The 115,343-nt window shown below is 41.8% G+C and carries 93 protein-coding genes and 1 riboswitch (1 of these 94 running past the window's edge); of the genes, 60 read left to right on the top strand and 33 right to left on the bottom strand.

What is annotated here, in order from left to right; genetic code table 11:
• Both GVN16_RS15380 and GVN16_RS15375 read left to right on the top strand, forming a co-directional pair.
• Window positions 1–615: the 3' portion of an HAD hydrolase-like protein gene (locus GVN16_RS15380; RefSeq protein WP_166564803.1), read on the top strand. Its footprint begins 132 nt before the window's first position; the window shows 615 of its 747 coding nt (coding positions 133–747); the start codon falls outside the window, past its left edge; its stop codon occupies window positions 613–615.
• A complete protein-coding gene (locus tag GVN16_RS15375) occupies window positions 602–1,744 on the top strand; it encodes a TIGR03364 family FAD-dependent oxidoreductase (protein WP_166564802.1) in 1,143 nt (380 codons plus the stop codon). Before GVN16_RS15380 ends, GVN16_RS15375 begins: the two co-directional genes overlap by 14 nt.
• A gap of 42 nt (window positions 1,745–1,786) precedes the next feature.
• On the opposite strand, the gene GVN16_RS15370 is transcribed toward GVN16_RS15375, so the two are convergent.
• From GVN16_RS15370 to GVN16_RS15360, 3 genes are all read right to left on the bottom strand, one after another.
• Window positions 1,787–3,085: a DUF5690 family protein gene (locus GVN16_RS15370; RefSeq protein WP_166564801.1), complete on the bottom strand. Its 1,299-nt coding sequence runs from the start codon at window positions 3,083–3,085 to the stop codon at window positions 1,787–1,789.
• A gap of 71 nt (window positions 3,086–3,156) precedes the next feature.
• Window positions 3,157–4,494, bottom strand: coding sequence for an APC family permease (locus GVN16_RS15365; protein WP_166564800.1), 1,338 nt, complete (start codon window positions 4,492–4,494; stop codon window positions 3,157–3,159).
• 160 nt (window positions 4,495–4,654) lie between these two features.
• Complete coding sequence (locus GVN16_RS15360; RefSeq protein ID WP_166564799.1) at window positions 4,655–6,925, bottom strand: TonB-dependent receptor; 2,271 nt, start codon at window positions 6,923–6,925, stop codon at window positions 4,655–4,657.
• Window positions 6,926–7,038: 113 nt separating this feature from the next.
• A riboswitch (TPP riboswitch) is annotated at window positions 7,039–7,135 on the bottom strand.
• A gap of 218 nt (window positions 7,136–7,353) precedes the next feature.
• Here GVN16_RS15360 and GVN16_RS15355 point away from each other — a divergent pair.
• Window positions 7,354–8,064, top strand: coding sequence for a glycosyltransferase family 2 protein (locus GVN16_RS15355; protein ID WP_166564798.1), 711 nt, complete (start codon window positions 7,354–7,356; stop codon window positions 8,062–8,064).
• Here the strand turns inward: GVN16_RS15355 and treF are convergent.
• Both treF and GVN16_RS15345 read right to left on the bottom strand, forming a co-directional pair.
• A complete protein-coding gene (gene treF / locus GVN16_RS15350; protein ID WP_166564797.1) occupies window positions 8,061–9,551 on the bottom strand; it encodes an alpha,alpha-trehalase TreF in 1,491 nt (496 codons plus the stop codon). The genes GVN16_RS15355 and treF overlap by 4 nt on opposite strands.
• Before the next feature lie 28 nt (window positions 9,552–9,579).
• Window positions 9,580–10,836: a sugar MFS transporter gene (locus GVN16_RS15345; RefSeq protein WP_166564796.1), complete on the bottom strand. Its 1,257-nt coding sequence runs from the start codon at window positions 10,834–10,836 to the stop codon at window positions 9,580–9,582.
• 251 nt (window positions 10,837–11,087) lie between these two features.
• Between GVN16_RS15345 and GVN16_RS15340 the strand changes: the two genes are divergently transcribed.
• Complete coding sequence (locus GVN16_RS15340; RefSeq protein ID WP_166564795.1) at window positions 11,088–11,948, top strand: AraC family transcriptional regulator; 861 nt, start codon at window positions 11,088–11,090, stop codon at window positions 11,946–11,948.
• Window positions 11,949–11,958: 10 nt separating this feature from the next.
• On the opposite strand, the gene GVN16_RS15335 is transcribed toward GVN16_RS15340, so the two are convergent.
• Entirely contained in the window at window positions 11,959–13,242 is a 1,284-nt protein-coding gene (locus GVN16_RS15335; protein WP_166564794.1) for a DUF5690 family protein, read from the bottom strand.
• 169 nt (window positions 13,243–13,411) lie between these two features.
• On the bottom strand, window positions 13,412–13,717 hold the full coding sequence (locus tag GVN16_RS15330) for an isoamylase early set domain-containing protein (RefSeq protein ID WP_166564793.1): 306 nt from the start codon (window positions 13,715–13,717) through the stop codon (window positions 13,412–13,414).
• 219 nt (window positions 13,718–13,936) lie between these two features.
• Between GVN16_RS15330 and GVN16_RS15325 the strand changes: the two genes are divergently transcribed.
• Window positions 13,937–16,342, top strand: a complete 2,406-nt coding sequence (locus GVN16_RS15325) for a penicillin acylase family protein (RefSeq protein ID WP_166564792.1) — start codon at window positions 13,937–13,939, stop codon at window positions 16,340–16,342.
• Here the strand turns inward: GVN16_RS15325 and GVN16_RS15320 are convergent, their stop codons facing one another.
• The 3 genes from GVN16_RS15320 to GVN16_RS15310 are packed head-to-tail and all read right to left on the bottom strand — an operon-like array spanning window position 16,343 to window position 18,810.
• Window positions 16,343–17,176, bottom strand: a complete 834-nt coding sequence (locus tag GVN16_RS15320) for a LytTR family DNA-binding domain-containing protein (RefSeq protein ID WP_166564791.1) — start codon at window positions 17,174–17,176, stop codon at window positions 16,343–16,345.
• Window positions 17,176–17,793 carry a rhomboid family intramembrane serine protease gene (locus tag GVN16_RS15315; protein WP_205748882.1) on the bottom strand — a complete coding sequence of 206 codons (618 nt, stop codon included), beginning with the start codon at window positions 17,791–17,793 and terminating at the stop codon, window positions 17,176–17,178. Before GVN16_RS15315 ends, GVN16_RS15320 begins: the two co-directional genes overlap by 1 nt.
• A 42-nt stretch (window positions 17,794–17,835) precedes the next feature.
• The gene (locus tag GVN16_RS15310) at window positions 17,836–18,810 is read right to left on the bottom strand and encodes a polyprenyl synthetase family protein (RefSeq protein ID WP_166564790.1); all 975 of its coding nucleotides are present in this window, start codon (window positions 18,808–18,810) and stop codon (window positions 17,836–17,838) included.
• A 234-nt stretch (window positions 18,811–19,044) separates the two neighbouring features.
• On the opposite strand from GVN16_RS15310, the gene GVN16_RS15305 reads away from it, so the two are divergent.
• Window positions 19,045–19,722 carry a pseudouridine synthase gene (locus GVN16_RS15305; protein WP_166564789.1) on the top strand — a complete coding sequence of 226 codons (678 nt, stop codon included), beginning with the start codon at window positions 19,045–19,047 and terminating at the stop codon, window positions 19,720–19,722.
• A gap of 8 nt (window positions 19,723–19,730) precedes the next feature.
• On the opposite strand, the gene GVN16_RS15300 is transcribed toward GVN16_RS15305, so the two are convergent.
• On the bottom strand, window positions 19,731–22,031 hold the full coding sequence (locus GVN16_RS15300) for a DUF5916 domain-containing protein (protein WP_166564788.1): 2,301 nt from the start codon (window positions 22,029–22,031) through the stop codon (window positions 19,731–19,733).
• Between the two features lie 107 nt (window positions 22,032–22,138).
• On the opposite strand from GVN16_RS15300, the gene rnr reads away from it, so the two are divergent.
• Window positions 22,139–24,466, top strand: a complete 2,328-nt coding sequence (gene rnr, locus GVN16_RS15295) for a ribonuclease R (protein ID WP_166564787.1) — start codon at window positions 22,139–22,141, stop codon at window positions 24,464–24,466.
• A 46-nt stretch (window positions 24,467–24,512) separates the two neighbouring features.
• On the opposite strand, the gene GVN16_RS15290 is transcribed toward rnr, so the two are convergent.
• The 7 genes from GVN16_RS15290 to GVN16_RS15260 form a co-directional block, all read right to left on the bottom strand.
• Window positions 24,513–25,166, bottom strand: coding sequence for a hypothetical protein (locus tag GVN16_RS15290; RefSeq protein WP_166564786.1), 654 nt, complete (start codon window positions 25,164–25,166; stop codon window positions 24,513–24,515).
• 2 nt (window positions 25,167–25,168) lie between these two features.
• Window positions 25,169–26,452, bottom strand: coding sequence for an LVIVD repeat-containing protein (locus tag GVN16_RS15285; RefSeq protein ID WP_166564785.1), 1,284 nt, complete (start codon window positions 26,450–26,452; stop codon window positions 25,169–25,171).
• A 36-nt stretch (window positions 26,453–26,488) separates the two neighbouring features.
• A complete protein-coding gene (locus GVN16_RS15280; RefSeq protein ID WP_229244194.1) occupies window positions 26,489–27,676 on the bottom strand; it encodes a serpin family protein in 1,188 nt (395 codons plus the stop codon).
• 17 nt (window positions 27,677–27,693) lie between these two features.
• Window positions 27,694–28,197, bottom strand: a complete 504-nt coding sequence (locus tag GVN16_RS15275) for a hypothetical protein (RefSeq protein ID WP_166564783.1) — start codon at window positions 28,195–28,197, stop codon at window positions 27,694–27,696.
• A gap of 326 nt (window positions 28,198–28,523) precedes the next feature.
• Complete coding sequence (locus GVN16_RS15270) at window positions 28,524–29,636, bottom strand: DJ-1/PfpI family protein (protein ID WP_166564782.1); 1,113 nt, start codon at window positions 29,634–29,636, stop codon at window positions 28,524–28,526.
• Window positions 29,637–29,742: 106 nt separating this feature from the next.
• Window positions 29,743–30,795 carry an AraC family transcriptional regulator gene (locus tag GVN16_RS15265; RefSeq protein WP_166564781.1) on the bottom strand — a complete coding sequence of 351 codons (1,053 nt, stop codon included), beginning with the start codon at window positions 30,793–30,795 and terminating at the stop codon, window positions 29,743–29,745.
• Between the two features lie 96 nt (window positions 30,796–30,891).
• Complete coding sequence (locus GVN16_RS15260; protein ID WP_166564780.1) at window positions 30,892–31,287, bottom strand: DoxX family membrane protein; 396 nt, start codon at window positions 31,285–31,287, stop codon at window positions 30,892–30,894.
• Window positions 31,288–31,400: 113 nt separating this feature from the next.
• Between GVN16_RS15260 and GVN16_RS15255 the strand changes: the two genes are divergently transcribed.
• Together GVN16_RS15255 and tpiA are read left to right on the top strand one after the other, a co-directional pair.
• Window positions 31,401–32,123, top strand: coding sequence for a YebC/PmpR family DNA-binding transcriptional regulator (locus GVN16_RS15255; protein ID WP_166564779.1), 723 nt, complete (start codon window positions 31,401–31,403; stop codon window positions 32,121–32,123).
• Window positions 32,124–32,449: 326 nt separating this feature from the next.
• Window positions 32,450–33,217, top strand: coding sequence for a triose-phosphate isomerase (gene tpiA / locus GVN16_RS15250; RefSeq protein WP_166564778.1), 768 nt, complete (start codon window positions 32,450–32,452; stop codon window positions 33,215–33,217).
• A gap of 80 nt (window positions 33,218–33,297) precedes the next feature.
• Here tpiA and GVN16_RS15245 read toward each other — a convergent pair whose 3' ends face one another.
• Both GVN16_RS15245 and GVN16_RS15240 read right to left on the bottom strand, forming a co-directional pair.
• The gene (locus GVN16_RS15245) at window positions 33,298–33,975 is read right to left on the bottom strand and encodes a TVP38/TMEM64 family protein (protein WP_166564777.1); all 678 of its coding nucleotides are present in this window, start codon (window positions 33,973–33,975) and stop codon (window positions 33,298–33,300) included.
• Window positions 33,976–34,100: 125 nt separating this feature from the next.
• The gene (locus GVN16_RS15240; protein ID WP_166564776.1) at window positions 34,101–35,030 is read right to left on the bottom strand and encodes a GDP-L-fucose synthase; all 930 of its coding nucleotides are present in this window, start codon (window positions 35,028–35,030) and stop codon (window positions 34,101–34,103) included.
• A 183-nt stretch (window positions 35,031–35,213) separates the two neighbouring features.
• Here GVN16_RS15240 and GVN16_RS15235 point away from each other — a divergent pair, with 183 nt between their 5' ends.
• Window positions 35,214–36,089 (top strand): toxin-antitoxin system YwqK family antitoxin, encoded by an 876-nt coding sequence (locus GVN16_RS15235; protein WP_166564775.1) that lies wholly within the window; start codon window positions 35,214–35,216, stop codon window positions 36,087–36,089.
• Between the two features lie 69 nt (window positions 36,090–36,158).
• On the opposite strand, the gene greA is transcribed toward GVN16_RS15235, so the two are convergent.
• The gene (greA, locus tag GVN16_RS15230) at window positions 36,159–36,629 is read right to left on the bottom strand and encodes a transcription elongation factor GreA (RefSeq protein WP_166564774.1); all 471 of its coding nucleotides are present in this window, start codon (window positions 36,627–36,629) and stop codon (window positions 36,159–36,161) included.
• Between the two features lie 308 nt (window positions 36,630–36,937).
• Between greA and fmt the strand changes: the two genes are divergently transcribed.
• The 4 genes from fmt to GVN16_RS15210 all read left to right on the top strand — a co-directional run bounded on the left by fmt (window position 36,938) and on the right by GVN16_RS15210 (window position 41,659).
• The gene (fmt, locus tag GVN16_RS15225) at window positions 36,938–37,858 is read left to right on the top strand and encodes a methionyl-tRNA formyltransferase (protein ID WP_166565053.1); all 921 of its coding nucleotides are present in this window, start codon (window positions 36,938–36,940) and stop codon (window positions 37,856–37,858) included.
• Between the two features lie 48 nt (window positions 37,859–37,906).
• Window positions 37,907–38,962, top strand: coding sequence for an LD-carboxypeptidase (locus GVN16_RS15220; protein WP_166564773.1), 1,056 nt, complete (start codon window positions 37,907–37,909; stop codon window positions 38,960–38,962).
• Between the two features lie 129 nt (window positions 38,963–39,091).
• Window positions 39,092–40,525: an alpha-L-fucosidase gene (locus tag GVN16_RS15215; protein ID WP_166564772.1), complete on the top strand. Its 1,434-nt coding sequence runs from the start codon at window positions 39,092–39,094 to the stop codon at window positions 40,523–40,525.
• Between the two features lie 111 nt (window positions 40,526–40,636).
• A complete protein-coding gene (locus GVN16_RS15210; protein ID WP_166564771.1) occupies window positions 40,637–41,659 on the top strand; it encodes an exo-alpha-sialidase in 1,023 nt (340 codons plus the stop codon).
• A gap of 77 nt (window positions 41,660–41,736) precedes the next feature.
• Here the strand turns inward: GVN16_RS15210 and GVN16_RS15205 are convergent, their stop codons facing one another.
• Together GVN16_RS15205 and GVN16_RS15200 are read right to left on the bottom strand one after the other, a co-directional pair.
• A complete protein-coding gene (locus GVN16_RS15205; protein ID WP_166564770.1) occupies window positions 41,737–42,300 on the bottom strand; it encodes a YceI family protein in 564 nt (187 codons plus the stop codon).
• Between the two features lie 163 nt (window positions 42,301–42,463).
• Window positions 42,464–45,013, bottom strand: a complete 2,550-nt coding sequence (locus tag GVN16_RS15200; RefSeq protein WP_166564769.1) for a TonB-dependent receptor domain-containing protein — start codon at window positions 45,011–45,013, stop codon at window positions 42,464–42,466.
• A 329-nt stretch (window positions 45,014–45,342) separates the two neighbouring features.
• On the opposite strand from GVN16_RS15200, the gene GVN16_RS15195 reads away from it, so the two are divergent.
• From GVN16_RS15195 to GVN16_RS15185, 3 genes are read left to right on the top strand one after another with little or no spacing between them, the layout of a single operon-like run.
• Entirely contained in the window at window positions 45,343–46,377 is a 1,035-nt protein-coding gene (locus tag GVN16_RS15195; RefSeq protein WP_166564768.1) for a sensor histidine kinase, read from the top strand.
• Between the two features lie 25 nt (window positions 46,378–46,402).
• The gene (locus tag GVN16_RS15190; protein ID WP_166564767.1) at window positions 46,403–47,146 is read left to right on the top strand and encodes a LytTR family DNA-binding domain-containing protein; all 744 of its coding nucleotides are present in this window, start codon (window positions 46,403–46,405) and stop codon (window positions 47,144–47,146) included.
• 23 nt (window positions 47,147–47,169) lie between these two features.
• Window positions 47,170–48,303 (top strand): glycerate kinase, encoded by a 1,134-nt coding sequence (locus GVN16_RS15185; RefSeq protein ID WP_166564766.1) that lies wholly within the window; start codon window positions 47,170–47,172, stop codon window positions 48,301–48,303.
• A gap of 72 nt (window positions 48,304–48,375) precedes the next feature.
• Here the strand turns inward: GVN16_RS15185 and GVN16_RS15180 are convergent, their stop codons facing one another.
• Window positions 48,376–49,335 (bottom strand): class I SAM-dependent methyltransferase, encoded by a 960-nt coding sequence (locus GVN16_RS15180; protein ID WP_166564765.1) that lies wholly within the window; start codon window positions 49,333–49,335, stop codon window positions 48,376–48,378.
• A gap of 67 nt (window positions 49,336–49,402) precedes the next feature.
• Window positions 49,403–50,221, bottom strand: a complete 819-nt coding sequence (gene lgt, locus GVN16_RS15175) for a prolipoprotein diacylglyceryl transferase (protein WP_205748881.1) — start codon at window positions 50,219–50,221, stop codon at window positions 49,403–49,405.
• Between the two features lie 245 nt (window positions 50,222–50,466).
• On the opposite strand from lgt, the gene argC reads away from it, so the two are divergent.
• From argC to GVN16_RS15155, 4 genes are all read left to right on the top strand, one after another.
• Window positions 50,467–51,435 (top strand): N-acetyl-gamma-glutamyl-phosphate reductase, encoded by a 969-nt coding sequence (gene argC, locus GVN16_RS15170; RefSeq protein WP_166564764.1) that lies wholly within the window; start codon window positions 50,467–50,469, stop codon window positions 51,433–51,435.
• Window positions 51,436–51,486: 51 nt separating this feature from the next.
• Complete coding sequence (locus GVN16_RS15165; protein ID WP_166564763.1) at window positions 51,487–52,608, top strand: aspartate aminotransferase family protein; 1,122 nt, start codon at window positions 51,487–51,489, stop codon at window positions 52,606–52,608.
• 292 nt (window positions 52,609–52,900) lie between these two features.
• On the top strand, window positions 52,901–54,496 hold the full coding sequence (locus tag GVN16_RS15160; protein ID WP_166564762.1) for a DUF1800 family protein: 1,596 nt from the start codon (window positions 52,901–52,903) through the stop codon (window positions 54,494–54,496).
• Window positions 54,493–56,043: a DUF1501 domain-containing protein gene (locus GVN16_RS15155; RefSeq protein WP_166564761.1), complete on the top strand. Its 1,551-nt coding sequence runs from the start codon at window positions 54,493–54,495 to the stop codon at window positions 56,041–56,043. The genes GVN16_RS15160 and GVN16_RS15155 overlap by 4 nt, the downstream gene beginning before the upstream one ends.
• Before the next feature lie 53 nt (window positions 56,044–56,096).
• Here GVN16_RS15155 and GVN16_RS15150 read toward each other — a convergent pair whose 3' ends face one another.
• Window positions 56,097–57,548, bottom strand: coding sequence for an amino acid permease (locus GVN16_RS15150; RefSeq protein WP_166564760.1), 1,452 nt, complete (start codon window positions 57,546–57,548; stop codon window positions 56,097–56,099).
• A gap of 107 nt (window positions 57,549–57,655) precedes the next feature.
• The gene (locus GVN16_RS15145) at window positions 57,656–58,714 is read right to left on the bottom strand and encodes a type IX secretion system membrane protein PorP/SprF (protein WP_166564759.1); all 1,059 of its coding nucleotides are present in this window, start codon (window positions 58,712–58,714) and stop codon (window positions 57,656–57,658) included.
• 216 nt (window positions 58,715–58,930) lie between these two features.
• On the opposite strand from GVN16_RS15145, the gene GVN16_RS15140 reads away from it, so the two are divergent.
• The 22 genes from GVN16_RS15140 (at window position 58,931) to GVN16_RS15035 (ending at window position 87,349) form a co-directional block, all read left to right on the top strand.
• Window positions 58,931–61,594, top strand: a complete 2,664-nt coding sequence (locus GVN16_RS15140; protein ID WP_166564758.1) for a PKD domain-containing protein — start codon at window positions 58,931–58,933, stop codon at window positions 61,592–61,594.
• 93 nt (window positions 61,595–61,687) lie between these two features.
• Window positions 61,688–62,713, top strand: a complete 1,026-nt coding sequence (ruvB, locus tag GVN16_RS15135; protein ID WP_166564757.1) for a Holliday junction branch migration DNA helicase RuvB — start codon at window positions 61,688–61,690, stop codon at window positions 62,711–62,713.
• A gap of 120 nt (window positions 62,714–62,833) precedes the next feature.
• On the top strand, window positions 62,834–64,693 hold the full coding sequence (locus tag GVN16_RS15130; protein WP_205748880.1) for a glycogen synthase: 1,860 nt from the start codon (window positions 62,834–62,836) through the stop codon (window positions 64,691–64,693).
• A gap of 140 nt (window positions 64,694–64,833) precedes the next feature.
• Window positions 64,834–65,433 (top strand): glycerol-3-phosphate 1-O-acyltransferase PlsY, encoded by a 600-nt coding sequence (plsY, locus tag GVN16_RS15125; protein WP_166564756.1) that lies wholly within the window; start codon window positions 64,834–64,836, stop codon window positions 65,431–65,433.
• Between the two features lie 179 nt (window positions 65,434–65,612).
• Window positions 65,613–66,995 carry a dipeptidase gene (locus GVN16_RS15120; protein ID WP_166564755.1) on the top strand — a complete coding sequence of 461 codons (1,383 nt, stop codon included), beginning with the start codon at window positions 65,613–65,615 and terminating at the stop codon, window positions 66,993–66,995.
• Window positions 66,988–67,809 carry an N-acetylmuramic acid 6-phosphate etherase gene (murQ, locus tag GVN16_RS15115; protein WP_166564754.1) on the top strand — a complete coding sequence of 274 codons (822 nt, stop codon included), beginning with the start codon at window positions 66,988–66,990 and terminating at the stop codon, window positions 67,807–67,809. The genes GVN16_RS15120 and murQ overlap by 8 nt, the downstream gene beginning before the upstream one ends.
• 18 nt (window positions 67,810–67,827) lie before the next feature.
• Complete coding sequence (locus GVN16_RS15110; RefSeq protein ID WP_166564753.1) at window positions 67,828–68,817, top strand: VWA domain-containing protein; 990 nt, start codon at window positions 67,828–67,830, stop codon at window positions 68,815–68,817.
• 97 nt (window positions 68,818–68,914) lie between these two features.
• Window positions 68,915–71,275, top strand: coding sequence for an SLBB domain-containing protein (locus GVN16_RS15105; protein ID WP_166564752.1), 2,361 nt, complete (start codon window positions 68,915–68,917; stop codon window positions 71,273–71,275).
• Window positions 71,272–72,324, top strand: a complete 1,053-nt coding sequence (locus tag GVN16_RS15100) for a Wzz/FepE/Etk N-terminal domain-containing protein (RefSeq protein ID WP_166564751.1) — start codon at window positions 71,272–71,274, stop codon at window positions 72,322–72,324. Before GVN16_RS15105 ends, GVN16_RS15100 begins: the two co-directional genes overlap by 4 nt.
• A 169-nt stretch (window positions 72,325–72,493) precedes the next feature.
• Complete coding sequence (locus GVN16_RS15095; RefSeq protein ID WP_310587435.1) at window positions 72,494–73,810, top strand: nucleotide sugar dehydrogenase; 1,317 nt, start codon at window positions 72,494–72,496, stop codon at window positions 73,808–73,810.
• Between the two features lie 78 nt (window positions 73,811–73,888).
• Window positions 73,889–75,244, top strand: a complete 1,356-nt coding sequence (locus GVN16_RS15090) for a lipopolysaccharide biosynthesis protein (protein WP_166564750.1) — start codon at window positions 73,889–73,891, stop codon at window positions 75,242–75,244.
• Between the two features lie 39 nt (window positions 75,245–75,283).
• The gene (locus GVN16_RS15085) at window positions 75,284–75,988 is read left to right on the top strand and encodes an FkbM family methyltransferase (protein WP_166564749.1); all 705 of its coding nucleotides are present in this window, start codon (window positions 75,284–75,286) and stop codon (window positions 75,986–75,988) included.
• A 34-nt stretch (window positions 75,989–76,022) separates the two neighbouring features.
• Entirely contained in the window at window positions 76,023–77,273 is a 1,251-nt protein-coding gene (locus GVN16_RS15080) for a hypothetical protein (RefSeq protein WP_166564748.1), read from the top strand.
• 14 nt (window positions 77,274–77,287) lie between these two features.
• Window positions 77,288–78,016, top strand: coding sequence for a glycosyltransferase family 2 protein (locus tag GVN16_RS15075; RefSeq protein WP_166564747.1), 729 nt, complete (start codon window positions 77,288–77,290; stop codon window positions 78,014–78,016).
• 17 nt (window positions 78,017–78,033) lie between these two features.
• Entirely contained in the window at window positions 78,034–79,308 is a 1,275-nt protein-coding gene (locus tag GVN16_RS15070; RefSeq protein ID WP_166564746.1) for a glycosyltransferase family 4 protein, read from the top strand.
• Window positions 79,305–79,997, top strand: a complete 693-nt coding sequence (locus GVN16_RS15065) for a DapH/DapD/GlmU-related protein (protein ID WP_166564745.1) — start codon at window positions 79,305–79,307, stop codon at window positions 79,995–79,997. The genes GVN16_RS15070 and GVN16_RS15065 overlap by 4 nt, the downstream gene beginning before the upstream one ends.
• Window positions 79,998–81,092, top strand: a complete 1,095-nt coding sequence (locus GVN16_RS15060) for a glycosyltransferase family 4 protein (RefSeq protein ID WP_166564744.1) — start codon at window positions 79,998–80,000, stop codon at window positions 81,090–81,092.
• 10 nt (window positions 81,093–81,102) lie between these two features.
• Window positions 81,103–82,179: a DUF1972 domain-containing protein gene (locus GVN16_RS15055; RefSeq protein ID WP_166564743.1), complete on the top strand. Its 1,077-nt coding sequence runs from the start codon at window positions 81,103–81,105 to the stop codon at window positions 82,177–82,179.
• 27 nt (window positions 82,180–82,206) lie between these two features.
• Window positions 82,207–83,094, top strand: a complete 888-nt coding sequence (locus GVN16_RS15050; protein WP_205748879.1) for an NAD-dependent epimerase/dehydratase family protein — start codon at window positions 82,207–82,209, stop codon at window positions 83,092–83,094.
• A complete protein-coding gene (locus tag GVN16_RS15045) occupies window positions 83,087–84,049 on the top strand; it encodes a glycosyltransferase family 4 protein (protein WP_166564742.1) in 963 nt (320 codons plus the stop codon). Before GVN16_RS15050 ends, GVN16_RS15045 begins: the two co-directional genes overlap by 8 nt.
• Window positions 84,050–84,206: 157 nt before the next feature.
• A complete protein-coding gene (locus tag GVN16_RS15040; protein ID WP_166564741.1) occupies window positions 84,207–86,135 on the top strand; it encodes a nucleoside-diphosphate sugar epimerase/dehydratase in 1,929 nt (642 codons plus the stop codon).
• A gap of 59 nt (window positions 86,136–86,194) precedes the next feature.
• A complete protein-coding gene (locus tag GVN16_RS15035) occupies window positions 86,195–87,349 on the top strand; it encodes a nucleotidyltransferase family protein (protein WP_166564740.1) in 1,155 nt (384 codons plus the stop codon).
• 33 nt (window positions 87,350–87,382) lie between these two features.
• Here the strand turns inward: GVN16_RS15035 and GVN16_RS15030 are convergent, their stop codons facing one another.
• Window positions 87,383–88,894: a capsule assembly Wzi family protein gene (locus tag GVN16_RS15030; protein WP_166564739.1), complete on the bottom strand. Its 1,512-nt coding sequence runs from the start codon at window positions 88,892–88,894 to the stop codon at window positions 87,383–87,385.
• A 206-nt stretch (window positions 88,895–89,100) separates the two neighbouring features.
• Here GVN16_RS15030 and GVN16_RS15025 point away from each other — a divergent pair, with 206 nt between their 5' ends.
• Entirely contained in the window at window positions 89,101–89,505 is a 405-nt protein-coding gene (locus GVN16_RS15025) for a Dabb family protein (RefSeq protein WP_166564738.1), read from the top strand.
• Window positions 89,506–89,568: 63 nt separating this feature from the next.
• On the opposite strand, the gene GVN16_RS15020 is transcribed toward GVN16_RS15025, so the two are convergent.
• The gene (locus GVN16_RS15020) at window positions 89,569–90,390 is read right to left on the bottom strand and encodes an aminotransferase class IV (RefSeq protein ID WP_166564737.1); all 822 of its coding nucleotides are present in this window, start codon (window positions 90,388–90,390) and stop codon (window positions 89,569–89,571) included.
• Window positions 90,391–90,445: 55 nt separating this feature from the next.
• Window positions 90,446–92,110, bottom strand: a complete 1,665-nt coding sequence (gene ettA / locus GVN16_RS15015) for an energy-dependent translational throttle protein EttA (RefSeq protein ID WP_166564736.1) — start codon at window positions 92,108–92,110, stop codon at window positions 90,446–90,448.
• Window positions 92,111–92,331: 221 nt separating this feature from the next.
• On the opposite strand from ettA, the gene GVN16_RS15010 reads away from it, so the two are divergent.
• From GVN16_RS15010 to gatC, 12 genes are all read left to right on the top strand, one after another.
• Entirely contained in the window at window positions 92,332–93,528 is a 1,197-nt protein-coding gene (locus GVN16_RS15010; protein WP_310587434.1) for a DUF349 domain-containing protein, read from the top strand.
• A 153-nt stretch (window positions 93,529–93,681) separates the two neighbouring features.
• Window positions 93,682–95,685 (top strand): glycosyltransferase family 39 protein, encoded by a 2,004-nt coding sequence (locus tag GVN16_RS15005; RefSeq protein ID WP_166564734.1) that lies wholly within the window; start codon window positions 93,682–93,684, stop codon window positions 95,683–95,685.
• A 47-nt stretch (window positions 95,686–95,732) separates the two neighbouring features.
• Entirely contained in the window at window positions 95,733–96,434 is a 702-nt protein-coding gene (locus tag GVN16_RS15000; protein WP_166564733.1) for a WbqC family protein, read from the top strand.
• Window positions 96,431–97,399, top strand: a complete 969-nt coding sequence (locus GVN16_RS14995) for a hypothetical protein (RefSeq protein ID WP_166564732.1) — start codon at window positions 96,431–96,433, stop codon at window positions 97,397–97,399. The genes GVN16_RS15000 and GVN16_RS14995 overlap by 4 nt, the downstream gene beginning before the upstream one ends.
• Window positions 97,396–98,844 (top strand): GNAT family N-acetyltransferase, encoded by a 1,449-nt coding sequence (locus GVN16_RS14990; protein WP_166564731.1) that lies wholly within the window; start codon window positions 97,396–97,398, stop codon window positions 98,842–98,844. The genes GVN16_RS14995 and GVN16_RS14990 overlap by 4 nt, the downstream gene beginning before the upstream one ends.
• A 3-nt stretch (window positions 98,845–98,847) precedes the next feature.
• Window positions 98,848–100,173: an NAD(P)/FAD-dependent oxidoreductase gene (locus GVN16_RS14985; protein WP_166564730.1), complete on the top strand. Its 1,326-nt coding sequence runs from the start codon at window positions 98,848–98,850 to the stop codon at window positions 100,171–100,173.
• 137 nt (window positions 100,174–100,310) lie between these two features.
• Window positions 100,311–100,658 carry an MmcQ/YjbR family DNA-binding protein gene (locus GVN16_RS14980; protein WP_166564729.1) on the top strand — a complete coding sequence of 116 codons (348 nt, stop codon included), beginning with the start codon at window positions 100,311–100,313 and terminating at the stop codon, window positions 100,656–100,658.
• Between the two features lie 114 nt (window positions 100,659–100,772).
• Window positions 100,773–101,810 (top strand): PmoA family protein, encoded by a 1,038-nt coding sequence (locus GVN16_RS14975; protein ID WP_166564728.1) that lies wholly within the window; start codon window positions 100,773–100,775, stop codon window positions 101,808–101,810.
• A gap of 201 nt (window positions 101,811–102,011) precedes the next feature.
• A complete protein-coding gene (locus GVN16_RS14970) occupies window positions 102,012–102,758 on the top strand; it encodes a TerC family protein (RefSeq protein ID WP_166564727.1) in 747 nt (248 codons plus the stop codon).
• 18 nt (window positions 102,759–102,776) lie between these two features.
• On the top strand, window positions 102,777–104,027 hold the full coding sequence (locus tag GVN16_RS14965) for a DUF3667 domain-containing protein (RefSeq protein ID WP_166565048.1): 1,251 nt from the start codon (window positions 102,777–102,779) through the stop codon (window positions 104,025–104,027).
• Between the two features lie 10 nt (window positions 104,028–104,037).
• Window positions 104,038–104,778 carry a 1-acyl-sn-glycerol-3-phosphate acyltransferase gene (locus tag GVN16_RS14960; RefSeq protein ID WP_166564726.1) on the top strand — a complete coding sequence of 247 codons (741 nt, stop codon included), beginning with the start codon at window positions 104,038–104,040 and terminating at the stop codon, window positions 104,776–104,778.
• Window positions 104,775–105,062, top strand: coding sequence for an Asp-tRNA(Asn)/Glu-tRNA(Gln) amidotransferase subunit GatC (gene gatC, locus GVN16_RS14955; protein WP_166564725.1), 288 nt, complete (start codon window positions 104,775–104,777; stop codon window positions 105,060–105,062). Before GVN16_RS14960 ends, gatC begins: the two co-directional genes overlap by 4 nt.
• A gap of 36 nt (window positions 105,063–105,098) precedes the next feature.
• Here the strand turns inward: gatC and GVN16_RS14950 are convergent, their stop codons facing one another.
• The gene (locus GVN16_RS14950) at window positions 105,099–106,172 is read right to left on the bottom strand and encodes a mannose-1-phosphate guanylyltransferase (RefSeq protein ID WP_166564724.1); all 1,074 of its coding nucleotides are present in this window, start codon (window positions 106,170–106,172) and stop codon (window positions 105,099–105,101) included.
• Between the two features lies 1 nt (window position 106,173).
• The gene (locus GVN16_RS14945; protein ID WP_166564723.1) at window positions 106,174–107,223 is read right to left on the bottom strand and encodes a DUF3089 domain-containing protein; all 1,050 of its coding nucleotides are present in this window, start codon (window positions 107,221–107,223) and stop codon (window positions 106,174–106,176) included.
• Window positions 107,224–107,325: 102 nt separating this feature from the next.
• On the opposite strand from GVN16_RS14945, the gene GVN16_RS14940 reads away from it, so the two are divergent.
• The 4 genes from GVN16_RS14940 (at window position 107,326) to GVN16_RS14925 (ending at window position 114,832) form a co-directional block, all read left to right on the top strand.
• Window positions 107,326–110,460 (top strand): carboxypeptidase-like regulatory domain-containing protein, encoded by a 3,135-nt coding sequence (locus GVN16_RS14940; protein WP_166564722.1) that lies wholly within the window; start codon window positions 107,326–107,328, stop codon window positions 110,458–110,460.
• A 319-nt stretch (window positions 110,461–110,779) separates the two neighbouring features.
• On the top strand, window positions 110,780–111,838 hold the full coding sequence (locus tag GVN16_RS14935) for a sensor histidine kinase (protein WP_166564721.1): 1,059 nt from the start codon (window positions 110,780–110,782) through the stop codon (window positions 111,836–111,838).
• Window positions 111,835–112,551, top strand: coding sequence for a LytTR family DNA-binding domain-containing protein (locus GVN16_RS14930; RefSeq protein WP_166564720.1), 717 nt, complete (start codon window positions 111,835–111,837; stop codon window positions 112,549–112,551). The genes GVN16_RS14935 and GVN16_RS14930 overlap by 4 nt, the downstream gene beginning before the upstream one ends.
• A gap of 31 nt (window positions 112,552–112,582) precedes the next feature.
• Entirely contained in the window at window positions 112,583–114,832 is a 2,250-nt protein-coding gene (locus GVN16_RS14925; protein ID WP_229244192.1) for a CocE/NonD family hydrolase, read from the top strand.
• On the opposite strand, the gene GVN16_RS14920 is transcribed toward GVN16_RS14925, so the two are convergent.
• Window positions 114,822–115,145 (bottom strand): GIY-YIG nuclease family protein, encoded by a 324-nt coding sequence (locus GVN16_RS14920; RefSeq protein WP_166564719.1) that lies wholly within the window; start codon window positions 115,143–115,145, stop codon window positions 114,822–114,824. The two genes, GVN16_RS14925 and GVN16_RS14920, sit on opposite strands and share 11 nt — an antisense overlap.
• Between the last annotated feature and the right edge of the window lie 198 nt (window positions 115,146–115,343).

The following is a 115,343-nucleotide window of genomic DNA, read 5'->3' as shown; positions in this document are numbered from 1 at the left end:
CTGCAGGGATATTCCAAGATCGAGGTATTCCAGATGCTCTGGGATGAGAAGATCGGGAAAGACCACCCGGAGTATGAAGAAAATGTATTTGTTTCTTACGACACTTTCAGAGAAATTCTTGAAAACCACTATAAAACGCACGAGATCATTCCTATAGAGGGTTGCCTTGAAACGTTTGCTTATTTAAGAGAAAACGGCATTAAAATAGCTTTGACAACCGGGTTTTACAGGATTGTGGCAGACATCATCCTCAAAAAACTGGGCTGGCTGGAAGGTCTGGATGAAAACCATTTCAACATGGATGGCACAGCAGTTATCGACCTCTCCCTGACTCCCGACGATGTTATCAAGGGAAGACCGGAGCCTTATATGATTAAAAAAGCCATGGAAGTATTTGGAATCGAAGACCCGTGGCAGGTCATCAATGTGGGCGATACCCCTTCAGATCTTGAATCGGGTAAAAAGGCCGGGTGTTTACTGAGCCTTGGGGTGACCAACGGCACGCACAGCCATGATCAGCTGGCGGCTTATCCGAACGACGGACTCATCAACTCCATAGCAGGTATAATAGAAATTGTGAAGCAACAGAACGTGGTGGAGCATGAAAAAATATGATCTGATTGTAGTTGGAGGAGGGGTATTGGGTACGTTTCATGCCTATCATGCGGCTAGGAAAGGTAAAAAAGTATTGATCCTGGAAAAAGACAACCGTCCGGTGGGTTCTACAGTTCAGAACTTCGGGCAGGTGGTACCCTCAGGACTGGCCGGAAAATGGTTTGACCTGGGATTGAAAACCCTGGAAATATATAAGGAAATCCAGCAAAAAACTGACGTTTCAATCACTCAGCAGGGAAGTGTCTACATTGCTTCAGACGAAGCCGAGTGGCAGGTGGCTCAGGAAATGAGCAAAATTCACCAGGACCTGGGGTATGAAAACCAATTGCTGGACGCCAACGAAGTGACCGGTAAATTTCGCCATATTAAATCATCTTATGCCAGGGGAGGGATCTTTTATCCGGGCGATATGAGCGTTGAGCCTCATCTGCTGATTTATAAATTACTGGAATTTGTACAGGCTGAATATGGCGTGGAGTTACAAACCTCAAGGGCGGTAGTGGCCTGTGAAGACACACCGGCCGGAGCGGAATTGACCCTGGCAGGAAATGAAAAACTGCTGGCTGATAAAGTCGTTATTTGCAGTGGCTATGTTTTCAACCTGCTTTTTCCTGATATTTACCGCAGCAGCGGGCTGATCGTCAGCAAACTTCAGATGCTCAAGACACACCCAATGCCAGAAGTTAAACTGGGCAGCAATATCCTGACAGGCCTTACCATCAGGCGATACGAGTCGTTTGAGCAATGTCCTTCTTTCTCCCGGTTGGAGACTCCTGAGCATCTCAGAGAGCTGAAACAATGGGGCATTCACATTTTATTTAAGCAAGGGGCAGACGGATCAATCATTGTCGGCGATTCACACGAATATGCCGGGGTGGGCGAAGTCGAAAACCTCGGGCTGGGTTCTAAAGAGTTTATCGACGAACTTATGCTGAAAGAAGCAGCCAGGATCGTAGACTTTAACGTACAGAACATCGCTCAGAACTGGGCGGGATTGTATGCACAGCATCCCAACGAAATTTTTGAACATGACATCAGCTCCAATATTCATATCAGAACGGGCATCGGCGGAAAGGGCATGAGCTCAGGAGCCGGGTACGCAGGCGAAGTAATAGCCGGATTGTTCTGATTTAAAAAGATCTCTATTCACCCCAATATTTCCGGGGGAAATTCATTTGACGACAAGTTGAAGGTCTTTCCCCCTTTTTTCATTCAGTTTTCTGACAAAGAACAGGAACTGCAGGGCAATCAGCAGGGCACCAAGGACCGAAGAGCCCATCGCAAATTTGATAAGGACATTTGCCCAGCTCAGGTCTGCCCAGAAAAACTCTTTCATCAGCAATACCGCTACGCTGCCCAGGTAGCCGAGGGAGTCGCATAAATAGACCAGGAAACCGGCATTGGCTTTCAGTTTGAATAAGCCGATGAGCCGCTCGAAAACGGCTATCTGAATCAACAGGTAGGGGAAAAACAGGCCAACACCCAGCAGCACCATCCAGGGATACACACCGATCTGGTGGTTGACAAACATGGAAGTGGCGATTCCACCCATCAGAATACCGGCAAACATCAGCCCGCTTATCAGGAAATAGGCCTTTTCATTGTCTTTGATAAATACCAGCGTAGCTATGATGCCCATAACAATCAGGGCAATGAATGTTTCGATTTTTCCGAAAACCGCCAGGTCGTGCAAGGGGTCAATCTCATTCCAGATTTCTACTGCAAAATTATCCCTGAAGTCGCGGATGGTCGTAAAAATGGTATAGGAAATGATCAGCATGAAAATGCCCAGACCGTAATGGTAGAGCACGTTCATTTTCTGGAATTTATTCATGGGCTTCCGTTTGCTTCTAAGGCTCACGTCTTCCTGGTTCGGAACGGGTATCCTGGAGAGCATCCATAAAAAAACAGCAAAAAACGGCAAAGCAATCAGGCCGATGATGAAAGGCATCTGAAACTCGCTGAAGTGAAATTGCCGCTGCAGGGTAAGGTAAAATGACTTGAGTATGCCAGAAGTCATAATCATGTTGACGCTCAGCCCCAGTCCGAGCAATTCAGTGAACTTACGTCCTTCGAGAAAACTGAAAATGAGACCCCAGACCATTCCGAGAGGCAAACCGTTGATGATCAGGAAAATCCATTTATAAGATAGCGGGACCACAGAAAAACCCACCAGGGCCAGCTCAGCAATGATGATGAGTCCGGCAATGAGTTTTATGCGGTGTTCGGCCCTGAGTTCAGAAACGATTTTGATACCCAGAAATTTGGAACACATATACCCGAAAACCTGGGCGATGATCAGGACTGTTTTGTAGCTGACCCCGAACAATTCAAGGTTAAGAAACTGTCCCGTAGAAAATGGCTTGCGAAGGGCATAGGTACAAAAGTACGTTCCGAAAGCCGCCACAATGGCCCAGATAATAAGGAAAACAGGTTTCCGCTCCAGTAATTCTGAAATTCGATTTTTCATGGACAAAAATCAAATTCCAACGTAAACTGGATGTTATGGAAGTGTTGTCATTTGGTAATGTTTACCGGAGGTCAGTTCAGAAACCTTTGCTGCAACCTGTAAAGCGGGTAACTTAAAGCCAGGAAGATCAGGGCAAACTGGCTGCTTTTCAGGTCCTGGTAGATGGCTCCGACCAGGAACAAAACAGAAGTTACGATCAGGATGTAAGGCACAAACGGGAATCCAATCACCTTAAATGGTCTTGGAAGGTCAGGTTCCGATTTCCGCAGTTTGATCAATGCCGCAAATCCGGCAACATAGCTCATCACAAAGAAGAAGGTGGCAATATCGGATAAAATACCGCAGATCTCTTTTCCGGATAAGATCAGCAATACAGAACCTATGGAAGTTAAGGGCATGGCCACAGAAGGCGTACCTCCTGCATTGATTTTCTGTACTGCTTTGTGGAACAGTCCGTCGCGACTCATAGAATAGATGACCCTCGGGGCAAACATCACCTGGGCATTGACGATACCGAGGATCGATAACATCAGGAACAGCGTAACGATCCGGGCCGACTGCTCACCGAAAATCAGTGAAATGGCATCAGCCGCCGCCAGTTTAGAGTTAGCCAGGATGTCCATCGGAAGCACATATAAGATAGCAAGATTGACCAGCAAATAGATTGAAATGATCAGTAAAACTCCTCCGATCATTGATTTGGGCAGGTTTTTGGCAGGGTCTGTGTTTTCTTCAGCAAAATAGCCCGCAGTGTGCCAGCCATCAAAAGTATAAAAAACAGCCTGCAAAGCGGCGATCACACCGAATATCAAAGCCGGTTTTTCAATGGATTGGGTGGTGGAGGCGAGAGCGGCATAATTGACATCTCCGCCATAAATAAAACACAAAACCACAAAAATCAAAAGCCCCAGGGCCTTCAGAAATGCCAGCACTTCCTGCGACTTTCCTCCGGATTTGGTGCCCAGCCAATGGAATCCGGTCAGTAAAATCAATATGCCAATCGCCATTAGCCTCAGGTAAGCTTCTGTCTGGGGCAGGAGCAAGGCAATATACTCACTCATCGTAAAGGCCCCGAAACCCAGAGCGGCCACTGTTCCGAACCAGCTGGTGATGCCCGTAATAAAACCAACATAATTACCGAAAGCACGTCTGGCGTAAACATACCAGGCACCGGCCTGAGGCATGGAAACGGCCAGTTCAATTGCACACAAAACACCCAGAAAAGCATAGACACTCACCAATATCCAGACCCCCATGATCAGCCACGGATCTCCCAGCTGAGCGGCTATCGGACCGGGTTTTCTGAGTATGCCGGTTCCTATGGTTCCGCCGATGGTGACTGCTATTCCGAATCCTACTCCTAAAAGCTTTAATAACTGATTAGGTTTGGGGTTTGTGACTTCTGACATATGTTGAGAGGTTGGGTAATATTTTTACCAATAATACGGAAGTTTGTACAAATTACAGCAATCAGAGGCGTTTTTGTTAAAAATGGCCGGGTTTGTAAACAAAAAATGCCGGCATTCATACCGGCATTTTTTGTTTCTGCAAAAGAAAGAATCAGGATTTTCAGAATCTTAAACGGACAGCCGACAGGAAGTTAATTCCGGCCTGTGGGAAAAGGAAGTTTTCTGTCACCACCCCTTCATATTCATAGCTGTAAGTGTAACCGTTCGATTCATATTGATGGTTGAAAATATTATTAACCAGTAGGCTGATCTGAAGCTCTTTCAGGAGCTTCGGAGCAGGCGTAAAGACCAATCGCAGATCATTCACGAAAAAGGCATCGATTTTTTTGCTTTCGCTTGCCGTATTGTCAAGGAATTGCTTCGAAACATATTTCGACAATAGAGTGATTTCAAAACGGCGATGCGGCATAAAACTCAGTTGCCCTCCGGCAATCAGGTTCGGAGAAAACGAAATATCAGTATTGCTGTACTGGTTGATAATCGTTTTACCTTCTGTCTCACTTGGAATGGTTTCCGTAAAATCTCTGATTTTGTTCCGACTGAAAGTCGCGTTGGCACCGATCACCCACATCGGCGAGAGTCTTGCAGATGCCTGCAGTTCGAGTCCGGCACGGTAACTGTCAGCTACGTTCATCCTGATGGCCTCACCTACGTTGTTTACCTTTCCGGTCAATACCAGCTGGTCTTTGTAATTCATGTAGTAAACATTGGCTTCCGCCTTGAATGTCCCCGTGTTGACCCTGTAACCCAATTCCAGATCCTGCAATGTTTCATGTTTCGGAACAGCCGGGGCGTTATCCACAAAGTCCTGACGGCCCGGTTCCTTGTTGCCGACAGCATACGACAAATAAGCTGAGCTGGTCTGACTCATCGCATAATTCAGACCCAGTTTCGGGTTAAAAAAGTTGAACGTTTTGCTGTAATCCACCGATTGCAATTTGTCTGCAATCCCCAGGATCGACAGGTTGACTGCTCTATACTGCAGGTCAACGTACGCATTCAGCTTGGGATTAAACTGGTAAAATGCCTTGGTATAAATATTAAAATCGTTTTTGGTTCCTTTGTTATTGTACCATTTGTATTTTGTATCTGACGACGGATTGTACCTTGCCCAGATCACCTCTCCGAAGTGCTTGCCTTCATACCTGTTCCAGCCACCACCGATCGTCGCATTGATTTTTGAAGGGCCTTCATAATCAAACGACCACACACCGCCGTAGAAATGGTTATCCAGCCACTTGCGTCTGATCAGGTCAGAACGCTTGATCTCGGTATTGCCGATGGTGATGTTGGGTAAACCGTAGCTTGAGAATTTATCATCAGGCCTGTACTGTTCATAAAAGCCCCTGCCGTAAGTATAATGCAGCGTTGGATTAAATCTCCAGTACTGGTTAAGTTTGAACGACGAAATCAGCTGATAGTGATCCTGCTGGTAATTGTCCACCTGGTTGTCATAAGTATAGGGATTAAATTTCCTTCCCCTGCTGATCAGTTCATTCTTGTAGGCATCGTCAAAGTAGTTTCTGGAAACATAATCATTAATGCCTTTCAGGTCACCTTTTGCGGCACTCTCAGGCACACCTTCCCAGGCCTGTTTGGTGATTTCCTTGCCTGAGAAAACGTTTAGACGGATGAAGTTGTCTTTGGCGTAATAGCCACCCGAAAGAAAGAATGATCTCAGGTTAGAACCTGAGCGGTCAATGAATCCGTCGGAAGCAATCCTGGAAAGACGGGTGTCGATCACAAAATGATCATTCATTAAGCCTGTACTGGCCAGTACGTTCGTCTTGATGGTGTTGAATGACCCCACCGAAATGTTGGTTTCGGCATAGGGGTCTTTCTCGTACGACAAGGTATTGACGTTGATACTCGCTCCGAAAGCCCCGGCTCCGTTGGTAGATGTTCCGACCCCACGCTGCACCTGGATGCTTTGTACTGACGAAGAAAAATCCGGCATGTTGACCCAGAAAACACCCTGAGATTCAGAGTCGTTAAATGGAATCCCGTTAACGGTCACATTGATCCTGGTCGGGTCTGTGCCCCTGATCCTGATGCCTGTGTAACCCACACCTGCTCCTGCATCGGAAGTGCTCACTACCGACGGCAGCTGATTAAGCAGAAACGGAATGTCCTGGCCAAGGTTCTGTTTCCGGAGTTCTTTTTTACCGACATTGGTAAAAGACATCCCTGTTTTTTCTGTGGCCCTGATGGACTTCACCACCACTTCGTTCAGGGAGTTGACCCTGGCGGAGTCGGTTTGGGCAGAAACTGCCGAACCAGCCAATAATAAAGGAATAAGCAAAGCCGGTAACAACCGCTTTGGTTTTGAAGAAAGGCCTCTTTTGGAGGAAGTTAAAGAAATAAATTTCATAATAACATGAATTATTACGAAACAGATAAAGGAGCAAAACCTGTCACGGGGCATAGCCCTTGGTTGACAAAATTTTAAATAAACTGATAAATAAGCTTATGCAAAGAAAAATCCTAACATGTTGCTCAATTCCCTTCGTCGGTACTAGCCGCATCAGGTTCAATGGGTATGATCTCAGCCCGAAATATTAAGGCACCCCTTTTGAGATTACGATGCAAAGTAAAGTTTTTTATCCGGCATAAAATAATAAGTCTGTGAAAAATATTTTGTGAACCTTAAAAGCTGTGAGGCGGAGTCATACAAAATTTTACCTGAATGCGAGGGTGCAAAGGCCCAACTGATTACCTTTACGGGAATATAAAGATATGTATTAAGAAAAGCATCAAGGCGGTGTCGCTGAAAGGTGGAGTATAGAAAAGGCACATATAATGAAATTAACCATAGTAATTCCGGTTTATAACGAGGAGAAAACCCTGAAAGTCATTCTTTCCAAAGTGTGTTCAGTGCAACTGATCAATAACTATAAAAAAGAGATTGTCATTGTCAATGACTGTTCTGTTGATGACTCTGAGGTAGAGATCCTGAAGTTTATCAGCGATCATCCGCAACATGAGATCCAGTACATAAAACATGAGAAAAATAAAGGAAAGGGGGCCGCGTTGCACACAGGAATCAGGAATGCTACCGGTAAATACGTGATCATCCAGGATGCCGACCTTGAGTATGATCCCGAAGAATATAACCTGCTGCTGAAGCCCGCCCTGGATGGTTATGCAGACGTGGTGTATGGTTCCAGGTTTATAGGAGGCCGTCCGCACAGGATCCTGTTCTTTTTCCACTCTATCGGAAACAAGTTGCTGACCTTCATGTCGAATGCCACCACGAACCTCAACCTGACCGATATGGAGACCTGCTACAAAATGTTTGACACACAGATCATCAAAGGAATTAATCTTGTGGAGCAGCGGTTCGGATTTGAGCCGGAAGTGACCGCCAAAATTTCACGTATCCCTAAAATCAGGATTTATGAAGTGGGGGTTTCTTATTATGGCAGAACCTACGAGGAAGGCAAAAAAATAACCTGGAAAGATGGCTTCCGGGCTATTTACTGCATCATTAAATATGGCTTTTTCCGCTAAGAGGTCATTTTCAGATATACCCCGTTGGTCCACCCGAACCCGTCCTGATTGGGATATTCTCCGCCTCCTGCTTTGATGTGGAGGTTATGTACATTGTATTTTTCAGTCATTTTACCTGTTTCCTTATAGATTTTGAGGTTCAGGGCGGTCCAGTTATCCCGGATTTTTTCTGCGAGGTTTGTTATCTCGTAATTGACCAGGCCCTGGTAAGCGATCCATTGCAAAGGAGCCCAGCCGTTAGGGGCATCCCATTGCTGGGAGGTAAACTGCAGGGTGGTCAGCAGCCCGCCTTCCGCCAGAAACCTGTCTTCCAGAACTCCGGCTACTTTCAGTGCTTTTTCATTCGGGGCCAGTTCAAAGAAAAGTGGAAAAGCTGCCGCCAGGGTGAACTGGTCTTTTTGGTTGCCCGCCACAAAATCATAGTCAAAATAGAAACCCTCCTCTTCATTCCAGCAATATTTTTCTATTGCTCTTTTCCTGCTTTCTGACAGGTTCTGAAACACACCGGCTTCTTCAGAGCGTCCTTCAAGCAGGTAGCCTTTGGCGATGGTTATTTCCAGGTAATATAACAGGCAGTTTAAATCCACAGGAAGGAGGTCGGTAGTATGAATGCTTTCAAAAGCTTCTGGATTTTTAAACCAGCGGCTGCTGAAATCCCAGCCGGATTCTGCTGCAGCACGGAGGTTTCTGAAAAGTACTTCAGGCTCCTGGTCTGAAATGTGGGACAGCTCCAGGTCTTCTACATAAGACTCCGGTCTCGGGGTATTGCTCTTGTCCCAGTAGCGGTTAAGAATGGTTCCATCCGGCAACAGCACCACCCTTTTGACGGCTTTGTTTTGTTCATCAAGCAAGTCTTCTCCGTCCATCCAGAACTGGTACTCTTTCTCCAGGAAGGGCAGATAATCAATGAAGACCCCGTTACCATAAGTCTGAGCAAGCAGGCTTACCATCAGCGAGTAAAACGGTGGCTGTGAGCGTCCGATATAGTAGGTCCGGTTGGCATTTGGAATATGACCAATGGTCTGGATCATGTAGGAGAAATTGTCGACCATGTGCCTCATCGTCTCGTTTCTGCCCGAAATCCTAAGCCCCAGCATCGTGAAATAGCTGTCCCAGTAATACACTTCCCTGAAACGCCCACCCGGCACTACATAAGGATAGGGAAGCGGAATCAGAGAACCGTTTTCAGCAACCGTTTTCCTTTCCAGGACCTCCCAAAGCTCTTCAATGTGCTCTTTCGCAGGCATATTCCGGTCACTTTCATAACTCTGACCGGTTTCAGGCGGTAGGGTGAAGTATTGTAAAACAAAGGTTTTTAAATCAAAACCGGGCTGCTCTTTTTGTTCTGAAAACCTGGCATTGATTTCTTCCAGGCTGATGTTGGGCAGGCAGTCCGGAAAGGTTTTATTGTCTGCAAATACACGTGAGGTCTGGACTTTTTCAAATAAAGGCCCTAACTCATGTATATATTTAACAGGATGACTCATCGGTAATAAATGTTGATAAAGTGTAATTTCAGTGTCCTGAAGTAGTATTGAATTCGACCTCTACTTTTGATTTTCTTTGTATTCTGTTGAAGAAATAGAGAGAAACCAGCAGAAGGGTGATCGGGATCAGAGAGAAATAGAAGGCGGCTTCTCCGCCGTGATGCTCGAAAATGTAACCGGTAATCAATGAGCCGGTTGTACCTCCCAAAGCTGAAAAAATAACGATCAGGCCCGACATTGCTCCATGCATTCTGGCGGGTAAAGTGCTCAGAATGACAGAATTAATGGCAGGATATATAGGAGCTAAAAACAAGCCGATCATCGGAAATACAAAAGCGGCCAGCGGGGCATCAGACCATCCGGTGATGGGACTTCCGGTCCCTTTTTTGGCCAGCGGAATAGCCACATAAACCAGCACAGCAGCAATCAGCAGACAAATAAACAAGACATAAAACCAGTGTATTTTTCTGAGGGCAATACCTGCAAAAAACCTCCCCGCGGCAGTGGAGGCGGCCAGTATGCTGGCCATCTGTACACTCAGGATCGTAGGCAAATGCAGCACCTGGCTGTTAAAAGTAGGCAGCCAGCTCATGATGCTTTGTTCAATCAGCACATAAATGAAGGCACTGGCAATAAAAACCAGCACAATCGGCTTGATAGCCAGTTTAAACATTTCTGCAAAATCCTCGGTCAGGGGTTTCGACACTGTCGATTTTACGGAAGATTCATCCAGGGGCGTGAAAAGCAACAACAAAAATGCCAGAAAGGCAATCACCGCCAGCAGGTAATAAACATTAAGCCAGGCAGCTGGATTGCTTTCATTAATGAAGGCACTGAATATAAAATAGCCGGTCAGAATACCAATCATAAAGAAGGATTCGATAAAATTCATCAGGCTGGCGTGTTCTTTTTTGTTTCCGGTGATGATCCCGATCGTAGAATACACCGAAACTTTAATCAGGGCAAAACAAGCCCCGGTAGTAGCAAACAGCACCTTGGTCATCATGAAGCTGCCCAGGAAAGGCATGGAAAGGCATGTGACGCTGATCAGCCCCAGGGCAATGAGCATGGCTCTTTTATAACCGATGCGGGTCAGATACGAAGCCACAAAAAACGAAACTATGGCAATGCTCAGGTCCTTAAAAGCCTCGAGAATACTGGCCGAAGAGGCTGTTACGTGATAATTGTTCTGCACTTGCAGTATGACGGTCCCGACGCTGTTGAGCAGAATTGCAAAGACAAAATAGTTAAGAAATATCGATAGTTTTATTTTCCAGTTTTTCATAGGGTTCTTGTTTTAAGGGAGATTTTGAAAGACAGGTTGGTTTTGGCTTCAAGATAAAAAAAGCGGGCAAGCCTGCCCGCCTTTATTTGATTCATCATAGGTTAATTTCCTCGTCATTAAAAACAACTAATCATTTTTTAACTTTAGACAAAGTTCGGCGAACGCACAAAAAATAAATATTCTTGTATTAAGGCATTTTAACACTGTATTACTATTTTTATAAAATATTTAATTAAAACTGCATTAATATAGTGAAAACGCCTTTCGAACAAGTCCAGAATGATGAGGGCAGCTCTTTTCGGCTGTTGCACGAAAAAATGAGCCCGCATGCTTTTTCGTGGGATTATCACTATCATCCGGAATATGAAATGGTCTTCGTTTTTGACGGACGGGGCCGCCGCCATGTAGGCAATCATATCAGTTATTATGAAGATGGAGACCTTGTCTTTATGGGCTCTAATCTGCCCCATGCAGGCTTTGGTTATGACTCCATCGGGGAGTATGAGCAAGTGGTGATTCAGTTTAAATATGATTTCCTGGGCGAGCAATTTTTTGACAGGCCCGAAATGGCCCCGGTAAAAAAACTCCTGGAAATGTCACAGCAGGGTATACAGTATTACGGTAAAACTTTCAAAACCATCGGCAGCAGGTTGAAAAAACTGCCTGCTATGAATCAGTTTGAAAGGTTGATGGAGCTCATCAGTATTTTTCATGTGCTGGCAAAATCGACGGAATATAACCTGCTCAATGCCACCGGCACCCGTTATGACTTCAATTATAAAGACCAGGCTCGTTTAAAAAAGGTGTATGATTATGTAGAGATGCATTACCAGGATCACATCAACATCAAAGACATGGCCGATCTGGCTAACCTCACAGTACCCTCGTTCTGCAATTACTTTAAGAAAATTATGAACCATACATTCACCGAGTTTCTGAACGATTTCAGGATCAATAAGGCCTGTCAGATGCTCATGACCGAGAAAAGTGTGGCAGACGTGTGCTTTGAATGCGGATTTACGAACAGCTCTTATTTCAGCAAGGTTTTTAAAGAAATCAAAGGCAAAAGCCCGCTTCAGTTTAAAAACATGGTCGCCAGAAAACAGATTTAAGTAAATTCAGTTAATCTTCCGGATCATTTATATGCCGTCTTTTCAGTTCAAGATTCCACATCGACACGGCCACCAATACCACATAAATGATTGAAATGAAATAAGACAGGTAGATGAAAAACTCAAGATAGTTGATGCTTTTCTGAAAAAAGTTTTTGTAGAAAAGTACCAGGATACTCCCCAGGTAAGCATAATAATCAGCAAAAGTAATGAGAAAACCGATCGTCCCGGCTTTTTTGAAAGCAGCGATCATCCGCTCAAAATACAGGCTGTTGCACATCGAATAAGCCAGGTAAACCCCGAAACCGAGCATCGTCAGCCATATCACAGGCGAAATGAGTGCCTGCTGAAAAAGGATCGTACCCAGGCCAATCAACAAACCGCCGGTCAGCATCAGTATCTGGATGACCCTGAAGGCCAGGTGGTTGTTTTTTATCCATCGCATGGAAGCCATGATCAGCAGTACCGCTATGGCTATCGGGATTTCGGTTTGTGTGAAAATACCCGAATTGTTGCTGTACCCCAGTTGTTTCCAGATTTCCGGGGCAAAATTATCCCTGAACTCCCGGAAGGTGGTCAGTAAAACATAAGAAATGACAAAGATGACCAGGCTGAAGGTAAATTCTTTGACAAAAGCTTTGCGGTCGGCTTTCTGCATGGGTTTTCTTTCAGTTCTCAGGTTTTCATCGGAAGCATCAGGCGGCGGGATTTTACCCATCAGCCAGGCAAAGAAAGCAAAAGGGACGATCATGATGGCACAGGCCACAAAGGGCATCCAGAACTCCGTCACCCCGAGAGTGCCCATCACCCATTTGCCGATACTCTTGGCAAAACCCGAACCGATAATAAAAGAAGCGGTGAGAACTGCGACAAGAAGTTCAGTGACTTTCCGGCCTTCCAGGAAACCAAGCATAGTGCCATACACCATACCCAAAGGCAAGCTGGCCAGGAAGATAAAGAACAGGTTATAAGGAGCCGGGACTAGTGCAAACAGCAGATAGCATATCCAGGACAGGATGATGATAATGATCAGATTCCGTGACCTGTGGGCCGGAGGCATTTCAGAAACGTATTTTATACCCAGTCCTTTCGAAACAGCAAAGCCCAGCACCTGGGCCGTAATGATCAGGATTTTGTAATTGACTCCCCAGAACGCAAGATCTTCATAAGTGGCTGCGGTATATGCCCTGCGGAAAGGATAAAAGCACAGGTAAGTAAGGAAAGCCGTGACGGAGGCAAATAAGGTAAAGTAAACCGGATTGCGGCCCAGTATCTCATTAAGCTTCTTTGACATGAGGTGTAATTAACGGGTTAATTGCCAAAGATAGTTTTTTTTATCAGAATTCGGGAATTACCCTTGAATTTGGAAGCTCACCGGGCTGTTTCCGGGAAAAAAGGGCAAAAAAATAGCGGTCAAAAACAGACCGCCTTTTTTTATATTATTCAACCTTAAAATTAATATCTCAAAGTACTACAACAGAATTCTGATCTACAGAAACTCCGCTCGGTACGTATTTGTCAGCTGCATCGTCATTGATCCAGGTAGTACCATCGATCAGATAACGGAATTGAATTTCCTGACCTACAGGCAATTCCACAGTTGTTTTATATCCTCCACTTTTTTGCTTCTTCAACAATGTCTCAGTCGGTGACCATTGATTAAACTCACCTACCACAGCAACTTCTTTTCCTGTAAAAGTATCACCTGAAAGTTCAAAAGTAACCTTACAAACAGGTTTTGATTTTAAAAATTGTTTTGCCAGTGCCATAATTGTAAATATTCAATAATTATTTCGTGTTACAAATTTACTACATTTTAAAAATTAAAACAATGATAATTAGGTAGTTAAAATATAAAAATCTTTGAATAGTACAACAGATTTGTGAATGAATACATAAAGCACCGCAAAATTCACCCCCATTAAATCACAATTAAGCATTTTTCCTTTTATTTTTATAGTGTTCTGTAAAACTTTAGTCCCAAGCCGATGAAAATTCTTAAACGTATTCTTTATGGTCTTTTAGCGACCGTAGCTTTAGCTGTGGCAGCTGCTTATTTTTACCTCCGTTCCCTGACTCCTGATTTTAACGCCGACCTGAAATTGCCGGGTCTCAGTGCTGAGGTGGAGGTTTTGTATGACAACTTCGGAATACCCCACATTTATGCCAGAAATGAAGAAGACCTCTTCTATGCTTTCGGGTATATCCATGCCCAGGACCGCTTGTTCCAGATGGAAATCCTGCGGAGACTGGCTGACGGAAGGCTTTCGGAAGTATTCGGAGAAGCAGCACTCAAAAGTGACAAGTTTTTCAGAATGCTGAGTTTCAGGGAACATGCCAGAACCACGATAGATTCCGTTTATAGTGATGCGAACGCTCCTTTTGTAAAAGCGGCCAAAGCTTATCTTAAAGGGATCAATCAATATGTCAAAGCCGGGAAAACACCCATTGAGTTTACCCTGGCCGGTATTCCCAAAACGGAGTTTGAGCTCATTGACCTGGAAATTATCGTAGGGTACATGGGCTATACATTTGTCGGGGCATTCAGTTCCGAGGCTGCGGCGACTTCCGTTTTTTCTGAGCTCGGCCCTGAATATTATAAAGATGTATTAAGTGCCTGGCCTGACAGTGCCTTTAAAATACCTGTACAAAAAAACACCCCGGCCCATGTGACAAAGGCCATGATCTCTATGGCCGATCAGTTGCATACTTTACAAAAGGACCTGATGTTTCCGCCTTTTCATGGCTCCAACGGCTGGGTGATTTCCGGGAAGAAAACCAAGTCAGGGAAACCTATCCTGGCCAATGACACGCATATTGCCTTTGCACAGCCGTCGGTCTGGTACGAAGCCCACCTGGAATGCCCGGGCTTTAAGACATATGGCAATTTCCTCGCGGGAACACCGGTGCCCGCCCTGGGTCATTCAGATCATGGCGGATGGGGACTGACCATGTTTGAAAATGACGACGCCGATTTTTTCAGGGAGAAAGCCAACCCGGCCAATCCGGACCAGGTCTGGTATAAAGACCACTGGGAAGACCTGAAATCAAGAAAAGAAATTATTAAGATAAAAGACAAAGCCGACCTGGTGTTTGAGGTGAAGAAATCGAGGCACGGCTATCTCATGAACGGGGCATTCGATAAGATTGACAAAATAAAAGATCCCGTGGCTTTATGGTGGGTCTATCATCAGTTTCCGTCAAGACACCTCCAGGTATTCTATAACCTGACACATGCTAAAAATGCAACTGAAGCCGCCAAGGCTGTGAAACCGCTGACGTCGCCGGGACTTAACTTCATGTGGGGTGACACCGAAGGCAATATTGCCTGGTGGGCAGCCGGCAAGCTCCCGGTCAGACCCGCTCACGTCAACCCTCAGCTGATCCTGGATGGTTCAACCGGGCTTGATGATCCGCAGGGATGGCTGGCTTTTGAGCAAAATCCCCAGATACTCAATCCTGAAAGAGGGGTGTTGTATACCGCCAATAACCAACCCGAAGATATGGGGACAGGTCTGGTAGCCGGTTATTATGTGCCTTCAAACCGGGCAGAGCGGATCCAGGAGCTAATATTCACGGATAAAAATGACTGGACAGAAGAATCGGTGAGAAAAGTAATCAATGACGTTAAGTCGGCTAATTATCCTGAATTTCTTAAGGCCATTTTACCGGCCATCTCTACCTCTAAAATGAATGAGAAGACTAGAAAGGCCTATGACGGGTTGTCAAAATGGGATGGCACCCATGAACTGGAAAATACAGAGCCGGCCGTTTTCTACAGGTTTATGTACAATGTTTACAAAGCTGCCCTGAGCGATGAACTCGGCCCTGAAACCTACAAAGTTTTTGATAACCAGCTGGCTTTGGTCAGAAACACCTCTAAGTTTTTCAGGAATGACCGGTCCAAATGGTGGGACAATATCAATACCCCGAAAAAGGAAACCCGGCGTGAGATTTTTACAGAGGCCTTTGTACTTTCTGTAAAAGAACTGGAAACTCAATTAGGACCTGACATGTCCGCCTGGCAGTGGGGCAAGGTACATACCCTTGAACACAAGCATCCGCTGGGAATTATTCCGGTAGCGGGCAAGTGGTTCAATGTCGGTCCGATGGCCGTCAACGGAGGCCGTGAGACCATCAACAACCTCGACTTCTCCCTGGATTCGTCAGGTACTTACAAAGTGTCTTACGGACCTGCTTTGAGAAGAATTATTGATTTTGCCAATCCCGGATTAGCCTACAGTGTCAATCCAACCGGGCAATCGGGATATTTTATGAGCAAGCACTATGACGACCAGGCAGAGATGTTTACCAAAGGAGGAAAAAGGCCGGAGCTGACAGACCGTAAGCTGATAGAAAAGGCAATGACCGGGAAGACTATTTTCAGACCCTGATCATCTCAGGCCTTCCACAAGGTAAGAATATTTCCGGGCTACAGGCACCGGGGCGTCATAATCACTCAGGTGAAATTTGAAGCCCTGGGCATTGCCGCTTACTTTTTCTACCCTGGTGAGGTTGACGATGTATGATCTGTGGCAACGTACCAGCTTTTCGGAATTAAGCTGGGTTTCAAGACGCGACAGACTGCTTCTGAGCAGGTCTTTTTTCAGTTTTCCTGAATCTGAGAGATAAACGGTGGAGTAATTATCGGAGGATTCTATAAACAGCAGCTGGGATTCATTGAATTCTACAAAATCTTTCTCGTTTTCTGCAGTCAGACGGACAGCGGAAACGGACCTCGGCTTTTCTTCGGTATGGCTGATAACGATGTTTTGGTCAAACTTCCGCATTTTCAGGTTATAATCCATCAGTACCCAGAAGGTGATGGGAAAAAAGCCGATGAGCATAACTGAAGCAAATGAGCCGATGAACATGGAAAAACTGAAACCCCAGCCAAAGAGGATATTGCCATAGATGAGGTTCCCGAGGCTGATGGTCAGCAATAATATAACGATGCTGACGATCTCTTTCCAGACGACCCAGTTCTCCTCCCTGTAAAACTTCGTGAAAATCCTGGGTAATATTTCCCGGTTGGTGAAGGTGCTCAGGGTGGTGACAACCGCAAAGCCAAGTAATTTGATATACTTGTTTTCGTCATGCCACTGAGACATATCAAAAGGTTGAAAAAGCACAAAAAATGCGTATAAAAAAGCCCCTTCCGCAACAGAGTGGATGATGGTTTGTCCGATAGTTCGTTCACGGACCGGATATGGCTCGTTCAGTTTCATCAGAAAGAACTCAGGATTTGCTGATAAAAGGCCGGAATGGTTTCAAATTTGGTAAAGGCAATAAAAGCAACACCCCAGACACCCCCCCACAGGTGGGCCATGTGGTTAACATTGTCCATTTGCCTTTTCTCCATGTATATTGAGTAAGCAATGTAAATGGCTGCAAAAATATAGGCCGGCATAGGAATGGGTATCGGGAACATCATCAACTTGTTCAGAGGCTCAAGAATCACACTGCAAAAAACGATGGAAGACACTCCCCCTGACGCTCCCAGTGAATTAAAGTAAGCCTGGTTCTTTTTCTGGATAAGATCCGGCAGGTTGGCCACGACAATCCCTGAAAGATAAAGCCCCAGGAAATACACCCCGGCTTTTTCTCCGAAAAAATAACCGAAGCGATCTTCAACCACTTCACCGAATAAATACATCGCATACATATTAAAGAAAAGATGCATATAGTCAGCATGAATAAAGCCCGAAGTAAGCAATCTCCAGTATTCTTTGCGATGATAAACGGTGTACGGGTTATGAATCCACTTGTTTCTGAAATTCCCGTCTCTGAATGCCACGAGGCTGGCGACAACGGTAGCTATAATGATAATAATGGTTATTGACATGCCTGTTTATTTTGTTTAGTAAATTGTTCTGAGTCAGATAGCTCAGCTTTCTCTTTCCATCAGGTAATCTGCAAATTGTTTCAGGATCTGTTTTTTATCTTCCGAAACTTTCAGTTTTTTGAGAGCCTCAAGCCCTTTGTCAAAAAACTCATTCATTTTGGTTTCGGCGTCCGGCCTTACTTCCAGTTTGTCATATATTTCGGTGACGGCCTTTACTTTCTTTTTAGCGTCAAAAGTAGTGGCGGTCAGCCATTTGTTCAACTCTTTTTCAGAAGGAGTGCCTTTACTTTTCTTAATGGCCTCCAGCATAAGCCAGGTTTTTTTGTTCTCGATGATATCGCCGCCTACCTGTTTTCCGAATTTTTCAGGGTCACCATAAACGTCCAGGATATCGTCTTTGAGCTGAAATCCTATGCCCAGGTTAAGTCCAACCTCATACAGCAGTTGAATAGATTCATCATCAGCATCAGCAATAATGGCTCCCAATTCAAGGGCAAAACCCAGCAGAACTGAAGTTTTAAGCTTGATCATTTCCAGGTATTCTTCTTCCGAAACATCGTCTCTGGAGGCAAAATTCATGTCAAGTTGTTGTCCTTCGCAAACTTCGGCGGCCGTTTTGTTAAACCGTTTGATGACCCTTTTGATATGACGGTCTTCTACTGTCAGCAACAATTCATAGGCAGACACCAGCATCACATCGCCGGAAAGGATGGCTACGTTCGGATTCCATTTTTCATGAACCGTCGGCTGTCCTCTTCTGATCGGAGCCTGGTCCATGATGTCGTCGTGCATAAGGGTAAAATTATGAAAGACTTCAACCGCCAGAGCCGCTTTAAGGGCTTTTTGCCAGTTGTAAAGAAACATATTGGCAGACATCAGGGTCAGGGCAGGCCGCATACGCTTTCCTCCCAGGTCCATGATGTAACGGATAGGTTCATAAAGTTCTTCAGGGCTTTCTCCGTAGGTGGTTTTAGAGATTTCGAGGTTAATAGCCTCCAGATAGGATTGTAATGACATTTTTTGTGTTTTAAGTTCTAAACTCTTCTTGGCCCGTAAAAGTTGTAACGAAATTGATCATTCTTTGGGCTCTGCCAAAGTTTTTTCATAAATACTTTTACAAATGCGTCGTTTCCGAGTTTGCAGGGGTTTGACTTCAAAGCCCAAATTTCCGGATATAAATCGAAAAACCCAAGTGCTATATTCAGAGCATGCCTTTTTTAGCTTTACCTTTGCCTTTTCAATAACAGATTAATGACCTTCCGGAACCGTCTTCAGTACTTGCTTGTCAAAAAACTTCAGATATCTAACAAAAGAGCTCTCGAAATTATTCTGAACAAAGAGGTCATGCTGAACGGCACTCCTGTCTCTGAAAACCTCATCATTGAAGCTTCCGACGAAGTGATATACCAGGGAGAAATCCTGAAAGAAGGCAAGAAAATGGTGTATTATGCTTATTACAAACCGCGGGGTATAGAAACAACCCTCAATCCTGAAATTGCAGATAACCTGAAAGATATCCTGCCTTTTCAAGAACCGGTTTTCCCGGTCGGCAGACTCGACAAGGCATCAGAGGGTTTGCTCATCCTGACCAACGACGGAAGTTTTTTTGACAAAACCCTGAGAAAAGAGCACCAGACAGAGAAAGAATACCGCGTAAAAACGGATAAGATAATCGACGAACATTTTATCAGCTCAATGGCCGGAGGAATCACCATCATGGGTAAAATGACATTACCGTGCCGCGTTTTTAAAATCGATGAGCATACTTTCAGCATTATCCTGGTGCAGGGACTGAACCGCCAGATCAGGAGAATGTGCTACAAGCTACATTATGAAGTAACAGAACTCATCAGAATCCGCGTCGGGAATGTATTGCTGGAAGACCTGAAACCCGGAGAGTTCCGCGATTTGGGGTCAAAACCTGTCTGATGTAATATTTAAACATTTAACCAATAAGTAATCTTCAGAATCAAAGCCCTGTTTTTAGGTGTCCAGCTGTTGATCCTGTACTGAGGAATATCCTGCGAGAAATAATTGTCTGTATAAACCAGGAAAAAATCACTTACAGGCTTGAACCTCCACTGCAGCCTGCTGTTGATGTTTGTATTGTTGGTCTGGGTGTTGTACTGAAAGAAAGCACTGAAAAACACAGACCGGGAAAATGCCATTTCGGCCTTGGGTCCCACCAGCCAGTAACTGACACTTTTATAAGGTTTTGGCAGTTCAATTTTGTTGTAATTAAGGTCAACTGTCACAAATCCATACGGCTGGATCCTGTAGGCAAGACTGCTCTCCAGTTCTATACCTTTACCATTAAAATACCCCCCCCACGACAAATTGGAGTTCACCTGGAAGTTTCCCCGCGAGCCCGTCTCAACGCCCACAAAATAACCCCTGGAACGGTAGTCCCCCACCGGAAGTGGTACCACATCCCTTGAGAAATCAGGGTCGGGGTTATCGGAAGCATTGCTGGGGTCAAATTCTTCAAACAGGTGCACGAAATTCATATAGTAACCACCATAAAACTCCGTTTGGCTGGGAAGTTTGATAAATCCGAAAAAGTTGGTTTCGCTGTCGAGTCTTTTGCCCTTCAGGTCAAAATTGTCACTTCCTTCCGTGCCGATTCCGTAAGAATTGATGTGTTTTGAAACCGACCCTTTTTTAGGATTTAGTATCAAAGAAACCGGCCTGAAGAGATTATAAAGCCCTCTTCTCGGTACAAACCCTGTTTCAGCCCTGTAGTTTTCGCCAATCCGGGTCATACCGAGGTTAATGTCCACGTTGGGGTGATGATAGCCCATATAATGAGCAAAACTTCCGGCATCAGAAGGCTGATTGGGCTGAATGGAATGATGATAGTAAGTTTCGGCTTCGATCCGGTTATCAGGTGAATAGTAATTGAATTCAAGCCCTGCCACCCGGTTGTACCGGTTGAAATTCCCGCGATCTGTACCCGGAATGTCGGACAGGAAGTTCTCTTTATTCACCAGGATTCCCCCGATGGAAGACCTGTCGAAAACCTTTCTCTGGGCAGTCAGCACGGTATAATTGGAAGCAGGGTTATAAGAACCGTTGCTGAACTTTACTTTTTTGGTCTGCATATTCATGACACCGATCCTCCAGTCGTCATTGATTTTACCGCTGAGTCTTACCCCGCCCAGTATCGGTACCTGGCGGCTGTTTCCGGTAGCAGGATCCCGCGTGATGCCTATCCTCCTGGAAAAGAAGGGCCGGGTATCCGGAAACCCGAAAGTGCCGAAAAGGTCTGCATTTTCGATAAAAAACTGTCTTCTTTCAGGGAAAAACAGCTCAAAACGGGACAAATTGGTTTGTTGTTTATCTACCTCTACCTGGGAAAAATCCGGGTTAATCGTCACGTCAAGATTAAGGGCGGGCGTTACCGCTATTTTGGCGTCCAGGCCTATACCCCCGGTCTTGTCTTTCACAATATTCTGCGGGCTTAAATCTTCGGCATGGCGTGGAAAGTCTTTTGACAAACCTCCGGAAAGATAGGGAATCACAGAAATATTAACTCCCGGCTTGGGTGGGGCGTCATCCCAGACCATAAGCCCCGCAAAGGCCAGGTTGCTGGATGCAAAGTTTCTCGGAACCGGCGTCCAGTTCGAAATCTCGTTGGTTTTCATGGAGTTGCGATTGAAATTGATCCTCCAGGTATTGGCCCCTTCTGAAGACTTATACCTGATGGTTTTGAACGGAATCGCCATTTCGACCACCCAGTGGTCATCATAGTTTTTAACCTGAGAATACCACTTATTGTCCCATGAATTATCGGTGTTTTCACCCGAAGAAATCAGCCCCTCCCGCTGAACATTGAGCGGAGAAACCGCGAATTGAAAACCATTGAGTTTATCTTTGAAAGGATCGATATTGACCACAAAAACGTCACTGGTGCCACCCGGGAAATCACGCTTGAGAGAAGAAACAATGTAGTTTTCCCGAGGCTCGGTCATCCGGGCGGCCACATAAATAAAGTTGTCATCAAAAAGGATCCTGACTTCGGTCTGAAGCCCGGCAAAAGCAGTATCGTAAGGTTGTGTGAGGAAAAAGTCTTTGGCTACGTCTGATTGCTGCCATACGGCCTCATCTAGCAGGCCGTCGAGTTTTATAAGCTCTTTGGTTTTTTTAATGTGGATGATGTATTTCTCATCATTCTGAGCGGAAACGGCCGATGAAAGCAATAGAAAAACAAGGGGCAGAATGCCCTGAATAAACTTCATTTCGGGTTTTGTTGTTAGTATATTATAAATAATTTGCAAATCTCGGGAAAATTTGTAGATTTATATATTATGAATACTTTTATATTTTATTGAAATCATTACTATTAATGGCCAAAAGAAAGAAAAAAACACAATACGCAGAACAGAAGAAAGAGGTCCACGCTTTTTTCTCTCAGAATACAGGGAGAGTCTATACATTGACGGATTTGTACAATCACCTGGATGTTTATGACCAGGATGAAAAAATATTTGTGAGGTTGATGGTGGAGGAACTTGAAGAAGAAGGCAAGCTCAGACAAGTGGGCAGGGGACGATATATTCAGAACACAGGCGAACAGAACGGAGGCGAAAGCAAATCTGCGGATGCGACCGTGATTGAAGGTAAGGTGGATTTTGTGAATCCCAAATTCGCTTTTATCAGGTATGACGACAACGAATCCGATATTTATGTGGAAGCCAATGACCTGGAAGGAGCCCTGGACGGAGACAAGGTAAAGGTGAAGATCACAGGCAAAAGAAAGAACGGTAAAAATCCCGAGGGAAGAGTCATTGAAGTCTTGCAAAGGGGAAGATCCGAAGTGGTCGGGAAGATCAAGACTTTCGGGAACTATGCCCTGGTAAAACCCGATAACAAAGGTTTTCATGAGGATATTTTTATTGCCAGGGAAAACATCAACGGAGCGTCCAAAGACGACCTGGTGATTGTCCATCTGATGCAGTATCCTACCAAAGTGACGCAAGCGACCGGCAAGGTCGTGGACATTTTAGGAAAATCCGGAGATAACAATGCTGAAATGCACGCCATCATGGCGGAATTTGGCTTGCCGGTTAAGTTCCCTGAAGAAGTCATTGCTGAGGCAGAAGCCATCAGCGAGGTGATCACGGAGGAAGAAATTAGCAAAAGAAGGGATTTCAGATCAACACTGACCTTCACGATTGACCCTCATGATGCCAAGGACTTTGATGATGCCATCAGTTATAAAGCCCTGGAGAACGGCAACTACGAAATCGGGGTGCATATTGCGGACGTGACCCACTATGTGAGGCCTTCGACCAAACTGGAAGAAGAGGCCTACAGAAGAGCCACATCTGTTTACCTGGTAGACCGGACCATTCCGATGTTGCCGGAAAAGCTGTCGAATAATCTCTGTTCATTAAGGCCGAACGAGGACAAGCTGGTTTTCTCAGCGGTTTTTGAAATGAATGACCACGGAAAAGTAATTTCTGAGTGGTTTGGGAGAGGCGTCATTCATTCAGACAGAAGATTTGCTTACGAGCAGGCCCAGGACTTGCTGGACCTGGATGAGACCGCAGAAGGAGATCATTACATTCAGATTTTACATAAACTCAATACCATCGCCAAAATCCTGAGAAAGGAGCGGTTCTCAAAAGGAGCTTTCAACTTCGAAACCAATGAAGTGAAGTTTAACCTGGACGAAGAAGGCAAACCTGTCGGCATTTATGTAAAAGTGAGAAAAGACGCTCATAAGCTGATCGAGGAGTTTATGCTTCTGGCCAATAAAAAAGTAGCAGAATTTGTACATAACCTGAATAAAGACGAAAATGGTGAAGTGAAGAATCCTTTCACGATGGTGTATCGGGTACACGAACCACCTAACCCTGAGAAACTGGAGACTTTTTCCAAATTTGCGGGTAAGCTGGGCTTCACCGTCAAAACCGGGAATCAGACCGTTTTGTCGAAATCGCTGAACAACCTCATGACGGAGATTGAAGGTACACCGATGCAGAATATCCTGGAATCGCTGGCCGTCAGGACCATGTCCAAGGCCAGGTATTCGACGCAGACTTTGGGACACTTCGGTCTGGCATTTGATCATTACAGTCACTTTACTTCGCCCATCAGGCGTTATCCTGATATGATGGCCCACCGCATGCTCCAGCATTACCTGGACGGCGGCAAAGACCTTAACCAGGCTGATTTTGATGAGAAGTCTAAGCATTCATCGGAACAGGAAAAACTGGCTGCTGAAGCAGAAAGGGCTTCGATCAAATATAAGCAGGTCGAGTATATGAGTTATCAGGACAGGCGTGCTGTTTATGATGGTGTGGTGACCGGTGTAACTGATTTCGGTATTTTTGTTGAGATCGAAGGCACAGGTTGTGAAGGCATGGTCAGGCTGGCAGATCTGACGGATGATTTTTACGATTACGACCCTGAAAATTACCGGATCGTTGGTAAAAGAAAAGGAAAAGTGATCGGATTCGGGAGCGTTGCTCAGGTTACAATCAAAGCCACTGACCTTGAAAAAAGAAGCATGGATCTGGAGCTGGTAAGTGTGGAGGGGAGTAAATTTGTATCCTCATCTTCCGGTTCGTCGCGTCCTTCCCGTGACTCAGGCAGAAGGAGAGGCAGTGGAGGCAGATCTGACGGGAAATCTTCAGGTAAATCGTCTTCCAGGAGGAAAAAAAGATAAAATAAAAGGGCCGTAAATTTCTGATTTACGGCCCTTTTTATATGTTTCAGAACTGAAACCCAAGCCTGATCTGAACCCGGTTATGATTACGGCTCTCTGATCCCCTGATATTGTAAATGTCATTCTCACGGATAAGATCATCGACGGTCAGTTTCTGATATTTGTATCCGAAGTTGAGCAACCAGGCTGATCCGTTCCGCATCGGGAATTTGAACCCGATGGCCGGGTTAATCATGACACCGCCTTTTGTTTTTATATTTTCGTCATCTTCCTGGAGCAGGGTGGTTCCATAGCCGGCATCCAGGCTGGCCACCAGCGAAGACCCCCCGTTTTTCTTCTCTACCAAAACCCTTCTGAGTCCTGCAGAAACCGGAACGATCAGAGCCGCATCATACCAGTCTGCTCCTATGGTTACGCCGGCGGCAGTTTTATGGTTGAGGTATATCCCGTTGAAAGTCTGAACGGAAATATTGGCTGCATTTTTCATTTTGTAGGTAATGGTCGACGGCCCCGGCCAGTAAGAACTGGAAGACGGATAATAATAATAGCCGCTGGGCACCCTTACCCTGCCAAACAAACCGCCGAATTCAGTCATATTAACAAAAGGGTGTTCTTTGAAGAAAGACGACTTTTCTTCCTGAGCGAAAGCCTGACCGCAAATCAGCAACACCAGACAAAAGAGTAAAGATATCTTTTTCATAATCAAATGCTTTTAACTTTAATATGACTTAATAATTTGAGGTTTTTCGGGTCAGAATAATCATACTGATAAAGCCCGTCTTTCCCGATCATGATCAGCAGGGTGTTGCTGACAGGAATGACATCAAATGCATCAATATTTTTGATGTGCTGATTTAAAGTAATATCAGAAGCATTGGCGGCATTAAAACTCTTGAGACCAAATTGCCCTTCGCAGACCATCAGGTTTGCGTTATTGATAGCCAGGCCATGAGGATTCTCCATTTCGTAGGATTTGATCAGTTGCGGAGAGCTCAGGTTGCTGACGTCCACCACATCCATGCGGTTGGGAGCAACCCCGCAAATCCCGGTTCTCATGGTTACATAAGCTTTGTTTCCTTCCACGACCACAGGGTCGCAGGCCCTTACGTGCTGGAAGATGGATGTTCTCACCGGTTTGGCAGGATTTGAATTGTCAAAAATATGCATGCCGGTGTTGGAGCCGATGAACAGTTTGTCCTGGTATGGGAAGATCGTTTCTATACCCCATCCCAGGTTAACTTTACTGATAGAATCGGGTTTCTGCTGATTTTTTATATCAAAAACAAGGAGGTCTGACTGGGTGGCCGCATACAGGTAGTCCTGGTAAATGGTAAACCTGGCCATTGATCCGCCCTGTCCGTTGGTTCCTGCGGCAGAGCCGTTGGTTCCGTTTGAACCATTGAAGAATCCGGTATCGTAATAGACCCCTCCTCCGGGCCAGACAGTAGAACCTTCACCACAGCCTGTTTTTACTTTTTCGGTGACTGTTTTCCAGGCATAATCGGTAATGATCTTCGAATAAGGGTCATAATACCAGCTGATACCATCTACCATGCCGTTGACGAACATATTATTTTTACGGCCTACTTCTTTGATGTTTTTGACATCTGAGATATCGAAAGCCACCAGGTCGGTGTAGTTGTCGGTATAAAGGATATTGCCTTTAACCGCCATGTCAATCACCCCGGGGATTTTGAAGAATGCTACGTTTTGGGGAGATGAAGGGTTGGTATTGTCAATGATGTGTAAGCCCTTTTTTACTTCATTGATCAGAAGGAAATTGCCGATGGCATATATTTTTCCGGGATTTTCGATTTCCTGGGGAGCTGCATTCTGGATACCTGCTTTTAATTGTTCACGGCCGATCTGGAAGGCAACGGTAGTCCGGTAGACCCTGGTTTTTTCACAATTGTCTGTACAGGAAGATAAACCTGTCAGGATTGCCAATAGCAGGATCAGCCCATTGAGGGTAGAATTTCTTTTCATAAGGTTGAAGTTTTAAAAGGTTAAGCGATCAGAATCTTAAAGGTTGGATACCTTCCCCAAAAAAAGGATGGTGTCCGAAGTTTTTTCGCTGATCACGAATAAAAACGGTTTGTCACAAGTCATTTCCTTGATGATCGGAACTGAGGTAAGGACAATACCGATGGTGGTTACCGCCGCGGCTTCTGTTCCTTTTTCGTCTACTGCCACATAGGTATCCTGCTTGACAAAACCCACCTTGATTTTGCCGGCAGGAGGAGATATTTTCGAAAGATCTGCTCCGTCTGTGAAAGCTTTCTTCATGCCCATGTTTTCCAGTATCTCATTCAGTTTTTTGCTGTACTCGATTTTGAACTTTGGCAATCCGAAGTTTACTTTTTGTTTGACCATGCCTTTGCCTGCAGTTGCCCAGGTTTCCTGGTTAAAGCTGTTGACAAGAGCATCTATGTCTCTCTTGGGAAGAATGACCTTCATGGCATATTTGTCATTGCCATAAGGAAGTTCGATCATCTGGAAGTTTTCATTTTCTGTGTACAGGTATTCTTCCTGCTTGTGCATCATGTCGACCTGCTTTGTAGAGGCAGAGCCTTTAAAGTCGGCTTTGGAAGTGTTTTTGGTTTCAAACTCGCTTTTCCAGTCGCCTTTGAAATAAAGAGCATTCACCAGAAACATCACCTGGTCAGGCGTAATGCTGTCCAGTATTTTTTTGATCTTTTCATTGGTGTTGTCGCTCGCCCATTGATTGATCTTGTTGACCGTCGCCGGGTTTCCGAAGTCTTCAGAGTACAGCTGTGCGTTAAAATTGCTTTTCAATCCGTCGGTGAAAGTGGCTTGTACCGGGAAAGTTTTCTCCTGCCAGATAGAATTGGCAATCGTGTTTTTGACCTTCGGGTCAAGGTTAGGCAGCTTTTCGATCAGCTCCTTGTAAGAGCTGTTGATTTCTTCAAGACTGGCGTTGTCCAGTTTCAGTGTTTTCTGTATTTCTGTTTTGGTTTCAGTATCTGCTCCGTTGAGCAGCATACCCAAAGCGATGTGGAGGCTGAGTGGTGAGACAAAATAGTTGTTGTTTTTAGCTTCGGCTTTATGAATCTGTTTCCAGAAATCGAATGCGAAAGCACTCGTTTTTCCTGAAAACTCAGCCGGGATTTTTACTTCGACATTTTCTTTCGGTTCAACGACCGCACAATTGGACAAACCGCCAACCAGGGCCAGGGAGATTCCAGTCATTAAGAGTGCCTTTTTCATTATCCTTTAATAAATTTGTAAGTGATTTTTTTGTTTTCTTTTTCCGGTAAGTGCAGAACCAGCGTCTGGCCGTTGTTAAGCACTTCGTACCTTTCAACTTTCGATAAGCGGTTCCAGTAATCTTCTTCAAAGGCAACTTCTTCGGCAGAGCCTTTTATTTTTGTTCCTCCTACGCCTGTTACCACCATCGTTCTTTTTTCAAACTCTGAGGTGAAGAAAGCAAAGTAAAAATTGAGGGGGCCTTTACCGTTGATGATGTATTGTCCGGTCTCATTTTTTTCATTTTTGATTTCTATGCTGACGTCGTAAGAAGTCGTGATGTTGTTTTCATAAGCCACCATTTTCCATGTTCCGAATGGAGCAACAATGCCTCCTTTTCCGCCATTGGAAAGGTTGTTCATGTCCCAGTTCGGGTTGTTGCTTTGCTGAGGCATCATGTCACTGCTTTTGCAGGCCATCACACCGTATATAAAAAATGCCGTTATAATTAATCTGTAATACATGGTTAGTAATTCTCTTGATTTCAGTAGGATGGCGAAAAGATCATAACTGACCCCTCCGCCATCTTCCTTTCCCTTAAAACCCTTTTCAATAACAATGATTCAGAAAGATATAATTTGGTTGGAATATTATGGAAGAAATAGTTGAAAAAGGGGACAAATGAGGTAAAATCAATCAAAATGGACTATTATTCAGTAGCATGGCTGTTATGATCAGTGAAAAAACAAGCAGAAGGAAAAGAGGAGTATGGCAATACTTTTATGAAATATTGCCATACGTTTTTTAATTGTTATTATGAATTTCAGTGCCGGGTTGTTTTGTCCTGAAACTACTTGTTGTTTAATTCCTCAAGCATCTTTTTTGCCTTGTCTGAATCAGGTTCTTTCGCGATGAGTTCCTCCAGTAGCTTCCTCGCAGTCGGCTTGTCATCCAGGTTTCTATAGCACGTAGCCCGTTCCAGTTGAAGAGCAGAATTAAAGTAATAAGGGGTTGCCAGTTCCATGACATCCAGTGCCAGTTTACTGATTTTTTTATCACCATTGGCACCCATCGAGCGGTAATAGCCGTAAACCGCTATGAGTTCAATATCAAGCTTATCCTTGCTGACCTTGATTTTATTTTTTACCTGGTCCCATTCACCACCCAGGGCTCTTTTTACAAGATTCATGCTCATTTCATCCGGGAAATGTTGCCTGGATACAGGTTCTGTACCAAGAGAGCGTACGATCTGCTCCGCCAGAGCATTGGTAGAATAGGGATTTTGGCCGGTGATTAATTGCCCCGAAATACTCACATGAGGCAACATAACATCGGCTTTTTCATAGATCCCGGCTCTCGCCTTCAGTTTGTCTTCAAGCATAAACGGAAATTCTTTCTGCCATTTTTTGCCGAACATGGTTTCTTCATCATTGCAAAAACCCGTGATGGCTTTTCCTTCCACCAGGTATTTCCCATCCGGAAGTTTCACATGGACAAAAGCCGCGGGGCCATGGCAAACAGCGGAAATAATCCCTTTGTTTTGGTAGATCTGCGTAATGATTTCCTGAAGTGAAGGGTCAAAAGGTAGATCGAACATAGCCCCTTTTCCACCGACAACATAGACGGCTGCATAATCCGCAGCCTTTAGAGATGCTGTCGGAAGGGTGTTTTTTAACCATCCGGTAGCCTTGGCATCAGCTAAAATAGCTTTGTTGTACTCTTTTTTGGCATTGTATCCGTCTGGCTCCACCGCTCCGCCTTTTGGACTGGCCACATCGACTTCGAAACCATTCGCCTTAAAAGTCAGGTACGCCTGGGAATATTCATCGAACTCAAACCCGGGCCGTGTTTTGCCTGCATCTTTACCATAGCTACTCACCACCATCAGGATTTTTCTGGTGGTTTGGGCATAAGAAAGAAGAGGGAATAAAATCAGCGTCAGTAATAATTGCTTTTTCTTCATTTTGATCAGATTTTTTATTTTGTTGAAAGCCCAAAAATGCTTTCAGGATCAGGAAATGAAGTCCTGATCTATAAATCTGAACAAGAAATACCTGGAATTGCCCTTTTCAGAATACTTTGGCGGCCTTATACTGGCTTGGGGTGAGCCCGGTGATTTTTTTGAAAGCAGCAAAAAAAGTGGATTTTGAATGATAACCCACTTCATAACCGATGGCTTCTATTTTAAAATCCAGAGCAGCGTCTATGATTTCACAGGCTTTCTTAACCCGGAATTCGTTCAGATAAACAGGGAAGGTTTTCTGCAGGTTGTCGTTGAGTAATTGAGATAACTGATGTACTGAAACATGGAGTAATCCCGCCATTTCAGGGAGCTTCAAATCGGGGTTTTTGTAAATCTCTTTTTCGGTTAAGGCTGTTTCAAGTTTTAGAATCAAGGTCCCGGCTTCGTCCGGGCTTATTTTTTTGTTACTGTATTTTTCGGGTTCGGGGCTAAACAGATAACCGGTCTTTTTCCTGTAGAACAGTATCAGGATGTTCAGGTAAATAAGTAGTGAGAAGGTGAGCCCGCCGGTGATGTATGCCACATTGAGGATGTCCAGATAGGACACTACAAAGTTGGAGGCAATCATGAGATTACTGAAATAAACCGCCAGAACCCATTTTTCATGCAGGGTTACATAGCCCGTTCTCAGTTTTTTAAGCAATGGAATAATGAAGATCCCGGAAATAAGCACCGTCAGGAACCATTCTCCGTAAGTGATTTTGACGAAGTACTTTTTCCACAAATACAGCTGGGGCTTGTCGGTAAAAAAGAGCATGAGGAGGACAGAAGCCATAACAAAACTTCCAAGTATGATGCCCCATTCTCCGGGGAAAGTTTTGGTTTGTTCGGAGACGGCTTTCAGATAGAAGAATAATAAGGGACCGATGAGAAAACAAACCGCAAGACCCAGTTGTATAAAGAAAACAGGCAGGTCCGGATAGAAATACCACACGACCGACTTACTGATGCGGATACTCAAAACCAGCAACAATAAACCGAAAAGAGTATTGGGAAGCGTTTTTTTGGGAATAAAGAACAGGAAATAACTGCTCAGTATTAATCCGTTAAACCAACCCAGGGTACTCAGGAAAAAGAGTATTTCTTTGTTAAAAGTCAAATAAATATGATTTTTAACAAAAATACCAGGATTAAGTCACCGCAAGGGCTTGTTTTGATAAAAGGTCGAAATGAAGGTTGAGATAGTCGTCCAAAATCAGCCAACGACATACAAACCGAAAACAGCCAGAAGAAAGTAAGCCACTAGCGAAGCTGCCCCGGCATAGTCCTTAGAGATCCTTTGTCCGAAAAACAGACCCAGCAAACTCAGAGCGGAAAGCTGCAGTCCGAAGGTAAGCAGTTGCAGAGAGCCTTTAAAATAATAATAAAAAACACCAGACAGACTGAATGCCCCTGCCGAGATCTCGAGGATGGTAATGGTAATGAAAAGCAGGGATGATATATTTTTGAGCGGTGTTTTTTCAAAGACACTTTTGATATAACCGCTATTTCCTTTAAAATCAAAGACTTTGTCGAGTCCGGATTGCAGGAATAAAATGCTGAAGAATAATCCTATGGCCATATTCAAAAATACGGTATTCGTCAATTCCATGGGTGCGTCGGGCTTAGGTTAATATATTTTTTGTAAGGCAATTTGCATTAAATTTTTGATTTATGTGTAATTTCGCACCAAATTTATAAAACTACATTTGACAAAACCATAACATGGGAAGAGCGTTTGAATTCAGGAAAGCCAGAAAAATGAAACGTTGGAGTTCAATGGCGAAGATTTTCACCCGTATCGGTAAAGATATAGTAATGGCTGTGAAATCAGGCGGACCTGATCCCAATGCCAACTCGCGTCTGAGAGCGGTTATCCAGAACGCCAAGGCAGCCAACATGCCGAAGGCCAACGTGGAAAGTGCCATTAAAAGGGCTTCTTCAAAAGACCAGGAGGATTACAAAGAGATTGTTTTGGAAGGATACGGATTACACGGTGTGGCGGTGTTGGTAGAATGTACTACCGATAATAACAACCGTACGGTAGCCAATGTCAGAAGTTACTTTACCAAAACCGGGGGGAGTTTGGGCACCAACGGTATGCTCGACTTTATTTTTGAGCGTAAATGTGTATTTAAAATCGCCAAGACAGATAATATAGATGTGGAAGAGCTGGAGTTTGAGTTGATCGACTTCGGTGCTGACGACGTGTTTTTGGATGAAGAATCTAACCAGGTCAATGTTTACGGAGAATTTTCGGCATACGGAGCTATCCAGAAATTCCTGGAAGAGAAAGGATATGAACTGCTTCACGCGGATTTTGAACGTATCCCGACAGACACCAAGAAACTGACAGAAGCCGAAGCTGCTGATGTAGACAAGCTTCTTGAAAAACTGGACGAAGATGATGACGTACAAAACGTTTATCACAACATGGTGATTGAATAATTGAGAGGAAGAAGGAGCAGGGAAAAAGAGAATGGATTCCTTCAAATCTTTCCTCCCGCATAAATCCGGAAGATAAGCGGCGAGTCCGGTAAAGTCAGTTGCTTTCCCCGTCCTCCGTTTTCCTTTCTCCATTAAAAATAAGATTTATAGTTTCTTATAGTCTAAAGTGCTCCTGCTTTTGTCGGGGGCATTTTTTTTGATGAATATCTAAGCAGGTGTTTTGAAGCGAAGCGGATTCTTAACCCATATAAAATCAATAATTAATGAAAAAAAGGCTTATAACTTATTATATTTGCGAAATTTTAAATCAAGCATTCTAAGTCAAAATGAGAAAAAAGTACGCTGCCGGTAACTGGAAAATGAATAAAACTTTTGAAGAAGGTCAGATCCTTCTTTCTGAAGTAGTTAATATGGTTAAAGACGAAGTGGTAAACCCTAATGTTCAGGTGGTTTTAGGTGTTCCGTTTCCTTATTTGAGCTCATTCAGCAAACTGATTGACACACCGAAAGTGGCTTTGGCTGCTCAGAACTGTCACCCGAAAGAATCAGGAGCTTATACCGGAGAGGTGTCTGTATCGATGTTGAAATCTGCTGGTGTTAAGTATGTGATTATTGGTCACAGCGAACGCAGGGAATACTTCAACGAATCTGACGAATTTGTAGCTCAGAAGGTAGATGCCATTTTAGCCGGCGGATTGACCCCGATTTTCTGTTGTGGAGAAACGCTTTCACAAAGAGAAGCAGGTATTCATTTTGATTTTGTTTCTGGACAATTGACCAACAGCCTTTTCCATTTGTCGGCTGATGATCTGAAAAAAGTAGTGATTGCCTACGAACCTATCTGGGCTATCGGTACAGGCGTAACGGCTTCTTCGGCACAGGCTCAGGAAATGCACAAGGTACTTCGTGACCACCTGGCGTCTAAATACGGACAGGAAGTGGCCGAAGAGATTTCGATCCTTTACGGAGGAAGTGTGGGTGCGGGTAATGCACAGGAGCTATTCTCTCAGCCTGACGTTGACGGCGGACTGGTAGGCGGAGCCTCACTGAAATCAAGAGATTTTACAGACATATCCAAGTCGTTCCCGGCTTAATATAGATCATATCAAATAAAAGCCTCTTCCGGAAACGGGGGAGGTTTTTTGTTTTCGGGGTGATTAATAACGTTATAGCATCATTCAGCAGGCTTCAAAACCTTCCTGAATACCATCGACAAGCCCACTACTGACGCAATCAGGAGGATGAGAATGAAGACCTGTTGAAACAATCCCTGGTTGGGATGCTCGATCAGGGTCTGGATTTCTTTGGCTTGTGAGCCGGTCCATACGGCCAGGACGGTTCTCGGAATCATGCCCATGAAGCCACCCAAAAGAACGTTTCTGAGACGGGCACCGGAAATCGCAAATACAAAATTAGTGAGGGCAAAGGGAAGGACGGGTGAAAGTTTGGAAAAGAAAATGATCTTTAACTCTTCCTTTTTGATGCCGTTGAGGATGCCTGCAACTTTCGGATTTTTTGACAATATCTCGATAAACCGGTTGTTGTCTATTTTCCTGACCACAAGATTGACAAGAATAATAGCCCCCATGTTAATCATAAATTGATAAGGAAGGGCTTCAAACCCTAAAAAATAGCCATGAATAACCGCAAGAAATGTCGGAGGACTGAGAGCCAATGCTGAAGTGACCGTGAAAACAAGGGATATATAAAACCAGTCGGCCCAACCCAGGGTATTGAGGAAATCCTGATACTGAAGTACATAAATGGTCAGGAAAGAGGTACTTACCAAAGGGGTAATCGTAAAAAGGATAGAGCTTATGAGTGGAAACGATACCTCTTTGTTAAATTTCATCGTGGCAAATTCATCAGGAATTAACAGGGCACAACATGTGTCTGTTCAGAAACAAAATTATCAAATTAAACCCGGATAATCCTGATGAAGTTTACTTTGCTATAAAACTTAACAAAGAATTAAACTCAGGCCGTACGGCTTTTGTATTCGGCATATACCAACCTGATACCTTCTTTCAGCTCAATGGTGTGTTTCCAGCCCAGGTCATGAAGTTTGCTCACGTCCATCAGTTTTCTTGGCGTTCCGTCCGGTTTGTCGGTATTCCATTTGATATTTCCTTCAAAACCGACCTCTTCCCTGATGGTTTCAGCCAGTTCTTTGATGGTTACATCCACACCCGTTCCGATATTGACGAGGGTCGAGTCATTGTAATTTTCCATCAGGAATACACAAGCCTCGGCCAGGTCGTCGGCATGAAGGAATTCACGCATCGGCGAGCCCGTTCCCCAAAGTTCAACTTCTTCGCTGCCGTTCAGTTTAGCTTCATGAAACTTACGGATCATGGCCGGCAATACGTGAGAATTCTGCAGGTCATAATTGTCGTTTGGGCCATACAGGTTGGTTGGCATGACGGATATGAAGTTACAGCCGTACTGGTCTTTGTAAGCCTCACACATTTTGATACCCGCTATTTTGGCAATGGCATAAGGCTCATTGGTAGGTTCAAGCAGGCCTGTCAGTAAATAATCCTCACGAAGCGGCTGCGGAGCGAGTTTGGGATAGATACAGGATGACCCCAGGAACATCAGTTTTTTTACACCTGATAAATAAGAGCCGTGAATGACATTGTTCTGAATCTGTATATTTTCGTATATAAAATCGGCACGATAAGTGTTGTTAGCTACAATACCGCCTACTTTGGCCGCGGCAAGAAAAACGTAGTCGGGTTTTTCTGTGGCTAAAAAATCTAAAACTGCCTGCTGGTTTCTGAGATCAAGTTCTTTGGACGAACGAAGTAAGAAATTGGTAAAGCCTAAAGATTTTAATTTTCTGACGATGGCGGATCCGACCATACCATTATGACCGGCAACATAGATTTTAGCAGAAGTTTCCAATTTTTTTTAGAATTTTGCGTTTCGAATGAATAATCAACTCTTAAATTTACAATGGAGTAATCATAAATGAAAAGATTTCTTTTTATATACCTTATATTTCAGGTTTTTGTCCTAAAAATTCATGCTCAGGATATCATTCCTAAAGCAAAGACAAAAGAGCAAAAGAAGGCGGAACGAAAAAAAATGACCCTCGAAGAAAAAATCGAAGACATCGTTCCGGTAGATATCGGATTGCCTAAAGCTTCGGTCAATCTGCCCGGTGATAATAAGATCACGAATGTGGAGGATGCCAAAAAGTTTCTGAACGAAGCATTGCCCGGCATTGCTTCTGATGCCAAAGCCAAATCTAAAAAACTGAGAAAAAACAGGAAGAAAGCCAAAGCTGATGCTTTTGACGGAAGGACCTATGAAAAGATGGCTGTTGAAAAACAAATCTACAAAAGAGGTTCCGGCGAGAGGATGATTTATATGGAGTTTTATACCCTTAAAGAACATTCCAGGCCTAATCCTTACACCCGTTCGCTGTTCTGGTATGATCTGAAAACCAAAAAAGTAGTGGAAGCCATTCAGCGGGATGCAAAAACCAACAAACTGATGCATGGCCCTTACAAAGAATATAGAGGGGATGTGCTCATAAAAGATGGCTACTATTACCTGGGAGCAAAGCACGGCCGCTGGGAGGAATACGGAGAGGAGCAGGATAAGGATTTCGTGCTGATCCAGAAAGAAGTGTATAACAAAGGGTTTTATGCAGAATCACAGATCACTTATTATAATGGCGATAGCTCCAAAGTCAAAGAAGTAATACCGATGTTATTTGGAAAACAGACGGGAAGTTACTGGAAATTTCACCAAGACGGAACGCTGGCCGAAGAAGGAAAACTTGACAATGGGGTAAGGGTAGGAAAGTGGATAGAATATTATGAAGGGGGCAATCGCCGGAAGAAAGAAACCCAATATGCTGCTGATTGTTATGATGCTGCAGAGCCTTTTACGGTCAGGGAATATGATGCGGGTGGCAAGCTCACTTTTGAACACGAGTCGGTGAAGAAGTTGTAAACCAGGTGTTTAATAACAGAATAAGGGCTGCAAATCAGATTTGCAGCCCTTATTTTTGGATAAAGAATGTTACAGGGAAATCTCCACGACTTCCACTTCCACCATACCGGCAGGAGCCTGGATCTGGGCGGTATCACCTACCACTTTACCCAGCAGCCCTTTCGCGAATGGTGAATTAATTGAAATTTTTCCTTGCTTTAAATCGGCTTCTTCTTCTGCCACAAGGGTGTATGTCATAATAGCTCCGCTTTTCTTGTTTTTGATTTTCACTTTGTTCATCAGTGAAACTTTTGAAATGTCCAGTGTTGATTCGTCAAGAATACGGGCATTCGACATCAGAACCTCCAGTTTTGAAATCTCCGACTCCATCAATCCCTGAGCATCTTTGGCGGCGTCATATTCTGCATTCTCTGAAAGATCACCTTTGTCTCTCGCCTCCGCTATCTGACGTGCTATTTCGGCACGGCCTTTTGTTTTCATTTCGTGCAATTTGTTTTTCAAATTGTCGAATCCTTCCTGGGTGTAATATTGAAACGCCATAATCGTACTATTTACTTAACACATTTACTATTGTCCTATTAAAAAAAAATTACCCACCGATTGAGGGGGTAGAAAAAAAAAGAACGGCGAATTTCGACCGTTCCTGAATAACTGATAAATTAACAGAAACTAATTCAGGTTCGTTTGAAAAAGATAATATGTTCTTTGATTCTGCTCATTAATTATAATTAAGATACAAATTTAAACTATTTTTTTTATAAAGGCAAAAGCTTTTTGACAAATTCCACCCCTCCATTCCCTTATATTTGCCATTTCAAATATATCAACTGATTATGCGGATTATTTTCATGGGGACTCCCGATTTTGCAGTGGCGAGTCTAAAAAAACTGGTCGAAAACGGATGTGAAGTAGTAGCGGTGATCACAGCTCCGGACAAACCTTCGGGGAGAGGGCTGAAGATGAACGAAACGCCTGTTAAACAATATGCCGTCAGCCAGGGAATCCCGGTTTTGCAGCCCGAAAAGCTGAAAAATAGTGCCTTTTTAGAAGAATTAAGGTCTTATAAAGCGGATTTGCAGGTTGTGGTCGCGTTCAGGATGCTTCCGGAAGTGGTCTGGAGCATGCCGTCTGTCGGGACCTTTAATTTGCATGGATCGCTGTTGCCGCAGTACCGTGGTGCTGCCCCGATCAACTGGGCGATCATCAACGGAGAAACGGAGTCGGGTGTAACCACCTTCCTGATCGAAAAAGAGATAGATACGGGAAAAATCATTTTTAAAGAGAAAGTGAAAATCAGTGAAGAGGACAATGCCGGTTCACTGCATGATACCCTGATGGAAACCGGGGCTGAGCTGGTTCTTAAAACCGTCAGGGCCATTGAAAAAGGCGACTATCCTCAGGAGGCTCAGGATAACTTTACCGAATTAAAAGCCGCCCCGAAGATCTTCAAGGAAACCTGCAAAATCGACTGGAATCAGCCAACACAAACGCTCTTTAACTTTATCAGGGGCTTAAGCCCTTACCCTGCAGCCTGGACCATGCTCAGTGATAAAGTTTGTAAAATATATGCCGCTCAGCCGGCAGAAGGAGACCTTCCGGAAGATCTGACCACGTTTAGCTTTGAGGCAGATCAGGTGACCATTAAAACAGATCAGAAGAAAGTGCTTTACTTCAGGACTGCTGATGGCTGGCTGTCTGTCAGGGAGCTTCAGCTGGAAGGTAAAAAGCGAATGATTACGGAAGATTTTTTAAGAGGCTACCGATTTTAAATATTAATGCTTTAATTTGAATCCTTGTTCAACCAACCATATCAAACCATGCTCGCAAGAAGAAAATTCCTGACTACCTCGCTCTTAACCCTCGGAGGGATCAACTTTTTATCAGCCGGACAAAATGAATCATCAAGTCTGCCGCTGGCCAAAGACCTGAAAGCCAAAGGCCTGAAACCCGGTGATACCATCGGTCTGGTATGCCCGGCTCATTCCGCTTTTATCAAACAGGATGTACAGTTTGCGATTGAGGCTTTTGAGGTGATGGGATTTAAGACCAAAGTCGGGAAACATGTTTTTGACCGCCACGGATACCTGGCCGGAAAAGATGCCGACAGGGCAGCGGATATCAACGAGATGTTTGCGGATAAGAGCATCAATGCGATCATGGCCATGCACGGTGGATGGGGAGCTGCAAGGTTGTTGCCTTTGCTGGATTATAAACTGATACAAAAGAACCCTAAAATATTCATAGGCTACAGCGATATAACTTCCTTATTGCTGGCTATTTACAAAGAGACAGGCCTGATCACGTTCCATGGCCCGGTAGGCTCTTCAACCTGGAACAGCTTTTCGACGGATTATTTTAAAAGGACACTGATAGAAGGGCAGGCCGTTGAGATGGTAAACCCTGTTTCGAAAAAGGATAACCTGGTTCAGACGGACGACCGCATTTATACCATCACTCCGGGACAGGCTACCGGTAAATTACTCGGCGGAAATCTCACCGTGCTTTCTCATATTCTCGGCTCACCCTATGTGCCGGATTTTAAAGGAGCTATTTTGTTCCTGGAGGACGTCGGAGAGCAGGTTTACCGGATGGACAGGATGCTGACCCAGCTTAAGCTCGCCGGTATTCTCAACCAGATCTCGGGCTTTGTCTTCGGCAAATGCAGTGAATGCCTACCCTCTAAGGAAAGCTACGGATCACTGACCCTGGAGGACCTTTTCGAAGACCATATCAGACCGCTTAATATCCCGGCGTTTTCGGGGGCTATGATCGGACACATCGCCAATAAGTTTACTGTTCCTGTTGGACTTGATGCTTCTATTGATGCTTCCAAAGGTATCATAAGGTTTGCAGAACCCGCTGTTCTGGTGTAATCTTCGGGATTTGCATAGGTCTTACTCCCTTCTGTTTATGTTATTGATTAAAAATTGATTTTACCAAAATCAGGGTAAGGGGTCTTTTTTTGCGGAAAAATTAAGTAGATTTGTTAAAAAAATTTAATAATGACCTGTAAAAAACTAATAGTCAATCTCTTATTTGTATTAATATCTCATTCTTTGCTGGCCCAGGGAAATCTTCATCAGCAATCCACGCAATATGAATTTCCTGAAGACCCTTTGGTAAGACAAAAACTGGATGTATGGCAGGACCAGAAATTCGGGATGATCATCCACTGGGGATTGTATGCTGTGCCAGGAATGATCGAATCATGGGCCTTGTGTTCTGAAGACTGGATCAGCAGAGACAGTACCCAATCTTATGACGATTTTAAAAAATGGTACTGGGGCCTGAATAAAGAGTTTAACCCGATTAAATTCGATCCGGACCAGTGGGCCATTGCTGCTAAATCGGCTGGCATGAAGTACGTTGTTTTTACGACCAAGCACCATGACGGATTCAATATGTTTGATACCAAACAGTCCGACTTCAAGATTTCCAACGGCCCATTTGGTACAAACCCTAAAGCTGATGTGGCCAGATATGTTTTTGAAGCTTTCAGGAAGCAGGATTTTATGATCGGGGCTTATTTTTCTAAACCTGACTGGCATTCTGAGTATTTCTGGTGGAACAAGTATGCCACACCTGACAGAAACGTAAACTATGACATCAGAAAAAATCCGTGGAGATGGAATAAATTCAGAGAGTTTTCATATAACCAGATCCAGGAGCTGGTAACAGGATATGGTAAACTGGATATTCTGTGGCTGGATGGCGGCTGGGTAAGGCCTTTGGAAACCGTTAATGACGAAGTAAGGGCCTGGGGGGCGGCTATTCCGGAATTCAGCCAGGAAATTGACATGCCGGCGATTGCCACAATGGCCCGTAAGTCTCAGCCGGGTCTGCTGATTGTGGACAGGACTGTTCACGGCAAATATGAAAATTACCAGACACCTGAACAAAACATTCCGGCTAAAAAACTGGACAACCCGTGGGAAAGCTGCATTACCCTGGGCGGTGCCTGGGGATATGTCCCTAATGACCAGTTTAAAAGCTCGACCAAGGTCATTCACAGCCTGGTTGAAATCGTAGCCAAAGGCGGGAGTTTACTGCTGGGTGTGGGGCCAACCAAAGAAGGGCTTTTCCTGCAGGAACAAATAGACCGCCTCGTGGAAATCGGAGATTGGATGAAAGTGAACGGTGAGGCGATTTACAGTACCAGGGCGACTGATTTCTACAGAGATGGCGAAACGTTCTTTACCAGGTCAAAAGATCAGAAAACGACTTATGCGATAATAAGACTAAAAGAAAACGGCCCTGTTCCTGCCACAGTAGAATGGAAAGGAAACCTCCCGGCTGATAAAACGGAAGTTAAACTCATAGGCGAAAATGCTAAACTGAAGTGGAAGAAAGAGGGAGATAAAATCATTGTGACCATTCCCGAATCCTTTCTCAAAAAGCACAAGACTTACCCGGCTCTGGCTTTCAGGTTTCAGTAATTAACCGGCCGGAATGAATTCGGGATAGGCCTTTTGGACCAAACAGAAGTATTAATAGCAGGACTAATATTTAAAGAGTATAAAATGCATCATAAAAGAACATTTTTAAAAATGGCTTTACTCAACGTATCGCTCCTTTTGGTGGCAGATATGGCATCGGCTCAGACAGCAAAACTGATAAGCCGCGAGCTGATTTTCGAAAATCCTCCGTTTAAAGAATGTCATGCCTCAACCATCGTGGAGCTTTCCAAAGGCAAGATTATGGCTTCCTGGTTTGCCGGGCCCCGCGAGTCGGATCCTAAGGTAACCATCTGGACGGCCGAATTTGAAAACGGAAAATGGACAAAACCGGCTGAGCAAGCCAACGGCATTGAGAGCCCGACCAAAAGATACGCCTGCTGGAACCCGGTCTTATTCAAAACCAGAGAAGGTAAACTCTTCCTTTTTTATAAAGTAGGGAAATCGCCGAGAGAATGGTGGGGAGAGATGATCACCTCAACCAACGATGGTAAAACCTGGTCTAAACCGGAGAAATTACCATCGGGGATGTTGGGACCTATTAAAAACAAACCGATCCAGCTGGCTAACGGCGACCTGCTTCACCCGACCAGTACCGAAAGCCTGGATGAAAAGATATGGCATATTCATCTGGAAAAGTCTGATAAAGACGGTAAGAACTGGGAGAAAATTGCCATTGAAAACGATAGTTTCAGTGTTATTCAGCCAAGTATCCTCAGGTATTCACCGACCAAATTGCAGCTGTTGTCAAGAAGCCGCCAGAACAGGGTGGTTCAGACCTGGTCGGATGATAACGGTAAAACCTGGAGCCCTCTTACGGTAACCAACCTGCCGAATCCAAACTCAGGAACAGATGCCTCAACACTGAAAAGTGGGTGGCAGGTGTTGGTTTATAACCCGCTGAAGAAAGGTAAAAACTGGGATAACGGAAGAAACAAGCTCGTAGTGGCCGTATCAAAAGACGGAGAAAACTGGAAGGATGTTTATACCCTGGAAGAACAGCCAAAAGGGGAGTTCAGTTATCCTGCAGTGGTGCAGAGTGAAGACGGGCTGGTTCATGTCACTTATACAGCCGACAGGAAGAGCGTAAGTCACGTGGTACTTGATATCAGATAAAAGAAACAGACGTATTTAAAAACAAAGAAGCCCGCTCTGAGTTGTCAGGGCAGGCTTTTTGTTAGAAGGGGAAATGATCAATCTTTTGTGAATTCACCGGCAGCTCTCAATTCTACGTCATCGCTAACAGATGGACCGGAAGTACCAACTCCGAAAGCAATTCTGTTGATAGTACCAGAAACTTTCAAACCAACCATTGGTTTTTTAGAACGGGCGTTTTCAACAGGTCCGTTAAGAACTACATCAAGAGTTACAGGTTTTGTAACACCGTGAAGAGTAAGGTTACCGGCTAGTTTGTATTTTTTACCTTCAACTTTAGTAAAAGAAGTACTTTTAAAAGTCAAAGTAGGGAATTTTTCTGCATCAAAGAAATCAGGGCTTTTCAGGTGACCGTCTCTTCTTTCGTTATCAGTGCTGATGCTGTTAACCTGAGCAGTAAGTTCGAATACGGCGTCAGACAAATCAGCTTTAGAAGAAGTGATTTTTGCGTCAAAGTTTTTGAATCCACCATCAACTTCAGAAATCATCAGGTGAGTTACTGTAAAGCTTAGTTTAGAGTGAGCCTTATCAAGTGTCCAGTTTTGAGCAAAAGTTGCTACCGAAGTGAATAGGCCAAGTGCCAATAGAATCGTTTTTTTCATAACGTTTTTTAAGTTTGATTAAAATTATTTAAATTAAAGAATGAGTTCTGATAACAAATGTAACAACATTAAAAGTAATTACATGGTTCATTTTGCTTTCTTAACATCTCATTAACGAACCGTAAATGACCTGTTTTATTGCTTTAACCATTTTTCTCAAAAATTAATTCTCTGAGCCTCCCATTACATCCTCATTTTTCACCGACTTGGTTTTCTTCTGAACAAAGGACATTTTACCGATTTTGTAGCTGAATGTCAGCTTAACGTTCTGGTTATAAATGTTCATCACACTCGCCTGGTTAAATAAAGCCGAATTAAGTGTAGTTCTCATGGTCATCCCTCCGAAGAAGTTGTCCGCTGCAAGGCCAATGCTTCCTTTCTTGTTTTTGAAGTCTTTTCTGACACCTACCGAGTACATGTAGAAACTTCCCTGGGTACCCTGCAATTGAACCTGGTTGCCTCTGAAACCTCCGAAGCCCTGAAGAGCCCAGTTATTTGGCAATTGCAGCTGGGTTTGCAGTCTTCCGCCGATCACAAATCCTGAGTTATTGATCATTTTATACGTTCCGTCAAGAGTCTGGGTTTGTCCTTCCATATAAGTGTAAAGAAGGTCAATACCACCATTCAAAGTCCATTTTGGAGTCAGGAACACGTTGGCAAAAATATTCGAACCCATGCTTCTCTGCTGGCCGATGTTCTGGAAAGTCGTGATCACAGCACCTTCAAGGGTATCAGACGGGGTGGCAAGTCTGGTGATGGCATTGTTGGTCTGACGGCCGAACAATGACATGTTCAGATAAGTTTTACCGATGTTGCTGCTCATTGACAATTCCAGGTTATCAGTGATTTCAGGCTTAAGGTTTGGATTACCCACGCTGATGTTCTGAGGGTTAGCAGCATTAAAGTTAGGGTTTAACTGTTGCAGACCCGGTCTTTGAATACGTTTGTTGTAAGCCAGTTTAAGCGTCGAGTTTTTGGTGATCTTTTTAGATACGTTGATACTCGGTACAAGGTTGCCGTAAGCGGGTATAAGAATGTCGTTTTCCAGGTCATTGGCATTAATCGTGGTGTACTCATATCTTGTCCCGGCTTTGAAAATGTACTTGTTCTTAGTCGAGAAAGTATAAGACAAATATCCTGAAGCAATATTCTGAGAATAGTTAAGCAGACCTGAAGGGTTACCCGGAGTGCTGTAGTATTCGCCTGTAGCTCCTGCCGAAAGATAGTTGAAGTCACTGTTTACCTGTCTGAAAATTCCTTTGGCTCCGAATTCTATTGATTGATTTTTACTTATCGGGCTCGTAAAATCCGACTGAACTGTAAATTCCTTGTTGAAGTTAGAGTTCAGGTTTTTCATTCTGCTTAATAGTTCGTTGGAGCCACTCAGGATGTCAGCGTCGAAATTGTTAGTCAGGTGATTCTGGCTGTACATCGTTGAGACCGACCATTCCTGTGAAGGTTTGAAAGTTCTGATGTAGTCAAGGTTAAGGTCAACTGAATTCGAAAGGTCTTTGCTGTCTACCTCTCTGTATGAAGTAGAGCTGAGCAGATTGTTTGAAAACAACTGGGTAGTATAATCCAGGTCTCTGTTCATGTTTCTTGTACCGAAAGCCACAGAACCGGCCAGCGACTGGTTTTTGCTGATATCATAATCCAGCCCGATGTTATATCTTCCGAACATACCGTTGTCAAAACCTGTGTTGGTCTGACGGGTCATGAAATTGTTTGATGAACCGTTGGTGGTCTGCTCAAGTGAACCCGCTGATTTGTTATAGATAAGTCTGCCGAATCCGCCAAGCGTTACACCCAGTTTACCCTGACGGTAGTTTCCGTTAAGACCGAAGTTGGTACCTCTCAGACCCACACCTGAGTCAAGGTTAAGGGTGATACCCTGTAGGGTCACTTTTTTTGTGATGATGTTGATGATACCTCCTGATCCTTCCGCATCATATTTGGCAGATGGTGAGGTGATCACCTCAACACTCTTGATCATGTCTGCAGGAAGCATTTTAAGGGCATCAGCCACACTGCTGGCTACGATGGTTGAAGGCTTGTTGTTGATCAGGACCCTGATATTGGAAGTACCCCTCAAAGAAACATTACCGTCAAGGTCGACAGTCAGCATCGGAACTTTTCTCAGAACATCAGCGGCATCGCCACCTTTTGAAGTAAGGTCTTTTTCAGCATTGTAAACCAGACGGTCAACTTTTTCCTCAATCATAGCAGCCTGGCCTGTTACTACTACTTCATTCAGCATTTTGGTACTTTGCTTCAATTTGATAGTCGCAAGGTCCACATCTTTACCTTTTTCGATTTTAATGTTATCAATGGTTTTGTCTTCATATCCGATAAAAGAAACCAGTAGTTTGTAGTCACCGACTGCCACACGTGTGATAGAGAACTTACCTTTGTCATCGGCCATGGTGCCGTCTACAGGTTTGTTGGTGGCCTTGTTGATCAGTGAAATGCTCGCAAACTCAACGGCGGCCGTTACACCCTCATCAACAATAAACCCGGTGATTTTAGAATTTCCTTTTGGCTGGTTGTCTTCCAGTATATTGGCTTTGGGAGCTGCATTGTTAGGGCTGTTGGTTCTTGACCTCCCCATTCCGTCTCCTCCTCCGCCACCACCGCCTGGAGGGCCTCCCGGAAACTGTGCAAAAGCACTTAATGTAAGAGTACTGATCAGGGAAAGGATGATAAACTTTTTCATGAGTATATTATTTATTAATGTCTGATATTCGCTTCATTTGACTACAAAGCAAGCAGATGGTTTATTGTCTTTTTTTTATTTTATACCACTGAGCTGAAACAATCTATTACTAGGGTTTTTTATCGACAGGTAATCTTTTAGTGCCTGATTTACAGGTTATAGAGAAAAATACCCCTTCTGTCTAAAAAATAGTACAATTCATAGACTATACTCATTTAAGTTTTTTACCCCGTGATTTTTTTGGCAACTTTAACCGTTAATAATAAAATCAGGCCGGAAGCAGAAGTTGTGAGGACAAGGAGTCTGGGCAAAATCATAAAGAAGTAATCATGCAGGAGTTCATTCAAAGACACAGGATAAAGTTAATACACCTCTCTTTCTGGGCGGTATATTTTTCATTTTTTCTTTACCAGATCAGTTTTGGCAGACACAAAGTCGCCAATTTTGGTTTTGCCTTTCGCGAAACCACCTTTCACGTCACGTTTGTGGTGCTGATTGCTTATATCAATTATGGTTTGCTTTTACCCCGGTATCTGAAGCACAGGAGTATGCTGAGATACAGCATGGAGTTTTTACCGATTTTTGTATTTGTGATCGGTTTTTACGTCATTTTGAGAAGATATGACTCAATAGGATCACCCGCTCATGAGTTTTTTACATCCACCAAATTTGTGGTGCAGCATTCACTCAGCGTGTTTTTTATTGTCATTTTTGTGGCCCTGATGAAGTTTGTGGAGGATTGGTTTACTTTTGAATCCCGTAAAAGAGAGATTGAAAATGAAAAACTCAATTCGGAGTTACGCTTCCTGAAAGAACAGATCAACCCGCATTTTCTTTTTAATACACTCAACAACTTATATTATCTGGCGGTGATCAATTCGCCTAATACGCCGGGAGTCATAGAAAAACTTTCCCAGATGATGCGTTACATGCTGTATGATTCCAATCATCCGAAAGTGTCTTTGTCGAAAGAAATTGAGTATATGAAAAACTACATAAGTCTTGAAAAGCTGAGACTCAATAATGAAATACCCATCAATTTTGAAGTGAGCGGTAATGTCAATGATTTTTTCATTGTGCCCCTGATTCTCAACACATTCCTTGAGAATGCTTTTAAACACGGATTGAACAATAACTCGGTGGATGCATTTGTCAACATCTCCATTAAGGTTAAGGATAATAATTGTTTATATTGCGTGGAAAACAGCAAGCCCGCTTTGAATGCCAATCCTGCCGAAAAATCCGGTATTGGCCTGCAAAATGTAAAAAGAAGGCTGGATCTGAGTTATCCGGAAAGATATCGTCTGGATGTGGAAGAAACAGAAACTTCTTACAAAGTGACGCTGAATGTTACCCTGGTCTGAACCCAATTTAATCTTATCCGAACAAATGGACATTACCTGTATTGTGGTGGAAGATGAGCCGCTGGCGAGAAGTTTGCTGGAAAACCACATTTCGAAAGTTTCTTATCTGCATCTGAAAAAGAGCTTTTCCAACCCCCTGGAAGCCATAGAGTTTTTAAGGGAAAATACGGTAGACCTGCTTTTTTCAGATATCCAGATGCCTGAGATTACCGGTATTACGATGCTGAAGATCATCCCGAAAAAGCCGCTGGTGATTCTTACCACAGCGTATTCTGAATATGCCATTGAAGGCTATGAACTGGATGTGATCGACTATCTCCTGAAGCCGATCAGCTTTGAGAGGTTTTTGAAAGCTGCCGAAAAAGCCGCTCAGAGAATTGCGGAACAAAAGAAACCTGCCCAGGTAGAACAGGTTTTTGTGCATACAAGTGCTCCCGTACAAGAGAAGGCTGAAGAATACATTTTTGTGAAAGACGGCACGAAGCTTATCAAAATAAGGCTGAGAGACATATTGTACATTGAAGGACTGAAGGACTATGTGGCCATTCACACCCACGAAAAGAAGATCGTAAGTCTTCAGACCATGAAGTCGCTTGAAAATGTTTTACCTGAATCTCATTTCATCAGGATACACAACTCCTACATTGTTTCTTTCGAAGGCATCGAGTCGGTAGACAAAGAAAAAGTGCAGGTGGGTAAAGTATTTCTTCCGATCAGCGACACCTACCGGAAAGGCTTCAAATTATTCATAGAGAAAAGGCAAATCTAAAGGCTCTTTTTGTAAATTGGAGCATGATTCAACACCTGAATATTTTAATCTGCCCCGATAAATTCAAAGGCTCTCTTACTGCAGAAGAGGTCTGCCAGGCTATTGCCAAAAGTATCAGAAAGCTGTCTCCTGGTAGCCGGATCTCCCAGGTTCCGATGGCTGACGGCGGAGAAGGCTCCCTCGAAATCATCAATAACCAACTTAAGGCTGAAATCATAAGAATCAAGGCCAGTGACCCACTTGGACGACCGGTGGAGGCTGAGTTCCTGATGAAAGGAGATAACGCTTATATAGAAATGGCCAAAGCTTCAGGACTTCAATTGCTGAAACCTGAAGAAAGGAGTGCTACCAGAACCAGCACTGAAGGGACTGGGGAACTGATCCGGGAAGCTATTCAATTCGGAGCAAAGAAAATCTACTTATTGGTAGGAGGCAGTGCTACGAATGACGCAGGTATTGGTATGGCCAAAGCCCTGGGTTTTGGTTTTTCTGATGCCGCCGGTAATGAGGTAGAGCCAACCGGAGAAAATATGATCCGGATAAAGAAAATTCATAAAAGCCTGCAGGATTTTGGAGGGGTTGAGTTTTCAGTGCTTTGCGATGTGGAGAATCCTCTGTATGGCAAAAACGGAGCGGCTCACGTTTTCGGGCGTCAGAAAGGAGCAGATGACCGGGAAATAGCTGAGCTGGATGAAGGTCTTAAAAATATGTCGGAATTGTTTAGAGAAACTTTCGGAGTAGATGTGCAGAAGATTCCGGGAGCCGGGGCTGCCGGAGGTATAGCCGGGGGAGCTGTCGCCTTTTTAGGGGCAGAAATCAAATCGGGAATAGGCACTTTGATGGAAATAGCGGAGCTGGAAGACAAGATAAAAGCCGCTGACCTGGTCATCACCGGAGAAGGGAAAATAGATAGCCAGACGCTGAACGGGAAGGTGATAGCCGGAATAGCGGCGAAAGCAGGAAAGTACAATAAGACAGTGCTGGCTTTCTGTGGTAAACTCGATTTGGAGTTTTCAGAAGTAAGGGGAATGGGTCTGATCGCTGTTTTCCCAATTAAACAAGAGGGAATGAGCGATGAAGATGCTATGGAAAAAGCAGGGGATAAATTAGAGAAACTGGCTGAAAAAGAACTTACTGGTTATATAAAACACTCTTAGCCCCTCTTCAAACTCAGGTGAAAGGATATTGGTATGATATTTTGAAAATATCCGGAATATCAGAAGACTCGATTATTGCTTAACCATGTAAAAAGAACCCGGTTCTCTTTCCGGCGTTAAAAACGGGCATTTACTTTTTAGATTTTCAGAATAATTGTGTTTTAAGAAATTCAGAGAGCCTATAATTCTATAATGGCTATTATGAGTTAAAAAGGCTTCCAGTAAATATTGTTCATTCCAAAAAAGGATATGGTTCAATACCCAGTCTTCGAGATAATCTTTTGGCGAAAAAATATCATGTACATGAACGATAACCCCTGAAGGCAGATCAGGTAGCAGCTCCAAAAACTCAAATAACACATCTCCCTGCGGCCTTATCATGTGCGAAGAGTCAATGAAAAGAATATCATTATGCCCCAGTGTTTTAAAAATCTCTTTATCAACATTCTCAACTTTATCACGAATGACTTTAATTCCTAATTTTTCAAGCCAGGGCATTTCATAGGGTTCTATGCAAATATGTTCACAAGTGTAGGCTTCATTCTCTTCCTTGTTCTTCTTTATGGCCAATTGAGCCATTTTAGTTGAATGACCGCTGCCGATTTCAATAATCTTACTTGGTTTTTTTGACCTGATGATATTATACCAATATTCTGCATCTCCCGATTTAAAAGACGGATTGTCAAAATGAAATGTCTGATCATCCACGTAGTTTATTGGGATTTTTACTATCTCATCATTATAGTGGAAGCCTTCTAAAATTTCAATTTGCTCATCAATATTCCAGTCGATACCGGGCAAGTATCTATCATCTGATAAAGGTTTTGTGAGATGCTTTTTATCAAATAAGGGTTCATAATAATGATCTCTTATTGGTATAACCCCTACTTTTAAAAGGATATTCTTACTTACTTTTAATCGATTAAAGCCTATTTTTCTAATCCATAGAAAAAGGTAACCTGAAATTAAAACGAAAGGGGCTATTAAGATATCAATAACCGGAAAAGCGAGCAGTTTAATTCTGGATTTCATTTAAAATTTAAGGTAACTTTTTTGATGATATAGATCAGGTGGTTTTTATTAATGAGGATCGCTTTAATTATAAAGAGTTTTCCTTTTTTCTAAGGGACCTGACCAGCACAATAACTCCAAAAATAACGATCGGAATACTCAGGATTTGTCCCATGTTTAACGGAAGTGAGTCCTCGAATTGCTCCTGGTTTTCTTTCAGGAATTCATAGAAGAAACGTAGCCCGAAAATCCAGATGAAGAAAATCGCGGTCAATGAACCTCTCGGGGTTTTAGCTCTCCATTTATCATAAAGGAAATACAACAGGGCAAAAAGGATCAGGCATGAAATAGATTCATAAAGCTGGGCCGGGTGCCTTGGTACCTGGGCGAATTCAAAATTCTGTTTGAAAATGAATGCCCACGGCACATCACTGGCTTTACCCACAATTTCAGAATTGATAAGGTTACCAAAACGGATAAAAGCCCCGCCCAGGGCCGCTGTAAGCACCATACGGTCGGTTAGCCATAAGTAGTCATAAGTCTTGTTTCTTCTGGTATAGATAAATAAACCAAGCAAGGTGCCCATCGCTGCACCGTGACTGGCCAGGCCGGCATACGGAGGAATCAGCATGTCCCACAAAAATGCTCCCGGATTATCAAAAAAGTGATTGCCTTCATAAAATACATAATGGCCGATCCTTGCTCCCAGAACGATAGAAACGATCATCGTCAGCAATAATGAGTCAAGGTCTTTTTCGGGTTTGTTTTCGATCTTGAAAACCCTGGCGATGATCTGGTATCCGATCAGAAAACCTGCAGCAAACAGTAAACCGTACCATCTGACTTCAAAGTCACCAATCTTGAAAATAACAGGAGAAACATCCCAAACAACTTGTGAAAATATCATATTTATTTATGCTCTTAGCTGGTTTTGAACGGTAAAATTAGGACTTTGAATTAAAACAAACTAAAAATCTTTATATTCTTATGATTATTTAACTATTTTTGTAGCGGAATACAAAGTATTATGATTTTATCGATCACTTCTATATCATTCACATCGTCACTTCGACGTATTTTCCGCAGGTAATACCATGCGGCAATTCTTCTTTGTTATTTTTCTATTTCTAAAATTCAAAACATTTATTCATAATGAGCTCCATTAACGTTGGAATCATTGGCGGGGCAGGCTATACCGGCGGCGAACTGCTCAGGATACTTCTGAACCATCCTCAGGCCAATATCGTATTTGTTAATTCCCAGTCACAGGCAGGGAAACCTGTTTACACTACTCATAAAGACCTTTTCGGGGAAACGGAACTGACTTTTACAGATGCACTTCCTTTTGAAGAAGTGGATGTTATATTTTTATGTTCCGGTCATGGGCAATCGGAGAAATTTCTCGCAGAAAATGCCCTGCCGGAATCTCTGAAAATCATTGACCTCAGCACCGATTTCAGGGATGAATCGAATGGTTTTGTTTACGGTTTACCGGAACTGAATCGCGAAAAAATCCTGAATTCGTCTAAAATAGCTAACCCGGGTTGTTTTGCTACCAGCATTGAGCTGGCTATTTTACCATTGGCAGCTCATCACCTGATCAAAGATGATATTCATGTGAGTGCCATTACAGGCTCAACCGGTGCAGGTCAGGCCCTCAGCAGTTCGACACATTTCAGCTGGAGAAACAACAACATGTCTATTTACAAAGCATTTACCCATCAGCACCTGGCCGAAATCGGGCAGAGCGTAAAAGCTTTGCAGGCTGATTTTCAATACGATATTAATTTCATTCCCTACCGCGGCAATTTTACCCGCGGGATCATGGCCAATGTCTATACCAGATTTGAAGGGACACTTGAGGAAGCCGCAGCCATTTATAAAAATTACTACGCAGCCCATCCTTTTTGTCATGTTTCTGACCAGGAAATTGATTTAAAGCAGGTTGTCAATACCAATAAATGTATAGTGCAGCTTCAAAAGAACGGAGATAAGTTGCTGATCACCAGTATTATTGATAACCTGACCAAAGGGGCATCGGGACAGGCGGTACAAAACATGAACCTGATTTTCGGAATAGAAGAAACGGCAGGACTTAAGCTGAAAACCATAGGGTTCTAAGGTCCTGTAACTATTGAAAAAGCAAATGATTAATTTAAAATTTTAAGAAGAATGAATTTATTTAATGTTTATCCTTTATATGATATTGAGCCGGTAAAAGCTCTGGGAAGTACACTTTGGGACAAAAACGGGCAGGAGTACCTGGATCTTTACGGAGGCCATGCCGTTATTTCGGTAGGACACTCGCATCCGTATTATGTCAGAAAAGTAGGAAATCAGTTGAAAAACCTGGCGTTTTATTCCAATTCTGTGAAGATTCCGTTGCAGGAAGAGCTGGCTGATAAACTGGGCAAAATTTCCGGTTTGAAAGACTATTCACTGTTTCTGACCAACTCCGGTGCTGAATCTAATGAAAATGCCCTGAAGCTGGCGTCTTTTCATAATGGCAGAAAGAAAATTATCGCCTTCACCAAAGGCTTTCACGGCAGGACATCTGCCGCCGTGGCGGTGACAGACAATCCGTCTATCAAAGCCCCGCTTAACTTCGCTGACCACGTACAATTCCTGCCTTTCAATGATGTGGAAGCCGTAAAAAAAGCGGTTGACAATGAGACCTGTGCCGTAATTGTAGAAGGTATTCAGGGTGTGGGTGGTATCCAGGTGGCTACAGATGAGTTTCTGAAAGCCATCAGAACGGCCTGTAACAAGACAGGAGCCATTTTTATTCATGACAGCGTTCAGTGCGGATACGGAAGGTCAGGTAAATTCTTCTCGTTTCAGCACAGCAAAGTGAAACCGGATATCATTTCTATGGCCAAGGGCATGGGTAATGGTTTTCCGATCGGCGGAATTCTTATTTCTCCCATTTTTGAAGCCAAATTCGGTTTGCTGGGAACTACTTTCGGGGGTAATCACCTGGCATGTGCAGCAGCCAATGCCGTTTTGGATATCATCAGAAAAGAAAAACTGGTACAAAATGCCGAGACCCTGGGGAACTATCTTTTTGAGGAACTAGGCAAGTTCAAAGGCATCAAAGAACTCAGAGGACAGGGTTTGATGATCGGTATTGAACTGGACTATTCAGTAAAAGAACTGAGAGAGACCTTGCTGTTCAAGCATCATCAGTTTACCGGCGTGGCCGGATCAAACACCATCCGTCTTTTGCCAAGCCTTGCTTTGAAACAATCCGAAGCGGATCGTTTTCTGGAGGTGTTTAGTCAGTATGTGAAATAATTATACGAACTTCTTTATAGTAATAATTACGGGTAATGAATTGATTTTCATTGATTAATGAATCATTTGCTGCCCGTAATTTTATTTTTTCATCCTATCTGATTATCTTCGCAACAGATTGTCAGGGAATAGTAAAAGCGGGGCTCCCGTCCCGTTTGAAGAGTGAAAAAATACTAGCTTCCCCTTTTATAAAAATGAATTTACAGTTTAGAGGATAAAGTCCTCTGAATGATTTCTGGTTATAAATAAACCTTTTGGCTTATTTCATATCAAAGCATAAACGGGTAGTGATATGTCGAAATTTACTTCTTCTGGTGCAGGTACTTATCAGGGTGTTTGGGGAGATGTTCAGAAAAGACATTTGCTCAACAGAACCATGTTCGGTGCTACTGCCGAAGACATAAATTATTTTTCTTCTTTCACCCTTGAGAAGATGGTGGGGGAATTGCTCACCCAGGGCCCTGTTCCGGCCCCTCCCCTTAATTTTTATCAGAATGTGTATCCTGATCCCCATCAGATCAAATCAGGAGAAACCTGGATAAATGCTCCGTTTGGAGACGGGACGATTAATGCAAGACGGAAATTGTCGCTTAAACTCTGGTGGGTTCAGAACATGTGGTTTCAGAAACGATCTGTGGAAGAAAAAATGATTCTGTTCTGGCACAACCACTTTGTCACTGAAATGGATACCTATACTGTTGCCCAAATGGGTTTCAGATACCAGGACACCCTCAGGAAATATGCTTTGGGTAATTTCAAAGCAATGGTCAAAGCTGTTACCATTGAGCCGGCCATGCTGGAGTACCTTAACGGAGCAAAAAACAGTAAAAGCCACCCTGATGAAAATTACGGAAGAGAGCTCCAGGAACTGTTTACGCTTGGCAAGGGAGCAGGTTCTGGATATACTGAAGATGATGTAAAACAGGCGGCGAGGGTTTTGACTGGTCACAGATTTGAAAGAGTGAATTTTACCCATACATTTTCTGCCAACGACCATGATACGGCAGACAAACAGTTTTCCTCGTTTTATGGCAATAAAGTTATTAAAGGAATAACAGGCAAAGAAGGAGCATTGGAGCTGGATGATATGCTGAACATGATCTTTGAAGAAGAGGAAGTGAGCAAGTTTATTGTCAGGAAGTTATACCGGTTTTTTGTTTATTATGACATTACGGAAGACATAGAAAATAATTTTATCAGCCCTTTGGCCGGGATTTTCAGAGAAGGCGGTTATGAAATAAAGCCTGTATTGAAAGCACTTTTCAAGAGTGAGCACTTCTATGATTCCGGCCTTTTTGGAGCCATGATTACCAGTCCTCTTGATTTTACACTGAAAACCGTCAGGAAATTCGGCGTGAAATTGCCTTCCCAGAAAACCAACATCTATGAGAATTATGTGCTGACGGAGTATATCAGAGGGACGAGTGAGAATTGTCAGCAGAATATTGCCGACCCGCCTGGCGTGGCCGGATGGCCCGCTTACTGGCAGGCTCCGCTTTTTCATGAGATCTGGATCAACTCAGATACCTTTCAGAAAAGAATCGGGTTTATTGAAAGTTTCTTTCAGTCGAAATTTTATACTAATGGCTTCAGGCTGGAGGTGAATTTGCCGGAATATACCACCAAATTAAAACACCCGGAAAATCCGGATTTGCTGATTGAAGAAATATGCAGCATTTTTTTGGAAATAATGCCTTCCAAAGACCTGAGATCAAGACTCAAAACAGACGTTTTATTATCTGGTCAAAGCTCTGATTATTACTGGACCGAACTTTGGGAGAATTACCTGAGGAATCCCCTGGCCGATAATTACAGATATATGGTGCTGGATCGTCTGAAGAAGTTGTACGAGTATATTTTGTCATTACCTGAATATCAGCTGTCATGAAAAGAAGAGACTTTATCGCCAACTCGCTTGCCGCTTCGGTGCTGCCTGTCTTTTTGAACGGCTTCAGCCTGTCGGGACTAGGCAGTCTGGGAATCAATGATCCTCTGGATGATAAAGTGTTGGTCGTGATTCAGCTTTCCGGAGGGAACGATGGCCTCAATACCGTAATTCCGGTGAGCAGCTATGCCGGTTACAGAAATGCGAGAACAAACATTGCGATTCCTGAGAATAAACTGATAAAAATACCTCAGTCCGACAAAATAGGATTGCACCCGTCCATGGGGGCTTTTTCTGAAATGTTTAAAAACGGTCAGGCCACTCTGATTCACGATGTGGGCTACCCCAACCCTGATTTTTCTCATTTCCGGTCAACAGACATCTGGAATACTGCCTCAGCTTCAGACAAGGTCATTTCAAGCGGCTGGGTAGGAAGGTACATGGCGGACTTACATCCGGGATACCCGGTAAATTATCCAAGTGAACTTTACCCGGATCCTTTGGCTATTCAGATCGGAGCCATCAGCAACCTGGCGTTTCAGAGTACTGTCCATTCAATGGGCATGTCCATTTCTGATCCTTCCAAATTCTATGACCTGATCGAGAATAAGGTGGAGGACGTACCGGATACATTAGCCGGGAAAGAACTGGGCTATCTCAGGAGGGTGGCCTCGCAGACAAATCAGTATTCAGAAGTTATTAAAGCCGCTTCCGCTAAAGTTACCCAACAGAAAACATATCCCAACGATAAACTGTCTGCCCAGTTAAAAATAGTGGCCAGGCTTATCGCCGGAGGCCTCAGGACCCAGGTCTATTATGTCAACCTCGGCGGATTTGATACGCATTCCGGCCAGACAGAGCAGGGAGATCCTACAGTTGGTGTACACGCCACTTTATTGAAGAATTTATCCGAATCCATCAGCGTATTTTACGCTGACCTGAAAGCCCTCGGAGTGGCAAAAAAAGTAACAGGAATGACCTTCTCTGAGTTTGGCCGCAGGATAAAATCCAACGCCAGTAATGGTACAGACCATGGTTCATCGGCTCCCATGTTTGTGTTCGGAGATAATGTAAATCCTGTTGTGATTGGTAAACCTTACGATATTCCGTCCAATCTCTCTGCAGCAGATAACGTACCCATGCAATACGACTTCAGGTCTGTTTATGGTACCATTCTTCAAAACTGGTTTTGTTTCCCTGCTGAAAATACCGGTAATGTTCTCTTTAACAATTTTCAGAATCTACCGATCTTTAAATCAGGGGCATGCGGAGCTGTTCTGACGGAAGAAAACGGCGTAAACCCGGATTTTAAGAACTATCCGAATCCTTTTCAGGCCCAAACCAATTTTGAGTTCAACTCTATCGGAGGCAATTGCATGATCCAGGTATTTGACATGATGGGGAGGGAACTGAAAGTGGCGTTAAATGGTACTTTTGAGCCAGGTTTATATGTTAAGCCTATAGATTTGAGTTACTTATCTACCGGGGTTTATGTCGCAAGATTCCAGAATCAGCAGAATCAATCCGTCATCAGAATTGTAAAAGCATAAAAAAAGGACCCCGATGCCGGAGTCCTTTTAAGATATATATTCTTAAAGTCAGGTTATTGATTATTCAATTTGCTGTTTTTCTTACCATATAAGAAATACACCGCAAGACCGATCCCCAGCCATAAGGCTAACCTTGCCCAGGCTTCGTTTGGCAATGAGTACATCAGATAGATACAGATCAGGATACCCAGAATCGGAACCAAAGGCACCAACGGAGTTTTGAATGATCTCTTCAACTCAGGATTTTTTACTCTTAACAACCATACTCCCGCACAAACCAGGCAGAAAGCAAAGAGGGTACCGATACTCACCATATGGCCCAGGTCACTTACAGGAACAAATCCTGCGAAAAGACTTACAAATACCATAAAGAACAAGTTGGTTTTCCATGGAGTCTGGAACTTAGGATGCACAGCACCGAAGAACTTAGGAAGTAAACCATCTTTACTCATTGAGTAGAAAACACGGCTCTGACCTAAAAGCATCACCAGGATAACCGAGGTATAACCGGCAAGAATCGCGATGATAAGACCTTTCTGAAGGAAAGTGTAACCTGTTTTGGCAAATGCCGTTGCAGCAGGTTTTGCATCACCTTTGAAAACAGTGTAGTGTTCAAGGCCGGTCATTACATGTGAGAACAATACATATAGAATCGTACAGACAATCAGCGAACCTAAGATACCGATAGGCATACCTTTCTGAGGGTTTTTAGCTTCCTGGGCAGCAGTAGATACCGCGTCGAAACCAATGAAAGCAAAAAACACGACCGCAGCACCTGTAGCGATACCGCTCCATCCGAATTCACCATAAACACCGGTGTTTTCAGGAATATAAGGAGTATAATTAGCAGGATCAATGAATTTCCATCCCAGGGCAATGAAAAGCAATACCACACAAACCTTAACCACTACGAGGATATTATTAAGGAAGGCTGAGCTTGAGGTTCCTCTAACCAGCAAAAGAGACAGGGCCACTACAATAAAAATGGCCGGGAGGTTAATCATTCCGCCATCAATAAGTGTTCCGTTACTCAATTTTACAGTTTCATAAGGAGAACAAACCAGTTCGGCAGGAAGATGAATGCCCAGTGAACTCAGCAGCTCAAGCAGGTATCTTGACCAGCTCACCGCAACAGTGGCAGCACCCAATGCATATTCAAGAACAAGGTCCCATCCGATAATCCAGGCTACAAACTCACCCATGGTAGCATATGAATAGGTGTAGGCACTACCCGCAACAGGTATCATGGAAGCAAACTCCGCATAACATAAGCCTGCAAAAGCACAACCTACAGCAGCAAGAATAAATGATAAGGTAACGGCCGGTCCCGCATGTTCTGCAGCAGCAATACCCGTTAGTGAAAATAATCCGGCTCCGATGATGGCTCCGATTCCTAAAGCAACCAGACTGGTTGAGCTCAAGGATCTTTTAAGTTGATTTCCTTCGTTTGAGGCTTCTTTAAGTAGTTTATCAAGCGGTTTTTTTGTCCAAAGACTGCTAGCCATAATATTCTTTGTTGTTTAGGGTGTTAATAAATTTTAAACGCAATTTATAACAAAAAAAGGTTTAGAATGACAAACCTTTCCTTGAAATTATAAAAATTTATTAAAAATCAGAATTTCGGACACGCTAATTCTTTCTTTTTGCGTCTTTTGTACGGATTCTTCTCACTTTCGAACTTCTCTAACTGATAAGAGAGTGAAATTTCATGAGAGCCCCCGGAAGAAACGCCTAGGCTGGAAATGGTGACATCGTAGCTGTATCCTACTGAGAAGTTTTCAAATCTGAATCCGACCAATGCGGCAATAGCATCGTGATTGTTCCTTGTAGTCCCTACTTTTTTAAGCGGAATTCCCCTGTACCACAGACCCAATGTCAGGGGCGTATAAGTTACATAAGCACCAAGGTCCAGCTGAGAAAACTTACCTTGCTGCTTGAACAGGAATGCAGGGGTAGCTACAAATTCTTTATCAAAATTACCTGCTCCGCTGAATGGATTTCTTAAAGGAATATTCAGTCCGCCGTTAACCATTAATTTTCTGGGTACACAATCACCGTCTTTACAATCTATAGAAGGAGTGGCAGGATTGGAAAAAGTAAGGCCCGGCTTTGAAATATGGTGCATGGACACCCCGAGGAATATCTTGGGATTATAAAACAAAGCCCCGGCTGAATAATCAAAGAACTGGAAACTGGTAGCGTATTTATTAAGGAAAGGATCGATGGATGTACCTCCCTGGTATCCCTGGTCGGTATATTGATCTCCAAAAGTCAAACCACTTCCGTCAAATCCTCTTAAAGAATAGCCTCCCTGTATTCCCATCCTCAGGAAGTTGGTCTCGTCGAGTTTGAGCTGATAGGCATATAATAAATTGATTTCGGTATTTTTAAGACGGTTGCTACCTTGTGAGTCATTCAGAAAAGTAACACCAATACCGCTGTTTAATTTGTCAATATAATGATCCACGCTGACGGCAGAAGTGATAAAATTGGCATTAAGCGAAGGCCATTGATTGCGGTAGTTGAAAATCACCCGGGGGGCATACCCGCCTCCTGTGAAAGCCGGGTTGTGATATAATGGTGCGGCATAGAATTGGGTAAATTGCGGATCCTGGGCAAATCCGTAACCAAAGCATAATAGAAAAGCCGAAACAAGTTTAAGTTTTTTCATCACCAATATTTATACATCACAAACCACTTATTTAGCAAAAGTCATTCCAATATAATTAAAACAGACCGTAATTTAATACCTATGTTAAAAAATATTAGATTTGTAATAAATAATGCAGGAATGCCGTTCTAAAAAAACATTTTCAGTAAAGATTCCGTATTATATTAAATAGTTGGTGCTGGATAGCCAGGAATAGTTTTATAACGTCTTCAAATCATGGGTATTGGATTGAATTGCAGAAAGATTTTGTTGACGCTTGCTTTGATAAAAGTAGCGTCATCGGCTTTTGCACAGATCTATGTCAGCCCTAAAGCTTGTGTGGCGAAAGACCCCGGTACAGCTCCTCCTACCGGAACTCCTCCAACCACACCACCTCCTACGGAAATGCAATGTGATATACCGACTTATTTCTTTGATATGAATCTGAGTCCGGCCACATCCTGGCGTTGGGATTTCGGAGGCAATCAAATAGCTACCGGGAGAAGTACCAACCATTATTTTACTAGTCCCGGCACTTATAATGTAACACTTACCCGAACAGTTGGCAGTATTTCCACCACAATGCCTCCTGTAGTTGTGACTGTAGGTACGTTCCCCGATCAACCCCAGTTTAACAAAAAAAACAGTACTGATACCACCGTTTGTGACGGAAGTTCGATAACCCTTAATCCTTACAAAGGGGCGTTGGGTGGAGGAAATTATGATTTCCTTTGGTTTCCCGGGGGAGAGACAACTCCGACCATAGATGTCGATAAGTCAGGATGCTATTCTGTTGAAGTTTTTGATAAAGTAACAAAATGTTCAAGAACGGCGAAGATCAATGTTAAATTCTGCCTTCAGGACCCTGAGTCAGCCGGAGGAAGTGAAAAGTGGTATTTCGGGAATGGTGCGGTCCTGGATTTCAGCCTGACGACTACGCCTGTTGTAGATGATCCTTTAGATCATGAAGGGCCTGTAGTGCCGGAGGAACCGGAAACCGAAGATCCGGTATATTCTCCCCTGCCAAGTACGCAAACGCATCCTATGAATGTGGAACAAGGTGTAGGTATGGTTTATGGGCCTGACGGTAGCCTGAAATTTTATTCTGACGGAAGAACAGTCTATGCCGGAGAGGATGATTCTGTTATAGGAAGTATTACAGGTAGCAGTACGATCAACAGCAGTCCAAGCACTTCGCAGGGTGTAGCCATCATCCCCAAGAGCTCATGTAACGAATGCCCTCATCATCAATATTATCTCTTTACAGTAAACCCGGACACGAAATTATTAAGCTATAGCGTATTGGATATGCGATATAACGGTAAGAAGGGAGCACTGACAGAGATCAATGTCCCGGTTATGTACCCGGTGACCGATAGAATAACTGCCATTCAGAATTCAAGTCAGGATGGATTTGTCATAGCAGCCCACGAAGAAGGCTCTGATTTGTTTACTTTGATCAATGTTGATTCTACAGGCTTAAGGTTTGTAAATTCCAATGTAGGTACAGTCCAGAATACCCCGGAATCAAGAAAGGGTTATTTTGTATTGGAAGACGGGAAAACCAAGGCGGCCCAGGGACTTGTAGAAGGCGGCAAAAATTACATTGAACTGTATGATGTTGATCTGGCGAATCTCACACTTTCAAACCCGGTTAAGATTGATTTAGGGATACCTGCACCACCGGAGGTATATGGTGTTGCATTTGCTCCGAACGGGAATATTCTATATGCTACCATTTCAGGTTCAGGCTCGGAACCTTCTTATCTCATTCAGATTTCCCTTTTGGATCCGACTCCTGCTGCCATTCAGGCCAGCGTGAAGATTATTCACCAATCAACTTCAGACACTTATGGAGCTATACAGACCGGGCCAGTTACTTCTCCTGGGGCTAAATACATGTATATAGCTATAAAGGGTAAACCCACAGTATTGTATATCCAGGAGCCTGATCAGGTTGGAGATAAAGATGCGATAGGGTTTAATCCGAGCAAAGGAGCTGATCTGGCTGGTAATTCTCAGCTTGGCTTTCCTACTGTTACTGCTGCCAATCAGATCCAGGAAGGGCAGGCCCTGACCGCTACTTTTAAAGGCGATTGTTTTAAGTCTCCGACCATTTTAAGTACTCAGGGGGCTTGTGATCCCCTAAGAAATAAAATTGTCTGGGAGTTTGAAGATGGAACGACCCAGGAGGGGAAAGAGGTTTCTTATACTTTTCCAAAGGTTGGTGAAAATAAGTTTAAGATCAGGATAACCATTTATAATCAGTCTCCGCTGCAGAAAGTAATCAAGAGCCAGATAATTAATAAGGCTTTAGAAACAGAATGTAAAGAAAAGATCATTGAGGCGAGCATAAACATATTACCAGCCCCTAACTATACCTTACCGGATGAGGCCTATGTCTGTGTACTTGAAGGGGCTAAATATATTGCAAAGCCAGCAATCGTCAAACTGGAAAAGGATGAAATAATATCTGAATATTTATGGAAAACACCTGTCGGCACAACCCTTGGCCGCAATGCCGAACTTGAAATCAGAGCTCCCGGAACGTTTAAAGTAGACGTAACCAATAATTTCGATTGTATGGTTCCTGATGAAATCCTTATCAAAGAAGGATGTGAGCCCAGGGTTTTTGTGCCGGATGCTTTTACCCCGAATGATGATGGAATTAATGATAACTTGGAAATCAAGCGGGCCTGGATCACTGATTATGAGCTTAAGGTATTCAATCGTTGGGGAGAAGTAATTTTTTCTACAGATACAGATTATAAGTGGGATGGGAAGGTGAAAGGCAGAGTTTTTGCCCCGATGGTATACCCATACATCATTTATTATAAAAGTACGTATTTCCCGGAAAGGGGAGTTCTGACCAAAAAGGGAGCCGTCACTGTGCTTCGTTAGCCCTGTTTTAAAAAAACGACATTATTTCTCCGAATCCACAATTCCCTTCGTATTTTTGAGCATTATTAAACAGGCTTAAATCTAATTATAACTATGCGGCAGGACTATTTAAAAGGAGATGACGAGGGCATGGATTCTTCTGAAAAAGATGTTGAAAGAGCCTTAAGGCCTGTCTCATTTGATGATTTTGCCGGGCAGGATAAAATACTTGAAAACCTGAAGGTTTTTGTTCAGGCAGCCAAGCAGAGAAATGAAGCTTTGGACCACATCCTGTTGCACGGCCCTCCGGGTCTGGGAAAGACCACCCTATCGCACATTGTTGCCAATGAACTGGGAGCAAGCCTCAAAATAACTTCCGGTCCGGTACTTGACAAACCCAGTGACCTTGCCGGTCTGCTCACCAGCCTTGAACAGAATGACGTTTTATTCATAGATGAAATCCACAGGCTCAACCCTATCGTCGAAGAGTACCTTTATTCAGCCATGGAAGATTATAAAATCGACATCATGCTGGACTCAGGACCGAACGCCAGAAGTGTGCAGATAGGCCTTAACCCGTTTACCCTGATAGGGGCTACAACACGATCTGGTTTGCTTACCTCACCTCTGAGAGCCAGGTTCGGGATCAATTCAAGACTGGAATATTATGACGCCAACTTATTGTGCTCTATCATCAGGAGATCTTCTATGATCCTGAACACACCTATAGACATTGAAGGGGCATTTGAGATTGCCAGGAGGAGCCGCGGCACTCCGCGTATTGCCAATAATTTATTAAGGCGTACCCGCGATTTTGCCCAGGTAAAAGGTAACGGGACGATCACTGTTGAGATAGCCAAAATGGCCCTGACGGCCCTTGAGGTGGATGAAGACGGCCTTGATGAAATGGACAACCGCATACTCCTTACGATTGTAGATAAATTCAAAGGCGGGCCGGTTGGTTTGAGCACTATTGCTACTGCAGTGGGAGAAGAAGCGGAAACCATTGAGGAAGTCTATGAGCCGTTCCTGATCAAGGAAGGCTTTTTGAAAAGAACGGCCAGAGGAAGGGAGGCTACAGAAAAAGCGTACAAACACCTCAATATTATACCTAAATACAGACTGGGGGAATTATTTTAACAAAAATGGTTAACATAAAATTAATAAAATTTTTTATTCAAATAATTATATTATATAATTGTTTCAATAATCAAAGAAAATCAATTTCAGTCAAACATTAATTTTAAAATCTAACCCGACATGTCAATTAAGAAATTAAAGAAAGAATCAGAGGAGACCATCAAAATTGAACCCAAGCAAAGTGCTAAGCCGATCCTTTTTGAAGTTGCCTGGGAAGTATGTAATCAGGTTGGAGGTATATATACGGTAATCAGATCTAAAGTCCCTGCCATGGTCGAAGAGTGGGGGGATAACTACTGTCTTATTGGTCCATACTTTACACAGACAGCTTCTATTGAATTTGAAAGGCAGGATGACGACGATTCTGTTTTTTCAAAAACAGCCCAGAATCTCAGGTCTCAGGGCCTGGATGTTTTTTACGGAAGATGGTTGGTCACAGGACGCCCGAGAATCATCTTGGTTGACTTTTCTTCTGCCCTTAACCATATCGACAAACTGAAGTTTGATCTGTGGAACAACCACAAGATATCGACGATAAATTGTGAGGAGCTTGTCAATAAAGTGATTGCTTTCGGTGATCTGATTTATCAGTATCTGAAAGAGTTTACTGAAAACTGTGGCAAAAAGAATGATTGTATTGCCCATTTTCATGAATGGATGGCTTCCACTGCTTTGCTTGATCTCAGAAAAGAAAACGTTCCGCTGGCTACTGTTTTTACTACCCACGCTACGATGCTGGGCAGGTACATTGCCGGTAACGTGAGCGATTTTTATGAGAATCTTCACAGATATGACTGGGAGCAGGAAGCAAAATACTACGGGATTGAAGCCCAGGCAGGCATCGAAAGGCTATCGGCTCAGAAATGTCATGTATTGACCACAGTCAGTGATGTGACTTCTAAAGAATGCGAAGTGTTTTTTGGCAGAACCTGTGATCTTATTTTGCCGAATGGGCTCAACATTACGAGGTTTGCGGCTACCCACGAGTTCCAGAATCTCCATTTGAAATACAAACAGAAAATACATCAGTTTGTGATGGGACATTTCTTCCAGAGTTATTCATGGGACCTTGATAACACCCTTTTCTTCTTTACTTCCGGGAGATATGAGTTCAAGAATAAAGGATATGACCTGACTTTGGAAGCCCTTAAGCGACTTAATTTCAAGATCGTTCAGGCCGGGCTGGATACCACCGTCGTGATGTTTATCATTACCAGGAATCCGGTTCATTCGATTAATCCTGAGGTTTTGCAATCAAGGGCCGTTATGGAGGAAATTCGTCAGACCTGTGAATCTATAGAGCAGCAGGTGGGAGAGCACCTTTTCCATGCTTCAGCTTCCAATGATGATACGACCCTACCTGATCTGAACGAGTTTGTGGATGAGTACTGGAGGCTTAGACTGAGAAGGACCATACAAACCTGGAAAACCAAGAAATTGCCTCATACGGTTACTCACCTTCTGAAGGAAGAAGACGGTATTACCGATTTCTTTAAGAAGACCAACCTGATGAACCATGAGCAGGACCGGGTGAAATTTGTTTACCATCCTGATTTTATTTCTCCGACCAACCCGCTTTTCGGATTGGAGTACAGCCAGTTTGTAAGAGGCTGCCATTTGGGTGTTTTCCCGAGTTACTATGAACCATGGGGCTATACACCGTTGGAATGTGTCGTCAGGGGTATTCCGACAGTAACCAGTGATTTGTCAGGCTTCGGTGATTTTATGATGCAACTGATGCGTGATTATGACAATGTGGGTGTGTATGTAGTGAATCGTAAGGACAAGAGCTTTGATCAGGCCGCTGATCAGCTGGCCAATATATTGTTCAAATTTGTAACAATGAACAGAAGAGATAGAATTATGCAGAGAAACCGCGTGGAAAATATCTCAGATGTGTTTGACTGGACTAATCTCAGATCATACTATGACACAGCACATGATCTGGCACTGAAGAAAAAAGGATTAAACAGAAATTAAAATATTTAAATAATATATAATCAAGAATTAGTTGTAAATACTTAATATTCAGCTATCTATAATAATTTATTGCAATAGGTGTCTTTAAATCAGACAATTTTAGTATTTTTGCAATTCCATATATTATTTATTTAATCTGAATGATACTTGAAGTAGGTTTCGCTGTTCTTGCATATTTGGCAGGCTCAATTCCCACAGCAGTTTGGTATGCTAAGTTATTTCACGGAATAGATATCCGTGAACACGGTAGTGGAAATGCAGGAGCAACGAATTCACTCAGAATATTAGGTAAAAAGGCCGGCATTACCGTTTTGGTGATCGATATGATAAAAGGCTTCTTACCTGTTTTCCTGGCTTCATTATATATTGACGAAATTCATATCCGGTTTCTGATCGGCATCGCAGCGGTCGTAGGCCATATATTACCGGTATTTTCAGGATTCAGAGGTGGTAAGGGTATTGCCACCTCTCTTGGTGTTATCTTGGCCATCTACCCTCTGGGGGCTTTGATCAGTGTCATAGTATTTGCCATTACAGTCGGAATTTCTAGATATGTTTCTCTGGGATCACTACTGGCTTCTCTGGCTTTCTTCATAATCCTTATTGTCAGGTTTCCTGAAAATTTATTCCTTATTCTTGTAGGTCTCGGTTTGTTTTTACTGTTGGTTTTTATGCACAGGGAAAATGTAAAGAGGCTGATCAATGGAAATGAAAACAAATTCGCATCCAAAAAACCTTGATACAGAATATTGATTCCAAGCGGTCTAAGCTGTGTTTTAAGTAAAATAATCCACATAATTATAATTCTTCCCTGCTCTTCTTTCACTTTTTTAAGTCCTAATTTCAAATCAACTGTTTATTATTCAGGAATAAATAAAATCAATGTATTATTTTTGAATCATAAACAACACTTTTTTTAATGAAAGATTACATTGAGTCAAATAAACAAAGGTTTTTAGATGAGCTTTTCGAGTTTTTAAGGATACCATCGGTTAGTGCCGATTCACGCTTTAAAGGCGATATGCTGAAAGCCGCAGAATATATAAAACGCAGACTTCTGGAAGCTGGTCTCGACTCCGCACAAATTTGTCCTACTGAGGGTCATCCCATAGTATATGCTGAAAAAATAACTGACCTGGCTTTGCCGACTATATTGGTTTACGGACATTATGATGTACAACCTGCAGACCCTCTGGAGCTTTGGGATACACCGCCTTTCGAACCTACCGTAAAAGAAACACCTGCTCATCCGCAGGGAGCTATTTTCGCCAGGGGAGCTTGTGATGATAAAGGACAGATTTATATGCATGTCAAGGCCATTGAAACGATGATGGCTAACAACACCCTGTGTTGTAATGTTAAAATCATGTTTGAAGGGGAAGAAGAGGTAGGATCTGAACACTTAGCTACTTTTGTTAAAGAGAACAGGGAAAAACTGAAAGCCGACATTATCCTTATATCAGATACCTCTATCATTGCCAATGATATTCCTTCCGTTGAAACCGGCCTTCGCGGGCTAGCTTATATGGAAGTGGAAGTAACCGGACCCAACCGTGATTTGCACTCTGGGGTGTACGGAGGGGCGGTTGCCAACCCCGTCAATGTGCTTTCGAAAATGATAGCCTCTCTTCATGATGCCTATGGCAAAGTGACTGTCAAAGGGTTTTATGATAAAGTAAAAGAGTTGACCGTTGAAGAAAGAGATTCACTTGAAGCTGCTCCTTTCGATGAAGAAATATATAAAAAAGACCTTGATGTAGACGCTGTTTCAGGAGAAGCCGGCTATACTACCCGTGAAAGAGCTTCTATCAGACCTACATTAGATGTAAACGGAATCTGGGGCGGTTATATCGGGGAAGGTTCAAAAACCGTATTGCCATCTAAAGCATTTGCCAAGATTTCAATGAGATTGGTACCTGACCAGGACTGGGAAGAAATCTCAGATTTATTTACCGAACATTTTAAGGCCATTGCTCCACCAACAGTGAAGGTAAAAGTGAGCCGTCACCATGGTGGCCAGCCTTACGTTACTCCGATGGACTCTATCGGTTACCAGGCTGCCTATAAAGCTATGGAGGAAGCATTCGGACAAAAACCTGTACCTACCCGTGGAGGTGGAAGTATCCCTATTGTGGCTTTGTTTGAAAAAGAACTGGGCTTAAAATCGATATTGTTTGGTTTTGGATTGGATTCCGATGCACTTCACTCTCCCAATGAACATTACGGTATTTTTAACTTTTTCAAAGGAATAGAAACCATTCCGCTCTTCTATAAACATTTTAATCAATTGTATAATGGCTGAATTAATGAATCTGGAGGAACTCTCGACCGAAGCCGCGTCACATCATCAGGATCTTGACAGGAAATCTGTAACGGAGTTATTACAAGGTATTAATGATGAAGATAAAACAGTGCCTTTTGCAGTAGAGAAGGCCATTCCTCAGATTGAAGCATTGGTTAATCAGATTGTACCAAGGATGAAAGCCGGAGGCCGGTTGTTTTATATCGGGGCAGGAACCAGCGGAAGACTCGGTGTTGTAGATGCTTCAGAATGCCCTCCGACATACGGAGTTCCATTCGATATGGTGGTGGGATTGATCGCCGGAGGAGACGGGGCCATCAGAAAAGCAGTTGAAAACGCCGAAGATGATGAGCAACAGGCCTGGATTGACCTTTTGAAGAATGGAATCGGGAAAAAGGATTCGTTGATCGGCATTGCCGCTTCCGGCCGGACACCATATGTGATCGGGGGCTTAAAAGAAGCAAGAAAGAAAGGAATACTTACCGGTTGTGTGGTTTGCAATTCAGGAAGTCCGGTGGCAGAGGAAGCTGAGTTTCCTGTGGAGATTGTGGTAGGGCCTGAGTTTGTGACCGGCAGCACCCGGATGAAATCAGGAACGGCCCAAAAGCTGGCTTTGAATATGATTTCAACCACTGTAATGATCCAGCTTGGCAAGGTGAAAGGCAATAAGATGGTGGATATGCAACTTAGCAATGAAAAGCTGGTGGAAAGGGGCACCCTGATGGTGATGAAAGAACTTGGCATCGGCCATGAGGAAGCTCATGAACTGTTGCTCAAATACGGAAGTGTAAGAAAAGCCGTGGAAAATTTCTAAAAAGTAAAACATTAATTTATGCCCGCATGGTATTCACTGGAATGGTTTAAACTATCAACCCTCAAAGGGTTTGTCTGGGCTAATCCGTGGTACCTGTACAGCTTGCTTGCCATTCCTCTTCTCTTCCTGTTCAGATGGATATTTTATACCCAGTCCAAACAAAAACTTGAATTATCTGTAAGTCACACTTCTGTTCAGAATTCCTGGCTGATCTGGCTCAGGTTTACCATACCAGGCTTTTTTATTTTGGGAATGGTAGGGATTTTAATGGCTTTGGCCAGACCGCAGCGATTTAATCAAAGTAAAGAACAATACGGAGAGGGGATAGATATAGTATTAGGCATTGATATTTCAGAGTCGATGCTTTATAATGATCTGCAACCCAACAGGCTCGAAGCGGCCAAGCAGGTAGCTTCAAAGTTCATTTCAGGCCGTAAAAATGACAGGATCGGGCTGGTGGTTTTTGCGGGAGAATCTTTCTCGCTTAGCCCCCTGACCACCGATTATGACATGCTGAAACAATACCTGAAAGAATTGAACAGTGATCTCATTAAAACTTCAGGAACAGCCATTGGAAATGCACTGGCTTCATGTATCAACCGCCTGAGGGATGTGCCGGGAAATTCAAAGGTAGCCATTATCATCAGTGATGGTGACAATACTGCAGGTAGCCTTGATCCGCTGACGGCTGTAGAACTGGCCAAAACATTCGGAATAAGGGTTTACACGATCGCAATCGGTAAAAGTAACCAGAAAGAAGTGGTAGATGAGAGAACACTCAGACAGTTGGCCAAAGAAGGGAAAGGGCAGTTTTTCAGGGCTACAGACGAACAAACTCTGGAGAAGATTTTCGAGCAGATCAACATGTTTGAGAAAAATCAGATCAAAAGCAACGTTCATAAAGACGTTAGTGATTATTACTATGTTTATCTCAACTGGGGCGTCAGCTTTTTTTTAATGTCGTTTTTGTTGAAAAATACATTTCTGGGTAACATAATGGAGGACTGATCTTGCTATAATACAAATTCATTATCCGAAATGCTTGGAATACTCTGTGGTTTGTATGTAATTTTGCTGTCTGAATTTACAGTCAACTCAAAAATATATGTTAGGACCCAGATACAACTTCGGATTTCTCCTTCTTCTTTTTATATTTATATTCAATGTTTCCTTTGCACAAAAGCCGGAAAATATAGAGGCTTTGACCGACAAACAAATTGAGGAGTATTACAAAGCTGCTTTGGAAAAAGGACTGACCGAAGAGCAAATGGAAAAACTGGCTTTGGCTAATGGCTACAAAGCTGAGGATATCGTTAAAATGCGTGAACGGTATAATAAAATAAAATCCAAGAGCCGTACTGCTGTTTCAACCGCTAAAAAGTCTTCCAGAGAGCAATTGGGAGATCTTTCCAAGAGAGCGTTCATTGATGATCTTGATAGTTTGGGAAGAAGGCAAAGTAAATCAGATTCCTTACCGGATAAAAAAGAGAAAACCAATCTGAATAAAAAGGAAATTTTTGGAGCCTATCTGTTTCAGAATAAGCGACTTTCCTTTGAACCCAACCTTAGATTAGCTACGCCGTCCAATTATATTCTTGGGCCTGATGATGAATTAAGTGTGGATATCTCAGGCTATGCCTTTCAACATTATTCTTTGGTAATCTCACCCGAAGGAACAGTCAAAATAGAAAACCTGGCCCCTATTTATGTCAATGGCTTATCCGTTCAGAAAGCGAAGGAAAAGATAGAACAACGCTTACGTCCTTTGTTTGCCGGTCTGAGAAATGGGACATTGAATCTGGATGTTACGTTAGGAGATGTCCGTTCAATAAAAGTGACCCTGATTGGTGAAATAAAGAATCCGGGTACTTACACGGTTTCATCTCTTTCAACACTCTTTAATGCTTTGTATTTATCCGGAGGGCCTTCTGAAAACGGATCTTTCAGGTCGATTCAGCTTTTGAGAGGCAACAAGATTGTTCAGAAACTGGATTTGTATGATTTTCTGATGAAAGGAAGTGCACAGGGGAATGTAAGTTTACAGGACCAGGATGTTATTTTTATTCCTGTGGCTGAAAGAAAAGTTGTTTTGGATGGTGAGATCAAACGTAAAATGATATTTGAACTTAAGCCGGAAGAAACAGTTGAAGATGTTTTGAAATTTGCAGGTGGATTTACTGAGAAAGCATACGTTTCTAACCTGAATGTAAACAGGAAGACGGCAAAGGAGAAAAAGTTGATAACTGTGGATCAGTCTCAGTTTGAGCACTTTGCTCTTAATAATGGTGACTCATTGAGTATCGGGGCTATTATTGACAGGTTTGAAAATAAAGTAAGTGTTGAGGGGGCTATTTTCAGGCCGGGAGATTACGCGATTTCGGGAGAACTATCGACAGTCTCTCAATTGATTAAAAAGGCGGAAGGACTTCGGGAAGATGCCTTTTTAAATAGAGCTATTCTAAGAAGATTAAGAGAAAATCTTGATCCGGAATTTATTGGAATAGACTTGGGAAAACTCATGAAAGGTGAAATACCTGATATTGCTCTTAAGAGAGAAGACGCTCTGATTGTTAAATCCATTCTTGAAATCAGAGAACTAAGGAATGTAACCATTCACGGAGCTGTTACAGAACCCGGAGATTATCGCTTCGTAGAGAACATGACGGTGAATGACCTGATTATCTTGTCGGGAGGGTTCAGAGAAGGTGCCACAGGTAAACGGATTGAAATAGCCAGAAGATTATTTAATGACGAATTGGTAGATAAAACTGTGGAAGTTATCAATCTTGAAATCACCAAGGACCTTTTAACGAATGCGAAGTTGACTGTTTTGAGACCGTTTGACCAAGTTTTCGTTCGTGAATTACCGAACTATCAAGATCAAAAGCTGGTGAGTATCGTGGGAGAAGTTAACTACCCAGGTAAATACACCATACAGAACAGGAATGAAAGAATTTACGACCTGATTGTTCGTGCCGGAGGGTTGAGACCTGAGGCCTATTTAAGTGGAGCTCAATTCTATAGAGATAAAAAAATTGTCGCTGTAAATCTTAAAGAAGTAGTAGAGCATCCTAAAAGCATTAACAATCTTTTTCTGGAGGAATCTGATAGCTTGGTTATTCCTAAAGATGTGGAGATAATTAGAATAAGTGGAGAGGTCTTAAATCCAACATCAGTAGCTTATCAACCGGATTTCTCTTTTAAAAATTACATTGCCCAGGCTGGGGGCTTCAGTGACAGTGCGTTTGTTAAGAAAACATATGTAAGATATGCTAATGGTTTAACAGACAGAACAAGTTCATTTCTGGGAATAAAGAATTATCCTAAAATAGAGAGGGGAATGGAAATCATTGTTCCTGTCAAACGAAGACAAAAAATGAGCAAGGCTGAGATTATCTCGATGAGTACGGGATTTGTTTCCTTATCGGCTGTATTGTTAACCTTGTTTAATTTAGTAAAGAAATGACAGAAATTTCGCAGAATGTTCGTGATGAAGTAAAGATCAATTTTGGAGCTCTTCCTCAGATCTTCAGGAAGGAAAAATGGATTTTCTTTTGCATAATACTTCTTTCTCTATTGGGCGGGGCATATTATGCTTTTACCGCCAGAGAAGAGTTTATATCTGATGGGAAGATTTTACCTGAAGTACAATCAAAGGGGAGTGGATTGAGTCAGTTTGCCGGTTTAGCCAGCTTGGCTGGTGTAGATTTGGGATCTGCCGGAAACAGTGCAGATGCAATAAGGCCTGATCTGTATCCTGATATTATAAACAGCACACCTTTTTATATCGAATTACTCAAAACTAAAGTTAGAACCAAAGATAATCGTGAGATATCCTTTGATTATTTTTACCATAATGCTGTAGAAAAGGATAAAAAATTTGAAGATAGGATGCTGAACAAATTCCCGGTGAAAGAAAATGGAATTTTAGTTTTGAATCTTCTTAATCAGAAAAGAATTAAAGATTTAAGAATCAGGGTCAATGCATCTGTAGATAGAAAATCCGGATTGATTTTGATTACCAGTAAAATGCCGGATCCTGTTGTGGCTGCTGATGTTGCTAAGTTTGCTATTGATTATCTTACTAATTATGTGACTTCTTATCGTACGGAAAAATTGAGAAAAGAAGTAGAATTCCTTGCGGAGAGGGTAGCTGTTTCCAGAGGTAAATTTTACTCTAACCAAGAGAAAAAGGCACAATATTCAGATCAATTTCAAGCACCTACTATCCGTATCCAAGCCGCTGATGTTCAGCGTGAGCGTCTTGAATCTGAGTATAAGATATCATCTTCATTTTATAATGAATTATTGAAAAAATACGAAGAGGCTAAAATCAGACTTAATCAGGAAACGCCTGTTTTTAAAACATTGGAACCACCGGTAGTACCGACCTTGAAAAGTGAACCTAAAAAAATTATTATCTTAGCAGGGGCATTTTTTTTCGGAATTATTTCAGGTCTGATAATAATCCTCTTAAAAAGTAAAAATTATAAGCTTATTCTTAATTCCAATTAATATTTTGTTTTTGCTAAGGACCTGGATTATACAATTACATCTTTGATCTGTTAAATGGAATTGAAAAATAGCTAAGCTGTAGTGTTTGAAAATTATATAAATCAACCAACTAAGACAATTGCAAGAAATGAAGTCATCAAGTTTCCTTCTGTGTTTCAACTTACTCTAAGTGAAAAGAAAAACAACTGATATTATTCCGGACACCAAAATAGCCGTTATCGGATTGGGTTACGTTGGTTTACCACTTGCCATGGAATTTGGCAAGAAGTACAATGTATTAGGTTTTGATATAGATGTTAAGAGAATTGAAGAACTGAAAAAAGGTATCGACCGTACGAATGAGTCTAATCTGAATGATTTACAGAATATAGTTAAGCCTGACAATTTTTCATTGAAGAATAAAGGGCTTTATCTCTCATCGGATCAACAGCATCTTGACCTGTATAATGTCTTTATCGTTACTGTACCAACACCAATAGATAAATTTAAAGCTCCGGATCTTACCTTACTTATCAATGCCTCAAAAATGCTGGGGTCGATACTCAAGAAAGGGGACTTGGTTATTTACGAGTCCACAGTTTATCCAGGATGTACCGAAGACGACTGTGTTCCGGTGTTGGAAAAAACGTCAGGACTAAAATATAATGAAGATTTTTATATTGGTTATTCTCCTGAACGGGTAAATCCCGGAGATAAAATCAATACACTTACTAAAATAAAAAAGGTTACCAGCGGTTCAACACCTGAAACTGCTGATAAAGTTGACAGCCTCTACAAATCCATTATTGAAGCAGGGACCCATAAGGCGCCCAGTATTAAAGTGGCTGAAGCTTCTAAAGCCATTGAAAATGCTCAAAGAAATGTCAATATTTCATTTGTGAATGAGCTGGCTTTAATTTGTGACCGTTTGAATATTGATACTCAGGATGTAATCGATGCAGCTGCCACGAAATGGAACTTTATCAAGTATCGTCCGGGTCTCGTTGGTGGTCATTGCATAGGGGTAGATCCTTATTATCTTACCCATAAAGCCAAGACATTGGGATACTATCCTAATGTAATCCTTTCCGGACATATGGTTAACGAGCAGATGGGTGCTTTTGTGGCTAATAAAGTAGTGAGGCTGATGATTCAGAAGGACCATAAAATAAAAGGAGCCAAAGCTTTAATAATGGGTATTACTTTCAAAGAGAATTGCCCCGATGTGAGAAATACACGTGTAATAGATATTTATCATGAATTAATTCAGTTTGGAATTGAAGTAGATATTTTCGATCCATGGGCAAATGTTGAAGAAGTAAAGAAAGAATATGATCTGGATATTTTTACCAATGTCAGTGAATGCACTAAATATAACGCGATTATTGTGGCTGTAGCCCATAATGAATTTGTGGATTTCAATTATGGAAGTATAAAAATTAGTGAGGGAGTGATATTTGATGCTAAATCATTTCTGGATAGGGACATGGTTGATGGCCGATTGTAGTAGCGGATTCAATTTAGGAAGAGGTATTTTCCATGGCAGATAAATTTTAATGTACGATTAAAAACTAAGGCTTATTTGATGAATCAAATAAAAAAAATAAAAAATTTTTTCACAAAGGGTCACGAAAGGTCAGTCCTTTTAAAATTGAATATAATATCTCTGTTTTTTTTAAGAGGGGTTAGTATACTTGTTTCGTTTATCGTTGTTCCGATAACCATTAATTATCTGAATCCTACAGAATATGGTATTTGGCTAACCCTCAGTTCAATATTAATTTGGGTTGACTTTTTTGATATTGGAATCGGACACGGACTTCGCAATAAATTATCAGAGGCATTGGCCAAAAAAGACTATGAATTAGGTAAATCATATGTTAGCACAGCCTTTGTCTTTTTTATTTTAATTTCGGCAGGTTTTTTTTTAATAATGACTTCAATTAACCAGTTTTTAAATTGGAGTGTGATATTAAATATCAGCCCTGAATCTGGTGAATATATTTCAGGAATGGTTTTGTGGCTCTGTGGCTTATTTTGTCTTAGGTTTGTATTCAAACTATTGGGCATAATTCTTTTAGCTGATCAGCGTCCGGCATTTGATACCCTCTTAAGTGTAGTAAGCAGTATATTATCTGTGATTATTATTTTTATATTAACAGAGACTACAAAAGGCTCTCTGAAATTGGTTTCGATCGCTTTCAGCATTACTTATCCGTTTGTTTTTTCTATAGCATCAATAATCCTTTTCAGGGGAAGATATAAATTAATAGCCCCAAGCTATGCTAGTGTAAACGTAAAGTATATTAAAGATTTATTGGGGCTTGGGGTTAAGTTCTTTATTATTCAACTGAGTACATTATTAATATTTTCTTCCTCAAATTTTATTATTATTCAGCTTTACGGGGCTAAAGAAGTTACTTCTTATAATATTGCATACAAATATTTCAATATCATTATGGTTATATTTGTTATAATTGTTAATCCTATGTGGTCAGCTTTTACGAATGCATATGCAAAAGGCGACATTGACTGGATACGAAATTCAGTAAAAAAGATACAAAAACTATGGTATCTCTCCATTCTGTTAACAGCGTTATTAATTCTTATCTCAAATTTCTTTTATGATTTCTGGATTGGCAAAACCGTTCACATACCTTTTTCAATTTCAGTTTCAATTTCAATTTATGCTATCGTATATAACTTGCATTCGACTTATATTTATGTAATCAATGGGACGGGTAAAATCTATATTCAAACAATACATTCTATATTTGCATTAGTCTTTTATTTGCCCCTTGCCTATATTTTGACAAAGTATATGGGGGTTTCGGGGGTAATAAATGCTTCTACAATCATTCTTTTACCACTGGTTTTTGTAACATACATTCAATACAAAAAAATTGTGTCAAAAACGGCGAACGGCATATGGAATAAATAGACAAAGGAATCAAACTTTAATTTCACACTTATGTTAAAAATGTTTTCAAAGTTTAAGTATTATTTAAGGAGAAATGGTATAAATATTCAAAAAAGACCGGCAGGGGTTTTTAGGCCAGCTGCATTGCTTGAAAAGTATGAAATAAACTTATTGCTTGATATTGGGGCAAATGTTGGAGATTATGCAAATACCATCCGTTCATTAGGTTACAATGGGGATATCTATTCTTTTGAGCCATTGAAAGACGCTTTTGAAAAACTAAAAAAAAGATCCGGTCACGACGATCAGTGGAAAGTATTTAACATTGCCATAGGTGATTTTGACGGCAAAAGTGAAATAAATGTAGCGTCAAATTCCGAGAGTAGTTCAATTTTAGATATGTCGCCAAATCATTTAAAAAGTGCCCCGCAGTCCGTCTATACAAGAAGAGAAGAAATTATCATTAAAAAGCTTGATACCTTATTTGAAGAGAAGGTTCTGGATATTCAGAGAAATATTTTTTTAAAAGTAGATACTCAGGGTTTTGAAAAGAGAGTTCTGGAAGGTGGCCTTAATTCAATGTCTAGTATTAAAGGAATACAATTAGAAATGTCATTGATTGAATTGTATGAAGATGAGCCACTAATGGTTGAAATGATAAATTATCTTTCAGATTTGGGATATCGTTTGTGTTTTTTGGAACCGGTTTTTTCAGATCCGAATACATCTCAATTATTACAAGTGGATGGAGTATTTTATAAATAGAATTGTAAGATATAAGAACTAACAGTGATAAGAAATGCAAAAGAAAATAGTCTTTATATTATTATTAGTTCTTGTTGTGCTGATTTTCTTTAAGGAAATGTTCTGGCCGAATTACATTGTGAATATTTTAATTTTACTGGTGGGGTTCCCTTTCAGCAGAATAGACAGATATTTTTTTAAACGATTGCCTTTGGTGATTTTGCCTATATTATTAGGTATTACGGGATTATTGAGATTCCCGTTTGTAGATGTTATCAGAGATATTTATTATTTTCTTATTCCCGTCATCTGCATTATGATGGGATACGTTTTGGCAAAGAAGTTTTCTTTGGAAGAAGTTATTTCATTATTTGTTTTATTAGGTATCATTTTTTCATTTTTGCATACAGCTATTTCTATACAAAAGTTTGACTTTGACCTGGTTAATAATTTTACTTTGATCAGAAATGAAGTAAGTCCGGGCAACTCACTCATGATTATATCATTATTTATATTGTTGTTCAATAAAAGAATCGGGATAACTATTCCTTATAATGGACTTGTCAGATATTCTGCAATAGCGATCAATATAATTGCCCTGATTTTATCCGGATCCAGGACATACCTGGTTATTGGAATTGTCTTTTTGTTTTTTATGTATTTCAATGCGATCAGTTTTAAAAAGAGGATTGTAATTATCCTCATTACGCTCATCCCGCTTTTTGCAGTAATAAGTATCGGAAGCTTTGAATCGTATGACGAAAAGACTGACAGGGGGGGGATGACTTTTATGACTAAATTAATCAGGTCATTCACCGAACTGGAAACAAAAGATTATTCAACCCAGCGAGACATCATAATTAATTTTCGCGGATTTGAATCACTAATGGCTATTTCTTCTTTTGGAGAAGGGACTTCTTTAGAAAAAGTTTTTGGGAAGGGTTTTGGAGCAATGGTAGATCTTGGAATGTATGTGCCATTGGGAAATACAGAATTCCGATTCATCCCCATTTTACATAATGGGTTCTTATATTTATTAATCAAAACCGGACTTTCAGGTATTTTATTATATTTCTTCTTTTTCTTCTATATTTTCAAAGATACGACTAAAGTGTCTTTAGTTTTTCCGGGGGACTCTAAAGTCTTATTTTTAGAAAGATTGGTGAAAGCTTCTATAGCCTCATTAATAGTAGCGAACCTTGTTGTTTCGAGCTTTTTTAACTTAGAATTTGAGTTTCTGTATGTGTTTTTATTTGTCATATATTTCAAAATGATAGATTATAAGATGTACGGAGAATTATTTTAAAAAAACAGGGAAATATGAGGCCATTAGTAAATATTATTACCATTTCGTTCAATTCAGAAAAGTACATAGAGCAAACTATCCTGAGCGTAATAAATCAAGATTATAAAAACATTAATTATATCTTAATTGATGGCGGGTCTCAGGATTCGTCAATGGAAATAATAAAAAAATATTCTGATCATATAAAAGTCATTTTGTCAGAACCTGATAAAGGTATTGCAGATGCATTTAATAAAGGATTGGCATATTGTAAAGAAGGCTTGGTAGGCTTTTTAAACTCTGATGATTATTTTTCTTCAGATAAGTGTGTCGGTATTATTGCTGATAATTATACTGATGAGCAAACAATTATTTGTGGCTCTTTAAATCTGATTACCCAAACCGGCAGCTTTATAAAGAAAATGAAAAGCAGGCCGCATCTGCTACCTTTCGGCATGTATGTCCTCCATCCTACTATGTACACACCTGTAAGCATAGCTAAAAAAGTAGGCTTGTTTAATCTGAACTATTCAATTGCGATAGATTATGACTGGACCTTGAGGGCTGTAAAAGAGAATTCGAAATTTAATGTCATAGATGATGTGTTGATTTATATGAGAGTAGGCGGAGCATCTCAAAATACGGAAAAGAGTCACTCTGAAGAAAAGATGATAAGACAAAAACACTATAAAAGCATGTGGTTAGATTTACTGGTAACTTTTTATCAGGGATACTTATCAAAACTGATACATTCTAAAAATTAGCATATAGAAAATTAAAAATGGAACACAGAAAGAAAATACTGGTAAATATTTATGCCTTATCTCCTACTAAAGGGTCTGAGTATGCCATTGGATGGAATGCCGTAAATGTTTTAGCAGAGAAATATTTGGTTTATGTACTTTATGGAGCCTCAGGTAATGATATGGGCGACACATCGGAAATAGAAGAAATAAGTAAGAATGGATACAATGAGAACATAAAATTTATAAAAGTAAATCCTGGCTTTTGGGCAAGGAATATTAATAAACTAAATATTCTGGGTTTCTGGATTTTTTTTTCTCCTGCATTTTATTTCTATCAATGGGACGTTTATCGTATTGCGAAAAAACTTCAAAAAGAAAATCATTTTGACATTATTCATCAGTTGAATCCTACAGGTTTTAGAGAACCTGGGTTTTTATGGAAAATTGATGCTCCTTTTGTTTGGGGTTCAATAAGTGGGACATATATACTTCCAACAAATTTGATTAACTGGAAAAACAAGAAATCTGCGTTAAGTATACTTTTCAGAAACTTTGTAAAATGGGCATATTTGAATTTTTCAATGCGGATCAAAAAGGCAGCTCAAAGGGCAGACGTCATTATTTCCGTTACAAAAACAGACTCAGATAATATTTTAAAATACTTTAGGAAAAAGTCTTACATTCTACCTGAGACCTTTGTGAAAAGTAATTTAATAAAAGTTAATCCGAAGGATTATTCAAAACTAAATTTGATATGGATCGGAAGTATTGATGCTCGTAAGAATTTAACTCTTTTACTGGATGCTCTAAGTGGACTTAATCAGTATAACTGGAGTTTGAATGTGGTCGGAGATGGTGCACTAAGAAATAAAATGGAAGAGAATGCAGTGTTTAATAAATTAGATTCAAAAATCTCTTTTATTGGGCAAGTGCCAAGAAGTCAGGTAAAGGACCTTTTGCAATCAGCAGATTTACATATATCAACATCTTTATCTGAAGGAACGCCCACGGTACTTTGGGAGGCTTTTGAAAGTGGGGTTCCGACTATTTCATTAGATCATTGTGGAATGGCGAATGTAATTTGCGATAAATGTGGGTTTTTAGTCGCTTTAGATGTCAAAAATTATGACGATTTAGTGTTGAGATTCAGAGAGAAACTAAAACTAATATTAGAAGAGCCCAGGATTCTGGATGAGAAAAGAAATCATTTTTCTGTTTGTCTAAACAAGTATACTGCATCAAGCAGAATTCAGGATATTGAGAAATATTATAATGAAGCAATAGTAAATTTTAATCAAAAATCAACATGATTAGTAAATTACTGTCTACTGTTTATTATTTATACCGGGGAGAGAAAAAGGATTTTGAAGGTGACCTGAATGCTCGCTATTTTGGAGGTTTTATTTTGAGAAATGGAATTTCATTTGCCAGAGGGTTTCTAACCTTCCGGAAGAGTAAGTTATTGATTGGAATAGGCAGGAATGTTACGGTAAGATGTGCATCAAAGTTTCAATTCTCAGGTAACGCTGTGATTCATGACGGATGCTATGTGGATGCCTATTCCGAAAATGGTATAGTTTTAGGGAAGAATGTTTCAATTGGAAAGAACAGCCATGTAGAATGCAGCGGTTCGATACATCATAAAGGAGTGGGCTTAATAATTGGAGATAATGTTGGAATAGGTAGCTTTTCACTTCTGGGATGTGCTGGTGGTATAAGCATTGGCAATGACACAATAATGGGAAATTTTGTGAGTCTTCATTCAGAAAACCATAACTATGCGGATTTAAATGTACCGATCCGACTCCAGGGTGTTAGCCATCAGGGTATAAAAATTGGGGAAAATTGTTGGATTGGTTCTAAAGTTACTATTTTGGATGGAGCAAATATTGAATCTGGTTGTATTATTGCTGCCGGTGCAGTAGTTGTTGCTGGTACCTATAAAGAAAATAGTATTTATGGTGGAGTTCCTGCTAAACTTATTAAAAGCCGGAATTAGATGGAAAAGATATTAAAAAGGAAAGTGATTTTTTTCCACATGCTTAATGATCATAGCGGAAGCCCGCATGTGCTGTCTCTCATCATGAAAGGGCTTATAAAAAAAGGGTATGAAATAGAGTTGTATTCCTCTACTTCAGAAACAGGTTTTCTTTCCAATATTACTGGCGTTAAGTATAATGAGGTAGTCTATAAATTCTCATCAAATAAAGTTCTTACTTTAATACTGTTCATTTATGCACAGCTGCGGTATTTTTTTGCAGTTTTAAGACATCGCAAAGATGTAAACTCGAAAATATACATCAATACGATCCTTCCTTTCGGAGCGGCTTTTGGAGCGGCTTTCGTTAAAAAAGAGGTTATTTATCATGTTCACGAAAAACCGGTGACTAAAAACCTGATTCAGAACATCGCCATTACAATTTTTAAAAAATATTCTGGAAAATCTATTTTTGTGTCTAAATATTTATTTGACTGCTTTGATTTACCCACAAGTAAAAAAACGCTTGTATATAATTCTTTGTCTCCTGAGTTTACTTCAATGGCCAGGAAAAACAAAGAGAGGGGTAGGGCGAGCTACAATATTTTGATGATTTGCTCTCTGCGGGTTTACAAAGGAGTATTAGTGTTCTTAGAGCTGGCAAAGATGCTTAAAGAATATTCTTTTACTTTAATTTTAAACGCGGACGACGAGGAGGTAGATTCTTTTTTCCATACTCTTGAAAAGCCTCAAAATCTTCAAATTCTGTCAACAAGAACAAATCTTCATCCCTGGTATAGGAAGGCTGATTTAGTTGTAAATTTATCTTTAACCAATGAGTGGGTTGAAACCTTTGGGTTGACAGCCTTGGAAGCCATGACTTATGGGATTCCTGTAATTGTACCTCCTGTTGGTGGAATTGCTGAAATAGTAGATGACGGTGTTCAGGGCTTTAAAGTAGATTCAAGAGACATTGATCAGTTGATCGGCAAAATAAATTTACTTTTTAAGGATAGTTCCTTATACAACAAGATGTCAGAAGAAGCCAAAATAAAAGCAGATTCATTTTCTTATGATAATATGATTGATCAGATAGAGAAAGTAATTAATTCATAAAGTTTTATACATGAAAAAGAAAATAGGGGTGGTCGGTACAAATGGTTTACCCGGAAGATATGGAGGTTGGGACCAATTATTGAATCACCTTACTTTGAATTTAAGAGAGAGGTTCGCATTAACTGTTTACACAAGTTCTCATGACGCAGTAAAAGGCCTGAAAGAATATAATGGGGCAAAACTGAAAATCATCAACTTAAAGGCTAACGGTTATCAGAGCGTTTTTTATGACATGGTCTCGCTTTTTCATGGAGCGGTCAAATATGATACTTTATTGGTTTTGGGAACCTCAGGATGTATCTTCTTCCCGATTGTAAAATTGTTCGGAAAAAAAATCATACTAAATCCGGATGGACTGGAATGGAATAGAGGGAAGTGGAATAAAAATATACAGAACTTTTTATTGTTGTCAGAGAAAATAGGAATAAAGTACGCACATGTGATTGTTGCAGATAATGTGCATATTCAGAAATATATTTCTGAAACATATAAAAGGAAAAGTGAGCTGATCGAATATGGTGGAGATAATGCATCTTTTGTTAAGTTGAGTGAAAAAACAAAAAACAAATACTCAATTGAAGAGGGGCAATATGCTTTTAAAGTCTGCAGAATTGAACCGGAGAACAATATTCATTTATTATTAAGTGCTTTTAGTAATTCAAATACCAGGTTAATACTTATTGGGAACTGGAATAACAGTCAGTATGGTAAAGAATTAAGAGATCAGTATTCTTCATATGATAATCTGACTTTATTGGATCCGATATATGAACAACAGACTTTAGATGAATTAAGAAGTAATTGCGGTATATATGTTCATGGACATAGTGTTGGTGGTACTAATCCGTCTTTGGTCGAGGCAATGACTCTCGGACTTTGTTGCATCGTTCTCGGAGTAAGTTATAATATTGAAACAACGGAAGGGAAAGCACTGTACTTTAATGATGAAGAGGAGCTTGGTAATTTAATTACAGCTTTTGAAAGAGGTGAAATAAACACAAATTTGTATAGAAATATTATGAAGGAAATTGCCGGGAGAAGATACAGATGGTCAGTTATTACAGAGAAATATGCTGCATTGTTTTAAGTATTTACAAATTGAATCTTAGAAATCATGACGATTCTTATCTCGGGCATTACAGGTTTTGTTGGGAAAAATCTCCAAAAATACCTTCATGACAACCAGTATACTGTAAAAAAGATAAATAGAAATGAAGATATAGACTCGAGTGGATTTGAAGCCATAATTCACCTCGCAGGAAAGGCACATGATTTGAAAAATGTTTCAAGGCCCGAAGAATATTATGAAGTTAATACCGAGCTGACAAAAAAAATATTCGATGCTTTTTTAGCTTCAGAAGCAATGGTATTTATTACACTTAGTTCGGTTAAAGCGGTCGCAGATAGTACGGACGAAATTTTAACTGAAGATACTATACCAAATCCTTTAACTCATTATGGAAAATCTAAATTGATGGCAGAGGAGTATATTTTAAAGAATCTGCCAGGAAATAAAAGGGTTTACATTCTCAGGCCATGTATGATACACGGCGTTGGAAATAAGGGAAATTTAACTTTATTGTATAATTTTGTTAAAAAAGGTATTCCGTATCCCCTGGCCGCTTTTGATAATAAAAGATCCTTTTTGAGTATTGATAATTTATGTTTTATTGTCAAAGAACTTATAGAAGGAGGGGATATTCCTTCAGGCGTTTATAATGTTGCAGATGATGGTCCTTTATCTACCAGCAGGGTTGTTGAAATATTAAGCCAATCAACAGGAAAGTCTGCGAGATTGTGGAAAGTCCCTAAGAAAGTTGTCTTCTTCTTTGCCAGCATAGGAGACATTCTAAAGTTACCTCTGGGAAAAGAACGACTTTTTAAATTAACAGAAAATTATGTGGTTTCTAATAGTAAAATAAAAACGGCTATCAGGAAACCTCTTCCGTTGAATTCGGAAGAAGGATTATTGATAACCGCAAAGTCATTTCAAGATGCTTAAATTTTTAATTCTCACAATCTTTGCCAGCTTTTTAGCCTTAGTTTATTTTCGTATCGCCGATTATTTTAATATTGTTGACAGGCCAAACGAACGGAGTTCGCATTCTGTAGTAACTATCAGGGGAGGAGGAGTCGTATTTTTTATAACGGCATTAGCTTATTTTGTTTATTCAGACTTTTCTTATCCATTCTTTTTCCTGGGGCTTACCGGGGTTTCACTGATCAGCTTTGCAGATGATATTTTTACTCTTCCTAACAGGTACAGGCTTCCCTTTCAATTTCTAGCCATTTTTTGTATTCTTTATCAACTAGACTTTTTGTCACAATATCCCTGGTTAATTTTCTCCCTATCCCTGATTGTCGGAGTGGGTATTATCAATATATATAATTTTATGGATGGCATAAACGGCCTTACCGGAGGATATAGCTTACTCGTAATTTTAGCTCTTTGGATGGTAAACAATCACCATCTTTATTTTATTGATAATAATTTTTTATATTTTATCTCAGCGAGTCTTTTAGCCTTTAATTTTTTTAATTTCCGGAAGAAAGCCGTTTGCTTTGCCGGTGATGTAGGAAGTATTTCGATAGCTGTGATTATTCTTTTCTTAATTACAAAACTGAGTATTGAAGACAGAAACCCTGTTTATTTTTTATTTTTAAGTGTTTATGGAATTGATGGTGTAATTACAATACTTGAGAGATTATATCTTAAAGAAAATATTTTTAAAGCACACAGGAGGCACCTGTTTCAGATATTGGTTAATGAAAAGAAGATACCGCACTTAATTATTGCGTCACTTTATGCAACAGTTCAATTCCTTATTTCAATTTTCATCATCTATAATATCGATCAGGATTTTACTTACAGGAATATTTTATCTGGAATACTGGTCCTGGGCTTGCTTTTCGTATATTGTTTGGTTAAATTTGCGATTGTAAAACCAGAGGAATAGTTTGGAGGTTATTAATAAATTATGCCGCTTAATAAAAAAAATGTAATATTTTTTTTAGGATTTTATGCCATATTAAAGTAAATTTATTAAGTTTAAAGTTCATAAATTGGGGGTTTTTCGCCATTTTAGAGTTCTGAATAAAAATTACACATAGCAGATGTCTAAATTTTTACACCACTATACTGATAAAATTGTTTCACACTGGTTGGTTTTGGTAATGGATATTACTGTGGCCACCATTTCTTTCTTGTTAGCTGTTCTTATCCGTTTCAATTTTGACCTTACTTATTTAGAGCCTAATCTTTTCAAATTTCATTTATTAATAGCTGTAGCTGTTAAATCATGGGCTTTTTTTATTTTTCAGACTTTTCGTGGCATTGTCAGACATACAAGTCTTGAGGATACTAAATCTATATTTAAGGCTATTTTCTCCTCGGCAGTGGTTTTGTTATTTGCCCGGTACTTACCTCTGGATAATTACAGTATATATTTTAATATACCTGTTTCTATATTGATCATTGATTTTTTTATCGTTTTAGTTGGACTAATCTCTGTGAGACTTCTTATCAAAGGGCTGTTTGAGGGGCTGCAAAAGACCTTTAAATCAAGTCATAAGGTAATCATTTACGGAGCAGGAAACTTAGGTATAATTACTAAGAACTCTCTTTTGAGAGATCGTAAAAGAGATTTACAGATATTATGTTTTATTGATGATAACCATAGGAAAATTGGCAAAAGCATAGAAGGGATAAAAGTGCTTTCCAGGCAAGAAGCACTGCAGAAATACTTTAATAATCCCGAATTTAAGGAAGAAGAAATTGAAGTTATTTTAGCGATTCAGTTTATCCGTTCCAAACAAAAAAGTGATATTGTTGACGAGTTCCTTGAGTTGGGAATCACCATGAAGGATATTCCGCCTGTTAAACATTGGATAAACGGGCAACTCAATGTAAATCAGATTCAGAATATTAAGATTGAAGATCTGTTGGACCGGGAGCCTATAAAATTAAATAACAGGCTCATAAAGGAGTCTCTGGAGGGTAAACGGATATTAGTTACCGGTGCTGCCGGATCTATTGGAAGCGAGATTGTAAGACAAATTCTTTTCTTTCATCCCAGTGAACTGACTCTTGTAGACCAGGGAGAATCTGCACTTTACGATATAGAAACGGAGTTGAGCAGGTTGTCGAAAAAAAGCGATAAAAGTATCCGGATAAATGTTGAGGTTAAGAATGTGGTGAATGCTATTCAAATGCATAAAGTTTTTGAAAAGTATAAGCCTGAAATTGTTTTTCATGCAGCAGCTTATAAGCATGTGCCTATGATGGAGAGGGATCCGTTTGAGGCTGTTAATATCAATGTATTCGGGACAAGGGTGATTGCTGATTTATCTTCCAAATTTAAAGTAGAGAAATTTGTTTTCATCTCAACCGATAAAGCTGTTAATCCGACGAATGTGATGGGGGCCAGCAAAAGGTTGGCAGAAATGTACGTTCAGAGTCTGAATACCCACCATGGAAATAATACCAGATTTATTGTAACACGGTTTGGCAATGTATTGGGATCAAACGGTTCTGTTATTCCATTGTTCAAAAAACAGATTGAAAGCGGGGGCCCGGTAACGGTAACCCATCCGGATATTATCAGATATTTTATGACGATTCCGGAAGCTTGCCAGTTGGTATTGGAAGCCGGTACAATGGGTAAAGGAGGGGAGATCTTTGTGTTTGATATGGGTGACCCGGTTAAAATTTATGATCTGGCCAAGAGAATGATCAAGTTGTCCGGTTTTGAACCTTTTACTCAGATTATGATTGAGTTTTCAGGATTAAGGTCTGGTGAAAAGCTTTATGAAGAGCTATTAGGGTCGGATGAAGATACTATACCAACTCATCATCCCAAAATACTGATCGCTAAAGTAAAAAGTGAAGATTTTGATTCTCTCAACATTGAATTGTCGAAATTCGGGAAGCAAATAGAAACACGGAGTAGCGTAGACATTGTTAAGTTTCTTAAACATCATATACCCAACTACATAAGTAATAATTCCATTTATGAATCTCTCGATGAAGATTTGATGGTTTAGTATCAAGATTTTCTGTTGTTAAACGGTTTAATGAATGACAGATTTTGAAATTCTGATTTATGCAAAAAGACTCCCTTTCTTTGGAATTACATTTCATTATTTCTTTACTGAAAGTTGGTCTGAAGAAACTTGGTGCTGAAAAGATTGACATTTCTGCAGATATAGATTGGAACAGGTTTAATTCTCTGGTTGATTTTCATAGCATAAGGCCTTTAATATATCATGCCTTAAAAAAGATAAACAGCGATAAAGTCCCCTCAAACGTCACAGAAAGATTAAGAGGATTTGCTTTAGGCCAGACTTTACTCTCTCTTCACATCAAACATGAATCGGACCAGGTAATCGGTCTCATTAAAAATGCAGGGTTAAGAGGTGTTCTTTACAAAGGGATGCTTTTTGAAAAAGAGATTTATAAAAATTCAAATCTCAGAGAAACCGTTGACATTGATTTGTTGGCACATCCCGAAGACCTCCCTGAGATTTTCCGTCTACTCATTCAAAATGGCTATGAGCTATTTGGAAATGACAATAAGGTCATTTCCATTTCAAGTCTTAAAACAGAGCATATTCCTGCTGATTTTGAAGTAGAAATGCGAAAAAAAGTGGCTTCCAGGGTTGTTGTAATAGACTTGCATGTCAATATTTACCCTACCTATTCTCCTGTAAAAATTCCGGTTGATGTTTTCTTTTCAGATCAGGACAGTATTTATTTCAGATGTATGCTCATGATGATCGTGCACCATGGAAACCGTGAAGGGTGGCTAAAATTAAAGCACCTGACAGATTGGATAGTTTTCTGGGAGAATTCACCGGAAGGTTTTGAAGCAACGGTTATCCGGGAGAAATTAAAACAATATCAGATTGAAAAAGCTTTTGATACAGGAAACAAACTAATATCCGACATTTTTGATTATAAGACTTTCTTTAGTACAAACACAGGGGAAACAGCCGATACTTCAGTAATTACTCAGTTCTGGGATAACCCTACTCAGTTGTTTGGTAATCATACGCTCTCCTCTAAGGGTAAGATGGAAAAGATTATCTGGTCAATGCAGGATAAGCCAAGTTTAAAAAAATATCTGAGGGCTTATTATGATATGTATTCCACCCCTAATTTGCTGGAAAAAACCCCAAGGATAATTACATTTCCTCTAAAATTTAAATTCCTCAATTTTGTAAGTAAAATGATTACAGTTTTAATCAAGGGGAATTAAAGTTCGTATGTAAAGCCCTTGGCCATCGAAAAGTCAGTAAATCCAGGATCGTTTGACTCCAAAATTGATCCCGTAATTATTGTTAAACAGCTGACCCTGATCGAAGGCCAGAGATAAGTTAAACTCGTAATTTTTGGCACTATAACGGATATTCTGAATAAAAGAATGCTGGATTTTTTTTGTTGTCGGGTTAGAATAACTACCTGTATTTGCTGAAACTGAGTAGCGTGTGATGAATTGAAAATTATCAAAAATATAGTTAAAATTTGTATGAAAAGCCTCAACACGATTATTAATAGAGAAGTTTTCGTTTACATTTAAACTATCCGGATAAGAGCTCGAAATTCTATGATATGGGATGATGTAGGGAGTGCCTAGAATTTTACTTCTGTATGTCCACCCGTCTTTGTATATTCCATTGTTGAAATAGTTGTCCTGACCCATTAGTTGAGGAGCTATGGCCCCGATTACAGCGTCCAAAGGCCCTCCTTGATTGCTTGTATTCAGATATTCAAATACAACATTTTTAAGAAAACTATTTTTATCCTTTATTTTTAAAGAAATACCCAGAAGTCCGTCTGAAACATTACTTAAATGATACAAAGATCCATCTTCATAAGTACTCTGCCGATAAATCAGGATTCTCTTTTTTTCATCTTCCCACTCCAATGCAAGATCAATGGTTCCGAGGTGGTTTCCCGCCCTGTTTAATGCTTCATTAACAGGTACCCCGGGTTGATTAACCCCTTTACTATCCTTATTGAGACTGACACCGGTTACTACTTTTATATAGGTATCAAAATCACTTTGGTATTTGCTGATTATCTGTCCGGAAAGTTCGTCCAGAAAAGGTTTTGCCGGCTTCCCGGCCCATTGTACCTGGTGATTAAAACCAGCGTAAAATTTCATTCTCCAGTTAGGTTTTCCGATTCTTCCGTAAAGGCTTTTTTGGTGGAGGTAATAGTTTTTGACGGAATCAGTACTGCCAAACCAGCCGTGGGCAAATGATCCTTTGATGGAAATTAATCCTTTAGCTAATATCGGCGTATAATTTGGAATCGAAATCTGGATTTTAGGCAAGGGAAGTGCATTGCCTGACCATATGAAGGAACCGGATGACATCAGGGTGTCCACCAATCCGAAAACTTCCCTTTTTCTTCCTCCGTAAAGTTCCAATGCACCGTAACGAACCTTAATATATCCTTCAGACAGTAGTGCCTGATTCACTTTTCCTGCGTTTACAACCGCTCTTAACCCATATCCGTATCCAAACTTTTTCATCTTAAGATTGGAAGTGTGATACAGCGTATCGTATTCTTTGTGTGCTGATCCTCGAAAGGAAATAAAGCCCGATTTATCAGGTACTTCGCCATATTGATTGGCAGAAAGCCAGAAAGGAGTGTATTTATCCGTTGAGAATATGAGATTTGACTGAAGGGTATATTGTGTTTTGGAAAAGATATTCTGACCTCTCGATTCTATAAAGGCAGAAAGGAAAAACAGGAAAGAAAAAAACGTTAGTTTATATAGATTGGTTGTTTTCAAGTTGGTATCAGATGGTATTTATTAAAGACTCCGTTTACTTTTTTACAGATGCTTGAATCGGGATGCAAATTAATAATTTTAAGTTTATTATTATTATCAAATAGAATATTTTGGAAGTGTATTAAAGACATTTAAAGCTTCAGTTAATGGAAATGTGGCAGGAATTCACGATTATTGTATATCAAAAAATAAAATAAACTTTTCTCATGAAAGACTCTAACAGGCGTAAATTCATTAAGAATGCCGGATTAGCTGCCCTGGCTACAGCAGCTCCGATAGTATCAGAAGCAGCCAAAACCAAAGAAGTGTTTGTGCATCATGTGTATTTTTATCTCAAAAATCCGAAAAATGCTGCTGATACAGCCAAACTTATAGAAGGGTTGACGACGTTGTCAAAGATTAAAGAAATCCAGTTTGTGCATATCGGCACGCCGGCAAGTACCAACAGGTCTGTGATTGAAAAAGGATATGATGTTTCATGGTTGTTGTTCTTCAAAAACCTGATGGAAGAAGAAATCTATCAGACACACCCGGTACATCTTAAGTTTATCGAGGATTATTCTCATCTGTGGGAGAAAGTGATCGTTTATGATTCAATTAACGCGAAATAAATATTGGTTATAAAACAGAAAAGGCTGCTCTGAGAGCAGCCTTTTCTTATGAATAGATATTTATTACCAGTTCTTTATCAGATCATTGATCAGCCCCAAAAGAAATTTACTATTTTTACCTACTACACCACCATTGATTTTTTGGTCATCAACCGTCGTAATCGGCAATACCCTCTTGGTCGTGCTGGTTGTGAAAACCTCATCGGCATTAAGCAACTCCTGCAGTGAGACCGGGCGGATCTCAATTTTGAAATGCGGTTTGGCCAGTTCCAGAACAGTCCGGCGGGTGATTCCCTTTAAGGCATTCTCATCCGGGGTAATCAGTACATCATTTTTGAAAATGAATACATTGCTCCGGCTTAATTCACTGATATCTCCATTCTTATGATACAATACATCCTGGGCCCCTGCAGCCTTGATATCAGGTTGAAGGATCAGCAAATGCTTGTAGTCAGTACTTTTGATTTCGGGAATATCCCTTACAAATTCATAAGTAATCACCTTGATACCGGTCTCATATTCATGGGGAATATTGGCATGAAGATCTTCACTGATGATCATCAGGTTGGGCTCTTTCATGCTCATGCTGTCGTGAGCATAACCGCCGGTTAACACAAATCTGAAAGAGCAATCGCTTAAGCCTGACAGCCCGATAAGTTTCATAACTACCTCATGGGCTTTCTCCTTATCTATCGGATTGGGGATTCTCAGAAGTTTCGCCGAACGTTCATAACGCTCCCAATACCAATCCCACTGAAAAGGTTTTCCGTTGTAAGTTCTGAAATAATCAAACAGGCCATAACCCCTCAGTAATCCAAGGTCTGTATGGTGTAATTTTACCTCATCAGCCGGCATGATGTTGCCATTGAAATAACAGTGATGCATAAAGCAGTAAACTTAATTTAATGAATATAAAGGCAATATTATGGCATTAAATGACTTATTGCAACTTTCTGTATTTAATTCTTTTCGGGGTAATATCCGTGCCCAGTCTTTTGCGTCGGTTCTCCTCATATTCTGAAAAGTTGCCTTCAAACCAGTACACCTGTGAGTCACCTTCAAAGGCCAGGATATGTGTCGCAATCCTGTCAAGGAACCACCTGTCGTGTGAGATAACCACCGCACAACCTGCGAAATTTTCCAGACCTTCTTCCAAGGCTCTGAGAGTATTGACATCCAGGTCATTGGTCGGCTCATCCAGCAGGATAAGGTTACCACCTTCTTTGAGCATCATGGCCAGGTGAACACGGTTTCTTTCTCCACCGGACAATGTTCCCACTTTCTTTTCCTGGTCAGCACCGTTGAAATTGAAACGGCTCACATATCCCCTTGCATTGACTTGTTTGTTCCCCAGCATGACCCATTCATTCCCTCCCGAGATCATCTCGAAAACAGATTTTGTGCCGTCCAGCTGACCATGCTCCTGGTCTACATAAGAAAGCTTAACGGTATCACCTACTTCAAAGTTGCCTTCCAATGGCTGCAATTGGTTCGTTATCAGTTTGAAAAGGGTGGTTTTACCCGCACCATTCGGTCCGATGATTCCGACGATCCCTGCCGGAGGAAGGGAGAAGTTGAGGTTTTCATACAACAGATTTTCTCCAAAACCCATTTTTACATTGGTGGCTTCAATTACCTTGTTGCCCAATCTTGGTCCCGGTGGTATGAAGAGCTCCAGTTTGTCTTCTCTTTCTTTCACGTCTTCATTCATCAGCTTGTCATAAGCACCCAAACGGGCTTTTGACTTGGCCATCCTACCTTTAGGGCTCATTCTCACCCATTCCAACTCTCTTTCAAGGGTTTTCTGGCGTTTCGATTGTGATTTTTCTTCCTGGGCCAGGCGGTTTTGCTTCTGCTCAAGCCATGAAGAATAATTGCCTTTCCATGGAATACCTTCCCCACGGTCCAGTTCGAGTATCCATCCGGCCACATTGTCCAGGAAATACCTGTCGTGGGTAACGGCTATGACGGTTCCTTTGTATTGTTTCAGGTGTTCTTCAAGCCACAGAACCGACTCAGCATCCAGGTGGTTGGTAGGCTCATCCAGTAAAAGGACATCGGGCTGTTTGAGGAGCAAACGACACAATGCCACCCTTCTTTTTTCTCCTCCGGACAGGTTGGCAACCAAAGCATCCGGATCAGGACAACGGAGGGCATCCATGGCTCTTTCGAGACGGCTGTCCAGTTCCCAGGCATCATAAGCGTCCAGTTTTTCCTGAACCTCGCCCTGGCGTTCGAGCAGTTTGTCGAAGTCTGCATCAGGCTCTCCGAAAGCATTATTGATCTCGTCAAATTCTTTTAACAAATCAACAATTTCCTGAACACCCCCTTCAACGACCTGTTTTACTGTTTTTGCGGGATCAAGCAGTGGCTCCTGCTCCAGCATGCCCACAGAGTAGCCTGGTGAGAAGACAACTTCCCCGTTAATGTTTTTATCCAGCCCTGCGATGATTTTCAGTAAGGTGGATTTTCCTGAGCCGTTGAGGCCCAGGACCCCGATTTTGGCTCCGTAAAAGAAAGAAAGGTAGATATTTTTGAGGACTTGACGATTCGGAGGGATAATTTTACTGACTCCGGCCATCGAAAAGATAATTTGTTCGCTCATTGAATCGTTAATTTGTTTTTTTTGTAAAATTCTGAAAAAATAAGGACAAATATCGTCTGCTTGCTTTGTATTATACAAAAAAAATCCCATTTTTACGTTTTTAATAAATAAAACTCCAATACTAAAAGCCATTTCCCATAATAATTATGAAAGGCGTCACATTAGAAAATGAATACGCTTACATCAATGATAGTAAGGTATTTTTAAAGGGCTACCTCGATATGCCTGATAGACAAATCGGTGAAGTTAAACGTACAGAAGAAGAAGCTTTTCAGTACTTTGTAAACCGCTATGACATTGCTGTATCCAAAGTCAACCAGTTGGAACAGGAGATTACCGAAGCTCAGAATAAAGGATCGTATCTGACAAAATTGATCCAACTTCGCAAGAGGTTGCTTAATTTTGATGGTATAGGTAACTTTATCCCTCTTCTTGACAAGCTTGACGAACTTGAAAAAGGTTTGTCGGATCTGATCCAGGAGAATCAGGCTGGTAATCTGGTAGTTAAGAAAGAGCTTATCGAAGAAGCAAGACCTTACACAGAGAGTGAAGACTGGTATAACGGCGGAGATGCTCTCCAGGAAATCCGTACCCGTTGGATCAGGACCGGTCCTGTGGACAAAGAGATCAACGATAAGATTGAAGAAGAATTCAAGGCTATACTTGATAGCTTTTATCAGCGTAGAAAAGCTTTCTTTGAAGAACAAAACAGGATCATCGATGAGCGTATTTTCAGGTACAATGATCTGATCAAAAGATCGGATGAACTGGCCAGGAGATATGACTGGGATGATGCTTTCATTGAGCTGAAAAACCTTCAGACTGAATGGAAGATCATCGGTGATATTCCTCCTAAAGTGCTTAAAGTACTTTACCGTAACTTCAAGAAAGGAACTACTTATTTCTACGAGAAATATTGCAGAGCCAAGGGTATCCAGGTTAAGAAAAAAGAAGATCCGAGGGTTGAAGCTCAGCTGAGGATGGTGAAAGAAGCGGAGAAACTTGCTGAAAGTGATGACATGATGGCTGCAACAGCCAGAGCGAAAGTCCTTCTCAACGAGTGGAAAACGATTCGTGTACCTTCTCATATTGCCAACAGAAATGTGGCGGAGAGATTCAGGGCTGCTTGTGACAAGATTTTTGAATTGAGTTATCTGATGAAGGTAATCGCCAGAAAGTATCCTACTTTCAACTTCCTGAGCGATAAGCAGAAAGATCTTTCTAAATACCGTGAGATGGAAATCATTGTTAAAAGAGCAAGAACCGATCTTGATGATCTTGTTTTGAGCTATGATTCTTCTCCGAAAAATGAAGAAATGGATCAGATGATTCAGTCTAATCTGAAGACGCAGAAGAGAAAATTGTTAATGAAGGAAGTAATACTTGAAGAGCTTAGACAAAAAGTCTCTTCTTTGTAAAATATTTTTTTAGTACGGGAAGGTGATAGAGATTGATTTTGCAATTTATCTGTCACCTTTTTGTATTTTATGTGTGTTTCATCAGTTTAACGGGAATGTTTCGTTAATCTTTTTAATGCAGAAACTAATGACCATCACTTTAAGGCTAAGCCAATGCTACTGATTTTAATTGCTTTTACTTTACTTTTTCTTTGGATCACTCACAGGAATGCCGACGCTATTTCGGATAGTTTAAGCGGATACTTTATTAACTTCTTTTTCGGAATTGTCGCCTCTGTTATACCCACCGGTTTTTTGTTATCAACCTTCAAACTGATCGGTCAACCTGCCGCCTGGGGGCTGGGTGTGGTGGCTTTCAGCATGTTATTGAGCTTTATTTACAGAAAAATATCCACGCATCATAAATTCATTTTAAAGGTCAATGTCAAACATTCGTATTTTGACCTGATCAATATCTGGAAGCAATCGTCTCTGCCTGAAAAGCTGATATTTGCGGTTCTTGCCCTTGGTCTAACCGGGACAACGCTGATCAATCTCGTCATTCTGATTTTTTCTTATCCGAATGAATGGGACAGCATGACCGGTCACCTGGTTAAGTGTGCGTACTATATTCAGAACGGTCACATGGGGGAAGTGAAGGCCACTACCTGGTCTGTTGACTTTTACCCGCGTTCATTGACTACGCTTCAGATTTTCTTTTACCACCTTTTGGGTGAGAAAGGGTTCAATGTCATTCACTACCTGGCTTACTGGGTTTTTGCCCTCGCTGTTTTCGGGATCAGCCGCCAGATGTTCAGCAGTTTGAAAGCCGCTTTATTTACCTTCTTTGTTGCGGCTTTGCTACCCTCTGCCCTGGTCCAGTCTATCACTACAGAAACTGATCTTGTTTTTACCGCCTATTTGTCGGTATTGATTTATTATATCCTTGTTTTTGCGAAGAAACCGAATACACTCAATGCCTTTCTGGGCGGAATTATAGCTTGTATATGGATGGGTCATAAAGTCACGTTCATTCTTGTAGCTCCGGCTTTGGGGGTGTTTGTGGTGTTTTTACTTTTCAGAAGTAAAGTGCCTTTGAAAAAACTGAGGGCAGTGCTGATAACGGTGATCATCGGCTTTGGCATTTATGTACTGCCGACCGGTTATATCAGGAATGTCAAAGAAGTTGGCGTACTAAGAATAGGGGCATTGTCTGCCCCGCTGGAAGTGATGAAATGGCATGGGATTGAAGATTATACCACCGCACAGAAAATCAAAAACCTGAAGCTTAATATCCTGAGATATTCTTCTGATTTTTTACAACTGGACGGTCTTAGAAATACAGCTGAAGGAGCGGAAATCAACAAAAAATTCAGGCATTACCCCAATGCATTGTTTGAAAAACTGAAACTCGAAAGAGATGAGTACTGGGTGGTTTTCCCTTTCAAAATGATGGGTGACGGCCCGATCGCCTTTTACCAGGAAAGGCCGTTTTGGGGGATCATCAGCTTTGGACTGGTATTGCCACTGATCTTTATCGTGTTTTTTAAATCATTCGGCAAAAAACCAAAGACGGCTCAATTGATTTCAGTGTTTGCCATAGCCGGGATAGTTCATTTCCTGTGTTTGTGTTTTACAGCCCCTTATGACCCTATCAAAGGCCGGTATTTTATGAATATGGCGGTTTGGTTTTTGCCGGGAACAGGTTATTTATTTACGATGAAGCGGATGAAATGGTACCTTGTTTTTTGTAGTTTTGTGATCAGTATATCTGCCATCACTACAGTAGCTTACCGTAAAGTCTTTCCTCTTTTTGGTGAAAAGACGATTTTTAACATGGATCGTTATGAACAAATGACCATTGTCAGGCCGGAAACTTATCAGGCATTTAAAAAGTTTAATGAAATAGTGCCGGAAAATGCCATTGTGGCTTTAGGCACCCAGCAGGCACACGAGGATTATGAATATCCGTTGTGGGGTAAATCGCTGACCAGAAAAATGATACCTTTGCATCCTTTTAAAGAGAAAGTAAAACCAATACCTGCGGAAGCGGAATACCTGTTTTATTCCAAAGGGGTTTTTGAAGTACAGCCTGGTGATATCAAGCTGAATGACGGTGACAAACTGAAGGATACGGCTGTTCCCGAAAGCGAGTTCTATCTCAGGAAATTGAAATGAGTTTTGGAGACAATAGAATAATAAGAAATAACAGACAGGAAAAATAAATGAAAGTTGGAATAATGCAACCCTATTTTTTACCATATATAGGGTATTTTCAGTTGATTAAGGCGGTGGACACTTTCATTGTTTATGATAATATCCAGTTTTCCAAGAAAGGATGGATTAACAGGAACAGGGTTTTGATCAATGGCCAGGACGAATATATTTCACTGCCATTAAAAAAGGATTCAGATTACCTGATGGTGAATCAAAGGTTTTTATCCGATACATTTGAGCAGGATAAGCAAAAGGCTCTCAGGAAGATTTACGAGAATTACCGCAAGGCGGAACATTTTGAGGAGGCCTACCCGGTGATTGAATCCTGTTACAACAATCCGGAAAGAAACCTGTTTGATTTCGTCTGGGGGTCTATCAGAAATGTTTGTGGTTATCTGAATATCAAGACACCTCTTGTTATTTCTTCTGAAATCGGGATCGATCATCAATTGAAGTCCCAGGATAAGGTGATAGCACTCTGTAAAGAAGTAAAAGCAGATGAATACATCAATCCGATTGGAGGAGTAGAGTTGTATGACAAAAAAGATTTCAACGACAAAGGCATTGATCTTCAGTTTATTGAATCTACTCCCAGGGAGTACAAACAGTTTAGCGGAAGCTTTTTGTCGAAATTATCTATCCTAGATGTGATGATGTTCAATTCAGCGGAAGAGATCATGACGATGTTAACCGAATACATAATATTATGAAATCGATAGGCGGTTTTTTTGAAATAGAGTTTTCAAATATTTTGTTGAATAACCTTCATCAGGATTCAATTAAACTGAATACCGCAAGAAATTGCCTGGAGTATATATTGCTGGCTAACGGTTATAAGAAAGTATATGTACCTTTTTATACCTGCAATGTCATCCTGGAGCCTATCCAAAAACACGGTTTGGACGTGGTGTTTTATAACATAGACGAAAATCTGGAGCCGGTTTTTGATTTCAATATCCTGGATGAACAATCCTGCTTTGTATACAATAATTATTACGGTATCAAAAACGGATTTATCGAAAACGGACTTCCCCCGCTCAGAAATATTATTATTGATAATTCACAGGCTTTGTTTTCTCCGAGGTTTTCAGGCTTTGATACTTTTTATTCCCTGAGAAAATTTGTCGGAACCGCCGACGGAGCATTTTTATACTCTGAAAACAAGATCGACGAAGCATTGATTGCTAAAGATTCATCTTCTGTCAGATTATCACATTTGTACGAGAGAAAAGACCACGAAACAGCAGGTTCCGGATATCACCAGTTTAAGGAAAACGATGCCAGCTTGTCTCAGTTGCCGCTTCTGGCGATGACGCAGTCGACAGCTGCATTTTTGAATGCTTATGATTTTGAAAAGAATAAGCTGACCAGGGAAAGGAATTTTCTTTTCATTCATGATCAGCTGAGCCAATACAATAAATTAAATATTTCGGTTACCGGCATTTCCGGTCCTTTGTGCTACCCCCTGTGGATCGAAGGCGGGTCGGAATTGAAGGCGGAATTAATCAGGAAAAATATTTTTGTGCCGACTTACTGGCCGGGCATAAGAGCATTTGAAGGCTGGGATAATTTCCCGATTGAAGATGACCTGATCAATAACCTGGTTTGCCTGCCGATTGACCAAAGATATACCCTGGAAGACATGGGATATATCGTGAATAATATTAGCAAATGAAAGTGGATGTTTTCCTGAGAGAATTAGAAGTTGCTGATGCTGCGGTCTCTTACCAATGGCGTAACGATCCTGAAGTCTGGAAATATACCGGAAGAAGGCCGGATATCGTAGTAACAGAGGAAATTGAGAAAAACTGGCTTGAGAATGCCCTGGCCAGAGAAAATGAAAAGAGGTTTGCGATTTGTACGAAAGAAGGCGGCAGATACATCGGCAATGTTCAGCTGACCAATCTGAATGAGACCGATGCGGAGTTCCATATATTTATAGGAGAGAAAAGTTTCTGGGGGAAGAGTGTGGGCACACAGGCCACGCTTGAAATTCTGAAATATGCTTTTGAGGTAAGAGGGCTGAACTCTGTTTATCTCCATGTCAATAAAAACAATATTTCTGCCGTAAAGGCTTATAAAAAAGCGGGTTTTACTGAGACGGTTGAGACCGGTGACGATATCAGGATGGTGGCTTTTCGTCCGGCCGAAAGGACGAAAGTGAGTGTTTTCATGATCACTTACAATCACGGAGAATTTATTGAAAGTGCCGTTCAGAGCATTGTTTCACAGCAATGTAATTTTAAGTTTGACCTGGTGGTTGGAGACGATTTTTCTACGGATAATACCAGGGAAGTACTTATACGCTATGCCAGACAGTATCCCGATATCATTAAGCTGATTCTTCAACCCCGGAATGTAGGGGCAATGGCCAACCAGCGGTCGGTACTCAATCATTGCAAAGGAGAGTATTTCGCGATGTGTGAGGGAGACGATAGCTGGATAGACCCTTTGAAACTGCAGAAGCAGGTAGATTTTTTGGAAAAACACCCTGATTTTGCCATCTGTTTTACCAATACCAGGATTGATTATTTTAACAATGAAGCTCCTTCATATCTGCTGAATGAAGGCATTCAGAAAGACGTTTTTACACTCGATGACCTGATAGGAGAAGAAGAAATCTGGTTTATGGCTACGGCCAGCCTGATGTTCAGGGCCAGTTCGGTTTTTCCTTTGCCGGAGTGGTTTCATGAGTCTAAAAGCGGGGATATTCCTTTGGCGATACTTTCGGCCCGTCACGGCAAAATCAAATACCTGCCGGACGTTACGGCCATGTATCGTAAGCATGCTGGAGGTGTAAGTCTGACGGATCATAAAAATGACGCCAGGTTTCTGCTCAACCGGATATTTATGTACTCCAACCTGGACAGAGAGACAGGTTTTAAGTTTCATCACAGGCTCAGACGCAACATAGGCTGGTATTACTATAAATTGCTGGATTCTAAACAATTCAAAGACGATTACCAGAAGAAACTGCCACTGGCCATCAAATATATCAGACTTACAATGCCCGGGGTGCCTCATTTGAAAGAGGTTATCAGGGATAATATTTTACCACCATTTTTATTGAATTTTTCCAGAATTATCAGGAGGTCGCTTGGGATGATCTCTAAAGAATAACATATGAAATTAACCATTATCGGAGGCGGAATGACTGGCCTCTCGGCGGCTTATCTGGCTGCAAAACAGGGATATCAGGTAACCATTGTAGAAGCTGCTGATAAAGCAGGGGGCTTGTTGAATACTTTTGAAATAGGAGGAAATCAACTCGAACATTACTATCATCACTTTTTCACCCAGGATGCCGAACTGCACTGGCTGCTGAAAGAGCTCGGACTGGCCGATCAGACCATCTACAAGAAAACCACCATGGGGGTTTTCAGAGAAGGGGTACTCTATGATTTTAACTCACCTTTTGATTTACTGAAATTCAAGCCGGTAGGCTTGTTCGATATTTTCCGTTTTGGAATGTCCAGTCTTTACCTGGGGAAAATCGCCAAATGGAAAGAAAATGAGGGCGTATCTACTTTAAGCTGGTTTTATAAATGGGCCGGCAGGAACATGACGGATGCTTTGTGGAAGCCAATGCTTGACATCAAATTCGGACCTTATGCCGACAAGGTGCCATTGGCCTGGATGATCGGGCGACTGGCCCAGAGGCTGAATTCCAGGAAAGGCGGAGATGAGCGTCTGGCTTATATCGGAGGCAGCTGGAAGACCCTTCTGGATACTTTGACGGGCAAACTGAAGGAGATGGGCGTAGAAATCCTTGTGAATGAGCCGGTAGAAGAGTTTATCGTTGAAGAGGGTGAATTAAAAGGAATTAAAACCAGGACCCGTGAGTTTGACGGAGGTAAATACCTGCTGACCATCCCATCGCTATATTTTGAAAAGATAAAGAACTCAGGGCTGGATGACAACGGCGTGGAATATTTCGGAGCAGTATGTACTATCCTGGAATTGAAAAAGTCATTCAGCAGGGTCTATTGGATGAATGTCGCTGATCCCGGATTTCCGTTTGGCGGCATTATCGAACACACGAATTTTATCCCTAAGGAGGAATATAACGGATCACATATTCTGTATTTATCAAGGTATTTTGCCATGTCTGAAGACCTCGCAACGATGACGGATGAGCAAATCAAGGAGAAAATGATTCCGCCGCTGAAAAAAATTAACCCGGAGTTTTCAGAAGACTGGATCAAAAATGTGTTTGTCTTTAAAACGAAGACGGCAGCCACGGTTTGTGATATCGGTTTTTCTGAAAAAGTACCTCATTGCAAAGCCGAGCTTAAGAATTTATACATTGCCAACATGGCCCATATTTACCCGGATGAACGCAGCACGAATAACTCCATCAGGGTGGCCGCTGAAGCTTGCAAGGTAATGGAAATAAATGCTGATCAGGTGCCTTACGGGGCGTCTCTGTCCGGACAGATCGGTTTTTAAATCATAAGATTTCACGAAAATTCTTCGTAAAAGAGGGTTTGTTTCAAAAACAGATCCTCTTTTTTGCTTTTCCAGCTTTAAAACTTGCCTGGAATGAGTAAATTGAGGTACAATAGACCCTTTCGAATTTATAAGTCATGATAACACCGGAAAAATTCAGAAACCTTGCTTTGTCTTTTGAAGGAGCTGAAGAAGCTCCCCATTTTGAGAAAACCTCGTTCAGGATCGCCAAGAAGATCTTTGCCACCCTGAATGAAAAAGAAGACAGGGCCACCCTTAAACTCTCAGCCATCGATCAATCCGTTTTCTGCAGTTTTAATGCTTCCATTATCTTTCCTGTGCCTACTGCCTGGGGAAAACAGGGATGGACCCACATCATTCTCTCTCTGATTCCCGAAGAAATGGTGGAAGATATCCTGACTTGTTCCTTTTGCGAGGTAGCTCCTAAAAAAATAGGAGACAAGTACAGAATTGAACCAATCTGACCTTTTATCTGAATGATAGCGGCAAAAAAGTACTGAAAACAATCAACAAACAGGACGATTCGTATTTTATATTTACTTATTTTTGTAGTTACTGTTCAACCATAATTTATTCCAATGAAATCAATCTTATTAGCAGCGGTAATTTCTTTGCCGATAGTAGCATTTTCACAAACAAAGCCCGTGAAATTTGTTAATCTGAAATCAGAAAACAAGATCCAGGTGCTTATCGACAACAAACCTTTCACTAATTATTTTTTTCCGGGAAAGGACGTGCTGAAAAAAGCGGTACTTTATCCTGTTTTTACCTCAAAAGGCACTGCGGTGACCCGCGGATGGCCTTTGGATCCACGTCCGGGAGAAAGAGTGGATCACCCTCACCACGTTGGTGTTTGGCTTAACTACGAAGATGCCAACGGGCATGACTTCTGGAACAATTCCATTGAAGTTGAAAAGTCAGGTGACAAAAGGACTTTCGGAACAATTGTACATACCGGAGTGAAATCAAGTACAGTAAAAAATAATAAAGGCACCCTTGTGGTTACAGCGGACTGGCTGGATAAAGACGGAAAGCTGATGCTGACTGAGGAAACGACTTATATTTTCCAGGGAACAGACAACCAGAGAATTGTTGACCGTATCACCACATTGAAAGCCGGAGCTAAAGAGGTGGTGTTTAAAGATGTTAAAGATGGTTTCTTTGCCATCAGGGTAGCCCGTGAACTGGAGCATCCGAGCACTAAACCTGAGATTTTTACCGATGCGGCCGGACTGGCTACCAAGGTGCCTTCTCTTGACAACACCGGGATTACCGGAAATTACAGAAATGCGGAGGGTATTCAGGGAGAAGATACCTGGAGTAAGAGATCAACCTGGATCAACCTGACAGGGAAAATTAAAAATGAAGATGTATCGGTAGCGATTTTTGACCATCCCTCCAATGCCGGCTATCCTGCTTACTGGCATAGCCGTGGCTATGGTTTGTTTGCCGTCAACCCCCTGGGTCAGAAAGTATTCAGTAGTGGTAAGGAAGTTCTGAATCTTACACTGAAACCTGGCGAATCTACCACCTTTAAGTACAGACTGGCGGTAACTTCTGGAAAAACGACTGACCAGGAAATGAATAAACTTTCTAAGGATTTCGCCGGGATTTAATTTCCGAAAGCCATTCATATAGCAAAGACTCCCGTTCCGATATCATCCGGAACGGGAGTCTTTGGCTTTAAGTATATCATCAAATCATTATATGCTTGTATTTACGTTATTATTTGCCCGTTTGTACCAAATGAATTTTTTAAATAGTCCTGTTTATATTATTTTCGTGGTAGTTATGAACCTCTAAAACCAAATCAGTTTATGCAAGAACTTTTTACCACAGCCGCACTTACCAGTATCCTGACGCTGACGCTCCTGGAAATTGTCCTCGGTGTTGACAACATCATCTTCATTTCTATTATTGCCGGCAAACTTAAAGGCGAAGATCAGAAGAAAGCCAGGAATATCGGCCTGATATTGGCCATGGTCATCAGGGTGGGTTTATTGTTTGTACTGGGCTGGATACTGAGCCTTCAGAAAGACTTGTTTAACCTGCAGGATATCGGTTTGCCGTTTGACCTTGGTTTTAGCGGAAAAGATCTGATCTTACTGGCCGGAGGTTTGTTTTTGCTGTTCAAGGCTACTTCTGAAATACACCATAAAATTGAAGGTAAAGGAGATGACGTTGACCATGCCAAAGCCCCCTCAACACTTTCCAAAGCGGTTTTTGACATTACTTTGATTAATATAGTTTTCTCTGTAGACTCCATCATTACGGCCATCGGTATGACCACCGTCATTTCGGTCATGGCTGTTTCTATTGTTCTTTCGACAATAGTGATGTTGCTTTTTGCGAAAAATGTAGGAGAGTTTGTAGAGCGTCATCCGACAGTCAAAATGCTTGCCCTTTCATTCCTGGTGATGATCGGTACGCTTTTGGTGGCCGAAGCTTTCCACGCCCATGTGCCTAAGGGCTACGTTTATTTTGCTATGGCGTTCTCGTTCCTGGTTGAAATTCTCAACATCAGGATGAGGAAAAATACAGACACTATTCCGGAGGAAAAATAAGAAGTAAACCCTAACCTTATGTACTCGACTAAAAAACACCGCAGGAAGCTCGGTATTTGTCCTAACTGTAATCATATTTTACAGCCGGAGGATAATTTCTGCCCGAAATGCGGCCAGGAAAACCACGACCTCAAGGTACCTCTGCATCACCTGATCTATGAGTTTATAGAGAGTATATTTCATTTTGATATTAAGGTTTGGGAAACCCTCAGGGTAATTGTACTGAAACCGGGAAAGGTAATCTCCGATTTTAACGAAGGAAAAAGGGCCAGGTATGTACCACCGGCCAGGCTTTATATTTTTATCAGTGTGATCTTCTTTTTCCTGGTTGGAAAAGAAGTAAATACGGGTGTCGCAAAAACAGAAAGAGAACTCTTTAAGCTGGAGAACAAGGTAAATAAAATAGATTGGGACAGTCCCCGGGAACTGGAGAACCTTCCTGACATTATCCTGGAAAAAGGAATTCCGAAGAGTCTTTCAAAGCAATTGAGCAAAGCTGATTCGGGTCAGAAGGTAGAGCTTCTTGACAATTTTATCCGGGAGGCCACCGGCGATTCTGTAAAGAAATATGCTAAGGACCTGAGTAAAATGGACACCGCCAAAGTCAGGAAAAGTCTTGCGGAGGGGCTGATGGAAATCAGAAAGGAATACCTTACCCATATCAAAAAAGATTCATTGAAGCAGAGTAATAACCGTTTGGTTGAAATAACCAACAGTGTGTATGTAGATTCGGTGACTTTATGGAGAGCTTATTCGGAGCCGGTCGTCATGGATTCACTTTTTAAAGCCAACAAAGTGGAGACGAGGATGAACAAAATGAGTTTTGTGGCCAATGTGAAATTCCAGATGTATCAGCTATTTAACACCAGGGAGAAATCAGCTTTTATCAATACAATCGTACAGAAAGCCTTGAAGTATGTCTCTTTTATGATGTTTGTGCTGATGCCGGTAGTAGCCCTGATCCTGGCTTTCTTTTACATAAGAAAGAAGAGGTTTTACTACGAGCATTTTATTTTCTCTGTGATGACCCACTCCGTCGTTTTTATGATTTTTTCAATAGCGATACTTATCGGGTGGTGGGTACATTCAGGCTGGGTCCAGGGCACAGCCATGCTTTTAAGCCTTTTTTATATCCTTGCATCCCTTAAATATGTATACAGGAACGGCTGGGCAAAGACAATTTTCAAGTTTTTTATCATGTTTAATATCTATGCCCTGATTTCACTTTTCTTACTGGTAGTGGTGTTCGGATACAGTATTATCATCTAATTGCGTAAATATGAACAGGCTCCTTTCGTCTTTCTGTCTTTATGTTTACAACCTCTGGTGTGTTTTCTGGCTGATCACTGTTTTCCTTGCATTGTTTCCTTTTATCTGGATTTTCATTCAAAGAAAAGAATGGCACACCCTGGCTCATAAACTGGTGCATTTGTGGTCGGTTATTTTCTTTTTTATAGTAGGAAAGAGCGTTCGGCTTGAATCCCGGTTTACGCCTTCCAAAGACAAGGCCTATGTTTTTGTAGCCAATCATTTCTCGTATCTTGATGTAGCGGTAGGGATGAATGTCGTCAAAAACTATTTTGCCTACATGGGCAAAAGCTCTGTGAAGAAAATACCGTTGCTGGGATATGTTTTTGCAAAATTACATATCCAGGTAGACCGGTCGGATAAAGGAAGCCGTACAAAATCACTTGTGAGGGCCATGAAATCGCTGAAATCAGACAGAAGCATATTTATCATGCCGGAGGGTGGGATACTCTCTAAAAACATCCCCCAGATGCTTCAGCCTTTCAAAGACGGGGCTTTTATTCTCGCCATTGAAAATCAGGTGCCCATTGTTCCGATTAGTTTCTTAAATTTGTACCGGATAATGCCTGAATCCAAATTGTTTTGGGGAAAACCGAAGGTGGTAATGCATGAACCGGTAGAAACTGCCGGTAAAACCAAAGCCGACATTGAAGACCTCAAAATGCAGGTTTATAAGATTATCCAGGGAGAAATAGACAGAAATGCATTATGAAAATTGACGAAGGAACCGTTCAGAAAATAGCTCATTTATCCAGGCTTGAATTGAGCCGGGAAGACTCCACTAAGATGGTTGAAGACCTTTCGGCCATCCTGGACTGGATGGAGCAGCTTAACGAGGTGGATACTACAGGAATAGAGCCGCTTACACACATCAATCCGGACGTGAATGTTTTCAGGGAGGATGTAGCCGATAACCAGTTGAGCCGGGAGAGGGGGCTCAGGAATGCTCCCCTGAAGAATGAGGAGTACTTTATGGTACCAAAAGTAATTGAATAAAAAAAGGTCAGGATTTAACTTCCTGACCTTTTTACATTATATAAAATCTTTGCCTTTTAATTCGGCATCTGCCACGAACTGCTTCACTTTCTGTTCATCATCTTTCTTACAGATCATCAGGACATTGTCAAACTCAGCGACGATAAATCCGTCAAGACCATTGGTGACTACCAGCCTGTCTTTAGGGACTTTGATGACACAGTTTTGAGTATCATACAGCATGGCGTTGCCATCCACTGCATTTTGAAATTCATCTTTTTCTGAGTTTTCGAAGACCGATTTCCACGTTCCCAGGTCAGACCAGCCGATGTCAGACAAGACCACATAAACATTGTCGGCTTTTTCCATGATGCCGTTGTCAATCGAAATGGCTCTGCAACGGGTATAAGCCTGATCAAGAGCCTCTTTTTCCTGGGCTGAGTAGAAATGCTTCTGAGCGATCTGCAGGGCATCGGCCATTTCAGGAAGGAAATTGACAAAAGCTTTTTCGATGGCTTTGGCGTTCCAGACAAATATCCCGGCATTCCAGACGTAATCACCGCTTTCCAGGAATTTTTCGGCAAGTTCCAGCTGAGGCTTTTCCGTAAATGTTTTTACCTTTTTCAGCTCGCTGTTTTCTTCATCGTTAAAATGAATGTAGCCGTAGCCGGTGTCAGGACGGGTGGGTTTAATCCCCAAAGTGACCAGCACTTCATTTTCTTTTGAATAATCCAGGGCTATGGATATTCTTTTCCTGAATTCTTCTTCTTTCAGGATGATATGATCGGCAGGAGCCACAACGATGTTGGCCGCAGGGTCTTTCTTTGATATTTTGTAACAGGCATAAGCAATGCAGGGTGCTGTGTTGCGGCGGCCCGGCTCCAGCAATATTTGTTCATCATCCAGAAACGGCAGCTGCTCTTTGGTGATGCCGTAATATTCCTGGCTGGTTACCACATATATATTTTCTTTGGGGCAGATGCCTTCGAAGCGGTCTGCCGTCTGTTGAATCAAAGTCCTTCCTGTTCCCAGAACGTCGTGAAATTGCTTGGGTTTAGTTTGTCTGCTGAACGGCCAGAATCTGGTTCCGACCCCTCCGGCCATAATGATGATATAATTAGAAGTATTCATATTATTTGTCAATAGTTTTCAAGTAATTTTCTAAACGCAAAGCTACGTTATCCCTGATACTCATCCAAAAAAGATTGTAGTCTGCATAGTGCCAGACCTTGTTTTTAAGAAAAAACCTGCCTTTTACATAAGGTTTATGGATCCACAGGACTCCTTTTGACACCTGGGCATCTGCCAGTTCCTTCACAAAGGCGAATTTTAAGCCTACTCCCCCGTGATTGGTTTCACGGCTTACATAGGTATCGTCACATTTCCAGCTGAGCGGGTTAACGCAAAAGGAAGTGCTCAGTCCTTTTTCATAATAGGGAGGGTAGTAACCCTGCAGAAAAGTGTTCCATGAAACAAAACCGCCGGTATGCCCGGCCGAGTCGCTGGGGTAAATATGGGTGAATTCTTTAGGGCTGGTGGCAATGCCGATGAGGTAGGCTTCAACCAGTTGTTTCTGAAGCGGCTGACCGTCAAAAAACTCTTTTATCAGTCGTTTAGCATGAACGGTGCCCTGGCTGTGACCTGCAATAATGACAGGCCTGTTGTGATTGAAGTTTTTAAGATAATATTCAAACGAAGTTTTTACGTCTTCGTATGCGATGTCCAGTGAGGCCTTCGCATTCTGTTCGTTACTGGTTGTGAATGCCGAATAATGAGCCTGTCTGTACCTGGGTGCAAATACCCTGCAGGAGCCATTGAAAACCGAAGCCTGATTGAGTATGGTAGTGCCGTCCACTTTTTTGTTTAATACCGGGTCATCAACAGACGCATTCCACTCAAAATGGTCCGCGGGCTTGTACGTGAAAATGGTGGGATGAATAAAGAAAACATCCGCCCTGGACACTGCCTGAAGGTTTTTCAGGTTAGATTTTGCCGGAACAGAATCTGCCGGATCAACGAGATCGGGGTGGGCGGCCCAATTCTTTAAAACCGCATAATCGGGAGCCGGAGGGGTATTATTTGCATCAAAATTTTTCAGAATTGAATAGGGCTTTTGACCGTAAGAAAGCACTAAAAATGCTGAATTTAGCACCAAAATCAACAAATATTGCCTTTTTTTCATATTCTATAATTATTTTTCGTTTTAATTGTAAATAATTAATATTTCTTTTCTTAATATTGAGTAAAATTAGTCAATAATAACCTTATACAAACTCAAAAATCAATGCTAAAAATTTACTTAAACCTAAAATCAACATCACTGAGCATTTTGTTTGCCCTGCTTATGGTGAATGTTGCTATGGCTCAAACAACTATCTCAGGAACTATTATTGATGCCAAGACGAAAGAGCCTCTGATCGGGGTGAGTGTCCAGGTTAAAAATAAAGTGATCGGAACCATTACAGACATCAAAGGCAAATTTGAACTGACCACTTCCACCCCACTTCCTTTATCAATTGTAATCAGCTCAATAGGTTATCAGGGACAGGAAATTAACGTTACCGCTCAAAACACAAATCTAAATATCAGTCTTGAAGACCAGTCCATACTGGGTCAGGAAATTGTTGTAGCCGCTTCCAGAATTGAAGAAACGGTAATGAGATCGCCGGTGGCGGTAGAGAAAATGGATTTAAGGACTATACGTGAATCGGCAGCTCCTTCTTTTTATGATGGCATCGCCAACCTGAAAGGGGTGGATGTGACAACACAGGGTTTGCTTTTCAAATCGATCAACATGAGAGGTTTCGGTGCAACAGGTAACCCCCGTACCGTTCAGATGATTGACGGTATGGACAACCAGGCTCCGGGTCTGAATTTCCCGGTTGACAACATTGTAGGTATGCCTGAGCTTGATGTGGAAAGTGTGGAGGTTCTTCCGGGTGCAGCTTCTGCTCTTTACGGTCCGAACGCCATCAATGGTCTGATCCTGATGAACAGTAAAAGCCCTTTCCTTTATCAGGGGCTAAGTGCCAACATCAAGAGTGGTATCATGAGTGCCAGCAACCGTGAAACTGTGACTACACCGTTTTATGACCTTTCGGTAAGATATGCCAAAGCCATCAATAACAAGTTTGCTTACAAAGTCAATTTGTCTTACATCGGTGCGAAAGACTGGGAGGCTAACAACTATACCAACCTTAACCTTGGTGGTGTACAGAACGGAAGCAGAGGAGCAGGTGTGGACACTGACTATGACGGTGTGAACATTTATGGTGACGAGGTACAGGCTGATATGAGAACGGTAGCCAACGGCTTGATCTCTGCAGGTTTGCTGCCATCAGCAGCTCTCGGCTTAGTGCCAACCAATGTCAATGTGAGCCGTACCGGTTTTAAAGAAAGAGACCTTGTAGATTACAATACCAAGAGCTTTAAAACCAATGTAGCCCTTCACTATCGTCTGAATGAAAAACTGGAGTTGATAGGCCAGGTAAATTATGGTTACGGAACAACCGTTTATACAGGAACAGGCCGTTATTCATTGAGTAAGTTTAACCTGACTCAGGGTAAAATTGAATTAAAAGGAGACAATTTCCTTTTGAGAGCTTATACTACCCAGGAAAGATCCGGTGAATCATTCTTTGCCGGTTTACAGGCTGTGGCGATGCTGAACAGCATCAAACCTCACCAGACTTGGTTCGGACAGTATGTAGGTGCCTTTGTGCAGGCGAGAGGAGCAGGAATGGCTGAAGACCAGGCTCATCTTACTGCCAGAAATGCGGCAGATGCCGGTATGCCGGCTCCGGGTACAGACGCTTTCATTGCTTTACGTGATAAATATGCTCAGGCTTCTATTTCAGCACCAACAGATGGCGGTGGTGGTTTCCTTGAAAAAACCAATATGTACCACGCAGAAGGTATGTACAATTTCAAAAACCAGATTAAATTCATTGATCTGATTGCGGGAGCCAATGTGAGACGCTATCAATTGAGATCAAACGGAACCCTTTTCGCGGATTTGAAAGATGGCCGCGACGGCGTTATTCCGATTGATGAGTTCGGTGCCTTTGCACAAGCCAGCAAAAGTATGTTCAAAGATCACTTCAAGCTGACTGCTTCATTAAGATATGACAAGAATGAAAACTTTGAGGGACAGTTCACTCCAAGGGTTTCAGGTGTGGCTACCTTCGGTCAGCAAAACATCCGTTTGTCGTACCAGTCAGGATTTAGAATTCCAACCACTCAAAACCAATATATTGATTTAAGAACACCATCCGGAACACTTATCGGTGGTTTACCTGAGTTTGACAGCCGTTATAAGTTAGCAACAGGTATTCCTGTGTATGTATTGACGGATTTCTCTAAAAACCCTACCAAGTACATTACAGATGCTGTAAAAGCAGCAGCAACGCAATATGCTACTGCGGCGGTAACCGCACAGTTGCCGACGATACAGCAAGGCGTAATCGCCGCTGTTCAGGCTCAGGTAACTGCGGCCGTTACAGCACAGGTTAATGCCGCTGTAGCTGCAGGTCAGATTCCGGCAGCACAGGCTCCTCAGGCCATTCAGCAGGGAGTTATAGCACAAATGAATAGTGATGCTGTAAAAGCAACAATCGCAACCAATGTAACTGCCGTTGTAACTCAGAAAGTTACAGAAGTAGCTACCCAGGTGGTGCCTGCTTATGCCCTGGCCGCTTTGCCTAAATATCAGGCTAAGCCATTGGTTCCTGAGAAAATCCAGTCATACGAGATTGGTTACAAAGGTCTGATTGCCAAGAAATTATTTATTGATGCTTACTACTACTTCAGCAAATACAGAGACTTCCTGGGTGGTATTTCAGTTGTAGTGCCAACAGCGGCTGCAGGCCCCGGGCTTCCGATCGAATCAGGTGCAGGTAGTGCCAGCACCCGTTTAGGTTATTCAAGAACTGCCAATACCAGCGAAGACATTACTGTGCAGGGGTGGGCTTTGAGTGCCAACTACTCTCTTGAAAAAGGATTCAATATTGGTGGTAACATTGCTTTCAACCAGCTGAAGGGTTTCACTCCTTCTCCTGAGCAACAGTATGCAGGTTTCAATACGCCTGACTACCGATATAACCTGAGCTTCGGAAAACGTCTGGGAAGTGGCGATAAAGTTGGTTTCAATATCAATTTCCGTCATCAGAATGCCTTTTTGTGGGAAGCTAGCTTTAACCAGCCGACAACCACTTCGAATACCTCATTTACCAACACCACAGTACCGGCAATCAACAACATAGATGCTCAGGTTAGCTTTAAGCTTCCTGCTATGAAGTCGATCATCAAAGTGGGTGGTACCAACATCGGAGGTAAGCCTTACATCCAGGCATATGGTAGTGCTTCGGTAGGCTCTATGTATTATGTTTCGCTTAGCTTTGACGAGTTGTTAAACAGATAATAAACTATGACTTTGACCAAAAATTAATTGTAATCGAGGTTCCGGTAAGGTCCTTTGGGCCTTCCGGGATTAAGTTTTCATAATTTTCTTTGGTTTAAGTTGAAAAAGGGCTTCCGGTTGGAGGCTCTTTTTTTATGTCCGGAGGTGTCCGGATACTCTCCTTTACAAGAGAAAAGAATACAGATCCGGCTGAAGTAAAGAGGTTTTACCGGAAGGTCGTCTGAACATATTACGCACATCACCTGCTATACCGCGTTCATGTACTTTTACTTTTATTATTTGACGGAATGTTTTTACTTCGTGAAATTTATAAGCAGCATTGAAGAACAAACCAGCCTTGTCGTTGTATTGGAAATGCCAGATAATCGGCTGGTCAGCTGCGGCATTCTACTGGATGCTGGTGAGTTTTGAGAGTCCGCGTTTTATCTGGTTTCTGGCTGTCCTGTATTTCATCGGCGACCTGCTGATTTATATTCCGCTGACCCATTTGTACAGAAATATTTCTCTCAGGTACGGTTGGCAAAAGCTTGAACCGCGGAAATTACTGGTCAGGATTGTACCCGCCGTTATGGTACTGGGCTTCGCCTTCCTGGTGCTGACCTGGAGTAAAAATTACCTGCTCCGTTACTGGTTTGAGCCTGGTTTTTCTGAATCGTTCGGTCATAATTTCCAGGACCACCGGCTGGGTATTTTTATGGCCGGAATACGCCTTATGGCTATCTGGGTGCTGGCTTATTACGGCTATCATTATGCCCAGAGGGAGGTCAATGCCATAAAGGAAAGTTCAAGGCTGGCCATTATCGCTAAGGACGCGGAATTTAACAACCTGGCAGCCCAGCTAAACCCTCATTTCTTTTTTAATTCTTTAAACAGCATTAAAGCTTTAATGATAGAAAATCCCAGGGCGGCCAGAAGGGCTATAGACCTTTTGTCTGACCTGATACGAACCTCTTTGTATAGCAGAGACACCGTTTTTATCTCCTTGAAAGAAGAAATGGCTTTGGTGGGAGATTATCTTGAACTGGAAAATATCCGGTTTGAAGAAAGGCTCAAAACCTCTGTTGAAATGGACGACCGTCTTTCGGGTAAGCTGGTGTTGCCTTTAAGTGTGCAGACTTTGGTCGAGAATGCGATAAAACACGGGATAGCCCAGAGAAAAGAAGGGGGACTCATTAAGATCAGAATCGGGGAGGAGAACGGCAAGCTTGTTGTTTCTGTTGAGAATCCCGGAACACTGAGCGATGAAGCGACAAAAGGCCTGGGCTTGAAGAATCTCCGGGAGAGGTTGAGTTTGCAGTTCGGTGAGAAGGCCTCATTCCGGATTGTCCAGAAAAACAGTGAGAATGTATCAGCTACCTTTCACATTCCTTTAATATGAATAAGCACAAGGTAATTATCATTGACGATGAACGTCTGGCCCGGGAAGAAATAAAGAGGCATCTTCTCGATTACGACGATTTTGAAATAGCAGGTACTGCCGAAAATGCTGACGATGCAGAAAGGTTGATAACATCACTTCAGCCTGACCTGATTTTTCTGGATATCCAGATGCCCGGAAAGTCGGGATTTGATTTACTTGAAGCCCTGGATGATGTCCCTGAAGTCATATTTATTACGGCATATGACCAGTTTGCGGTGAAAGCTTTTGAGGTCAGTGCCATCGATTACCTGGTTAAACCTTTTCGCGAAGAACGTTTCGCCCAGGCCATCTTAAAAGTCAGGGAGAAACTTCAGGGGAAACGAGAAACACGGTCTTTTGACCGGAATATTTTTGTAAAAGAAGGAGAGAAACTTCATTTTATCAAAACCAGTGAAGTCTACCTGATCACTTCCCTGGGAAATTACGTCAGGTTTCATTTTTCCGGCCAAAAAGTATATCTGAAGCGGTCTCTCAATCAACTGGAAGAAATGCTGGATCCGGCACTTTTTTTCAGAATCAGCAGAACAGAGATCATTAATACCTCATTTATCAAAGAAGTGGATACTTCTGTAAAGGAAAGGATGACGATTGTCCTGGAAACAGGAGAGCGTCTGACCGTTTCCAGCCGCAGATCTGCAGCGTTTAAACGCAGACACAAACCTTTGGGTTAAAGCACTTTCAGCATATTAAAACATAAAATTTATGAAAAAGCTATTTTTTCTGTCAATCTCGCTATGCCTAATGGGCAAACCCGCCTCGGCACAACAATTTTATTTTCCAAAGATATCGGCTCATGACAGTGTTGGACTGGCTCTGCAGATTCCGGTACTTGCCAATCAGGTTTTGCTTCAATGCCATGATAAAAAGGAATTAAAAAATGCTCCGAATGATTTGTTCAGATTACAGATGGCGGCGGGCCAATATGACAAGGCTATTGGCATAATCGGAGAGCTCCGTAAAACATCAAAGGAAAAAAATAGCGGGTTGTTATTTCTGCAGTATGAGTTTTACGCCAGGGCAAAGTTGAAAAAAGAAGCCTTTGAAGATGCTTTTAGCCACTTATTTGAAGAGCGGCTCAGGCAAATGGATGATAAAGACGCTTTGAGTGTTTCTACTGCCTTTGTAAGCCGTAACGGCATTGGAGAATACAGATCAGGGCTTGAAAGGTCACTGGCGGGTTTGAGGGACAGTCTGAGTGTCCGGGAAGCCATAGATCTGTGCAAAAGCTATTTTGTTCTGGAGGTTTTTAAGCACATTGAGCCTGTTTCTGTAAGGTTACTGGAGGAAGACGATAAGAGACGCTACATCATCGAAGACAGTGTAATGATCAAAACAGCGGAGGGTTTTACGTTATCTGCCGTTGTGGTAAGGAAGAGGGAAGTAATAGCCCCTCAACCGGCAGCCTTATTCTTTTTTATGTATGCCAATACGGTCCAGGGCATTTATGAAGCGAAACAATCGGCGTCTTACGGGTACGTCGGTGTCGTGGCGGATGTCCGCGGTAAACGCCTTAGTCCGGATGAGGTTGCTCCTTATGAGAACGAGGCAAAAGACGTTAATGCTGTCATCGACTGGATCAGCAGGCAAACCTGGAGCAACGGAAAAGTAGGCATGTATGGTGGCAGCTATTCCGGATTTGCCCAATGGGCTGCTGCAAAAAACATGCATCCTGCCCTTAAAACCATTGTTCCTTATGCGGCAGCCATACCCGGCCTGGGGGTGCCGATGGAGAATAATGTCTTTATCAATGCTAACTACGGCTGGGCATTTTATGTGACCAATAATAAATACCTGGACAACCAGGTGTACAATGACCCCCACCGCTGGAACCAGATGCAGGATAACTGGTATTCAACAGGGAAAGCCTATAACAAAATAGACAGCATTGACGGTACGCCCAATCCCTGGTTACAAAAATGGCTGAAACATCCCGCTTTTGACCAATACTGGCAGAATATGATTCCATATAAACAGGAATACGCCCGGATAAACATACCGGTATTGAGCATTACCGGCTATTATGACGACGGACAGATATCGGCTATCCAGTATCTGAAGGAGCACTATAAATATAATCCCGAGGCAAACCATTATCTGATTATCGGCCCTTATGATCATTTTGGAGCACAGAGAGGTGGCTATCCTGTTCTGAGAGATTACCAGGTAGACCCAGTCGCCCTGATCAGCACGCGGGACATTACCTATCAGTGGCTGGATTATATTTTAAAGGACGGAACAAAACCCGCCATCCTGAAAGACAAGATCAATTATGAAGTGATGGGAGCCAATGTCTGGAAGCACGCTGCCAGCCTCGATCAGTTAAATGATAAAGCAGTTTCTTTCTATCTCACCGATATAAAATCTGCAGGCGGATTTAAACTGACTTCAAAAAAGCCGGTTGAACGGAAAACGCTTTACCAGGAAGTTGATTTTAAGGACAGAAAAACCAGTAATAATGAGTACTACCCGTATCCGATTATTAAGGAGGAACTGGATAGAAGCAACGGCTTGTTTTTTGTTTCGGATCCGTTGACGGAAAACATGAGTATCAGCGGAACATTTTCAGGGAAGCTCAAAGCCAGTATCAACAAAAAAGATATGGACATCGGGGTGGTTTTGTATGAGATTATGCCGGATGGGAAATACTTTTGCCTGTCCTATTATCTGGGCCGGGCCAGCTATGCGGAAGACATGTGCGTAAGAAAGCTGCTTGTTCCCGGTAAAGTTGAAACCATCCCTTTTGAAAGGACGAGGATGGTAAGCCGGCAGTTAAGCAAAGGAAGCCGGATACTTGTGGTTTTAAACATCAATAAAAACGCAGGTGCACAGATCAATTACGGCACCGGAAAGGATGTAAGTGAGGAAACTATCGCTGACGCAAAGGAGCCTTTGAAGATCAGGTGGTATAACGACAGTTTTATTAAAATACCGCTGGAAGTGGTTAAGAAGTAATTTTCTCTGTTTTAGATGAAGAAGAGGCTGTCTCGCAAGGGCAGTCTTTTATATTTTCAGAATTCTGAAGATGTTTCAGCACTCTCCTGAGGAACCTTCTTCCTGCCGCTGTTTTCAGGAATTTTTCTCTTTCTATGGCTTCGTTTCTTGTTTTAAAGGTTTCTGAGTAGACTAAGCGGAAAGGAAGAAAAGGTCTGATAGCATCGGTTTTCCCGGCATTATGTTCTTTCAGCCGGACTTCAATATTTTCGCAATGTCCTTTGTATAAGTAGGATTCGTAAGTGAGACTCTGAATTACATAAGTGTAAAACATAGCATAAGAATTGTTGTGGTGATTGTTAAGTAAGTGGCTTTGCCGGGAATCCCCGCCCGACCTGACGGTCAAGTCGGGCGGGGAACCCAGATCTATTGTTTAGGAAACAACTGCTGTATTTTCAGAATTCTGAAGATGTTTCAGCACTCTCCTGAGGAACCTTCTTCCTGCCGCTGTTTTCAGGAATTTTTCTCTTTC

Origin of the sequence: Emticicia sp. CRIBPO, assembly GCF_009905725.1 — a bacterium.
In the GTDB taxonomy this organism is placed as follows: Bacteria; Bacteroidota; Bacteroidia; order Cytophagales; family Spirosomataceae; genus Leadbetterella.
This window is presented reverse-complemented; position numbering and strand designations above follow the sequence as displayed.

What these genes read in the sequence shown, in the direction of transcription:
- fmt (WP_166565053.1), top strand. Translation starts at nt 36,938, where the DNA reads ATGGGGACTCCCGATTTTGCAGTGGCGAGTCTAAAAAAACTGGTCGAA.
- GVN16_RS15120 (WP_166564755.1), top strand. Translation starts at nt 65,613, where the DNA reads ATGAAAGATTACATTGAGTCAAATAAACAAAGGTTTTTAGATGAGCTT.
- GVN16_RS15025 (WP_166564738.1), top strand. Translation starts at nt 89,101, where the DNA reads ATGAAAGACTCTAACAGGCGTAAATTCATTAAGAATGCCGGATTAGCT.
- GVN16_RS14970 (WP_166564727.1), top strand. Translation starts at nt 102,012, where the DNA reads ATGCAAGAACTTTTTACCACAGCCGCACTTACCAGTATCCTGACGCTG.
- GVN16_RS15165 (WP_166564763.1), top strand. Translation starts at nt 51,487, where the DNA reads ATGAATTTATTTAATGTTTATCCTTTATATGATATTGAGCCGGTAAAA.
- GVN16_RS15140 (WP_166564758.1), top strand. Translation starts at nt 58,931, where the DNA reads ATGGGTATTGGATTGAATTGCAGAAAGATTTTGTTGACGCTTGCTTTG.
- GVN16_RS15010 (WP_310587434.1), top strand. Translation starts at nt 92,332, where the DNA reads ATGCCTGATAGACAAATCGGTGAAGTTAAACGTACAGAAGAAGAAGCT.
- GVN16_RS15075 (WP_166564747.1), top strand. Translation starts at nt 77,288, where the DNA reads ATGAGGCCATTAGTAAATATTATTACCATTTCGTTCAATTCAGAAAAG.
- GVN16_RS15325 (WP_166564792.1), top strand. Translation starts at nt 13,937, where the DNA reads ATGAAAATTCTTAAACGTATTCTTTATGGTCTTTTAGCGACCGTAGCT.
- GVN16_RS14960 (WP_166564726.1), top strand. Translation starts at nt 104,038, where the DNA reads ATGAACAGGCTCCTTTCGTCTTTCTGTCTTTATGTTTACAACCTCTGG.
- GVN16_RS15070 (WP_166564746.1), top strand. Translation starts at nt 78,034, where the DNA reads ATGGAACACAGAAAGAAAATACTGGTAAATATTTATGCCTTATCTCCT.
- GVN16_RS15305 (WP_166564789.1), top strand. Translation starts at nt 19,045, where the DNA reads ATGACCTTCCGGAACCGTCTTCAGTACTTGCTTGTCAAAAAACTTCAG.
- GVN16_RS15285 (WP_166564785.1), bottom strand. Translation starts at nt 26,452, where the DNA reads ATGAAAAGAAATTCTACCCTCAATGGGCTGATCCTGCTATTGGCAATC.
- GVN16_RS15370 (WP_166564801.1), bottom strand. Translation starts at nt 3,085, where the DNA reads ATGAAAAATCGAATTTCAGAATTACTGGAGCGGAAACCTGTTTTCCTT.
- GVN16_RS15180 (WP_166564765.1), bottom strand. Translation starts at nt 49,335, where the DNA reads ATGAAATCCAGAATTAAACTGCTCGCTTTTCCGGTTATTGATATCTTA.
- ruvB (WP_166564757.1), top strand. Translation starts at nt 61,688, where the DNA reads ATGCGGCAGGACTATTTAAAAGGAGATGACGAGGGCATGGATTCTTCT.
- GVN16_RS15155 (WP_166564761.1), top strand. Translation starts at nt 54,493, where the DNA reads ATGAAAAGAAGAGACTTTATCGCCAACTCGCTTGCCGCTTCGGTGCTG.
- GVN16_RS15335 (WP_166564794.1), bottom strand. Translation starts at nt 13,242, where the DNA reads ATGTCAAAGAAGCTTAATGAGATACTGGGCCGCAATCCGGTTTACTTT.
- GVN16_RS15080 (WP_166564748.1), top strand. Translation starts at nt 76,023, where the DNA reads ATGCAAAAGAAAATAGTCTTTATATTATTATTAGTTCTTGTTGTGCTG.
- tpiA (WP_166564778.1), top strand. Translation starts at nt 32,450, where the DNA reads ATGAGAAAAAAGTACGCTGCCGGTAACTGGAAAATGAATAAAACTTTT.
- GVN16_RS15215 (WP_166564772.1), top strand. Translation starts at nt 39,092, where the DNA reads ATGACCTGTAAAAAACTAATAGTCAATCTCTTATTTGTATTAATATCT.
- gatC (WP_166564725.1), top strand. Translation starts at nt 104,775, where the DNA reads ATGAAAATTGACGAAGGAACCGTTCAGAAAATAGCTCATTTATCCAGG.
- GVN16_RS15205 (WP_166564770.1), bottom strand. Translation starts at nt 42,300, where the DNA reads ATGAAAAAAACGATTCTATTGGCACTTGGCCTATTCACTTCGGTAGCA.
- GVN16_RS15060 (WP_166564744.1), top strand. Translation starts at nt 79,998, where the DNA reads ATGGAAAAGATATTAAAAAGGAAAGTGATTTTTTTCCACATGCTTAAT.
- GVN16_RS14930 (WP_166564720.1), top strand. Translation starts at nt 111,835, where the DNA reads ATGAATAAGCACAAGGTAATTATCATTGACGATGAACGTCTGGCCCGG.
- GVN16_RS15210 (WP_166564771.1), top strand. Translation starts at nt 40,637, where the DNA reads ATGGCTTTACTCAACGTATCGCTCCTTTTGGTGGCAGATATGGCATCG.
- greA (WP_166564774.1), bottom strand. Translation starts at nt 36,629, where the DNA reads ATGGCGTTTCAATATTACACCCAGGAAGGATTCGACAATTTGAAAAAC.
- plsY (WP_166564756.1), top strand. Translation starts at nt 64,834, where the DNA reads ATGATACTTGAAGTAGGTTTCGCTGTTCTTGCATATTTGGCAGGCTCA.
- GVN16_RS15255 (WP_166564779.1), top strand. Translation starts at nt 31,401, where the DNA reads ATGGGAAGAGCGTTTGAATTCAGGAAAGCCAGAAAAATGAAACGTTGG.
- GVN16_RS15315 (WP_205748882.1), bottom strand. Translation starts at nt 17,793, where the DNA reads ATGTCAATAACCATTATTATCATTATAGCTACCGTTGTCGCCAGCCTC.
- GVN16_RS14980 (WP_166564729.1), top strand. Translation starts at nt 100,311, where the DNA reads ATGATAACACCGGAAAAATTCAGAAACCTTGCTTTGTCTTTTGAAGGA.
- GVN16_RS15290 (WP_166564786.1), bottom strand. Translation starts at nt 25,166, where the DNA reads ATGAAAAAGATATCTTTACTCTTTTGTCTGGTGTTGCTGATTTGCGGT.
- GVN16_RS14965 (WP_166565048.1), top strand. Translation starts at nt 102,777, where the DNA reads ATGTACTCGACTAAAAAACACCGCAGGAAGCTCGGTATTTGTCCTAAC.
- lgt (WP_205748881.1), bottom strand. Translation starts at nt 50,221, where the DNA reads ATGATATTTTCACAAGTTGTTTGGGATGTTTCTCCTGTTATTTTCAAG.
- GVN16_RS15020 (WP_166564737.1), bottom strand. Translation starts at nt 90,390, where the DNA reads ATGCATCACTGTTATTTCAATGGCAACATCATGCCGGCTGATGAGGTA.
- GVN16_RS15220 (WP_166564773.1), top strand. Translation starts at nt 37,907, where the DNA reads ATGCTCGCAAGAAGAAAATTCCTGACTACCTCGCTCTTAACCCTCGGA.
- GVN16_RS14975 (WP_166564728.1), top strand. Translation starts at nt 100,773, where the DNA reads ATGAAATCAATCTTATTAGCAGCGGTAATTTCTTTGCCGATAGTAGCA.
- GVN16_RS15280 (WP_229244194.1), bottom strand. Translation starts at nt 27,676, where the DNA reads ATGACTGGAATCTCCCTGGCCCTGGTTGGCGGTTTGTCCAATTGTGCG.
- GVN16_RS14920 (WP_166564719.1), bottom strand. Translation starts at nt 115,145, where the DNA reads ATGTTTTACACTTATGTAATTCAGAGTCTCACTTACGAATCCTACTTA.
- GVN16_RS15330 (WP_166564793.1), bottom strand. Translation starts at nt 13,717, where the DNA reads ATGGCACTGGCAAAACAATTTTTAAAATCAAAACCTGTTTGTAAGGTT.
- GVN16_RS15185 (WP_166564766.1), top strand. Translation starts at nt 47,170, where the DNA reads ATGATTCAACACCTGAATATTTTAATCTGCCCCGATAAATTCAAAGGC.
- GVN16_RS15005 (WP_166564734.1), top strand. Translation starts at nt 93,682, where the DNA reads ATGCTACTGATTTTAATTGCTTTTACTTTACTTTTTCTTTGGATCACT.
- GVN16_RS15360 (WP_166564799.1), bottom strand. Translation starts at nt 6,925, where the DNA reads ATGAAATTTATTTCTTTAACTTCCTCCAAAAGAGGCCTTTCTTCAAAA.
- GVN16_RS15100 (WP_166564751.1), top strand. Translation starts at nt 71,272, where the DNA reads ATGACAGAAATTTCGCAGAATGTTCGTGATGAAGTAAAGATCAATTTT.
- GVN16_RS14925 (WP_229244192.1), top strand. Translation starts at nt 112,583, where the DNA reads ATGAAAAAGCTATTTTTTCTGTCAATCTCGCTATGCCTAATGGGCAAA.
- GVN16_RS14940 (WP_166564722.1), top strand. Translation starts at nt 107,326, where the DNA reads ATGCTAAAAATTTACTTAAACCTAAAATCAACATCACTGAGCATTTTG.
- GVN16_RS15190 (WP_166564767.1), top strand. Translation starts at nt 46,403, where the DNA reads ATGGACATTACCTGTATTGTGGTGGAAGATGAGCCGCTGGCGAGAAGT.
- GVN16_RS15105 (WP_166564752.1), top strand. Translation starts at nt 68,915, where the DNA reads ATGTTAGGACCCAGATACAACTTCGGATTTCTCCTTCTTCTTTTTATA.
- GVN16_RS15245 (WP_166564777.1), bottom strand. Translation starts at nt 33,975, where the DNA reads ATGAAATTTAACAAAGAGGTATCGTTTCCACTCATAAGCTCTATCCTT.
- GVN16_RS15160 (WP_166564762.1), top strand. Translation starts at nt 52,901, where the DNA reads ATGTCGAAATTTACTTCTTCTGGTGCAGGTACTTATCAGGGTGTTTGG.
- GVN16_RS14950 (WP_166564724.1), bottom strand. Translation starts at nt 106,172, where the DNA reads ATGAATACTTCTAATTATATCATCATTATGGCCGGAGGGGTCGGAACC.
- GVN16_RS15145 (WP_166564759.1), bottom strand. Translation starts at nt 58,714, where the DNA reads ATGAAAAAACTTAAACTTGTTTCGGCTTTTCTATTATGCTTTGGTTAC.
- GVN16_RS15200 (WP_166564769.1), bottom strand. Translation starts at nt 45,013, where the DNA reads ATGAAAAAGTTTATCATCCTTTCCCTGATCAGTACTCTTACATTAAGT.
- argC (WP_166564764.1), top strand. Translation starts at nt 50,467, where the DNA reads ATGAGCTCCATTAACGTTGGAATCATTGGCGGGGCAGGCTATACCGGC.
- GVN16_RS15000 (WP_166564733.1), top strand. Translation starts at nt 95,733, where the DNA reads ATGAAAGTTGGAATAATGCAACCCTATTTTTTACCATATATAGGGTAT.
- GVN16_RS14995 (WP_166564732.1), top strand. Translation starts at nt 96,431, where the DNA reads ATGAAATCGATAGGCGGTTTTTTTGAAATAGAGTTTTCAAATATTTTG.
- GVN16_RS15260 (WP_166564780.1), bottom strand. Translation starts at nt 31,287, where the DNA reads ATGGAATTGACGAATACCGTATTTTTGAATATGGCCATAGGATTATTC.
- treF (WP_166564797.1), bottom strand. Translation starts at nt 9,551, where the DNA reads ATGAGTCATCCTGTTAAATATATACATGAGTTAGGGCCTTTATTTGAA.
- GVN16_RS15040 (WP_166564741.1), top strand. Translation starts at nt 84,207, where the DNA reads ATGTCTAAATTTTTACACCACTATACTGATAAAATTGTTTCACACTGG.
- GVN16_RS15270 (WP_166564782.1), bottom strand. Translation starts at nt 29,636, where the DNA reads ATGAAGAAAAAGCAATTATTACTGACGCTGATTTTATTCCCTCTTCTT.
- ettA (WP_166564736.1), bottom strand. Translation starts at nt 92,110, where the DNA reads ATGAGCGAACAAATTATCTTTTCGATGGCCGGAGTCAGTAAAATTATC.
- GVN16_RS15045 (WP_166564742.1), top strand. Translation starts at nt 83,087, where the DNA reads ATGCTTAAATTTTTAATTCTCACAATCTTTGCCAGCTTTTTAGCCTTA.
- GVN16_RS15365 (WP_166564800.1), bottom strand. Translation starts at nt 4,494, where the DNA reads ATGTCAGAAGTCACAAACCCCAAACCTAATCAGTTATTAAAGCTTTTA.
- GVN16_RS14945 (WP_166564723.1), bottom strand. Translation starts at nt 107,223, where the DNA reads ATGAAAAAAAGGCAATATTTGTTGATTTTGGTGCTAAATTCAGCATTT.
- GVN16_RS15195 (WP_166564768.1), top strand. Translation starts at nt 45,343, where the DNA reads ATGCAGGAGTTCATTCAAAGACACAGGATAAAGTTAATACACCTCTCT.
- GVN16_RS14985 (WP_166564730.1), top strand. Translation starts at nt 98,848, where the DNA reads ATGAAATTAACCATTATCGGAGGCGGAATGACTGGCCTCTCGGCGGCT.
- GVN16_RS15050 (WP_205748879.1), top strand. Translation starts at nt 82,207, where the DNA reads ATGACGATTCTTATCTCGGGCATTACAGGTTTTGTTGGGAAAAATCTC.
- GVN16_RS15345 (WP_166564796.1), bottom strand. Translation starts at nt 10,836, where the DNA reads ATGAAAAACTGGAAAATAAAACTATCGATATTTCTTAACTATTTTGTC.
- GVN16_RS15235 (WP_166564775.1), top strand. Translation starts at nt 35,214, where the DNA reads ATGACCCTCGAAGAAAAAATCGAAGACATCGTTCCGGTAGATATCGGA.
- GVN16_RS15375 (WP_166564802.1), top strand. Translation starts at nt 602, where the DNA reads ATGAAAAAATATGATCTGATTGTAGTTGGAGGAGGGGTATTGGGTACG.
- GVN16_RS14990 (WP_166564731.1), top strand. Translation starts at nt 97,396, where the DNA reads ATGAAAGTGGATGTTTTCCTGAGAGAATTAGAAGTTGCTGATGCTGCG.
- GVN16_RS15150 (WP_166564760.1), bottom strand. Translation starts at nt 57,548, where the DNA reads ATGGCTAGCAGTCTTTGGACAAAAAAACCGCTTGATAAACTACTTAAA.
- rnr (WP_166564787.1), top strand. Translation starts at nt 22,139, where the DNA reads ATGGCCAAAAGAAAGAAAAAAACACAATACGCAGAACAGAAGAAAGAG.
- GVN16_RS15300 (WP_166564788.1), bottom strand. Translation starts at nt 22,031, where the DNA reads ATGAAGTTTATTCAGGGCATTCTGCCCCTTGTTTTTCTATTGCTTTCA.
- GVN16_RS15130 (WP_205748880.1), top strand. Translation starts at nt 62,834, where the DNA reads ATGTCAATTAAGAAATTAAAGAAAGAATCAGAGGAGACCATCAAAATT.
- GVN16_RS15090 (WP_166564750.1), top strand. Translation starts at nt 73,889, where the DNA reads ATGAATCAAATAAAAAAAATAAAAAATTTTTTCACAAAGGGTCACGAA.
- GVN16_RS15085 (WP_166564749.1), top strand. Translation starts at nt 75,284, where the DNA reads ATGTTTTCAAAGTTTAAGTATTATTTAAGGAGAAATGGTATAAATATT.
- GVN16_RS15110 (WP_166564753.1), top strand. Translation starts at nt 67,828, where the DNA reads ATGCCCGCATGGTATTCACTGGAATGGTTTAAACTATCAACCCTCAAA.
- GVN16_RS15035 (WP_166564740.1), top strand. Translation starts at nt 86,195, where the DNA reads ATGCAAAAAGACTCCCTTTCTTTGGAATTACATTTCATTATTTCTTTA.
- GVN16_RS15320 (WP_166564791.1), bottom strand. Translation starts at nt 17,176, where the DNA reads ATGAAACTGAACGAGCCATATCCGGTCCGTGAACGAACTATCGGACAA.
- GVN16_RS15355 (WP_166564798.1), top strand. Translation starts at nt 7,354, where the DNA reads ATGAAATTAACCATAGTAATTCCGGTTTATAACGAGGAGAAAACCCTG.
- GVN16_RS15275 (WP_166564783.1), bottom strand. Translation starts at nt 28,197, where the DNA reads ATGTATTACAGATTAATTATAACGGCATTTTTTATATACGGTGTGATG.
- GVN16_RS15310 (WP_166564790.1), bottom strand. Translation starts at nt 18,810, where the DNA reads ATGTCATTACAATCCTATCTGGAGGCTATTAACCTCGAAATCTCTAAA.
- murQ (WP_166564754.1), top strand. Translation starts at nt 66,988, where the DNA reads ATGGCTGAATTAATGAATCTGGAGGAACTCTCGACCGAAGCCGCGTCA.
- GVN16_RS15055 (WP_166564743.1), top strand. Translation starts at nt 81,103, where the DNA reads ATGAAAAAGAAAATAGGGGTGGTCGGTACAAATGGTTTACCCGGAAGA.
- GVN16_RS15065 (WP_166564745.1), top strand. Translation starts at nt 79,305, where the DNA reads ATGATTAGTAAATTACTGTCTACTGTTTATTATTTATACCGGGGAGAG.